The sequence below is a fragment of the Phytobacter cepae genome (assembly GCF_054165735.1).
The window spans coordinates 4,754,453-4,869,795 of sequence record NZ_CM135107.1 but is presented as its reverse complement, the minus strand read 5'-3'; the positions used below and the strand labels follow the sequence as shown (position 1 = coordinate 4,869,795).

97 protein-coding genes, 1 tRNA gene, 3 rRNA genes and 1 riboswitch (2 of these 102 running past the window's edge) are annotated in these 115,343 nt (G+C 53.8%); of the genes, 60 read left to right on the top strand and 41 right to left on the bottom strand.

Going from position 1 to position 115,343, the window contains the following annotated elements; all coding sequences use genetic code 11:
• The 5 genes from rpoB to ACUY4Q_RS22750 form a co-directional block, all read left to right on the top strand.
• Positions 1-2,918, top strand: partial view of a DNA-directed RNA polymerase subunit beta gene (gene rpoB, locus ACUY4Q_RS22770; protein ID WP_458044909.1) — the 3' portion only. It extends 1,111 nt beyond the left edge of the window; the window shows 2,918 of its 4,029 coding nt (coding positions 1,112-4,029); its start codon lies off the left edge, out of view; the stop codon is at positions 2,916-2,918.
• A gap of 76 nt (positions 2,919-2,994) precedes the next feature.
• Entirely contained in the window at positions 2,995-7,218 is a 4,224-nt protein-coding gene (gene rpoC, locus ACUY4Q_RS22765; protein ID WP_458044908.1) for a DNA-directed RNA polymerase subunit beta', read from the top strand.
• Between the two features lie 510 nt (positions 7,219-7,728).
• Positions 7,729-8,982, top strand: a complete 1,254-nt coding sequence (gene ulaA, locus ACUY4Q_RS22760; RefSeq protein WP_458044907.1) for a PTS ascorbate transporter subunit IIC — start codon at positions 7,729-7,731, stop codon at positions 8,980-8,982.
• Positions 8,983-9,037: 55 nt separating this feature from the next.
• Positions 9,038-9,361, top strand: coding sequence for a cupin domain-containing protein (locus tag ACUY4Q_RS22755; RefSeq protein ID WP_458047423.1), 324 nt, complete (start codon positions 9,038-9,040; stop codon positions 9,359-9,361).
• A gap of 149 nt (positions 9,362-9,510) precedes the next feature.
• Positions 9,511-10,575, top strand: a complete 1,065-nt coding sequence (locus ACUY4Q_RS22750; protein ID WP_458044906.1) for an alpha/beta hydrolase family protein — start codon at positions 9,511-9,513, stop codon at positions 10,573-10,575.
• On the opposite strand, the gene ACUY4Q_RS22745 is transcribed toward ACUY4Q_RS22750, so the two are convergent.
• From ACUY4Q_RS22745 to rsd, 11 genes are all read right to left on the bottom strand, one after another.
• Positions 10,493-11,551 carry a helix-turn-helix domain-containing protein gene (locus ACUY4Q_RS22745; RefSeq protein WP_458044905.1) on the bottom strand — a complete coding sequence of 353 codons (1,059 nt, stop codon included), beginning with the start codon at positions 11,549-11,551 and terminating at the stop codon, positions 10,493-10,495. The genes ACUY4Q_RS22750 and ACUY4Q_RS22745 overlap by 83 nt on opposite strands.
• A 155-nt stretch (positions 11,552-11,706) precedes the next feature.
• Positions 11,707-12,027, bottom strand: coding sequence for a PTS lactose/cellobiose transporter subunit IIA (locus ACUY4Q_RS22740; protein WP_458044904.1), 321 nt, complete (start codon positions 12,025-12,027; stop codon positions 11,707-11,709).
• Positions 12,028-12,031: 4 nt separating this feature from the next.
• Positions 12,032-12,337, bottom strand: coding sequence for a PTS sugar transporter subunit IIB (locus ACUY4Q_RS22735; RefSeq protein ID WP_437434185.1), 306 nt, complete (start codon positions 12,335-12,337; stop codon positions 12,032-12,034).
• Positions 12,338-12,456: 119 nt separating this feature from the next.
• Positions 12,457-14,019 carry a sensor domain-containing diguanylate cyclase gene (locus ACUY4Q_RS22730; protein WP_458044903.1) on the bottom strand — a complete coding sequence of 521 codons (1,563 nt, stop codon included), beginning with the start codon at positions 14,017-14,019 and terminating at the stop codon, positions 12,457-12,459.
• Between the two features lie 227 nt (positions 14,020-14,246).
• Entirely contained in the window at positions 14,247-15,401 is a 1,155-nt protein-coding gene (thiH, locus tag ACUY4Q_RS22725; RefSeq protein ID WP_458044902.1) for a 2-iminoacetate synthase ThiH, read from the bottom strand.
• Positions 15,398-16,168 (bottom strand): thiazole synthase, encoded by a 771-nt coding sequence (gene thiG, locus ACUY4Q_RS22720; RefSeq protein ID WP_458044901.1) that lies wholly within the window; start codon positions 16,166-16,168, stop codon positions 15,398-15,400. Before thiG ends, thiH begins: the two co-directional genes overlap by 4 nt.
• 1 nt (position 16,169) lies before the next feature.
• A complete protein-coding gene (thiS, locus tag ACUY4Q_RS22715) occupies positions 16,170-16,370 on the bottom strand; it encodes a sulfur carrier protein ThiS (RefSeq protein ID WP_458044900.1) in 201 nt (66 codons plus the stop codon).
• On the bottom strand, positions 16,351-17,109 hold the full coding sequence (locus ACUY4Q_RS22710; protein ID WP_458044899.1) for a HesA/MoeB/ThiF family protein: 759 nt from the start codon (positions 17,107-17,109) through the stop codon (positions 16,351-16,353). The genes thiS and ACUY4Q_RS22710 overlap by 20 nt, the downstream gene beginning before the upstream one ends.
• Entirely contained in the window at positions 17,096-17,737 is a 642-nt protein-coding gene (gene thiE, locus ACUY4Q_RS22705) for a thiamine phosphate synthase (RefSeq protein ID WP_458044898.1), read from the bottom strand. Before thiE ends, ACUY4Q_RS22710 begins: the two co-directional genes overlap by 14 nt.
• The gene (gene thiC / locus ACUY4Q_RS22700; protein WP_458044897.1) at positions 17,737-19,635 is read right to left on the bottom strand and encodes a phosphomethylpyrimidine synthase ThiC; all 1,899 of its coding nucleotides are present in this window, start codon (positions 19,633-19,635) and stop codon (positions 17,737-17,739) included. The genes thiE and thiC overlap by 1 nt, the downstream gene beginning before the upstream one ends.
• A 365-nt stretch (positions 19,636-20,000) precedes the next feature.
• Positions 20,001-20,504 carry a sigma D regulator gene (gene rsd, locus ACUY4Q_RS22695; RefSeq protein WP_458044896.1) on the bottom strand — a complete coding sequence of 168 codons (504 nt, stop codon included), beginning with the start codon at positions 20,502-20,504 and terminating at the stop codon, positions 20,001-20,003.
• A gap of 89 nt (positions 20,505-20,593) precedes the next feature.
• Between rsd and nudC the strand changes: the two genes are divergently transcribed.
• From nudC to ACUY4Q_RS22665, 6 genes are all read left to right on the top strand, one after another.
• Entirely contained in the window at positions 20,594-21,367 is a 774-nt protein-coding gene (gene nudC, locus ACUY4Q_RS22690; RefSeq protein WP_458044895.1) for an NAD(+) diphosphatase, read from the top strand.
• A 40-nt stretch (positions 21,368-21,407) separates the two neighbouring features.
• Positions 21,408-22,472, top strand: coding sequence for a uroporphyrinogen decarboxylase (gene hemE, locus ACUY4Q_RS22685; RefSeq protein ID WP_458044894.1), 1,065 nt, complete (start codon positions 21,408-21,410; stop codon positions 22,470-22,472).
• A 9-nt stretch (positions 22,473-22,481) separates the two neighbouring features.
• Positions 22,482-23,153, top strand: coding sequence for a deoxyribonuclease V (gene nfi, locus ACUY4Q_RS22680; protein WP_458044893.1), 672 nt, complete (start codon positions 22,482-22,484; stop codon positions 23,151-23,153).
• A gap of 42 nt (positions 23,154-23,195) precedes the next feature.
• Complete coding sequence (locus tag ACUY4Q_RS22675; RefSeq protein ID WP_458044892.1) at positions 23,196-23,786, top strand: YjaG family protein; 591 nt, start codon at positions 23,196-23,198, stop codon at positions 23,784-23,786.
• Between the two features lie 186 nt (positions 23,787-23,972).
• Positions 23,973-24,245: a nucleoid-associated protein HU-alpha gene (gene hupA / locus ACUY4Q_RS22670; RefSeq protein ID WP_437434198.1), complete on the top strand. Its 273-nt coding sequence runs from the start codon at positions 23,973-23,975 to the stop codon at positions 24,243-24,245.
• A 12-nt stretch (positions 24,246-24,257) separates the two neighbouring features.
• Entirely contained in the window at positions 24,258-24,950 is a 693-nt protein-coding gene (locus ACUY4Q_RS22665) for a DUF1481 domain-containing protein (RefSeq protein WP_458047422.1), read from the top strand.
• Between the two features lie 57 nt (positions 24,951-25,007).
• Here ACUY4Q_RS22665 and purD read toward each other — a convergent pair whose 3' ends face one another.
• Both purD and purH read right to left on the bottom strand, forming a co-directional pair.
• Entirely contained in the window at positions 25,008-26,300 is a 1,293-nt protein-coding gene (gene purD / locus ACUY4Q_RS22660; protein WP_458044891.1) for a phosphoribosylamine--glycine ligase, read from the bottom strand.
• 15 nt (positions 26,301-26,315) lie between these two features.
• Positions 26,316-27,905 (bottom strand): bifunctional phosphoribosylaminoimidazolecarboxamide formyltransferase/IMP cyclohydrolase, encoded by a 1,590-nt coding sequence (gene purH / locus ACUY4Q_RS22655; protein WP_458044890.1) that lies wholly within the window; start codon positions 27,903-27,905, stop codon positions 26,316-26,318.
• 626 nt (positions 27,906-28,531) lie between these two features.
• Between purH and ACUY4Q_RS22650 the strand changes: the two genes are divergently transcribed.
• From ACUY4Q_RS22650 to aceK, 9 genes are all read left to right on the top strand, one after another.
• Positions 28,532-30,071 (top strand): 16S ribosomal RNA (locus tag ACUY4Q_RS22650).
• An 85-nt stretch (positions 30,072-30,156) separates the two neighbouring features.
• Positions 30,157-30,232: transfer RNA gene (locus ACUY4Q_RS22645), tRNA-Glu, on the top strand.
• Between the two features lie 218 nt (positions 30,233-30,450).
• Positions 30,451-33,356: ribosomal RNA gene (locus ACUY4Q_RS22640) — 23S ribosomal RNA — on the top strand.
• A 195-nt stretch (positions 33,357-33,551) separates the two neighbouring features.
• Positions 33,552-33,667, top strand: a 5S ribosomal RNA gene (gene rrf / locus ACUY4Q_RS22635).
• Together the 16S, 23S and 5S rRNA genes with 1 tRNA gene alongside form the textbook arrangement of a ribosomal RNA operon.
• A 96-nt stretch (positions 33,668-33,763) precedes the next feature.
• Complete coding sequence (locus tag ACUY4Q_RS22630; RefSeq protein WP_458044889.1) at positions 33,764-34,192, top strand: YjaA family stress response protein; 429 nt, start codon at positions 33,764-33,766, stop codon at positions 34,190-34,192.
• 149 nt (positions 34,193-34,341) lie between these two features.
• A complete protein-coding gene (gene metA, locus ACUY4Q_RS22625) occupies positions 34,342-35,271 on the top strand; it encodes a homoserine O-succinyltransferase MetA (RefSeq protein ID WP_458044888.1) in 930 nt (309 codons plus the stop codon).
• A 264-nt stretch (positions 35,272-35,535) separates the two neighbouring features.
• Positions 35,536-37,137, top strand: coding sequence for a malate synthase A (gene aceB / locus ACUY4Q_RS22620; RefSeq protein WP_458044887.1), 1,602 nt, complete (start codon positions 35,536-35,538; stop codon positions 37,135-37,137).
• A gap of 215 nt (positions 37,138-37,352) precedes the next feature.
• Complete coding sequence (aceA, locus tag ACUY4Q_RS22615) at positions 37,353-38,657, top strand: isocitrate lyase (protein WP_458044886.1); 1,305 nt, start codon at positions 37,353-37,355, stop codon at positions 38,655-38,657.
• A 101-nt stretch (positions 38,658-38,758) separates the two neighbouring features.
• Positions 38,759-40,480 (top strand): bifunctional isocitrate dehydrogenase kinase/phosphatase, encoded by a 1,722-nt coding sequence (aceK, locus tag ACUY4Q_RS22610; RefSeq protein ID WP_458044885.1) that lies wholly within the window; start codon positions 38,759-38,761, stop codon positions 40,478-40,480.
• Between the two features lie 350 nt (positions 40,481-40,830).
• Here the strand turns inward: aceK and ACUY4Q_RS22605 are convergent.
• A protein-coding gene (locus tag ACUY4Q_RS22605; RefSeq protein ID WP_458043069.1) for an IS3 family transposase occupies positions 40,831-42,188 on the bottom strand; the annotation gives its coding sequence in 2 pieces (ribosomal slippage) (positions 40,831-41,738 and positions 41,738-42,188; 1,359 coding nt in all).
• Between the two features lie 255 nt (positions 42,189-42,443).
• Positions 42,444-43,271, bottom strand: a complete 828-nt coding sequence (gene iclR / locus ACUY4Q_RS22600; protein ID WP_458044884.1) for a glyoxylate bypass operon transcriptional repressor IclR — start codon at positions 43,269-43,271, stop codon at positions 42,444-42,446.
• A gap of 193 nt (positions 43,272-43,464) precedes the next feature.
• On the opposite strand from iclR, the gene metH reads away from it, so the two are divergent.
• From metH to ACUY4Q_RS22585, 3 genes are all read left to right on the top strand, one after another.
• Entirely contained in the window at positions 43,465-47,148 is a 3,684-nt protein-coding gene (metH, locus tag ACUY4Q_RS22595; protein ID WP_458044883.1) for a methionine synthase, read from the top strand.
• 386 nt (positions 47,149-47,534) lie between these two features.
• Complete coding sequence (locus tag ACUY4Q_RS22590; protein WP_458044882.1) at positions 47,535-48,818, top strand: HAAAP family serine/threonine permease; 1,284 nt, start codon at positions 47,535-47,537, stop codon at positions 48,816-48,818.
• A 64-nt stretch (positions 48,819-48,882) separates the two neighbouring features.
• Positions 48,883-50,250 (top strand): L-serine ammonia-lyase, encoded by a 1,368-nt coding sequence (locus ACUY4Q_RS22585; RefSeq protein ID WP_458044881.1) that lies wholly within the window; start codon positions 48,883-48,885, stop codon positions 50,248-50,250.
• 57 nt (positions 50,251-50,307) lie between these two features.
• Here the strand turns inward: ACUY4Q_RS22585 and ACUY4Q_RS22580 are convergent, their stop codons facing one another.
• Positions 50,308-50,754 (bottom strand): helix-turn-helix domain-containing protein, encoded by a 447-nt coding sequence (locus tag ACUY4Q_RS22580; protein ID WP_458044880.1) that lies wholly within the window; start codon positions 50,752-50,754, stop codon positions 50,308-50,310.
• A gap of 289 nt (positions 50,755-51,043) precedes the next feature.
• Here ACUY4Q_RS22580 and ACUY4Q_RS22575 point away from each other — a divergent pair, with 289 nt between their 5' ends.
• The 4 genes from ACUY4Q_RS22575 (at position 51,044) to ACUY4Q_RS22560 (ending at position 54,017) form a co-directional block, all read left to right on the top strand.
• Positions 51,044-51,484, top strand: coding sequence for a hypothetical protein (locus ACUY4Q_RS22575; protein WP_458044879.1), 441 nt, complete (start codon positions 51,044-51,046; stop codon positions 51,482-51,484).
• A 167-nt stretch (positions 51,485-51,651) separates the two neighbouring features.
• Positions 51,652-53,283, top strand: a complete 1,632-nt coding sequence (locus tag ACUY4Q_RS22570; RefSeq protein ID WP_458044878.1) for a Na/Pi cotransporter family protein — start codon at positions 51,652-51,654, stop codon at positions 53,281-53,283.
• Positions 53,284-53,406: 123 nt separating this feature from the next.
• Complete coding sequence (locus tag ACUY4Q_RS22565; protein WP_458044877.1) at positions 53,407-53,700, top strand: type II toxin-antitoxin system CcdA family antitoxin; 294 nt, start codon at positions 53,407-53,409, stop codon at positions 53,698-53,700.
• The gene (locus ACUY4Q_RS22560; protein WP_458044876.1) at positions 53,700-54,017 is read left to right on the top strand and encodes a CcdB family protein; all 318 of its coding nucleotides are present in this window, start codon (positions 53,700-53,702) and stop codon (positions 54,015-54,017) included. Before ACUY4Q_RS22565 ends, ACUY4Q_RS22560 begins: the two co-directional genes overlap by 1 nt.
• A 30-nt stretch (positions 54,018-54,047) precedes the next feature.
• Here ACUY4Q_RS22560 and ACUY4Q_RS22555 read toward each other — a convergent pair whose 3' ends face one another.
• The 8 genes from ACUY4Q_RS22555 to ACUY4Q_RS22520 all read right to left on the bottom strand — a co-directional run bounded on the left by ACUY4Q_RS22555 (position 54,048) and on the right by ACUY4Q_RS22520 (position 60,568).
• Entirely contained in the window at positions 54,048-54,860 is an 813-nt protein-coding gene (locus ACUY4Q_RS22555) for a shikimate 5-dehydrogenase (protein WP_458044875.1), read from the bottom strand.
• Complete coding sequence (sorE, locus tag ACUY4Q_RS22550; protein WP_458044874.1) at positions 54,853-56,082, bottom strand: L-sorbose 1-phosphate reductase; 1,230 nt, start codon at positions 56,080-56,082, stop codon at positions 54,853-54,855. The genes ACUY4Q_RS22555 and sorE overlap by 8 nt, the downstream gene beginning before the upstream one ends.
• A gap of 54 nt (positions 56,083-56,136) precedes the next feature.
• The gene (locus ACUY4Q_RS22545; RefSeq protein WP_458044873.1) at positions 56,137-56,961 is read right to left on the bottom strand and encodes a PTS system mannose/fructose/sorbose family transporter subunit IID; all 825 of its coding nucleotides are present in this window, start codon (positions 56,959-56,961) and stop codon (positions 56,137-56,139) included.
• Between the two features lie 11 nt (positions 56,962-56,972).
• Entirely contained in the window at positions 56,973-57,767 is a 795-nt protein-coding gene (locus tag ACUY4Q_RS22540) for a PTS mannose/fructose/sorbose transporter subunit IIC (protein WP_458044872.1), read from the bottom strand.
• Positions 57,768-57,832: 65 nt separating this feature from the next.
• A complete protein-coding gene (locus tag ACUY4Q_RS22535) occupies positions 57,833-58,327 on the bottom strand; it encodes a PTS sugar transporter subunit IIB (RefSeq protein WP_458044871.1) in 495 nt (164 codons plus the stop codon).
• Positions 58,327-58,734 (bottom strand): mannose/fructose/sorbose PTS transporter subunit IIA, encoded by a 408-nt coding sequence (locus tag ACUY4Q_RS22530; RefSeq protein ID WP_458044870.1) that lies wholly within the window; start codon positions 58,732-58,734, stop codon positions 58,327-58,329. The genes ACUY4Q_RS22535 and ACUY4Q_RS22530 overlap by 1 nt, the downstream gene beginning before the upstream one ends.
• 9 nt (positions 58,735-58,743) lie before the next feature.
• Positions 58,744-59,550 carry an SDR family oxidoreductase gene (locus tag ACUY4Q_RS22525; RefSeq protein WP_458044869.1) on the bottom strand — a complete coding sequence of 269 codons (807 nt, stop codon included), beginning with the start codon at positions 59,548-59,550 and terminating at the stop codon, positions 58,744-58,746.
• A gap of 70 nt (positions 59,551-59,620) precedes the next feature.
• Positions 59,621-60,568 carry a sugar-binding transcriptional regulator gene (locus ACUY4Q_RS22520; protein WP_458047421.1) on the bottom strand — a complete coding sequence of 316 codons (948 nt, stop codon included), beginning with the start codon at positions 60,566-60,568 and terminating at the stop codon, positions 59,621-59,623.
• 348 nt (positions 60,569-60,916) lie between these two features.
• On the opposite strand from ACUY4Q_RS22520, the gene rluF reads away from it, so the two are divergent.
• Positions 60,917-61,792: a 23S rRNA pseudouridine(2604) synthase RluF gene (gene rluF, locus ACUY4Q_RS22515; RefSeq protein ID WP_043866754.1), complete on the top strand. Its 876-nt coding sequence runs from the start codon at positions 60,917-60,919 to the stop codon at positions 61,790-61,792.
• Here rluF and ACUY4Q_RS22510 read toward each other — a convergent pair.
• The 3 genes from ACUY4Q_RS22510 to rtcR form a co-directional block, all read right to left on the bottom strand.
• Entirely contained in the window at positions 61,789-62,061 is a 273-nt protein-coding gene (locus ACUY4Q_RS22510) for a YjbD family protein (RefSeq protein ID WP_458044868.1), read from the bottom strand. The two genes, rluF and ACUY4Q_RS22510, sit on opposite strands and share 4 nt — an antisense overlap.
• A 91-nt stretch (positions 62,062-62,152) precedes the next feature.
• Entirely contained in the window at positions 62,153-63,094 is a 942-nt protein-coding gene (panS, locus tag ACUY4Q_RS22505) for a ketopantoate/pantoate/pantothenate transporter PanS (protein WP_458044867.1), read from the bottom strand.
• 122 nt (positions 63,095-63,216) lie between these two features.
• Positions 63,217-64,797, bottom strand: coding sequence for an RNA repair transcriptional activator RtcR (gene rtcR / locus ACUY4Q_RS22500; protein ID WP_458044866.1), 1,581 nt, complete (start codon positions 64,795-64,797; stop codon positions 63,217-63,219).
• Positions 64,798-65,257: 460 nt separating this feature from the next.
• On the opposite strand from rtcR, the gene ACUY4Q_RS22495 reads away from it, so the two are divergent.
• From ACUY4Q_RS22495 to ACUY4Q_RS22485, 3 genes are read left to right on the top strand one after another with little or no spacing between them, the layout of a single operon-like run.
• The gene (locus ACUY4Q_RS22495; RefSeq protein ID WP_458044865.1) at positions 65,258-66,382 is read left to right on the top strand and encodes a slipin family protein; all 1,125 of its coding nucleotides are present in this window, start codon (positions 65,258-65,260) and stop codon (positions 66,380-66,382) included.
• 4 nt (positions 66,383-66,386) lie between these two features.
• A complete protein-coding gene (locus ACUY4Q_RS22490) occupies positions 66,387-67,613 on the top strand; it encodes an RtcB family protein (RefSeq protein WP_458044864.1) in 1,227 nt (408 codons plus the stop codon).
• Between the two features lie 4 nt (positions 67,614-67,617).
• Positions 67,618-68,403, top strand: coding sequence for a nucleotidyltransferase domain-containing protein (locus ACUY4Q_RS22485; RefSeq protein WP_458044863.1), 786 nt, complete (start codon positions 67,618-67,620; stop codon positions 68,401-68,403).
• 40 nt (positions 68,404-68,443) lie between these two features.
• Here ACUY4Q_RS22485 and lysC read toward each other — a convergent pair whose 3' ends face one another.
• Positions 68,444-69,793: a lysine-sensitive aspartokinase 3 gene (lysC, locus tag ACUY4Q_RS22480; RefSeq protein WP_458044862.1), complete on the bottom strand. Its 1,350-nt coding sequence runs from the start codon at positions 69,791-69,793 to the stop codon at positions 68,444-68,446.
• Positions 69,794-69,874: 81 nt separating this feature from the next.
• A riboswitch (Lysine riboswitch) is annotated at positions 69,875-70,071 on the bottom strand.
• 296 nt (positions 70,072-70,367) lie between these two features.
• On the opposite strand from lysC, the gene pgi reads away from it, so the two are divergent.
• The 5 genes from pgi (at position 70,368) to ACUY4Q_RS22455 (ending at position 76,179) form a co-directional block, all read left to right on the top strand.
• Positions 70,368-72,014 (top strand): glucose-6-phosphate isomerase, encoded by a 1,647-nt coding sequence (gene pgi / locus ACUY4Q_RS22475; RefSeq protein WP_458044861.1) that lies wholly within the window; start codon positions 70,368-70,370, stop codon positions 72,012-72,014.
• 386 nt (positions 72,015-72,400) lie between these two features.
• Positions 72,401-72,643: an exopolysaccharide production protein YjbE gene (yjbE, locus tag ACUY4Q_RS22470; RefSeq protein ID WP_437434171.1), complete on the top strand. Its 243-nt coding sequence runs from the start codon at positions 72,401-72,403 to the stop codon at positions 72,641-72,643.
• Positions 72,644-72,707: 64 nt separating this feature from the next.
• The gene (locus tag ACUY4Q_RS22465; protein ID WP_458044860.1) at positions 72,708-73,346 is read left to right on the top strand and encodes a YjbF family lipoprotein; all 639 of its coding nucleotides are present in this window, start codon (positions 72,708-72,710) and stop codon (positions 73,344-73,346) included.
• Positions 73,343-74,083 (top strand): capsule biosynthesis GfcC family protein, encoded by a 741-nt coding sequence (locus ACUY4Q_RS22460; protein WP_458044859.1) that lies wholly within the window; start codon positions 73,343-73,345, stop codon positions 74,081-74,083. The genes ACUY4Q_RS22465 and ACUY4Q_RS22460 overlap by 4 nt, the downstream gene beginning before the upstream one ends.
• Entirely contained in the window at positions 74,083-76,179 is a 2,097-nt protein-coding gene (locus tag ACUY4Q_RS22455; RefSeq protein WP_458044858.1) for a YjbH domain-containing protein, read from the top strand. Before ACUY4Q_RS22460 ends, ACUY4Q_RS22455 begins: the two co-directional genes overlap by 1 nt.
• A gap of 499 nt (positions 76,180-76,678) precedes the next feature.
• Here the strand turns inward: ACUY4Q_RS22455 and ACUY4Q_RS22450 are convergent, their stop codons facing one another.
• On the bottom strand, positions 76,679-77,137 hold the full coding sequence (locus ACUY4Q_RS22450; RefSeq protein WP_458044857.1) for an acyltransferase: 459 nt from the start codon (positions 77,135-77,137) through the stop codon (positions 76,679-76,681).
• Between the two features lie 9 nt (positions 77,138-77,146).
• The gene (locus ACUY4Q_RS22445; RefSeq protein WP_458044856.1) at positions 77,147-77,659 is read right to left on the bottom strand and encodes a GNAT family N-acetyltransferase; all 513 of its coding nucleotides are present in this window, start codon (positions 77,657-77,659) and stop codon (positions 77,147-77,149) included.
• Positions 77,660-77,797: 138 nt separating this feature from the next.
• Here ACUY4Q_RS22445 and psiE point away from each other — a divergent pair, with 138 nt between their 5' ends.
• The gene (gene psiE, locus ACUY4Q_RS22440; RefSeq protein ID WP_458044855.1) at positions 77,798-78,217 is read left to right on the top strand and encodes a phosphate-starvation-inducible protein PsiE; all 420 of its coding nucleotides are present in this window, start codon (positions 77,798-77,800) and stop codon (positions 78,215-78,217) included.
• 96 nt (positions 78,218-78,313) lie between these two features.
• Here the strand turns inward: psiE and malG are convergent, their stop codons facing one another.
• From malG to malE, 3 genes are all read right to left on the bottom strand, one after another.
• The gene (malG, locus tag ACUY4Q_RS22435; RefSeq protein WP_458044854.1) at positions 78,314-79,204 is read right to left on the bottom strand and encodes a maltose ABC transporter permease MalG; all 891 of its coding nucleotides are present in this window, start codon (positions 79,202-79,204) and stop codon (positions 78,314-78,316) included.
• A 14-nt stretch (positions 79,205-79,218) separates the two neighbouring features.
• The gene (gene malF, locus ACUY4Q_RS22430; protein ID WP_458044853.1) at positions 79,219-80,763 is read right to left on the bottom strand and encodes a maltose ABC transporter permease MalF; all 1,545 of its coding nucleotides are present in this window, start codon (positions 80,761-80,763) and stop codon (positions 79,219-79,221) included.
• Positions 80,764-80,885: 122 nt separating this feature from the next.
• On the bottom strand, positions 80,886-82,076 hold the full coding sequence (malE, locus tag ACUY4Q_RS22425; protein ID WP_458044852.1) for a maltose/maltodextrin ABC transporter substrate-binding protein MalE: 1,191 nt from the start codon (positions 82,074-82,076) through the stop codon (positions 80,886-80,888).
• A gap of 369 nt (positions 82,077-82,445) precedes the next feature.
• Here malE and malK point away from each other — a divergent pair, with 369 nt between their 5' ends.
• The 5 genes from malK (at position 82,446) to ubiA (ending at position 87,599) form a co-directional block, all read left to right on the top strand.
• The gene (malK, locus tag ACUY4Q_RS22420) at positions 82,446-83,555 is read left to right on the top strand and encodes a maltose/maltodextrin ABC transporter ATP-binding protein MalK (RefSeq protein ID WP_458044851.1); all 1,110 of its coding nucleotides are present in this window, start codon (positions 82,446-82,448) and stop codon (positions 83,553-83,555) included.
• Positions 83,556-83,662: 107 nt separating this feature from the next.
• Positions 83,663-84,973, top strand: coding sequence for a maltoporin (locus ACUY4Q_RS22415; RefSeq protein WP_458044850.1), 1,311 nt, complete (start codon positions 83,663-83,665; stop codon positions 84,971-84,973).
• Between the two features lie 107 nt (positions 84,974-85,080).
• Complete coding sequence (gene malM, locus ACUY4Q_RS22410) at positions 85,081-86,034, top strand: maltose operon protein MalM (protein ID WP_458044849.1); 954 nt, start codon at positions 85,081-85,083, stop codon at positions 86,032-86,034.
• A gap of 182 nt (positions 86,035-86,216) precedes the next feature.
• A complete protein-coding gene (gene ubiC, locus ACUY4Q_RS22405; protein WP_458044848.1) occupies positions 86,217-86,714 on the top strand; it encodes a chorismate lyase in 498 nt (165 codons plus the stop codon).
• A 12-nt stretch (positions 86,715-86,726) separates the two neighbouring features.
• Positions 86,727-87,599 (top strand): 4-hydroxybenzoate octaprenyltransferase, encoded by an 873-nt coding sequence (ubiA, locus tag ACUY4Q_RS22400; protein ID WP_458044847.1) that lies wholly within the window; start codon positions 86,727-86,729, stop codon positions 87,597-87,599.
• 494 nt (positions 87,600-88,093) lie between these two features.
• On the opposite strand, the gene plsB is transcribed toward ubiA, so the two are convergent.
• On the bottom strand, positions 88,094-90,514 hold the full coding sequence (gene plsB, locus ACUY4Q_RS22395) for a glycerol-3-phosphate 1-O-acyltransferase PlsB (RefSeq protein WP_458044846.1): 2,421 nt from the start codon (positions 90,512-90,514) through the stop codon (positions 88,094-88,096).
• Between the two features lie 129 nt (positions 90,515-90,643).
• Here plsB and ACUY4Q_RS22390 point away from each other — a divergent pair, with 129 nt between their 5' ends.
• The 3 genes from ACUY4Q_RS22390 (at position 90,644) to ACUY4Q_RS22380 (ending at position 92,210) form a co-directional block, all read left to right on the top strand.
• The gene (locus ACUY4Q_RS22390) at positions 90,644-91,012 is read left to right on the top strand and encodes a diacylglycerol kinase (protein ID WP_458044845.1); all 369 of its coding nucleotides are present in this window, start codon (positions 90,644-90,646) and stop codon (positions 91,010-91,012) included.
• 108 nt (positions 91,013-91,120) lie between these two features.
• Positions 91,121-91,735, top strand: a complete 615-nt coding sequence (lexA, locus tag ACUY4Q_RS22385) for a transcriptional repressor LexA (protein ID WP_458044844.1) — start codon at positions 91,121-91,123, stop codon at positions 91,733-91,735.
• A gap of 265 nt (positions 91,736-92,000) precedes the next feature.
• On the top strand, positions 92,001-92,210 hold the full coding sequence (locus ACUY4Q_RS22380) for a CsbD family protein (RefSeq protein WP_458044843.1): 210 nt from the start codon (positions 92,001-92,003) through the stop codon (positions 92,208-92,210).
• A gap of 101 nt (positions 92,211-92,311) precedes the next feature.
• Here ACUY4Q_RS22380 and zur read toward each other — a convergent pair whose 3' ends face one another.
• Complete coding sequence (gene zur / locus ACUY4Q_RS22375) at positions 92,312-92,827, bottom strand: zinc uptake transcriptional repressor Zur (protein ID WP_458044842.1); 516 nt, start codon at positions 92,825-92,827, stop codon at positions 92,312-92,314.
• A gap of 274 nt (positions 92,828-93,101) precedes the next feature.
• On the opposite strand from zur, the gene ACUY4Q_RS22370 reads away from it, so the two are divergent.
• Positions 93,102-94,427: a conjugal transfer protein TraF gene (locus ACUY4Q_RS22370; protein WP_458044841.1), complete on the top strand. Its 1,326-nt coding sequence runs from the start codon at positions 93,102-93,104 to the stop codon at positions 94,425-94,427.
• Positions 94,428-94,473: 46 nt separating this feature from the next.
• Here the strand turns inward: ACUY4Q_RS22370 and ACUY4Q_RS22365 are convergent, their stop codons facing one another.
• Both ACUY4Q_RS22365 and ACUY4Q_RS22360 read right to left on the bottom strand, forming a co-directional pair.
• Positions 94,474-94,791 (bottom strand): helix-turn-helix domain-containing protein, encoded by a 318-nt coding sequence (locus tag ACUY4Q_RS22365; protein WP_458044840.1) that lies wholly within the window; start codon positions 94,789-94,791, stop codon positions 94,474-94,476.
• On the bottom strand, positions 94,784-95,137 hold the full coding sequence (locus ACUY4Q_RS22360) for a type II toxin-antitoxin system RelE/ParE family toxin (RefSeq protein ID WP_458044839.1): 354 nt from the start codon (positions 95,135-95,137) through the stop codon (positions 94,784-94,786). Before ACUY4Q_RS22360 ends, ACUY4Q_RS22365 begins: the two co-directional genes overlap by 8 nt.
• Positions 95,138-95,331: 194 nt before the next feature.
• On the opposite strand from ACUY4Q_RS22360, the gene dusA reads away from it, so the two are divergent.
• Positions 95,332-96,327, top strand: coding sequence for a tRNA dihydrouridine(20/20a) synthase DusA (gene dusA / locus ACUY4Q_RS22355; protein ID WP_458047420.1), 996 nt, complete (start codon positions 95,332-95,334; stop codon positions 96,325-96,327).
• Positions 96,328-96,476: 149 nt separating this feature from the next.
• Positions 96,477-96,719 carry an envelope stress response protein PspG gene (pspG, locus tag ACUY4Q_RS22350; protein ID WP_458044838.1) on the top strand — a complete coding sequence of 81 codons (243 nt, stop codon included), beginning with the start codon at positions 96,477-96,479 and terminating at the stop codon, positions 96,717-96,719.
• A gap of 289 nt (positions 96,720-97,008) precedes the next feature.
• Here the strand turns inward: pspG and ACUY4Q_RS22345 are convergent, their stop codons facing one another.
• Positions 97,009-98,004: a quinone oxidoreductase gene (locus ACUY4Q_RS22345; protein ID WP_458044837.1), complete on the bottom strand. Its 996-nt coding sequence runs from the start codon at positions 98,002-98,004 to the stop codon at positions 97,009-97,011.
• A 59-nt stretch (positions 98,005-98,063) separates the two neighbouring features.
• On the opposite strand from ACUY4Q_RS22345, the gene dnaB reads away from it, so the two are divergent.
• The 6 genes from dnaB to ACUY4Q_RS22315 all read left to right on the top strand — a co-directional run bounded on the left by dnaB (position 98,064) and on the right by ACUY4Q_RS22315 (position 104,277).
• A complete protein-coding gene (gene dnaB / locus ACUY4Q_RS22340) occupies positions 98,064-99,470 on the top strand; it encodes a replicative DNA helicase (RefSeq protein WP_458044836.1) in 1,407 nt (468 codons plus the stop codon).
• A 155-nt stretch (positions 99,471-99,625) separates the two neighbouring features.
• Positions 99,626-100,705 (top strand): alanine racemase, encoded by a 1,080-nt coding sequence (alr, locus tag ACUY4Q_RS22335; protein ID WP_458044835.1) that lies wholly within the window; start codon positions 99,626-99,628, stop codon positions 100,703-100,705.
• 644 nt (positions 100,706-101,349) lie between these two features.
• Positions 101,350-102,543, top strand: coding sequence for an aromatic amino acid transaminase (gene tyrB, locus ACUY4Q_RS22330; protein WP_458044834.1), 1,194 nt, complete (start codon positions 101,350-101,352; stop codon positions 102,541-102,543).
• Positions 102,544-102,693: 150 nt separating this feature from the next.
• Complete coding sequence (gene aphA, locus ACUY4Q_RS22325; RefSeq protein WP_458044833.1) at positions 102,694-103,401, top strand: acid phosphatase AphA; 708 nt, start codon at positions 102,694-102,696, stop codon at positions 103,399-103,401.
• Between the two features lie 103 nt (positions 103,402-103,504).
• On the top strand, positions 103,505-103,921 hold the full coding sequence (locus ACUY4Q_RS22320; protein ID WP_458044832.1) for a secondary thiamine-phosphate synthase enzyme YjbQ: 417 nt from the start codon (positions 103,505-103,507) through the stop codon (positions 103,919-103,921).
• Positions 103,922-103,923: 2 nt separating this feature from the next.
• Positions 103,924-104,277 carry an MmcQ/YjbR family DNA-binding protein gene (locus ACUY4Q_RS22315; RefSeq protein ID WP_458044831.1) on the top strand — a complete coding sequence of 118 codons (354 nt, stop codon included), beginning with the start codon at positions 103,924-103,926 and terminating at the stop codon, positions 104,275-104,277.
• On the opposite strand, the gene uvrA is transcribed toward ACUY4Q_RS22315, so the two are convergent.
• Positions 104,278-107,103 carry an excinuclease ABC subunit UvrA gene (gene uvrA / locus ACUY4Q_RS22310; protein ID WP_458044830.1) on the bottom strand — a complete coding sequence of 942 codons (2,826 nt, stop codon included), beginning with the start codon at positions 107,101-107,103 and terminating at the stop codon, positions 104,278-104,280.
• A 245-nt stretch (positions 107,104-107,348) separates the two neighbouring features.
• Between uvrA and ssb1 the strand changes: the two genes are divergently transcribed.
• Complete coding sequence (gene ssb1, locus ACUY4Q_RS22305) at positions 107,349-107,888, top strand: single-stranded DNA-binding protein SSB1 (RefSeq protein ID WP_458044829.1); 540 nt, start codon at positions 107,349-107,351, stop codon at positions 107,886-107,888.
• A 104-nt stretch (positions 107,889-107,992) separates the two neighbouring features.
• Here ssb1 and ACUY4Q_RS22300 read toward each other — a convergent pair whose 3' ends face one another.
• Positions 107,993-108,274 (bottom strand): YjcB family protein, encoded by a 282-nt coding sequence (locus ACUY4Q_RS22300; RefSeq protein ID WP_458044828.1) that lies wholly within the window; start codon positions 108,272-108,274, stop codon positions 107,993-107,995.
• 826 nt (positions 108,275-109,100) lie between these two features.
• On the opposite strand from ACUY4Q_RS22300, the gene pdeC reads away from it, so the two are divergent.
• Positions 109,101-110,672: a cyclic di-3',5'-guanosine monophosphate phosphodiesterase PdeC gene (gene pdeC / locus ACUY4Q_RS22295; protein ID WP_458044827.1), complete on the top strand. Its 1,572-nt coding sequence runs from the start codon at positions 109,101-109,103 to the stop codon at positions 110,670-110,672.
• A 15-nt stretch (positions 110,673-110,687) separates the two neighbouring features.
• Here the strand turns inward: pdeC and soxS are convergent, their stop codons facing one another.
• Positions 110,688-111,011, bottom strand: coding sequence for a superoxide response transcriptional regulator SoxS (soxS, locus tag ACUY4Q_RS22290; protein ID WP_437432149.1), 324 nt, complete (start codon positions 111,009-111,011; stop codon positions 110,688-110,690).
• A gap of 133 nt (positions 111,012-111,144) precedes the next feature.
• On the opposite strand from soxS, the gene soxR reads away from it, so the two are divergent.
• From soxR to ACUY4Q_RS22270, 4 genes are all read left to right on the top strand, one after another.
• The gene (soxR, locus tag ACUY4Q_RS22285) at positions 111,145-111,603 is read left to right on the top strand and encodes a redox-sensitive transcriptional activator SoxR (protein WP_458044826.1); all 459 of its coding nucleotides are present in this window, start codon (positions 111,145-111,147) and stop codon (positions 111,601-111,603) included.
• Between the two features lie 281 nt (positions 111,604-111,884).
• On the top strand, positions 111,885-112,553 hold the full coding sequence (locus ACUY4Q_RS22280; protein WP_458044825.1) for a glutathione S-transferase family protein: 669 nt from the start codon (positions 111,885-111,887) through the stop codon (positions 112,551-112,553).
• A 304-nt stretch (positions 112,554-112,857) separates the two neighbouring features.
• A complete protein-coding gene (gene ghxP / locus ACUY4Q_RS22275) occupies positions 112,858-114,207 on the top strand; it encodes a guanine/hypoxanthine transporter GhxP (RefSeq protein ID WP_458044824.1) in 1,350 nt (449 codons plus the stop codon).
• Positions 114,208-114,346: 139 nt separating this feature from the next.
• Positions 114,347-115,343 carry the 5' portion of a Na+/H+ antiporter gene (locus tag ACUY4Q_RS22270; RefSeq protein ID WP_458044823.1) on the top strand. It continues 650 nt past the right edge of the window, so the window shows 997 of its 1,647 coding nt (coding positions 1-997); it begins with the start codon at positions 114,347-114,349; the stop codon falls past the right edge of the window.

The window sequence follows — 115,343 nt, the reverse complement described above, 5'->3', positions numbered from 1 at the left end:
GCCCGGGCGAGCCGCCGACGCGTGAAGCCGCTGAAACCCTGTTCGAGAACCTGTTCTTCTCTGAAGACCGTTACGATCTCTCTGCTGTAGGTCGTATGAAGTTCAACCGTTCGCTGCTGCGTGACGAGATTGAAGGTTCCGGCATCCTGAGCAAAGACGACATCATTCAGGTTATGCGTAAGCTGATTGGTATTCGTAATGGTCAGGGTGAAGTCGATGATATCGACCACCTCGGTAACCGTCGTATCCGTTCTGTAGGCGAAATGGCGGAAAACCAGTTCCGCGTTGGCTTGGTACGTGTTGAGCGTGCGGTGAAAGAGCGTCTGTCTCTGGGCGATCTGGATACCCTGATGCCTCAGGATATGATCAACGCCAAGCCGATTTCTGCGGCAGTGAAAGAGTTCTTCGGTTCCAGCCAGCTGTCTCAGTTTATGGATCAGAACAACCCGCTGTCTGAGATTACGCACAAACGTCGTATCTCCGCACTCGGCCCGGGCGGTCTGACCCGTGAGCGTGCAGGCTTTGAAGTTCGAGACGTACACCCGACCCACTACGGTCGCGTATGTCCAATCGAAACGCCTGAAGGTCCGAACATCGGTCTTATCAACTCCCTGTCCGTTTACGCACAGACTAACGAATACGGTTTCCTTGAGACCCCGTATCGTAAAGTGACTGACGGCGTTGTGACTGACGAAATTCATTACCTGTCTGCTATCGAAGAAGGCAACTACGTTATCGCTCAGGCGAACTCCAACCTGGATGACGAAGGCCACTTTGAAGAAGACCTGGTAACGTGCCGTAGTAAAGGCGAATCCAGCTTGTTCAGCCGCGACCAGGTTGACTACATGGACGTATCCACCCAGCAGGTGGTATCCGTCGGTGCGTCCCTGATCCCGTTCCTGGAACACGATGACGCCAACCGTGCATTGATGGGTGCGAACATGCAACGTCAGGCGGTTCCGACTCTGCGCGCTGATAAGCCGCTGGTGGGTACCGGTATGGAACGTGCTGTTGCCGTTGACTCCGGTGTAACTGCGGTGGCTAAACGTGGCGGTCTGGTTCAGTACGTGGACGCATCCCGTATCGTTATTAAAGTTAACGAAGACGAGATGTACCCAGGCGAAGCCGGTATCGACATCTATAACCTGACCAAGTACACCCGTTCTAACCAGAACACCTGCATCAACCAGATGCCGTGCGTGTCCTTAGGTGAGCCAATTGAGCGCGGCGACGTGCTGGCTGACGGCCCGTCCACCGATCTCGGTGAACTGGCGCTCGGTCAGAACATGCGCGTAGCGTTCATGCCGTGGAATGGTTACAACTTCGAAGACTCCATCCTCGTATCCGAGCGTGTGGTTCAGGAAGACCGTTTCACCACCATCCACATTCAGGAACTGGCGTGTGTGTCCCGTGACACCAAGCTGGGGCCGGAAGAGATCACCGCTGACATCCCGAACGTGGGTGAAGCTGCGCTCTCCAAACTGGATGAATCCGGTATCGTTTACATCGGTGCAGAAGTGACCGGCGGCGACATTCTGGTTGGTAAGGTAACGCCGAAAGGTGAAACCCAGCTGACGCCAGAAGAAAAACTGCTGCGTGCGATCTTCGGTGAGAAAGCGTCCGACGTTAAAGACTCTTCTCTGCGCGTACCGAACGGTGTCTCTGGTACCGTTATCGACGTTCAGGTCTTTACCCGCGATGGCGTAGAAAAAGACAAACGTGCGCTGGAAATCGAAGAGATGCAGCTGAAGCAGGCGAAAAAAGACCTGTCTGAAGAACTGCAGATCCTCGAAGCTGGCCTGTTTAGTCGTATCTACGCGGTGCTGGTTGCTGGCGGTGTTGAAGCTGACAAGCTTGACAAACTACCGCGCGATCGCTGGCTGGAACTTGGCCTGACCGACGAAGAGAAACAAAATCAGCTGGAGCAACTGGCTGAACAGTACGACGAACTGAAGCACGAGTTCGAGAAAAAACTCGAAGCGAAACGCCGCAAAATCACTCAGGGCGACGATCTGGCACCAGGCGTGCTGAAAATCGTTAAAGTGTATCTGGCCGTTAAACGTCAGATTCAGCCGGGTGACAAAATGGCAGGCCGCCACGGTAACAAGGGTGTTATCTCTAAGATCAACCCGATCGAAGATATGCCTCACGACGCTAACGGTACGCCGGTAGATATCGTGTTGAACCCGCTGGGCGTACCGTCTCGTATGAACATCGGTCAGATCCTTGAAACCCACTTGGGTATGGCTGCAAAAGGCATTGGCGATCAAATCAACGCCATGCTGAAGCAGCAGGAAGAAGTGGCCAAGCTTCGCGAGTTTATCCAGAAGGCATACGATCTGGGTACTGACGTTCGTCAGAAAGTCGACCTGAATACCTTCAGCGATGAAGAAGTACTGCGTCTGGCTGAGAACCTGAAAAAAGGTATGCCGATCGCAACACCTGTCTTCGACGGTGCAAAAGAGTCTGAAATCAAAGAGCTGTTACAGCTGGGTGGCCTGCCGAGTTCCGGTCAGATCACACTGTTCGACGGTCGTACCGGTGAGCAATTCGAGCGCCAGGTCACCGTGGGTTACATGTACATGCTGAAACTGAACCACTTGGTTGATGACAAGATGCATGCGCGTTCTACCGGTTCTTACAGCCTGGTTACTCAGCAGCCGCTGGGTGGTAAGGCACAGTTCGGTGGTCAGCGCTTCGGGGAGATGGAAGTGTGGGCGCTGGAAGCTTACGGCGCAGCATACACCCTGCAGGAAATGCTTACCGTTAAGTCTGATGACGTGAACGGTCGTACCAAGATGTATAAAAACATCGTGGACGGCAACCATCAGATGGAACCGGGTATGCCAGAGTCCTTCAACGTACTGTTGAAAGAGATTCGTTCGCTGGGTATCAACATCGAGCTGGAAGACGAGTAACTCTCGCTCAAACAGGTCACTGGTGCTGGCGTAACAGCCAGCGCCAGATTGTGCTAACTCCGACGGGAGCAAATCCGTGAAAGATTTATTAAAGTTTCTGAAAGCGCAGACTAAAACCGAAGAGTTTGATGCGATCAAAATTGCTCTGGCCTCGCCAGACATGATCCGTTCATGGTCTTTTGGTGAAGTTAAGAAGCCGGAAACCATCAACTACCGTACGTTCAAACCTGAACGTGACGGCCTTTTCTGTGCGCGTATTTTCGGGCCAGTAAAAGATTATGAGTGCCTGTGCGGTAAGTACAAGCGCCTGAAGCACCGTGGTGTGATCTGTGAGAAGTGCGGCGTTGAAGTGACCCAGACTAAAGTGCGTCGTGAGCGCATGGGCCACATTGAACTGGCGTCTCCAACTGCCCACATCTGGTTCCTGAAATCTCTGCCGTCCCGTATCGGCCTGCTGCTGGATATGCCGCTGCGCGATATCGAACGTGTTCTGTACTTCGAATCTTATGTGGTTATCGAAGGCGGGATGACGAACCTGGAACGTAACCAGATTCTGACCGAAGAACAGTATCTGGATGCGCTGGAAGAGTTCGGTGACGAGTTTGACGCGAAGATGGGTGCGGAAGCGATCCAGGCCCTGCTGAAGAGCATGGATCTGGAGCAAGAGTGCGAGCAGCTGCGTGAAGAGCTGAACGAAACCAACTCCGAAACCAAACGTAAAAAGCTGACCAAGCGTATCAAACTGCTGGAAGCATTCGTTCAGTCTGGTAACAAACCAGAGTGGATGATCCTGACCGTTCTGCCGGTTCTGCCGCCAGATCTGCGTCCGTTGGTTCCGCTGGATGGTGGTCGTTTTGCGACTTCTGACCTGAACGATCTGTATCGTCGCGTCATTAACCGTAACAACCGTCTGAAACGTCTGCTGGATCTGGCGGCGCCGGACATCATCGTACGCAACGAAAAACGTATGCTGCAGGAAGCGGTTGACGCCCTGCTGGATAACGGTCGTCGCGGTCGTGCGATCACCGGTTCTAACAAACGTCCTCTGAAATCTTTGGCCGATATGATCAAAGGTAAACAGGGTCGTTTCCGTCAGAACCTGCTCGGTAAGCGTGTTGACTACTCCGGTCGTTCTGTTATCACCGTAGGTCCATACCTGCGTCTGCATCAGTGCGGTCTGCCGAAGAAAATGGCACTGGAACTGTTCAAACCGTTCATCTACGGCAAGCTGGAACTGCGTGGCCTCGCCACCACCATCAAAGCCGCGAAGAAAATGGTTGAGCGTGAAGAAGCTGTCGTTTGGGATATCCTGGACGAAGTTATCCGCGAACACCCGGTACTGCTGAACCGTGCACCAACACTGCACCGTTTGGGTATTCAGGCATTTGAACCGGTACTGATCGAAGGTAAAGCAATCCAGCTGCACCCGCTGGTTTGTGCGGCCTATAACGCCGACTTCGATGGTGACCAGATGGCTGTTCACGTACCGCTGACGCTGGAAGCCCAGCTGGAAGCGCGTGCGCTGATGATGTCTACCAACAACATCCTGTCTCCAGCGAACGGCGAGCCAATCATCGTTCCTTCTCAGGACGTTGTACTGGGTCTGTACTACATGACCCGTGATTGTGTTAACGCCAAAGGCGAAGGCATGGTGCTGACCGGCCCGAAAGAAGCTGAGCGTATTTATCGCGCTGGCCTGGCCTCTCTGCATGCGCGCGTTAAAGTGCGTATCACCGAATACGAAAAAGATGAAAACGGTAAGTTTGTTGCGAAAACCAGCCTGAAAGACACGACCGTTGGCCGTGCGATTCTGTGGATGATCGTACCTAAAGGTCTGCCGTTCACTATCGTGAACCAGGCACTGGGTAAGAAAGCGATCTCCAAGATGCTGAACACCTGTTACCGTATTCTGGGGCTGAAACCGACCGTTATTTTTGCGGACCAGACGATGTACACCGGCTTTGCTTATGCAGCGCGTTCAGGTGCATCTGTAGGTATTGATGACATGGTCATCCCGGAGAAAAAACACGAGATCATCTCTGAAGCGGAAGCGGAAGTTGCTGAGATCCAGGAGCAGTTCCAGTCTGGTCTGGTAACAGCGGGCGAACGCTATAACAAAGTTATCGATATCTGGGCCGCGGCGAACGATCGTGTATCCAAAGCGATGATGGACAACCTGCAGACTGAAACCGTCATTAACCGTGACGGCGTAGAAGAGCAGCAGGTTTCCTTCAACAGCATCTACATGATGGCCGACTCCGGTGCGCGTGGTTCTGCAGCACAGATTCGTCAGCTGGCAGGTATGCGTGGTCTGATGGCGAAGCCAGATGGCTCCATCATCGAAACGCCAATCACCGCGAACTTCCGTGAAGGTCTGAACGTACTCCAGTACTTCATCTCCACGCACGGTGCGCGTAAAGGTCTGGCGGATACCGCACTGAAAACCGCGAACTCCGGTTATCTGACGCGTCGTCTGGTTGACGTTGCGCAGGACCTGGTGGTCACCGAAGACGATTGTGGCACCCTCGAAGGTATCACCATGACCCCGGTTATCGAGGGTGGTGATGTTAAAGAGCCGCTGCGCGATCGCGTTCTGGGCCGTGTCACTGCTGAAGATATTCTGAAGCCGGGTACTGCAGACATTCTGGTTCCACGTAACACACTGCTTCACGAGCACATGTGTGACCTGCTGGAAGCTAACTCTGTTGACTCTGTGAAAGTACGTTCAGTCGTATCCTGTGACACCGACTTTGGTGTATGTGCACACTGCTACGGTCGTGACCTGGCGCGTGGCCACATCATCAACAAAGGTGAAGCAATCGGCGTTATCGCTGCACAGTCCATCGGTGAGCCGGGTACACAGCTGACGATGCGTACGTTCCACATCGGTGGTGCGGCATCTCGTGCGGCTGCTGAATCCAGCATCCAGGTGAAAAACAAAGGTAGCATCAAGCTCAGCAACGCGAAATCGGTTGTGAACTCCAGCGGTAAGTTGGTAGTGACCTCCCGTAACACCGAGCTGAAACTGATCGACGAATTCGGTCGTACCAAAGAGAGCTATAAAGTCCCTTACGGTGCTGTCATGGCGAAAGGTGATGGTGAGCAGGTTGCTGGCGGCGAAACCGTAGCAAACTGGGATCCGCATACCATGCCGGTTATCACCGAAGTAGCGGGCTTCATTCGCTTCACCGACATGATCGACGGCCAGACGATTACTCGTCAGACCGACGAACTGACCGGTCTCTCCTCGCTGGTGGTTCTGGATTCTGCAGAACGTACCGCAGGTGGTAAAGATCTGCGTCCGGCGTTGAAAATTGTTGATGCGAACGGTAACGACGTTCTGATCCCAGGCACCGATATGCCTGCTCAGTACTTCCTGCCGGGCAAAGCGATTGTTCAGTTGGAAGATGGTATCCAGATCGGTGCTGGTGATGCTCTGGCGCGTATTCCGCAGGAATCCAGTGGTACCAAAGATATCACCGGTGGTCTGCCGCGCGTTGCGGATCTGTTCGAAGCACGTCGTCCGAAAGAGCCAGCAATCCTTGCGGAAATCAGCGGTATCATTTCCTTCGGTAAAGAAACCAAAGGGAAGCGTCGTCTGGTGATCACCCCGCTGGATGGTAGCGATCCGTACGAAGAGATGATTCCGAAATGGCGTCAGCTTAACGTGTTCGAAGGTGAACGTGTAGAACGTGGTGACGTGGTTTCCGACGGTCCGGAAGCACCGCATGACATTCTGCGTCTTCGTGGTGTTCACGCTGTTACGCGTTACATCACCAACGAAGTCCAGGACGTTTACCGTCTGCAAGGCGTTAAGATTAACGATAAACACATCGAAGTTATCGTTCGTCAGATGCTGCGTAAAGCGACCATTGAAAATGCAGGTAGCTCCGACTTCCTGGAAGGCGAACAGGTTGAATACTCTCGCGTTAAGATTGCTAACCGCGATCTGGAAGCGAACGGCAAAATCGCAGCAACCTATGCTCGCGACCTGCTGGGTATCACTAAAGCGTCTCTGGCAACCGAGTCCTTCATCTCTGCAGCATCGTTCCAGGAAACTACCCGTGTCCTGACCGAAGCGGCTGTTGCAGGTAAGCGTGATGAACTGCGCGGTCTGAAAGAGAACGTTATCGTGGGTCGTCTGATCCCGGCTGGTACGGGTTATGCGTACCATCAGGATCGTATGCGTCGTCGTGCAGCAGGCGAACTGCCAGCAGCACCGCAGGTCACTGCAGAAGATGCATCCGCGAGCCTGGCAGAACTGCTGAACGCAGGTCTGGGCGGTTCTGACAACGAGTAATCGTTGCTGATACGTTAGCTTAAGTTAAGCTGCACCCCAAAGGTTGGATACCAACTGAGTAAGGTGCAGTTTTTTTTGCCTTTTTTCTACTCACTTCCTCTTCTCTTTCTGATTAAAACTCTCACTCCTCTTAAGAAGTAAAATCCAAGATTAATTAAAATGAAATGGTGTTTTAGTTGTGTGCGTCACAATTTCTTTTCTGCCATTTGTTAAAATGCACACCGTTAGCAGGTGTTTTATCCATACCATTTAATTGACCCAAAGAGAGGGCCTTATCTTCAACTCTTATTGTTAAGTTTTATATTCAGATTTATAGCTACTGGTTAAATTTACCAGTGCTTCATTATATTTTTAACAATGTATTTCTTGCCTCGGTTGCGGCAGCATAAAAATAATTAATCTGAGGTTTATTTCTCAGGAATCGGCTCGTTTCAATATTACTGAAATACTAACTATAAGACATAAAGAATTAACGGTTGATTATTACTTACGGTGAGAAGGGTTTATTCTATGGATTACGTGATAAAAATACTTGGCACGCCTGCCATTATTATCGCTTTTATTGCATTTTTAGGACTGGCATTACAAAGAAGCAGCATCAGTAATATTGTTAAAGGCACACTTTTGGCCTTTATTGGTTTTGTACTGATTAAAACCGGGGGCAGTATTCTTGGCGGCGTGCTGACCATGTTCAGTGACCTGTTCACCAATGCCTTCGGCCTGCGGGGCGTGGTGCCCAGCAACGAAGCAATTATGGCTCTGACTATTGATAAACTTGGGCGACCTGCCGCTTTTATCCTTTTCTTTGCCATGATTATCAATATATTGATGGCACGTTATACCCGATTTAAAGCTATCTATTTGTCGCTGCATTTAATTGTCTTTATGTCTTTCTCAGTAACCGCTGCGCTTATCGGGCTGGGGTATAGTGAACAATTTGCAATTATTTTCGGTTCGCTTGTTATTGGCTGCTATATGGCCGTGTTCCCGACAATCCTTTCCCGCTTTAGCCGCAAGATCATAGGCCATAATGATTACTGTATTGCCCATGCGGCATCCAGTTCGTACATTATTGGCTCCTACCTCGGCAAGTGGTTTGGTAATACCGCTACCAATGTTGAAGAAGTAAAAGTCAGCGATAAGTTCAGCTTCCTGAAAAACCCGGACGTCGCGACATTCATCACCATGTTCTGCCTGCTAGGGGTCTCTTCCCTATTTGCAGAGCCGGCGTACCTCGAAAAAATGCTGGCGGGTAAGCCCTATCTGGTCTGGCTGTTAGAAAAATCAGCAACCTTTGCTGGTGGTTTGTATATCGCCAAAAAAGGCGTCGTGATGTTCACGGAAGAAATTGTTCCGGCGTTCAAAGGGTTTTCACAAATCGTCGCACCGGGCTCTATCCCGGCAGTGGACCCGATGGTGCTTTTCGATAAATCACCTAACGCCGTGTTGATCGGGTTTTTAGTCAGCTTTATGGCCGAGCTGTTCTGCGTGGCTCTGTTCCCGATGATTGGCCTGCCGATTATTATTCCTGGCATTATGGCGAGCTTTATCACTGGTGGCAGTGCGGCAATCTTCGGTAATGCGACAGGGGGATTCAGAGGCGCAATTATCGCCAGCTTTGTCAATGGCCTGCTACTTTGTGTTCTTCCGGCCCTGGTACTTCCGCTGTTCAGCCATCTTGGCGTAGACAGCGTCACCTTTGCCGACCCTGACTTTACCTTCTTGTCCGCTATCATCAAATATACGTTTGGCTTAGGTCATTAATTCTGCAGCAGGCCGGCTCTCAGGCCTGCATATTCTTTTTTAGCGAGGTGTCATGATGTTTATTTATAAAAAAGAGACGGTTCTCCAGGATCTGGGTAACGGCGTCAGCCGCAGAATTCTGGCCCATGGCGGAGGCATGATGGCGGTGGAAGTCAATTTCACCGAAGGTGCCGTAGGGCCAATGCATAGCCACCCACATGAGCAACTGACGTATGTGTTGTCGGGGCGCTTCAGCTTTACGATTGATGGCGTAACAAAAGAGGTCAGCGCCGGCGATACCCTCTATAAAAAGCCAAATGTTGAACACGGCTGCGTTTGTCTGGAGGCGGGAACCTTACTGGATACCTTCACGCCGCAACGCGAAGACTTTCTGTCTTAACATTTTTGCTTCGAATGAAAGAAAAACCCGCTCTGGCGGGTTTTTTAATACCCAAAAACCCTCAAAAAAGACCTCGATCGTGTTTCAGGACGCGCCAGATGTGCAGGGCTGCTAAAAAAGCCGGGTGTTCATTAACCGGGGATATCCCTATGTTTCGTTATTTTTTTCTATTCTTCATCACTGCTTTATTCAGTCATCTGGCCAGTGCAGACGTCGGTTTTCGTCAGTTCACACTCAATAATGGGGACGACCGTGCTACTGACGTTACCCTTTGGTATCCCACTTCTGATAAAGGAAAATCTGCACAGGTAGGTGAGAACCGTGTATTTCTCGGTACGCCTGCCTTGAATGATGCCCAGCCTATCGCCCAGCCTCATCCTCTTTTATTACTTTCTCACGGTTATGGCGGCAACTGGCGCAACCTGAACTGGCTGGCCAGTGGAATGGCGCAGCAGGGCTATATCGTGGCCGCGGTCGATCATCCCGGCACCACAACCCGAAACAAAGACAAGCTTGCGGCACAGCAGCTTTGGCAGCGCCCGCATGACCTGACGCTTTTGCTCAGCCATTTATTGAAAAAACCTGAGCTTGCCGGGCCGGTCGACCCCGAGCGCATTGCGGCCGTTGGCCACTCTCTTGGAGGCTGGACAGTCATCGAACTGGCGGGTGGGAAGTTCTCAACGGATCGCTTTTTGGCGGATTGCAAAATCCATCAGGCTTTAGGCGGCTGCAAACTGGCGCAGGTGTTGGGCATTGATAAGCCTGAGTCACGGGCTCCGCTGGCGGTAAGCCAGGGTGACGGGCGCATCAAAGCGGTGGTCTCTCTGGATTTAGGACTGGCTCGGGGCTTCACGCCTGAAAGCCTGGCGCAGATCTCGCTACCCGTACTGGTGATGGCCGCGCAGGCTGACAGCGATGACGTTCCCGCCCGGCTTGAATCGGGTTATCTGTTCGATTCACTCCCGAAAAATCGTCGTCACTACGTCAGTGTGGCGGGGGCGACGCATTTCAGCTTTATGCAAGTGTGTAAACCCGGTGCCGTGGCGTTGATTGAGGCCCAGGATCCAGGCGATGGCATCGTGTGTCGCGACGGCGGGAGTCTGCCTCGGCAGGCCATCCATCAGCAGTTGTTCATGACGATAAGTCAGTTTTTAAATCAGACGCTGCGTTATCAGCCGCCGCACGGCGATAATCACCAGGGCTCATCCCGCTGACGCGCGTAAATTCACGGTTAAAGTTGGATTTTGTGGAAAAACCAGCCTCCAGCATGATTTGAGTCACCGGCGCGCCTGACTGCACTAATAAGCGCTGTGCATGCTGTATACGAAAGCCATTAATCCACTGGGAAACATTGCAGCCCCTTACACGGTTGATGGCCCGGGATATCTGTCGTGCGGGTATCCCGGTTTTTCGTGCCAGCCCCTGTAAAGAGAGATCCGGGTCGAGGAAAAGCGTGCGCGTGGTAAGCGCGTTTTCCAGTTCCTGACAGAGCGTATGGACTTCAGGATCCTCAGCCTCTGGTTCCTCTACTTCGGGTTCGGTAGCCTCTACGGCTATGTGGGGTGGGGGTGACGCGATTTTTCGTCCCGTGAACAAAATCGCCAGGCAAATAAAGGGCAACAAGAGACCTTGTGAAATTGCAACCAGCACCGGCGCATGTCGCCCATGGTACTGACTAAAATCATACGCTATTGCGATATCCGTCAGGCTGGAAAAGCACAGGAAGCATCCTGCGGCAAACGCCATCACCGAGGTTGTCGGTGAATCGCTAAGCCGCGTTAAGATAAAAGCATCAGCGCCCAACAGGGCCGTTCTGAGTAGCGCAATGCCATACCCCAGATAAAGCAGCACCAGCACGGCATCCGTTGCATCGGGCCTGGCAAGATTCACCAGCAGGGCGAGGATGGGCGGTATAACGGACGTCGAAATATGCCAGCCGCGCTTCTGCCCGGTAAGATCGGTAAAGCAGCGCCATACCAGCGGCGGGAAAAGTATCGCCAGCAGCGATTGAAGCTGCCGAAATAGCACGTCATCAAACGCCCAACGCAGGGCAGACATCATGACCAGAAGCGTACAACCGATGATGAAGTACATCACCCCCCGCGATTTCTCACCCGGCTGCAGGCAAACTTTGGCCAGTAAAATAAGCAGCACGAAAAGCGTAAAGACGGGAAAAGGGAGCGAAGGCATAGGTAACCTGGGTCCTGATGTGGCTTAACAGAAACAATGCTCCTGTTGTGCCATAAATGACGGGAAAATACACGCCACCAGATAGCGCGTTGACAGCGTATAAAAAGCAAAATGCCCGACACTTCGGGCATCATGCATGACTGATGAAAATCTTATTATGCGTTAACGGGCGGCAGGCGGCGGTACAGTTCTATCATATCGCCCGCCAAATCCTGGATGACCATGGCATTCATCAGGTGATCCTGCGAATGCACGGTAATTAGATTGACCGGCAATTTACCGGTTCCTTCGTCAAGACCGATGAGCTGGGTCTGGATTTTATGCGCATTCTTCACAAATTCGTGTGATTCTTCCATCGCCTGTTCGGCACCGGCGAAGTCGCCCTTGCGTGCCAGTTGCAAGGCTGTCAGCGCCTGACTACGTGCTGCACCGGCGTTAACCAGCAGCTCCATGATAATGGTTTCTAAATCTTCCACGCGCTTACTCCATCAGCTTGAGGGCTTTTTCCAGAACGACATCACCTTTCATCATGCCGTAATCCATCATGTCGATAACGGCGACTTTTTTACCTAACGGATCGGCCTGTGCCTGCAGTTTGGCCTGCTCATATTTGACTTGCGGCCCTAACAGTACGATGTCTGCCGTGGCGATATTGTCTTTAAATTCCGCTACCGGAACCGCCTTAATAGTGACTTCTACCCCTTTTTTCTGCGCTGCGTCTTTCATGCGTTGAACCAGCATGCTGGTGGACATTCCCGCAGCACAGCATAAAACGATGTTTTTCATAGTCAGCCTCGATGTGGATGGGATAACTGATAATTATCCCGCGAGGGCCGCTTCAACAACCGCATTTCCATGAATGTGTGTATAGCATCACAAACATTCACCCTTCTGGCTGAAACCGGTTACAGTGAGGTTGACGAACGGGAGGAAAGCGACTCATTGCGCAGGACTATCTGATTTTTGCCTTGCTGTTTGGCCTGGTATAAGGCCGCATCAACACCACTAACGAGTTGTTCCAGCGATTCCATCCGCCACTCGCCGAGTCCTCCGCTGAAGGTGACAAAGAGTCCCTCTTCGCGCCAGTCCCTGCTGGCAACCTGCATTCGCCATTGCTCAAGCAGCTGCCGTGCCTCGGGGAGGTTTTGTTGTGGGAAGATCACTGCAAACTCTTCACCGCCGTAGCGGTAAAGCGAGATGTGCTTTGGTTGCAAAACCTGCAACCCTTCACGCGCCACGTTGCGCAGGACAATATCGCCGCTCAGGTGCCCCCAGGTGTCATTGATGGATTTGAAGTTGTCGATATCCACCATCGCCAGCGCAAAAGGCTGATGGTTGTTCATCAGCGCGGCGATGTCGTTATCAAAAGCCCGACGGTTTTTACAATTCGTCAGCGCATCCATCGTGGCCTGCCTGACCCAGGCCTGCTCCCGCTCTTTGTTAGTGGCTATCGCTTTACTTAACATTGCCTCCAGCTTCGGCGTCTGTTGTACGTCACCGGTCTTAATGGCATTGAGGATATTCATTAACACTGTGCGAGAGGCGTAACGCAAATACAGGCCGAACAGAAGGACAATGAGCGCGGCTGCGCCAAAGCCCCACACCACGACGAGCGTTTCATCGCGCAGAAGATTTTCCAGCGTGTTTCCCGGCACAATATAGATAGCGAACCAGTCCGGATTGGTCAGTGAGCTGTAATAAAGCCAGCTATTTCGTTGAGTGTCATGGAACATGCCCTCGCCGCTGTTCATCTCTTTCATGCGCGACTGTTGTGAAAACGGCGCAAAAAGTACGCCCGTATCGGGGTGCAACATGACCCGGCCACTGCGGTCGACCACAAAAAACTCTCCCTGCATGGGAGATTGCATGGTTCTTAGCCCGTGGCTAATAGAGGCCAGGTCGAGGTGAAAGGCCAGCGTACCTTTCAGTGTTCCCTCCGGGGAGACAACAGGTTTATAAACCGTAACGGTGGGGTGATGGGTAAAGTAATCGTCGTAGACGCCGGTGTACTGGCTGAATGCAGTCGCTTCCGCCTGATGGACGAACCAGGGGCGTGTTTTCGCGTCATAACGCTGACTCTCTTCACTGGCGAAAACGGCCGGTGCGCGCAGGTAGTGGCCCTGTGGGTCAGCCAGTGAAATAGAGGAGACCGAAGGCATCAGCCTCAGTAGCTGCATCAGAGATTGTAGCCCCTCGGGTGAGGCCAGATTTACCGCGTTGTCGAGACGGTTGTAACGAGAAAAGTAGGCTGCTGCCTGGTTGAGAATATAATCATTCTCCTGAAAAACGGCTTCCGTATAGTTGACCGCAATATTATGGGTAAAGGTTTGGTTAACTTTATGATAGTTATCGGTAATATCTTTTCTTTGGCTTAGGGTAACCAGCGCTGCGATCACCGCCAGGCACAAAAATATGCCGGTAAAACTCAGCAGAATGGGCGTAGTGAAGGAAAGTTTTCGGCTATGCATATTCGTTATCTTGAAAGCGTTAGACAATCATCCTGGAAGTATAGGTAAGCGCGGCGGCTGACTGATGTCAATTTACAGGCGAGGGTCTGCCGCTGAAAGGGAGGCGGGGTGACTGAGAATGGCGCGTCACCCCGGTCAGCATCCCGTGCTGACATCAGCAGCATAAAGAATCGGGGAGCGAAACCTCCACTCCCTGATGCTTGTTGTTCGGGACGGCGCGAAAATAATCAGCGTGTTGCAGCAACGCGCTGACCGTTATGCGGCGCGCGCCCAAGATAACTGTCCCAGTCTTTCCAGACCGGTTGTAACCCTCTCTCTTCCAGCGCACGGGCCACGTCTTCCGGTCGGCGAGCATCGTGCGGCGAAAACTGCTCCAGTTCAGGGTGATTATCGGCATAACCACCAGGCTGGGTTTTTGAGAACGCGCTGACGTTATTGATCGCCAGTGGAATGACATTATCGCGAAACCAGGGCGACTCCCGGGTGGAGAGCGAAAGTTCAATCTCTGGAGAGAACAAGCGGAAGGCGCAGATGGTCTGCACCAGTTGCCGCTCATCCATGAGTGACGCAGGTTCTATCCCCCCCGCGCAGGGCCGCAGGCGCGGGAACGAAACAGAATAACGGCTTTGCCAGTAGTGTTGTTGCAACCACATCAGGTGTTCCGCCATCATGTAACAGTCCACCCGCCAGCTGTCGGAAAGGCCGATTAACGCGCCGAGGCCAATTTTGTCGATACCGGCCTGACCGAGCCTGTCGGGGGTTTCCAGTCGCCAGAAGAAATCCTGTTTCTTCCCTTTCAGATGATGACGGGCATACTGCGCCTCATGCCAGGTTTCCTGGTAGACCATCACCCCGTCCAGGCCAAGCGTTTTCAGTTCGGCATACTCCTCCGTCGACATCGGTTGCACCTCCATCTGTAAAGAGGCGAACTGGCTGCGGATTCCAGGCAGGTGCTGACGAAAATAGTCCATTCCCACTTTTCCCTGATGTTCACCGGTCACCAGCAGCAGGTGCTCGAATCCCATCTCGCGAATAGCGGCGCACTCGCGCGCAATCTCCGCCCCCTCCAGCGTCTTGCGCTTGATGCGGTTGCTCATTGAGAAGCCGCAATAGGTGCAGTCATTGGCGCACAGGTTGGAGAGATAAAGCGGGACGTAAAAGCTCACCGTATTGCCAAAACGCTGCCGCGTCAGGCGCTGTGCTTTTTGCGCTAAAGGTTCCAGGTATGCGCTGGCGGCAGGAGAGAGCAGGGCCATTAAACCGTCACGGCTGAGCTCGGTGGCATTCAGCGCCCGTTCCACATCGGCGGGGGTCTTGCTGTGGATGCGAAGCCGGATGTCATCCCAGTCCAGCGTGCGCCAGCGTTCGGTAAAGGTCTTCACGCGCTGACCTCCAGAAAGCCGGTTAGCGGGCTGGTGGCGCTGGCGTACTGACGGCGCGCGCCAGGAATCGCCTGCCGGGCGAGTACGCCTGCCTCCACCGCAAGGCGGAAGGCGTGCGCCATCTGCACCGGGTTATCCGCCACCGCGATGGCCGTATTCACCAGCACTGCACTGGCACCCATCTCTAACGCCTGGGTGGCGTGACTGGGGGCTCCGATTCCGGCATCCACCACCACCGGTATCGTCGCCTGTTCGATGATGATTTCCAGCATGGCTCGGGTTTCCAGCCCCTGATTAGAACCAATTGGCGCGCCGAGTGGCATCACGGCGGCACACCCGACCTCTTCGAGACGCTTACATAGCACCGGATCCGCACCGCAGTAAGGGAGAACGACAAACCCCTGTTTGACTAAGGCCTCCGCGGCCTTAAGCGTTTCGATAGGGTCAGGAAGCAGCCAGCGGGCATCGGGATGAATCTCCAGTTTCAGCCAGTGGGTGCCCAGTGCTTCCCGCGCCAGTTGAGCGGCAAAAATGGCCTCTTCTGCTGTCTTTGCCCCGGAGGTATTGGGCAACAGGGTGACGCCTGCGGCGATCAACGGGCCGAGAATGGCGTCATTCTGCTGACGCAAATCCACGCGCTTCATAGCCAGCGTGACCAGTTGGCTACCCGAAGCACGTATGGCGTCGATCATCATCGCTGATGAGGCGAACTTGCCGGTGCCGGTAAACAGATGTGAATCAAAGGTTTTATCAGCAATACGTAACATCTCAGCCCCCTGCAATAACCTGAAAAAGCAGGATCTGGTCGCCGTCCTGCACATGATGATGTTCCCACCGCTCGCGCGGCAGGATCTGCTGGTTAAGCGCCAGTGCGGCGCCGGGTTTGAGCTGATCGAGTCGGGTGAGTAGCGCCGTCACGGTCAACGTGGTGTCGAGAACCATAGGGGCGTCATTGAACATAATTTGCATGAAGCCCTCCACAGACCGGGCAACCGTGCGCCCGGCGTAGCGCCAGGCTTCGCCAACTGCTGGCGCGGGCATCAAACAGACGCAGCTCGCCAGTATGGGTCTGCATACCGCTCAACAGCTTAATGGCTTCCAGCGCCTGAAGCGTGCCCATCACTCCCACCACCGGGCCAATGACGCCTGCCGTTCGGCAGTTACGTTCGGGTTCGCGTTCATCAGGCCATAAGCAGCGGTAGCAGCCGTGAGTCCAGGGCGGCGTCAGCACCATCAACTGGCCGCCAAAGCCAACGGCGCTGGCGGTGATGAGTGGCGTATTGCTGCTGACGCAGGCGGCATTGATCGCCTGGCGGGTCGCCATGTTGTCGGTACAATCCAGTACCACATCGACACTGTTCACCGCCTCAAGGAGCGCATCGCCCATAAGACGTTGCTCAAGGGCAATCAGTGAAATGTCCGGGTTCAGCCGCCCCAGGCGCTGTTTCGTCACCTGAGATTTCGAGCGGGCGAGGTCGTCCGTGGTGAAGAGGATTTGGCGTTGCAGGTTGCTCAGATGCACGTCGTCATCGTCCGCCAGCACCAAGGTACCGACGCCTGCGCCCGCAAGGTAAAGCGCTGCCGGGGAGCCCAGGCCACCGAGCCCGACAATCAGCACCCGGCTGGCGAGCAGCTTCTGTTGCCCGTCAATGGCGATATCGTCCAGCAGGATCTGGCGGCTGTAGCGCATAAAGTCACGATCGTTCATCGCCCACCCCCGCAAGTTTCAGCAACTGCGCCGTGGCCTCGCGCCAGTCAGGAGCCTGTGTAATGGCACTGACCACCGCAATGCTGCCGACACCGGTGGCCAGTACCTCAGGCGCACGTGCAAGGCTAATGCCGCCGATAGCCACCGTCGGGTAATCTGCCAGTCGTTCGATATGGGCAGCGAGCTGCGCCAGCCCCTGCGGCGCAGAGGGCATCTGCTTGGTTTGCGTCGGGAAAACATGGCCGAGCGCGATGTAAGAGGGACGCGCGGCCAATGCAATATCGATCTCCATGTCATCATGGGTGGAGACCCCAAGGCGCAACCCGGCGGCACGAATGGCCGCAAGATCGGTGGTCTCCAGGTCTTCCTGACCGAGATGCACGCCATAGGCATTGTGCTTCACCGCCAGTCGCCAGTAGTCATTGATAAACAGGCGGGCGTCATAGCGACGCCCCAGGGCAATGGCCGCCACAACGTCGGCTTCCACCTCGTCATCACGCTTATCTTTGATGCGTAGCTGAAGGGTTCGCACACCCGCGTCGAGCAGGCGTTCAATCCATTCCACGCTATCGACCACCGGGTAAAGCCCGAGGCGAAAGGGGACTGCGGGGAAATCTGGCTGGTACATCAGGCTTCCTCCCGCTTCAGGTAGATTTCACCGCCTTTGGCGCGGAAGTTCTCTGACATATCCGCCATCCCCACGTCGATGGTTTGCGCGGCGGCGTAGTCGCGCACTTCCTGGCTGATTTTCATTGAGCAGAATTTCGGCCCGCACATGGAGCAGAAGTGGGCGACTTTGCCGGATTCCTGCGGCAGGGTTTCATCGTGATACGCACGGGCGGTGAACGGGTCGAGCGCCAGGTTGAACTGGTCTTCCCAGCGGAATTCGAAGCGCGCTTTCGACATGGCGTTATCGCGGATCTGCGCGCCAGGGTGGCCTTTGGCAAGATCCGCGGCGTGAGCGGCAATCTTGTAGGTAATCAGCCCCTGTTTAACATCTTCTTTGTTCGGCAGGCCGAGATGCTCTTTCGGCGTGACATAACAGAGCATGGCGCAGCCAAACCAGCCGATCATCGCCGCGCCAATCCCGGAGGTGAAATGGTCGTAGCCCGGTGCGATATCGGTGGTCAGCGGCCCCAGGGTGTAGAACGGCGCTTCGTGACAGTGCTCCAGCTCTTCGGTCATGTTGCGACGAATCATCTGCATCGGCACGTGTCCCGGGCCCTCAATCATCACCTGAACGTCATATTCCCAGGCGATTTTGGTCAGCTCGCCGAGGGTGTGCAGCTCGGCAAACTGGGCTTCGTCGTTGGCATCCTGAATCGAACCCGGACGCAGGCCATCGCCCAGTGACAGCGACACATCGTAGGCGGCGCAGATTTCACAAATCTCGCGGAAATGTTGATAGAGGAAGTTTTCCTGATGATGAGAGAGACACCACTTCGCCATAATGGAGCCACCCCGCGAGACGATGCCGGTCAGGCGTTTGGCAGTCATCGGCACGTAGCGCAGCAGTACGCCTGCATGAATCGTGAAATAGTCCACGCCCTGCTCGGCCTGCTCCAGCAGGGTATCGCGGAACGCTTCCCAGGTGAGATCTTCGGCAATGCCGTTGACCTTCTCCAGCGCCTGGTAGATGGGCACCGTACCAATCGGCACCGGGCTGTTACGCAGGATCCACTCACGGGTTTCATGAATATAGCGCCCGGTGGAGAGGTCCATCACCGTATCCGCACCCCAGCGCGTTGACCACACCAGTTTTTCCACTTCCTCTTCAATAGAAGAGGTGACCGCCGAGTTACCAATGTTGGCGTTCACCTTTACGAGGAAATTGCGACCGATGATCATCGGTTCCGATTCCGGGTGGTTGATGTTAGCGGGGATGATGGCGCGTCCGGCGGCCACTTCGTCACGCACAAATTCCGGGGTGATGTTCTCCGGCAGGCGGGCGCCAAAGCCTTCACCCGGGTGCTGGTGGCGCAGTACTTCGCCACGGATACGCTCACGCCCCATGTTTTCGCGGATGGCGATAAACTCCATCTCCGGGGTAATAATACCTTTACGCGCATAGTGAAGCTGTGTGACACACTGACCGGATTTTGCCCGCTTCGGCGTCAGCAAACCGCTAAAACGCAGCTCATCCAGACCGTCATCCGCCAGGCGCGCTTTGGTATAGGCTGAACTGCGGTCGGTCAGTGCTTCGCTGTCGGCACGGGCCTCAATCCATGGCTGACGCAGTTTTGCCAGGCCCTGCTGTACATCGATAGCCACATTCGGGTCGCCATAGGGACCGGACGTGTCATAGACCGGAATCGCCTCGTTTTCTTCGTATTGAGGGTTGTCTTTTGAGCCACCGATGAGCGTCGGACTGAGCTGGATTTCACGCATGGGAATGCGGATGTCGGCGCGTGAGCCGGAGATGTAAATGCGTTTTGAGTTGGGAAAGGCGGTCCCTTCCAGCGTGTCGATGAAGTGTTGCGCCTGGGCGCGTTGTTCACGACGGGTCAGTTTAGTAGTGGTAGACATAGCTCATATTCCAAAAGTTAAGGACATGGCTTGTCAGACGACGGATGGAGTAATAGATGTGCGCGGCCCGTAGAGGCAGCAGCATAAAGCTGGATTACTCTTGTTCCCTTCGCAGGTATTAGCCTGATCAGGTTCCGCGGATCCCGAATAAACGGTCTCAGCCTTTTTCACTTCATCCTTCACGCTGCCTCTTTGTTGGCTGCGTCAACTCACCCCAGTCACTTACTTATGTAAGCTCCGGGGATTCACTGACATGCCGCCTCGACGCATCGCGAATGCTATTGTGAAAATATAGGCACTCCGACAAGAAAAACCCCCTCAGTCGCAGGGGGCTGTATGTAAACTACGTGTTAATCAGAAAGAACTCAAGCAGGGCGCGCCATTCCGCTTTCGTCATTGGCGCTCTCTTTCAAATTGTTGTCGAACGCCAGCACGATCAACTTATCTTCCAGCGTAAAGCGTGCGGCAAGGGCTTCGCCGATGTCGGACAGCGCCTGCTGGAATCCAATGTAATTGTCATTGTCGATAGCATTCTCCAGGCTGGAGTCGTAGTACTCCATGATTTCCAGGGTGTTGGCTTCGAGGAGAGGGTAAATCTGCGTGGAGGCTAAAAGTGGGCTGGTCCCTTCCATTTCGCCGATAATCCGTTCATAAATATTAAAATGACCGGCAGAAAGATACTCGACCAGGTTATGACAAAATTCGTCCAGCGCTTTTTCATTCAGCTGCATGTACGAGCCTTTTCCAGGTGTTATGCCAACCAGGTTGTAGTAATGAACCAGTAGCTGTTTTCGATTATACAGCCAGTTGTCGACCAGTTCGTTACTTCCTCCAATTCGTTCCGCCAGGGTGGCTAACTGGTTTAGCATAATTGACTCCGCAATATTAAGATTAAAAAACGCTCGAATGTAATAATAATGTTAACAACATGCCAGTAAAGCTAAGGTAGTGCAAACAAATGCATCGTATTATCGAGTCATCAGATCATGGCTGGTGGATCGTAAGCCATGAACAAAAATTATGGTTGCCCGGGGGAGAATTACCACTCGGTTATGCAGGAAATTTCGATCTTGTGGGGCAAAGCGCACTCCTGATAGGAGAATGGGAAGGCGATCCGGTGTGGATGATCCGTCAGAATCGACGTCAGGAGATGGGATCGGTTCGTCAGGTGATCGAGCAGGATCCCGGATTATTTCAACTGGCCGGGCGCGGAGTCCAGCTTGCTGAGTTTTATCGCTCGCACAAGTTTTGCGGTTATTGCGGCCATACTATGCACCCCAGCAAAACCGAGTGGGCCCTGTTATGTGACCACTGCCGTGAACGTTATTATCCGCAGATAGCCCCCTGCATTATCGTAGCCATACGCCGTGAAGATAAAATTCTCCTGGCCCAACATACTCGCCATCGCAATGGCATTTACACCGTTCTGGCCGGTTTTGTTGAGGTGGGCGAAACGCTGGAACAGGCCGTTGCCCGTGAAGTCATGGAAGAGAGCGGCATCAAAGTAAAAAACCTTCGCTACATCACCTCCCAACCATGGCCTTTCCCGCAATCGCTGATGACGGCGTTTATGGCGGAATACGACAGCGGGGAGATAGTCATCGATCCTAAGGAGCTGATTGATGCAGGCTGGTACCGCTACGACGACCTGCCGCTGCTGCCTCCGCCCGGCACCGTCGCCCGTCGTCTGATCGAAGATACGGTGGCGCAGTGTCGGGCAGAATATGAGTGACATGTTACACTGGGCGCATAAACGCTAAAGGAATGTAAACATGACCGAATTAAAAAACGATCGCTACCTTCGCGCACTCCAGCGCCAGCCCGTGGACGTGACGCCAGTCTGGATGATGCGTCAGGCCGGCCGCTATCTCCCGGAGTATAAAGCGACGCGCGCACAGGCGGGCGATTTCATGTCGCTGTGCAAAAATGCCGAGCTGGCGTGTGAAGTCACTCTGCAACCGCTGCGTCGTTACAAGCTGGATGCGGCCATCCTGTTTTCTGACATCCTGACCATCCCGGATGCGATGGGGCTAGGACTCTATTTCGAAGCGGGCGAAGGTCCTCGTTTTACCTCTCCTGTTACCTGTCATGCAGACGTTGAAAAACTGCCGGTGCCTGACCCGGAGCAAGAGCTGGGTTACGTCATGAACGCGGTGCGTACCATTCGCCGTGAACTGAAAGGCGAGGTTCCGCTGATCGGTTTCTCCGGGAGTCCGTGGACGCTGGCAACCTATATGGTGGAAGGCGGCAGCAGTAAAGCGTTTACCGTCATTAAAAAGATGATGTATGCCGAGCCGAAAACGTTGCATCTCTTGCTGGATAAGCTTGCCAGCAGCGTCACTCTGTACCTCAACGCGCAGATCAAAGCCGGTGCCCAATCGGTGATGATTTTCGACACCTGGGGCGGTGTGCTGACCGGGCGTGATTATCAGCAATTTTCACTCTATTACATGCACAAAATCGTCGATGGCCTGCTGCGTGAAAACGACGGTCGCCGCGTACCGGTAACGCTGTTTACCAAAGGCGGGGGCCAGTGGCTGGAAGCAATAGCAGACACCGGATGCGATGCACTGGGCCTCGACTGGACGACGGATATTGCCGATGCACGACGCCGTGTGGGCCACAAAGTGGCACTGCAGGGTAACATGGACCCTTCGATGCTTTATGCCGCACCTGCACGCATTGAAGAGGAAGTCGCGTCTATACTTGCTGGTTTCGGCCAGGGCGAAGGGCATGTGTTCAACCTCGGTCACGGCATCCACCAGGATGTCCCGCCAGAACATGCTGGCGTATTTGTGGAGGCGGTGCACAGGCTTTCTGCCCAGTATCACAAGTAAGGAGTGGTTATGGATCTCGCGTCGTTACGTGCTCAACAAATCGAACTTGCCTCTTCGGTTTCCCGTGAGGATCGTCTGGAAAAAGATCCTCCCGCCCTGATCGGCGGCGCGGATGTCGGGTTCGAGCAAGGCGGCGAGGTCACTCGCGCGGCGATGGTGTTGTTGACCTGGCCTGAACTGGAACTGGTTGAGTATAAAGTGGCGCGTATAGCGACCACCATGCCTTACATCCCCGGCTTTCTTTCATTTCGTGAATATCCTGCGCTGCTGGCGGCGTGGGAACAACTCTCACAAAAACCGGATCTGTTGTTTGTCGACGGCCACGGCATCTCACACCCTCGTCGTCTGGGTGTTGCCAGCCATTTTGGTCTGCTGGTGGATGTACCGACCATTGGGGTGGCCAAAAAACGGCTGTGCGGGAAATTCGAGCCGCTCTCTGATGAACCCGGCGCTCTGGCGCCGCTCATGGACAAAGGCGAGCAACTGGCGTGGGTGTGGCGCAGTAAAGCACGTTGCAATCCGCTGTTTGTGGCGACGGGGCATCGGGTAAGCACAGATACGGCGCTGGCATGGGTTCAGCGCTGCATGAAGGGCTATCGTCTTCCTGAACCGACCCGCTGGGCGGATGCGGTGGCGTCGGGGCGCCCGGCGTTCACGCGATGGCAGGCAATTCAGGGCTGATTCAGGTACACTGCGGCTAATTTCTGCCTTTGAGAATTCATCATGTTACAAAACCCGATTCACCTGCGTCTGGAGAAGCTCGCTACGTGGCAACATGTCACCTTTATGGCTTGCCTGTGCGAACGTATGTACCCCAATTACGCCATGTTCTGTCAGCAAACCGAGTTTGGCGATCCGCAGCTCTATCGCCGAATCGTTGATCTGGTGTGGGAAACTCTGACGGTTAAAGATGCCAAAGTGAACTTTGACAGTCAGCTGGAGAAACTGGAAGAGGCAATTCCTTCCGCTGACGACTACGATATGTACGGTGTCTACCCGGCGATCGATGCGTGTGTCGCGTTGAGCGACTTGATTCATGCTCTGCTGAGCGGTGAAGCGCTGGAGTACGCTATTGAGGTGAGTAAGACCTCAATCACTACCGTGGCAATGCTGGAGATGACGCAGGCGGGTCGTGAAATGACCGATGAAGAGTTGAAAGAGAACCCCGCAGTAGAGCAGGAATGGGACATCCAGTGGGAAATCTTCCGCCTTTTGGCTGCATGCGAAGAACGGGATATTGAGCTGATTAAAGGCCTGCGCGCAGACCTGCGTGAGGCTGGCGACAGTAATATCGGTATAAATTTGCAGCAATGAGACAACAAAACGTGATTTAACGCCTGTTTTGTCGTCCTGGAAGGCTTCCCTTCGCACCCCCGTCTGGTCTACATTTGGGGGGCGAAAAAAAGTGGCTATCGGTGCGTGTATGCAGGAGGGTGCTTTTGAGGCATTTCCGTCGCACTCGATGCTTAGCAAGCGATAAACACATTGAAAGGATAACTTATGAACAAGACTCAATTAATTGATGTAATTGCAGACAAAGCTGACCTGTCTAAAGTACAGGCTAAAGCTGCTCTGGAATCCACCCTGGCTGCGATTACTGAGTCTCTGAAAGAAGGCGATGCTGTACAACTGGTTGGTTTCGGTACCTTCAAAGTGAACCACCGCGCTGAGCGTACTGGCCGCAACCCGCAGACCGGTAAAGAAATCAAAATCGCCGCAGCTAACGTGCCGGCATTTGTTTCTGGTAAAGCACTGAAAGACTCTGTTAAGTAAGACAGCGTGGCAGTGAACAGTTTTATCGAAGGGGCTTTGCGGCCCCTTTTGTCTTTCTGGCGTCGGTCATTGATGCTGGGGGGCGTACTGTTACTGAGCGCCTGTAGTCACGACTCCTCCTTACCTCCTTTCACCGCCAGCGGCTATGCGGGTGACCAGGGCGCGGTGCGCTTATGGCGTAAAGACTCCGGGGACGAAACCCATATCCTTGCGGCTTTCAGTCCGTGGCATCGCGGCGAAACTTCACTGAGTGAATACCGCTGGCAGGGCGATGAGCTTAGCCTTATCGAACTCAATATCTACGGCAAGCAGCCGGAACACATTCGCGTACGCTTCGACGACCATGGCGAACTCAGCTTCATGCAGCGCGAGATCAACGGTCAGAAGCAACAGATCTCCAGCGATCAAATCGACCTTTACCACTATCGTGCGGATCAGATTCGCCAGACCAGCGATGCATTGCGTCAGGGCAGAGTTGTGCTACGTCAGGGGCGTTGGCACGCTAATGGTTCAGTGACGACCTGTGAAGGGCAAACCATAAAGCCTGAACTGGATGGATTGGCTATCAATCACATTCAACGGCGGCAGAATCACTCTTCAGCAGATGTGAGCGTTGCCTGGCTTGAAGGGCCGGAAGGGGCGCAGCTGCTGTTGGTCGCAAATGAAGATTTTTGCACCTGGCAGCCAACTGAGAAAAGCTTCTGAGACGAGTGTAATGCGTCACCCTCTCCCGAATGGGGAGAGGGTGAGAGTCAGGGTAAATTACTTCCCTTGTTCGCGTGCAATCGCGCGGTAACCAATATCCTTGCGGCTAAAGCTGCCATTCCATTGAATATCCGTCATCAAAGCATTCGCGCGTTGCTGGGCTTGGGCAACCGTTTCACCCAGTGCAGTTACGCAAAGCACTCGACCGCCACTCGTGAGCACCCGGTCATCTGCGGACAGTGTAGTGCCGGCGTGGAAGACTTTACCTTCCGGGGAGGATTCCAGCGGCAGACCATGAATGACGTCACCCGTGTTGTAATCCCCTGGATAGCCCCCAGCCGCCATCACCACGCCCAATGCAGCACGCGGATCCCATTCAGAGGTTTTCTCGTCCAGATTGCCCTTGCAGGCTGCAATACAAAGATCAACCAAATCTGACTGCATACGCATCATAATCGGTTGGGTTTCCGGATCGCCGAAACGGCAGTTGAATTCGATAACCTTTGGGTTGCCCTGTTTGTCGATCATCAGGCCCGCATACAGGAAGCCAGTGTAGGTATTGCCTTCTGCGGCCATTCCTTTCACGGTTGGCCAAATCACGCGTTCCATAGTGCGCTGATGCACGACATCCGTCACGACCGGAGCTGGGGAGTAAGCACCCATGCCGCCGGTGTTCGGACCGGTATCGCCGTCGCCCACACGCTTGTGGTCCTGACTGGTGGCCATCGGCAGCACATGCGCACCGTCAACCATCACAATAAAGCTGGCTTCTTCGCCGTCCAGGAACTCTTCAATCACGATACGGTGCCCTGCGTCACCAAAGGCGTTGCCTGCCAGCATGTCATGGACAGCCGCTTCCGCTTCTTCCAGGGTCATCGCAACGATAACGCCTTTACCGGCAGCCAGACCGTCGGCTTTGATAACAATAGGGGCGCCTTTCTCACGCAGATAGGCCAGTGCAGGTTCCACTTCCGTGAAGTTCTGGTATTCCGCTGTCGGAATGTTGTGACGCGCAAGGAAGTCTTTGGTGAACGCTTTTGAGCCTTCCAGCTGGGCAGCACCCTGCGTTGGGCCGAAAATCTGCAATCCTGCGGCGCGGAAAGCATCCACTACACCTATTACCAGCGGCGCTTCCGGGCCAACAATGGTCAGGTCGATGTTTTCATTCTGTGCAAAGCTCAGCAGGGCCGGAATGTCAGTTGCGCCAATGGCGACGTTTTGCAAAGCGGGTTCCAGCGCGGTACCCGCATTACCCGGCGCCACAAATACGGTATCAACCAGCGGCGATTGTGCCGCTTTCCACGCCAGCGCGTGCTCGCGCCCGCCGTTACCAATTACTAATACTTTCATTGTCTGCTCCGTGAATTAATGGCGGAAGTGACGCATGTCGGTGAAGATCATCGCGATGCCGTGTTCGTCAGCGGCAGCGATGACTTCGTCATCACGAATAGACCCGCCAGGCTGGATAACACAGCTCACACCCACGGCTGCCGCTGCATCAATACCGTCGCGGAACGGGAAGAAGGCATCAGACGCCATGGCGGAGCCTTTCACTTCCAGTCCTTCGTCACCTGCTTTAATGCCGGCGATTTTTGCCGAATAAACGCGGCTCATCTGACCTGCACCTATGCCGATGGTCATGTTCTCTTTGGCATACACGATGGCGTTAGATTTAACGAACTTAGCCACTTTCCAGCAGAACAGGGCATCACGCAGCTCCTGCTCGGTCGGCTGGCGCTTGCTCACAACACGCAGTTCACCTTCAGTCACCATACCGAGGTCGCGATCCTGAACCAGCAGGCCACCATTAACACGTTTGAAATCAAGCCCTGCTACACGAGCCGTCCATTCACCGCAGGTCAGAACGCGAACGTTCTGTTTGGCCGAAGTAATCTTGAGTGCTTCCTCGGTGGCAGACGGGGCAATGATCACCTCAACGAACTGACGGGAGATGATCGCCTGTGCGGTCTCGGCGTCCAGTTCACGGTTGAAGGCAATAATGCCGCCAAAGGCAGAGGTCGGGTCGGTTTTGTACGCGCGATCGTAGGCGTCAAGCAGAGACGTGCTTACGGCGACGCCGCAGGGGTTGGCATGTTTCACAATCACACATGCCGGTTCATGGAACTCTTTCACACATTCCAGCGCTGCGTCGGTGTCCGCGATGTTGTTATAAGAGAGGGCTTTACCCTGCAGCTGCCGGGCGGTAGCAACGGAGGCTTCTTTTACCTCTTCTTCTATATAGAAGGCAGCCTGCTGATGGCTGTTTTCGCCGTAACGCATATCCTGCTTCTTAATGAAGTTCAGATTGAGGGTGCGTGGGAAGCGGCCAGCAGCTTCTTTACTCTCACCGTGATAGGACGGAACCATGCTGCCAAAGTAGTTGGCAATCATGCTGTCGTAAGCAGCGGTATGTTCAAACGCTTTAATGGCGAGGTCGAAACGGGTTTCCAGCGTCAGAGAGGCTTCGTTGGCATCCATCTCTTCAATAATGGCGTTGTAGTCGCTGCTCTTCACCACGATGGCAACATCTTTATGGTTCTTCGCGGCGGAGCGCACCATGGTCGGACCGCCAATATCGATATTCTCTACCGCATCTTCCAGTGAGCAACCTTCGCGGGCAACGGTCTGGGCAAACGGGTAGAGGTTAACGACAACCATATCAATAGGAGCGATGCTGTGTTCAGCCATGATGGCATCATCCTGACCACGACGACCGAGGATACCGCCATGCACCTTCGGATGCAGGGTCTTCACACGTCCATCCATCATTTCCGGGAAACCGGTGTAATCGGAAACTTCGGTCACTGGTAAGCCTTTATCTGCCAGCAGGCGTGCGGTGCCACCTGTAGAGAGCAGTTCCACACCACGTGCGGAAAGTGCCTGAGCGAATTCGAGGATGCCCGCTTTGTCAGAAACACTGAGCAGAGCGCGGCGGACTGGACGACGTTGTTGCATGGTAAATCCCCTGGATTTGACGATAACAGAGAGCGTTAGCTGAATTTTCCTCTAAAAACTCAGCTAACGCCCCTTACGGGGCTGCTTTTTTGCGCGGGCATTGTAACGAAAACGTTTGCGCAACGCTCGCGAATTTTTATCTTTCGATCCAGACCACCACATTTCCTCCTCTATAAAGGTGTTCTTCCCGCGATTCCCGGTAAAGAAACGAAACGATTTGTGGATAACTCTGTGCGTAAAAGGGTATAAGGCGGGGTTTTGCTGGGGAATGCAGCAGTCAGTCATTTTTCTGTCATTTTTCTATTGCGGCCTCCGAAGAACTCCCTATAATGCGCCTCCATCGACACGGCAGATGTGAATCACTTCACACTAAACAGCCGGTTCGGTTGAAGAGAAAAAATCCTGAAAATCAGGGTTGACTCTGAAAGAGGAAAGCGTAATATACGCCACCTCGCAACGGTGAGCGAAAGCCGCGTTGCACTGCTCTTTAACAATTTATCAGACAATCTGTGTGGGCACTCAAAGTGACATGGATTCTTAATGTCTTCGGACAATAAATGAATACCAAGTCTCAAAGAGTGAACACGTAATTCATTACGAAGTTTAATTCTACGAGCATCAAACTTAAATTGAAGAGTTTGATCATGGCTCAGATTGAACGCTGGCGGCAGGCCTAACACATGCAAGTCGAACGGTAGCACAGAGAGCTTGCTCTCGGGTGACGAGTGGCGGACGGGTGAGTAATGTCTGGGAAACTGCCTGATGGAGGGGGATAACTACTGGAAACGGTAGCTAATACCGCATAACGTCGCAAGACCAAAGAGGGGGACCTTCGGGCCTCTTGCCATCAGATGTGCCCAGATGGGATTAGCTAGTAGGTGGGGTAACGGCTCACCTAGGCGACGATCCCTAGCTGGTCTGAGAGGATGACCAGCCACACTGGAACTGAGACACGGTCCAGACTCCTACGGGAGGCAGCAGTGGGGAATATTGCACAATGGGCGCAAGCCTGATGCAGCCATGCCGCGTGTATGAAGAAGGCCTTCGGGTTGTAAAGTACTTTCAGCGGGGAGGAAGGCGATACGGTTAATAACCGTGTCGATTGACGTTACCCGCAGAAGAAGCACCGGCTAACTCCGTGCCAGCAGCCGCGGTAATACGGAGGGTGCAAGCGTTAATCGGAATTACTGGGCGTAAAGCGCACGCAGGCGGTCTGTCAAGTCGGATGTGAAATCCCCGGGCTCAACCTGGGAACTGCATTCGAAACTGGCAGGCTTGAGTCTTGTAGAGGGGGGTAGAATTCCAGGTGTAGCGGTGAAATGCGTAGAGATCTGGAGGAATACCGGTGGCGAAGGCGGCCCCCTGGACAAAGACTGACGCTCAGGTGCGAAAGCGTGGGGAGCAAACAGGATTAGATACCCTGGTAGTCCACGCTGTAAACGATGTCGACTTGGAGGTTGTTCCCTTGAGGAGTGGCTTCCGGAGCTAACGCGTTAAGTCGACCGCCTGGGGAGTACGGCCGCAAGGTTAAAACTCAAATGAATTGACGGGGGCCCGCACAAGCGGTGGAGCATGTGGTTTAATTCGATGCAACGCGAAGAACCTTACCTACTCTTGACATCCAGAGAACTTAGCAGAGATGCTTTGGTGCCTTCGGGAACTCTGAGACAGGTGCTGCATGGCTGTCGTCAGCTCGTGTTGTGAAATGTTGGGTTAAGTCCCGCAACGAGCGCAACCCTTATCCTTTGTTGCCAGCGGTCCGGCCGGGAACTCAAAGGAGACTGCCAGTGATAAACTGGAGGAAGGTGGGGATGACGTCAAGTCATCATGGCCCTTACGAGTAGGGCTACACACGTGCTACAATGGCATATACAAAGAGAAGCGACCTCGCGAGAGCAAGCGGACCTCATAAAGTATGTCGTAGTCCGGATCGGAGTCTGCAACTCGACTCCGTGAAGTCGGAATCGCTAGTAATCGTGGATCAGAATGCCACGGTGAATACGTTCCCGGGCCTTGTACACACCGCCCGTCACACCATGGGAGTGGGTTGCAAAAGAAGTAGGTAGCTTAACCTTCGGGAGGGCGCTTACCACTTTGTGATTCATGACTGGGGTGAAGTCGTAACAAGGTAACCGTAGGGGAACCTGCGGTTGGATCACCTCCTTACCTTAAAGAACCTGCCTTTGTAGTGCTCACACAGATTGTCTGATGAAAAGTAAACAGCAAGGCGTCTTGCGATTGAGACTTCAGTGTCCCCTTCGTCTAGAGGCCCAGGACACCGCCCTTTCACGGCGGTAACAGGGGTTCGAATCCCCTAGGGGACGCCACTTGCTGGTTTGTGAGTGAAAGTCGCCGACCCCCGTATCTCAAAACTGACTTGCGAGTCATGTTTGAGATATTTGCTCTTTAAAAATCTGGATCAAGCTGAAAATTGAAACGACACATCGTGTCTGTTCTCCGTAATAAGAACAGAATGACGGTGTGTTCGAGTCTCTCAAATTTTCACGACACTGACGGTGTTTTACGAAACATCTTCGGGTTGTGAGGTTAAGCGACTAAGCGTACACGGTGGATGCCCTGGCAGTCAGAGGCGATGAAGGGCGTGCTAATCTGCGATAAGCGTCGGCGAGGTGATATGAACCTTTGACCCGGCGATACCCGAATGGGGAAACCCAGTGTGTTTCGACACACTATCATGTCATGAATACATAGTGGCATGAGGCGAACCGGGGGAACTGAAACATCTAAGTACCCCGAGGAAAAGAAATCAACCGAGATTCCCCCAGTAGCGGCGAGCGAACGGGGAGGAGCCCAGAGTCTGAATCAGCATGTGTGTTAATGGAAGCGTCTGGAAAGTCGCACGATACAGGGTGAAAGTCCCGTACATGAAAGTGCATATGTTGTGAACTCGAAGAGTAGGGCGGGACACGTGGTATCCTGTCTGAATATGGGGGGACCATCCTCCAAGGCTAAATACTCCTGACTGACCGATAGTGAACCAGTACCGTGAGGGAAAGGCGAAAAGAACCCCGGCGAGGGGAGTGAAAAAGAACCTGAAACCGTGTACGTACAAGCAGTGGGAGCACCTTCGTGGTGTGACTGCGTACCTTTTGTATAATGGGTCAGCGACTTATATTCTGTAGCAAGGTTAACCGTATAGGGGAGCCGCAGGGAAACCGAGTCTTAACTGGGCGTTAAGTTGCAGGGTATAGACCCGAAACCCGGTGATCTAGCCATGGGCAGGTTGAAGGTTGGGTAACACTAACTGGAGGACCGAACCGACTAATGTTGAAAAATTAGCGGATGACCTGTGGCTGGGGGTGAAAGGCCAATCAAACCGGGAGATAGCTGGTTCTCCCCGAAAGCTATTTAGGTAGCGCCTCGTGAATTCATCTTCGGGGGTAGAGCACTGTTTCGGCTAGGGGGTCATCCCGACTTACCAACCCGATGCAAACTACGAATACCGAAGAATGTTATCACGGGAGACACACGGCGGGTGCTAACGTCCGTCGTGAAGAGGGAAACAACCCAGACCGCCAGCTAAGGTCCCAAAGTCATGGTTAAGTGGGAAACGATGTGGGAAGGCACAGACAGCCAGGATGTTGGCTTAGAAGCAGCCATCATTTAAAGAAAGCGTAATAGCTCACTGGTCGAGTCGGCCTGCGCGGAAGATGTAACGGGGCTAAACCATGCACCGAAGCTGCGGCAGCGACGCTTATGCGTTGTTGGGTAGGGGAGCGTTCTGTAAGCCGTTGAAGGTGACCTGTGAGGGTTGCTGGAGGTATCAGAAGTGCGAATGCTGACATAAGTAACGATAAAGCGGGTGAAAAGCCCGCTCGCCGGAAGACCAAGGGTTCCTGTCCAACGTTAATCGGGGCAGGGTGAGTCGACCCCTAAGGCGAGGCCGAAAGGCGTAGTCGATGGGAAACAGGTTAATATTCCTGTACTTGGTGTTACTGCGAAGGGGGGACGGAGAAGGCTATGTTAGCCGGGCGACGGTTGTCCCGGTTTAAGCATGTAGGCGGAGGTTCCAGGTAAATCCGGTACCTTTTTAACGCTGAGGTGTGATGACGAGGCACTACGGTGCTGAAGTAACAAATGCCCTGCTTCCAGGAAAAGCCTCTAAGCATCAGGTAACACAAAATCGTACCCCAAACCGACACAGGTGGTCAGGTAGAGAATACCAAGGCGCTTGAGAGAACTCGGGTGAAGGAACTAGGCAAAATGGTGCCGTAACTTCGGGAGAAGGCACGCTGATGGTAGGTGAAGCGACTTGCTCGTGGAGCTGAACTCAGTCGAAGATACCAGCTGGCTGCAACTGTTTATTAAAAACACAGCACTGTGCAAACACGAAAGTGGACGTATACGGTGTGACGCCTGCCCGGTGCCGGAAGGTTAATTGATGGGGTTATCCGTAAGGAGAAGCTCTTGATCGAAGCCCCGGTAAACGGCGGCCGTAACTATAACGGTCCTAAGGTAGCGAAATTCCTTGTCGGGTAAGTTCCGACCTGCACGAATGGCGTAATGATGGCCAGGCTGTCTCCACCCGAGACTCAGTGAAATTGAACTCGCTGTGAAGATGCAGTGTACCCGCGGCAAGACGGAAAGACCCCGTGAACCTTTACTATAGCTTGACACTGAACATTGAGCCTTGATGTGTAGGATAGGTGGGAGGCTTTGAAGCGTGGACGCCAGTCTGCGTGGAGCCAACCTTGAAATACCACCCTTTAATGTTTGATGTTCTAACGTAGACCCGTGATCCGGGTTGCGGACAGTGTCTGGTGGGTAGTTTGACTGGGGCGGTCTCCTCCTAAAGTGTAACGGAGGAGCACGAAGGTTAGCTAATCCTGGTCGGACATCAGGAGGTTAGTGCAATGGCATAAGCTAGCTTGACTGCGAGAGTGACGGCTCGAGCAGGTGCGAAAGCAGGTCATAGTGATCCGGTGGTTCTGAATGGAAGGGCCATCGCTCAACGGATAAAAGGTACTCCGGGGATAACAGGCTGATACCGCCCAAGAGTTCATATCGACGGCGGTGTTTGGCACCTCGATGTCGGCTCATCACATCCTGGGGCTGAAGTAGGTCCCAAGGGTACGGCTGTTCGCCGTTTAAAGTGGTACGCGAGCTGGGTTTAGAACGTCGTGAGACAGTTCGGTCCCTATCTGCCGTGGGCGCTGGAGAATTGAGGGGGGCTGCTCCTAGTACGAGAGGACCGGAGTGGACGCATCACTGGTGTTCGGGTTGTCATGCCAATGGCATTGCCCGGTAGCTAAATGCGGAAAAGATAAGTGCTGAAAGCATCTAAGCACGAAACTTGCCCCGAGATGAGTTCTCCCTGACTCCTTGAGAGTCCTGAAGGAACGTTGAAGACGACGACGTTGATAGGTCGGGTGTGTAAGCGTAGCGATACGTTGAGCTAACCGATACTAATGAACCGTGAGGCTTAACCTTACAACGCCGAAGGTGTTTTGGCGTGATTTGAGAGATTTTCAGCTGATTCCGGAATTAAGTGCGCAATAATTTGCGCAGCAGCGAGGCGGCCAGCGAAGGAAAGGAAGGAGCATACTGAGGTATGTGACTGACTTTGCGAGCGCAGGCAACGCGGCTGATGCGATAAAGAATTGCGTACAGAGCACAAAGAATTTGCCTGGCGGCACTAGCGCGGTGGTCCCACCTGACCCCATGCCGAACTCAGAAGTGAAACGCCGTAGCGCCGATGGTAGTGTGGGGTCTCCCCATGCGAGAGTAGGGAACTGCCAGGCATCAAATAAACAGAAAAGCCTCATGCGAAAGCATGAGGCTTTTTTGCTATGGTTACATCTGAAAAAATGTTGAACGTAATGCTAAAGGAATTGGCTATGACTGTTCTGTACGCCCAGATTTATCAAAATCGCATGGTTGTTCGCAACCTCGAGACTCGCCAGCAGGTCTCCGGCAATCATATTTTCAGCAACACGCGTATTATTATCGCTGACTTCTTCGCAGCACAGGGTTTGCTGGGTCAGCTTATCGAGCAGACTGCTCCCCGCTCCATCTGGCATCGTCTTCCCGGAGTGGGAAACCTACAGATCCTGACCCACGCGCTGGAGATGAATGAAGGTGGGTTATCACCGGTAGAAGAACGCGCACTGCTTGAAATGACCTTTGGCGCCTCGCGAGGCAGGTGTAAATATCCAAAAGTCATTGCTGATGAATCCCTTCTGACCGATGACCAGGTCATCGCAGCGCTTAAACGCCAGCACGAGTCATCCACCCGACCGGCAAACAGATCCAACATTATCAACTAACCTCATCTGAGACCCACGTTACGGCCGTCGTCGTGACGTGAAACTTTCTCACCTTTCACATGCAGGCTCGACATTTGGGTTATTCCTGGGTATCTTTCCAGCTGTCTGGATGTCTAAACGTTTAAACGTATGCAGTGAGGATATAAGTTATGCCGATTCGGGTGCAGGACGAGCTACCAGCCGTCAATTTCTTGCGTGATGAAAACGTCTTTGTCATGACGACATCTCGTGCAACAGGTCAGGAAATTCGTCCGCTGAAGGTGCTTATCCTCAATCTGATGCCAAAAAAAATCGAGACGGAGAACCAGTTCCTGCGTCTGCTTTCCAACTCTCCGTTGCAGGTTGACGTCAGACTGTTACGTATTGATGCACGTGAGTCCCGTAATACGCCCGCTGAACACCTGAATAATTTCTACTGTAACTTCGACGAAATCAGCGAAGAAAACTTCGATGGTCTGATTGTCACGGGTGCGCCGCTTGGTCTGGTTGAGTTTAACGATGTGGCCTACTGGCCGCAGATCCAGCAGGTGCTGGAGTGGGCTAAAGATCATGTGACCTCAACGCTGTTTGTCTGTTGGGCTGTCCAGGCGGCTCTTAATATTCTGTACGGCATTCCCAAACAGACTCGCGAAGAGAAACTTTCAGGCGTATACGAGCACCATATTCTCCATCCACATGCGCTTTTGACCCGCGGTTTTGACGATACTTTCCTGGCGCCGCATTCACGCTACGCCGACTTCCCGGCAGCACTGATCCGCGACTATACCGATCTGGATATCCTCGCTGAAACAGACAGCGGTGATGCTTATCTGTTTGCCAGCAAAGACAAGCGTATCGCCTTTGTTACCGGCCATCCGGAGTATGATGCCGACACCCTGGCGGGTGAGTATTTTCGGGATGTGGATGCCGGTCTTTCCCCGGACGTTCCCTATAACTATTTCCCCAAAGGCGACCCGCAGAACAAACCGCATGCCACCTGGCGCAGCCATGGAAATCTGCTGTTTATCAACTGGTTAAACTATTACGTTTACCAGATTACGCCATTCGATCTGCGTCATATGAACCCTACGCTGGACTGATCTTCCTCCAGGATCGTTAACCGTTTCAGCAGCGCTTAAAGGCACCTTCGGGTGCCTTTTTTATTTCCGAAACACCCTCCATGTTGTATGAAAACTTTAAATCATTTGTTATCAATACGTTAAATGCATTTTACATTTAAAATGGAAATTGTTTTTGATTTTGCTTTTTAATTGAGTAGTCTTAATTCTGCTGAACGAAAAAACGGCAATGATCATTCGTTCGCATTGGGGGATGTATTCGGATCAACGACGAGGAGCTGCGGAATGACACAACAGGCGACGACCACGGACGAATTGGCTTTTAAAAAGCCTTTTGGCGAGCTGGAAAAGCATATTCTCACGCCAGAAGCGGTGGAGTTTCTCACTGAACTGGTTACGCGCTTTACACCGCACCGTAATAAATTGCTGGCTGCACGCATCCAGCAACAACAGGATATTGATAATGGAAATCTACCTGATTTTATTTCGGAAACGAATTCCATTCGTGAAGGTGACTGGCAAATCCGTGGTATCCCGGATGACCTGAAGGATCGTCGTGTGGAGATCACCGGGCCCGTTGAGCGCAAGATGGTGATCAATGCGCTCAACGCAAATGTGAAGGTCTTCATGGCGGACTTTGAGGATTCTCTGTCGCCGGACTGGAGCAAAGTGATTGAAGGGCAGATCAACCTGCGTGATGCGGTGAATGGCACCATCAGTTATACCAACGAAGCCGGCAAAATTTACCAACTCAAACCCAATCCGGCGGTCCTGATTTGTCGTGTGCGTGGTCTGCATTTGCCGGAGAAACATGTGACCTGGCGCAATGAAGCCATTCCCGGCAGCCTGTTTGATTTCGCCCTCTATTTTTTCCACAACTATAAAGCATTACTGGCAAAAGGTAGCGGCCCTTACTTCTATCTGCCAAAAACCCAGGCCTGGCAGGAAGCGGCCTGGTGGAGTGAAGTCTTCAGCTATACCGAAGATCGCTTTAACCTGCCCCGCGGTACCATTAAAGCCACACTGCTGATTGAAACGCTGCCTGCCGTCTTCCAGATGGATGAGATCCTGCATGCGCTTCGCGACCATATTGTGGGCCTGAACTGCGGTCGCTGGGATTACATTTTTAGCTATATCAAAACCCTGAAAAACCATCCGGATCGGGTATTGCCGGATCGTCAGGTGGTCACGATGGATAAGCCATTCCTCAACGCCTATTCGCGGCTGTTGATTAAAACCTGCCACAAGCGCGGTGCTTTCGCGATGGGCGGCATGGCGGCCTTTATTCCCAGTAAAGATGCTGAGCGTAACAACCAGGTACTCAGCAAAGTTAAGGCCGACAAAGAGCTTGAGGCGAAGAATGGCCACGATGGTACCTGGATTGCCCATCCGGGGTTGGCCGACACCGCCATGGAGGTCTTCAGCCATGCGCTGGGCAATAACACCAATCAGCTGTCCGTCACCCGTTCTGAAGATGCCCCGATTACGGCGGATCAACTGCTGGCTGCGGCTGATGGCGAACGCACGGAAGAGGGGATGCGCGCCAATATTCGCGTAGCGGTGCAGTACATCGAAGCCTGGATCTCCGGCAATGGTTGTGTACCGATTTATGGACTGATGGAGGACGCGGCCACAGCCGAAATCTCCCGTACCTCTATCTGGCAGTGGATCCACCACGAGAAAACGCTCAGCAACGGTAAACCTGTTACCAAAGCCCTGTTCCGCCAGATGCTTGCGGAAGAGATGCGGGTTATTCAGGACGAGTTGGGGGAACACCGCTTCAGCAGCGGCCGTTTCGACGATGCTGCACGGTTGATGGAGCAGATCACCACTTCCGATGAGTTGATTGATTTCCTGACCTTACCGGGCTACCGCCTGCTTGCGTAATACCCAGGCTATTTTGTTCGCCATTTTGGCTCCGGGCAGTGCTCTGACAAAACGCAACGCGTTTTGAACGCCCTCCGGGCGGTCCCGAAGGGATGAGCAAAGCGCATAATCCTCACGTACTGCAAGTACGCTCCGGTTTTTGCGCGGCTTCCCGAAACCAAACTGCCTTCACCAATAACGCCTGGGAAGCCAGGATGAAAATGGAGCATCTGCACATGAATACCCGTACCCAACAAATCGAAGAATTACAAAAAGAGTGGACTCAACCACGCTGGGAAGGCATTACACGTCCCTATAGTGCGGAAGAGGTGGTGAAATTACGCGGTTCCGTTAACCCGGAATGCACCCTGGCGCAGCTGGGTGCCGCGAAAATGTGGCGTCTGCTGCATGGCGAATCGAAGAAAGGTTATGTGAACAGCCTCGGTGCACTGACCGGTGGACAGGCGTTACAACAGGCAAAAGCGGGTGTGGAAGCCATCTATCTCTCCGGCTGGCAGGTGGCAGCAGATGCCAACCTGGCCTCCAGTATGTATCCGGATCAATCGCTCTACCCGGCTAACTCCGTTCCCTCCGTGGTGGATCGGATCAACAACACTTTCCGCCGTGCGGATCAGATCCAGTGGTCATCCGGTATTGAACCCAACGATCCACGCTATGTGGATTATTTCCTGCCGATTGTCGCCGATGCGGAGGCCGGGTTCGGTGGCGTACTGAACGCCTTTGAACTGATGAAATCGATGATTGAAGCCGGTGCAGCGGCCGTCCATTTCGAAGATCAGCTCGCCTCGGTGAAAAAATGCGGTCATATGGGCGGTAAGGTGCTGGTGCCGACGCAGGAGGCGATTCAAAAACTGGTGGCTGCGCGTCTGGCTGCCGATGTGCTGGGTGTTCCAACGCTGGTAATTGCCCGCACAGACGCTGATGCAGCGGACCTGATCACCTCTGACTGCGACGACTACGATAGCGAGTTTATTACCGGTGAACGCACCAGCGAAGGCTTCTACCGTACCCGTGCCGGAATCGAACAGGCAATCAGCCGCGGGCTGGCCTATGCGCCGTATGCAGACCTGGTGTGGTGTGAAACCTCGACGCCGGATCTCGAACTGGCGAAACGCTTTGCCGATGCGATTCATGCCAAATTCCCCGGCAAGCTGCTGGCCTATAACTGCTCGCCGTCGTTTAACTGGCAGAAGAACCTGAACGATAAAACCATCGCCAGCTTCCAGCAACAGTTGTCAGACATGGGTTACAAATATCAGTTCATCACCCTGGCGGGCATTCACAGCATGTGGTTCAACATGTTTGACCTTGCGCGTTCTTATGCGCAGGGGGAAGGGATGCGTCACTACGTCGAAAAAGTGCAGCAACCGGAATTTGCCGCCGCCAAAGAGGGCTACACCTTTGTGTCTCATCAGCAGGAAGTGGGAACAGGCTACTTCGACAAGGTAACCACCATTATCCAGGGAGGCACCTCGTCAGTGACGGCACTGACCGGGTCGACGGAAGAGTCGCAGTTTTAATCAATGCCCGGTGGCGCTGCGCTTACCGGGCCTACAACGAAATGTAGGCCGGATAAGCGAATGCGTCATCCGGCATGACTCGGTGCCGGATGGGGAAAAAGATGTCGCGTGGCCTGGAACTACTGATTGCACAAACTATTCTGCAGGGCTTCGATGCCCAGTATGGCCGTTTTCTTGAAGTCACTTCCGGTGCCCAGCAACGCTTTGAGCACGCCGACTGGCATGCCGTGCAGCAGGCGATGAAGCAGCGTATCCACCTTTACGATCATCATGTGGGGCTGGTGGTAGAACAGCTTCGCTGTATCACCGATAACCAGCGCCCCGATCCCGACTTTCTACTTCGGGTTAAAGCGCACTACACCGGTTTGCTGCCGGACTACCCGCGTTATGAAATCGCCGAGAGCTTTTTTAACTCCGTGTATTGCCGATTGTTCGATCACCATGCGCTAACGCCCGAACGTTTATTTATTTTTAGCTCCCAGCCTGAGCGCCATTTTCGCGGGCTCGCTCGTCCGCTGGCGAAGGATTTTTATCCTGATGCGGGTTGGGAAACCATGTTGACACGCGTGCTGAGCGATTTACCGCTGCGTCTTCCCTGGCAAGACAAAGCGCGCGATGTGGCAGACATCATTGCCCATCTGGTCGAAACCTTTGGTTCTGAGGTTCTAAGACAGGCGCATCTGCAAATCGCCAATGAACTTTTCTATCGCAATAAAGCGGCCTGGCTGGTCGGTAAACTGATCACGCCTGCAGGGACGCTACCCTTTCTGTTGCCGGTGCACCGCAGCGACGAGGGTGAACTTTTTATTGATACCTGTCTGACGGCAATTTCAGAGGCCAGCATCGTGTTTGGCTTCGCCCGCTCCTACTTTATGGTTTATGCCCCCTTGCCTGCCGCGCTGGTGGAGTGGTTACGGGAAATCCTGCCGGGCAAAACCACCGCTGAACTGTATATGGCCATTGGTTGCCAGAAGCATGGCAAAACCGAGAGCTACCGCGAATACCTGACCTATCTTGCGGGCAGCGATGAGCAGTTTATCGAAGCGCCGGGCATTCGCGGCATGGTGATGCTGGTCTTCACCCTGCCTGGCTTCGACCGGGTATTTAAAATCATTAAAGACCAGTTCCCGCCGCAAAAAGAGATGAGCGCCGCCCATGTGCGTGCCTGCTATCAACTGGTCAAAGAGCATGACCGCGTGGGGCGCATGGCGGATACCCAGGAGTTCGAAAACTTCGTGCTGGAAAAGCACCGGATAGCACCGGAGTTAATGGCGCTGTTACTGAAAGAGGCGCCACAAAAAATCACTGATCTCGGCGATCGCATCGCCATCAGCCACCTTTATATTGAGCGGCGGATGGTGCCGCTCAATCTTTGGTTTGAGCGGGTAAGTGGCCAGCAGCTACGCGATGCGGTTGAGGAGTACGGAAACGCGATCCGCCAGCTTGCCGCCGCCAATATCTTCCCCGGCGATATGCTGTTTAAAAACTTCGGCGTTACCCGGCATGGGCGTGTGGTGTTCTACGACTATGACGAAATTTGCTACATGACTGAGGTGAATTTTCGGGATATTCCGCCGCCACGCTACCCGGAAGATGAGATGAGTGCGGAACCCTGGTACAGCGTGACACCGGGGGATGTCTTTCCCGAAGAATTTCGTCACTGGCTGTGCGCCGATCCACACATCGGACCGCTATTTGAGGAGATGCATGCCGACCTGCTGCGCGCAGACTACTGGCGCGGGTTACAAATGCGCATCAAGAACGGTCATGTCGAGGATGTTTACGCTTACCGGCGACGCCAGCGATTTTGCATGCGAAGGTAAAAGCAAAACGGCAACTTCTGTTGCCGTTTTTAGTGTTTGCTCCCTCTCCCCGTGGGCTGAGGAATCCCCAGTAATGTTACGTTTTGCAGCGTTATCATTGCCCAATGAGAATAAAACAGTTACAGCGATGACAGGGTCCGGCTGAAAATCGACGAAGCGTATCCGTAAGGCCGGGGTGCCGCGCAGGGATGCGCGGCGAGGGCGACTTTACACGGACGTTTCCTTCGCCCGTCCCCGATAAGCCTGAAGGAATATGCGCAGTGGACCGCGCCAGCGGCGATTTTCCTGGCCGGGAGCCCGGGTCGCCAGGGCGGTGGCGGTGCACTGAACCCCAGTTCCTGGACACTTTTTTATTCGTGTCTTTCTGCCTGAGCCCGGTATGCCACCGGGCTCATCCCGCCCGTTTTCAGGCTGATCCGTTCGTTATTGTAGTAGCGGATATACACCCTGATATCGCGCTCCAGTTCTTTCACGGAACCGTATTTCTTACGGTAGTACATCTCCACCTTCAGATGGCTGAAGAAGTTTTCTATCACTGCGTTATCAAGACAGTTCCCTTTACGCGACATGCTCTGGGTTATCCCGGCTTTCTCCAGCATTAACCGCCATGCCGGTGTCCGGTAAGCCCAGCCCTGGTCGCTGTGTAATATCAGACCTTCTTTGTGTCTGCCGGCTTTCACTGCCCTTTGCAGCATCCTGCAGACCAGAGGCTGTGACGGGCTGGTCGACATATTCCAGGCCACGATTTCATTGTTGAACAGATCCTGCAGGGCAGACAGATACAGTTTCTGCCCCGCGGCCCGGAACTCCGTCACATCCGTACACCACTTCATCCCACTTCGTTCAGCGCTGAAGTCCCGGGCAAGAAGATTAGAGGATGCCAGCCCGGCATCCGGCATGTACGAGCGATATCTTTTCCGGCGCAGCTGACAGGTCAGGCCGTGTTCTTTCATCAGCCTGCGCACGGTTTTGTGATTGAGCATGAAGCCCTGATCACGCAGCGCTTTTGTCATTCTGCGGTAGCCATAACGCTGAGCATGCCGCTGGCTGATGGCCTTCATCGCGCTGACGGCCTCCGCATAACGTTCAGTATCATGTGCTGGATGCGAGACATGATAATAATACGTGCTGCGTGACAGTCGCGCGGCATACAGCAGGCAGGGCAGCCTGTGTGCCGCCAGTAATGACTGCACTATTCTGGTTTTTTTTGCTGCTCCCTGAGCGCGCTTTCCTCCCTCAGGGCTTTCAGCTTTTTTAAATAAGCATTTTCCGCACGCAGATATTCCAGTTCCCTCTGAAGCTCTCTCGGGGTCATTTCACTGAATGGCTTCGCGCCAGGAATGTACTTTTTCTGTGACATAGCGGGTCCGGGTCTGGCAGAGTGAAGCGCCTTTTTACCCCCTTTCCGGTAACGCCTCATCCAGTCGAGAATAAGGGATTCATTGGGGATAGCGAAGCGCACGGAAGCCTCCGCGTAGCTGCACCTGTTTTCAATGACGTAGCGGACAACGCGGAGCCTGAATTTTGCAGTATAGGCACGGGCAGGACGGTCCTCCAGCCCGGCTTTACCCAGGCGTCTGAAGGCCCGCAGCCAGCGGGTCAGCGGTGTCCTGCCAACACTGAACAGGCGGGCCGTTTCCTTGATAGAGGAATGCCCGGCCATGTAATGCTGAACAGCAGCAAGCCGGATGTGAAAAGGATATTTCATCGTACTGAACCTCCAGACTGAGAAATCTGGTGTCCAGGATCCTGGGTTCAGTGCAGGTGAACCGCCCTGGCACGTTCACGGGTTCTGGAGCGATAGAAAAGCAAGGAACATAAGGTGAACGGAATGCCCCTCAGAGCCGCATGCTCCCCCTCACCCTAACCCTCTCCCCGGTGGGGCGAGGGGACCGTCCGTGCACGCATTTTTACTGGGGATTCCTCACCCCCGTGGGAGAGGGCCGGGGTGAGGGCATCTGCCTCAGCGCATACCGCCCCAGGCCAGCGTTACCTCTTTTGCGCCTTTGATTGCCATCGCCCCCAGTTCCGTCACCCGGTCGTCGGTAATACGCGAAATGGGGCCGGAAATAGAGATGGCAGCAAAAGGCACGCCGTGCTCATCATAAATACAGGCGGCAACGCAGCGCAGGCCAAGAGCATGCTCTTCGTCATCAAAGGAGTAGCCGCGTTTGCGCGTCTGGGCGAGGTCCTCTTTCAGGTGCACCGGCGACACTAGGGTAGCGTGAGTATAAGCATGCAGCCCTTTGCGGTGTAACAGGCTGGAGACCTGATCGTCATTGAGATTAGCCAGAAACGCTTTCCCTGCGCCAGAGGCGTGCATCGGCAGCTTGCCGCCAATCGGTGCGGACATGCGCATGAGCTGAGTACACTGTACCTGGTCGATAATAATGGCCTGATGATCGCTCTGGTCCAGCACCGCCAGATTCACCGTTTCGCCAGAGTTTTCCATAAGGGTGCGCAGAATCGGGTGCACAATCGCCATCAGATTACGGCTTTGCAAAAAGCTACTGCCGACGATAAAGGCATGCGCCCCAACGGACCAGTGGCCCAGTTCGCCCACCTGGCGCACAAAGCCAAGCTGTTGCATGGTGGTCAGTAAGCGGTGCGTGGTGGAGTTAGGCAAGCCCGCCTGCTGCGCCAGCTCGGTTAAGGCCACGCTGCCGTGGGATTCCGCAATCGACTCCAGCAATTTAAGTCCACGGGTTAACGACTGGACCTGACCGGTGGGTTGCGCGGTGGCAGCGGTAGAGGGTTTTCTGCCGCGTTTGGCGGGCACATTGGCAACCATGGCTGGCTCCTTTTCTGTATCGTGGAAATCATTTTCGTTTTATAGAATTATAATGCAACCCCACAAAATACTGATCGGATGAGTTCAGGTGAACATCTCTCATGTTACCCCCGTGCGACTTTTCCGACCTGACAGTTTGTGCCAGTATGTCCTGCTGGCCTTTTGGCCTGGTTGAGCGTCGTCGGGAGCACGTGTGAGCAGCAAAGTTGAGCAACTAAAGCAGCAATTAAACGAACGTATTCTGATTCTGGATGGGGGCATGGGCACCATGATCCAGAATCAACGTCTGAGTGAGCAGGATTTTCGCGGCGAGCGCTTCGCCGACTGGCCCTGCGATCTTAAAGGTAACAACGACCTGCTGGTCATCACTCAGCCGGAGGTGATTGCCACTATCCACTCTGCCTATTTTGCGGCAGGCGCAGATATCATTGAAACCAATACCTTCAACTCGACGACGATTGCGATGGCGGATTACCAGATGGAATCCCTGTCGGCAGAAATCAACTTTGCCGCGGCGAAGCTGGCACGCGCCTGTGCCGACGAGTGGACCGCCCGCACGCCGGAAAAACCGCGCTATGTTGCCGGTGTTCTCGGCCCGACCAACCGCACGGCGTCCATCTCACCAGACGTTAACGACCCGGCGTTTCGTAACATCACCTTTGATGGGCTGGTGGAGGCGTATCGCGAGTCAACCAAAGCGCTGGTGGAAGGGGGTAGTGACCTCATCCTCATAGAAACGGTCTTCGATACCCTCAATGCCAAAGCCGCGATTTTTGCGGTGAAAGAAGAATTTGAAGCCCTCGGCGTCGACCTGCCGATCATGATTTCCGGCACTATTACCGATGCCTCTGGTCGTACGCTCTCCGGGCAGACCACCGAGGCCTTTTATAACTCCCTGCGCCACGCCGATGCGCTCACCTTCGGCTTGAACTGTGCGCTGGGGCCAGATGAACTGCGTCAGTACGTGCAGGAGCTTTCGCGCATTGCTGAATGCTACGTGACCGCGCACCCGAACGCCGGCCTGCCCAACGCCTTCGGCGAATACGATCTGGATGCGGAAACCATGGCGGAACAGATTCGTGAATGGGCCGAGGCGGGCTTCCTGAACATAGTAGGGGGGTGCTGCGGCACCACGCCGGAACACATTAAAGCAATGAGCGATGCCGTTGCAGGGTTGCCGCCGCGCAAGCTGCCGGACATTCCGGTCTCCTGCCGCCTGGCGGGCCTGGAGCCATTGAACATTGGTGACGACAGCCTGTTCGTCAACGTCGGTGAACGTACCAACGTTACCGGCTCGGCGAAGTTTAAGCGACTGATCAAAGAAGAAAAGTACAACGAAGCGCTGGACGTTGCTCGCCAGCAGGTCGAAAGCGGCGCGCAGATTATCGATATCAACATGGATGAGGGGATGCTCGACGCCGAAGCGGCGATGGTACGTTTCCTTAATCTGATCGCCGGTGAGCCGGACATCGCCCGCGTGCCGATCATGATTGACTCCTCCAAATGGGACGTCATCGAGAAAGGGCTGAAATGCATTCAGGGCAAAGGCATTGTTAACTCGATCTCAATGAAAGAGGGAGTAGAAACCTTTATCCATCACGCGAAGCTGGTGCGCCGTTACGGTGCCGCGATGGTGGTGATGGCCTTTGACGAAGTGGGCCAGGCGGATACCCGCGAGCGCAAAATCGAGATTTGTCGCCGGGCGTATAACATCCTGACCAAAGAGGTGGGTTTCCCGCCGGAAGACATCATCTTTGACCCGAACATCTTCGCCGTGGCCACCGGCATTGAAGAGCACAACAACTACGCGCAGGACTTTATTGGCGCGTGTGAAGACATCAAGCGCGAACTGCCCCATGCCATGATTTCCGGTGGCGTCTCCAACGTGTCGTTCTCGTTCCGTGGTAATGATCCGGTGCGTGAAGCGATCCACGCCGTTTTCCTTTACTACGCCATTCGCAACGGCATGGACATGGGCATTGTGAACGCCGGCCAGTTGGCGATTTACGACGACCTGCCTGCCGAGCTGCGTGACGCGGTTGAAGATGTGATCCTCAACCGCCGCGATGACGGCACCGAGCGTCTTCTCGATCTGGCGGAAAAATATCGCGGCAGTAAAACTGATGAAACCGCCAACGCCCAGCAGGCGGAATGGCGCAGTTGGGATGTGAAAAAGCGTCTTGAGTACTCGCTGGTCAAAGGCATTACCGAGTTCATTGAGCTGGACACCGAAGAGGCCCGTCAGCAGGCTTCGCGCCCGATTGAGGTGATTGAAGGTCCGCTGATGGACGGCATGAACGTGGTCGGTGACCTGTTTGGTGAAGGGAAAATGTTCCTGCCGCAGGTGGTAAAATCGGCCCGCGTGATGAAGCAGGCGGTGGCCTACCTTGAGCCGTACATTGAAGCCAGCAAAGAGAAGGGCTCCAGCAACGGCAAGATGGTTATCGCGACCGTTAAAGGCGATGTGCACGACATCGGCAAAAACATCGTCGGGGTGGTGCTGCAGTGTAATAACTACGAAATCGTCGATCTGGGCGTGATGGTGCCGACGGAGAAAATCCTCAAGACCGCGCGCGAAGTGAACGCTGACCTGATTGGGCTGTCTGGTCTTATCACGCCATCGCTGGATGAAATGGTCAACGTGGCAAAAGAGATGGAGCGCCAGGGCTTTACCCTGCCATTGCTGATTGGCGGTGCGACGACCTCGAAAGCGCATACGGCAGTGAAAATCGAGCAGAACTACAGCGGCCCGACGGTTTACGTGCAAAATGCTTCGCGCACCGTGGGCGTGGTGGCTGCACTGCTGTCGGACACCCAACGTGATGACTTCGTGGCCCGTACCCGCAAAGAGTACGAAACCGTGCGTATTCAGCATGCCCGCAAGAAACCGCGTACTCCACCGGTAACGCTGGCCGCTGCGCGCGAAAACGATCTGGCGTTTGACTGGGCAAGCTACACGCCGCCTGTTGCACATAAGCTGGGCGTGCAGGAAGTGGAGGCCAGCATCGAGACGCTGCGCAACTACATCGACTGGACGCCGTTCTTTATGACCTGGTCGCTGGCCGGCAAATATCCGCGCATCCTCGAAGATGACGTGGTGGGCGAAGAGGCAAAACGCCTGTTCCAGGACGCCAACGATATGCTGGATATGCTCAGCCGTGAGAAGACGCTCAATCCGCGCGGCGTGGTCGGTCTGTTCCCGGCAAACCGCGTCGGTGACGATGTGGAAATCTACCGCGATGAGAGCCGCACTCAGGTGCTGACCGTCGCGCATCATCTGCGCCAGCAAACGGAAAAAGTCGGCTTTGCAAACTACTGCCTGGCCGATTTCGTCGCACCCAAACTCAGCGGAAAAGAAGACTACATTGGCGCCTTTGCGGTGACCGGTGGCCTCGAAGAGGATGCGCTGGCAGAGGCTTACGATGCGCAGCACGATGATTACAACAAAATCATGGTGAAAGCGGTGGCAGACCGCCTGGCCGAAGCTTTTGCCGAGTACCTGCACGAGCGTGTGCGTAAGGTCTACTGGGGCTACGCGCCGAATGAGAACCTCAGTAATGAGGAACTCATCCGCGAGAACTACCAGGGGATTCGCCCGGCACCGGGTTACCCGGCCTGCCCGGAGCATACTGAGAAAGGCACCATCTGGGAGCTGCTGGATGTGGAAGCGCACACCGGCATGAAACTGACGGAATCCTTCGCCATGTGGCCGGGCGCATCGGTCTCGGGCTGGTACTTCAGCCACCCTGACAGCAAATATTTTGCCGTGGCGCAGCTGCAGCGCGATCAGGTTGAAGATTATGCCCGTCGCAAAGGGATGTCGACTCAGGAAGTGGAACGCTGGCTGGCGCCGAACCTGGGATACGACGCGGATTAAGTCTTCTCGCCATTAACGACTTCCTCGGCCTGATTTATCAGGCCGTTTTTTTGTCTTCTGTTCAGCTATAAATTATCATCGGAATATTTTCTATTAATCGTATGACAATTATAATTGTCATTAGCTGCCTTAGTATATATAACTATATAAAGTGTTAATTCGCGCCGTTATTAATAAAGTATTAAAAATGATACCTCAAGATAATATCAAAAATTAGGTGCTATTTTTGATACCTTAAAAGTCACCTCTTTAAATCAGGTTATGTGATCGCTGTAAATAACTAAGCTTAGCCTTATTTTATAAAATAACAAAATAAAGACAGCGTTCTTATTACTTGAATATGAGCCAAATTAATTTGGCTTAAATATCTATTACAGAGGCCATATATGGAAAACGTTCAAAGTACTCTCGCCACGCGTGAAGGCAGCGGCTGGAGAAAGAGTGATACCGTCTGGATGCTGGGTCTGTACGGTACTGCGATTGGTGCAGGCGTACTTTTCCTGCCCATTAATGCCGGTGTGGGCGGTTTAATTCCGTTAATTATTATGGCCCTGTTGGCCTTCCCAATGACCTTTTTTGCTCACCGCGGTTTAACCCGTTTTGTTCTCTCCGGTAAAAATCCGGGTGAGGATATTACCGAAGTTGTGGAAGAGCATTTTGGTGTGGGTGCAGGTAAGTTAATTACGCTGCTCTATTTCTTCGCGATTTACCCGATTCTGTTGGTGTATAGCGTAGCCATCACTAACACCGTCGACAGTTTTATTACCCACCAGTTGGGGCTGGTCTCGCCACCGCGTGCCATTCTGTCACTGATTCTGATTATCGGTATGATGGCAGTCGTGCGCTTTGGTGAAAAAATGATCGTTAAAGCGATGAGCGTACTGGTGTTCCCGTTCGTTGCCGCACTCATGATGCTGGCGCTGTACCTGATCCCACAATGGAACGGTGCGGTTTTCGATACGCTCTCTTTCAGCATTGCAGCACCAACGGGTCACGGCCTGTGGATGACCCTGTGGCTGGCGATCCCGGTTATGGTCTTCTCCTTTAACCACTCGCCGATTATCTCCTCTTTCGCCGTCGCGAAACGTGAAGAGTACGGTCAGGATGCGGAACGTAAATGCTCCCGCATCCTCGGTTTTGCCCACATCATGATGGTGCTGACGGTGATGTTCTTCGTGTTCAGCTGCGTCCTGAGCCTGTCGCCGGAAAACCTGGCGGAAGCGAAAGCCCAGAACATCTCCATCCTCTCTTACCTGGCGAACCACTTTAACGCCCCGGTGATTGCCTGGATGGCACCGATTATCGCCATGATCGCCATTACCAAATCCTTCCTTGGCCACTACCTGGGCGCGCGTGAAGGCTTTAACGGCATGGTGATTAAATCTCTGCGTGGTAAAGGAAAATCCATCGAACTCAACAAACTGAACAAAATTACTGCGCTGTTCATGCTGGTGACCACCTGGATTGTTGCCACCCTGAACCCGAGTATCCTCGGCATGATTGAAAACCTGGGTGGCCCGATTATCGCTATCATTCTGTTCCTGATGCCGATGTATGCCATCAATAAAGTGCCGGCGATGCGCAAATACAGCGGTGCGATCAGCAACATCTTTGTGGTCGCGATGGGTCTGATTGCCATCTCCGCCATCTTCTTCTCTCTGTTCAGCTAACTTCCCCGCGCCGCCTGACTCGGGCGGCGCTTCCGTTTTGCTCAGCAACTCGCATGGGTGCCACATGATTAGTGTTTTCGATATTTTCAAAATCAGCATCGGGCCGTCCAGTTCCCATACCGTCGGACCCATGAAGGCAGGAAAACAGTTTGTTGATACCCTGCAGGAAAAAGGCCTGTTACATAAAGTCACGCGGCTGGTGGTGGATGTATATGGCTCGTTGTCATTAACCGGTAAAGGGCATCACACGGATATCGCGATTATTCTTGGTCTGTCCGGCTATTTACCGGAGACGGTCGATATTGACGCGATTCCGGGTATTATCCGTGACGTTAATACTCATCAGCGCCTGTTTATTGAAGAAGGAAAACGTGAAATCCAGTTCCCGGTAGTGGAGTGCATGCGTTTTCACAACGAATTTCTGCCGCTGCATGAAAACGGCATGAGTATCACCGCTTTTTGCGATGGCAAAATTGCCCATTTCCAGACCTATTATTCCATCGGCGGCGGTTTCATCGTCACCGAAGAGAACTTTGGCAAAAGCCAGGATGCGGATATTGATCTCCCGTTCCCGTTTTACTCTGCGCGTAATTTACTGACCCACTGCCACGACAATTGCCTGTCCATTTCTGCGGTGATGATGAAAAACGAAATCGCCCGTCATGGGCGTGACAACGTTGAACAAAATATGGCGAAGATCTGGGAGACCATGCGTAACGCCATTAACCGTGGCATGAGCACCGAAGGCATTCTGCCGGGGCCGCTAAAAGTGCCGCGTCGCGCATCTGCGCTGCACCGCGTGCTGGCACCGCAAAGCCACTCGATGAGTCCGTTAAGTGCGATGGACTGGGTCAACATGTTTGCCATGGCCGTCGGTGAAGAAAACGCCGCTGGCGGGCGTGTGGTAACGGCTCCGACCAACGGGGCATGCGGCATCATCCCGGCGGTGCTGGCCTACTATGACCGCTTTATCAAAACCGTGACGCCAGAAATCTACATGCGCTACTTCCTGACCGCTGGCGCAGTGGGCATCCTCTATAAAATGAACGCCTCGATTTCCGGCGCGGAAGTGGGCTGTCAGGGTGAAGTCGGCGTAGCATGCTCAATGGCCTCTGCCGGGCTGGCTGAGTTGCTGGGTGGCAGTCCTGAGAAGGTCTGCATCGCGGCGGAGATCGGCATGGAGCACAATCTGGGGCTGACCTGCGACCCGGTTGCCGGTCAGGTTCAGGTCCCTTGTATTGAACGTAACGCTATTGCTTCGGTGAAAGCCATTAACTCGGCGAGCATGGCGATGTACCGCACCAGCGACCCGAAAGTTTCGCTGGATAAAGTCATCGAAACCATGTTTGAGACCGGCAAAGATATGAATGCGAAATACCGTGAAACGGCACGTGGCGGGTTAGCCATTAAAGTGGCGGTGTGCGAGTCCTGAGTCCCCTAAAAAAATCGCCTGCATTGCAGGCGATGTCCTTTCAAAAACGCGCTGTTGTTACTCTTTCTTCTCGATATCCGGTGGCTGATGCGACCAGACCACGCTGTGTGAGGCCGAAGAGGTATACCACTCATTGATGGTGGAGTGGGCATCGCCTTTTTGTTCTGCGTCAGGCGCATATTTCTCTTTCGGCGGAGAGGCCTGTTTTTTACGAATGCGGATACGGGCCGGGACGGCAGCGTTAATCTGTGCGTTAAACGCGCGAATGTGCGAGTCATACAGAATGGATTCGAGCTGATGCAGGCGATCAAGGCCCCGCAGAATGCCAATCAAGGTGCTGAGCGTAACAGACTCCCCCAGCTCTACGCGTTTGATGGTGGCGGCACCCACCTGGGCACGTTCCGCCAGCTCTATCTGCGACAGGCCAAGTTGCATTCGGGTTTCTTTAATTCGGCGACACAACTCGGAAATAATGTCACTGTCGGACATCGTACTGAAACGCATCTCACTTCCTCAACTGCCAGGTGATTCAGGAAATATTATTTAACATAATAAATTATAAATAAAGCGGATAATTTTAAATTTGCGATGATAACAACACTGTTTTTTCTTTAACAAAGTTTCTACAGAAGAGACAGGGAATAATGCCAGCGTTGGCATAGCGCCAGAATTTTTCTTAATATTTCTGTTATTACCATTTACAAACTGTGTGCACCCGTTTTTTTATCTTAATTATGTAATATAGATTTATACTGAGCAAAACATGCAATCATGACAAGGATGCACTAATTACATGAGTAACAAAGATAAAATATTTACTTTTTGGGGTTTGATGGACGTACTGGCCATCGCCAGCTACCTCTTTTTTTCCGTAAGGATGGGCAATGTGCCGTTCTGGTCCGATATCCAGCACTTTTACGCCAACCTGGCCTTTATGGAAGTGACAGGGGCTATCAGTATGCTGATGGAAGGCCTCTTTTTTCTTAATTTGATCCTGCTGGTAACCTTGTTTTTTTCCGCCTGGGCATTCCTTAAAAAGCGCGAAATCAGTTTTCTCTTCATCAGCTTGCAGGAGGTCATGCGGGTATTTTCTCTGAGCTGTTCGGTGGCGATTTTCCCGATTATTCTTCGCGTTATGTATGTTGAAGAGGCGCTTGTCGGTTTTATTCTGTTTGTTGTTTCTGAAACCCTCAAAATTGGCTCGTTATTGTGGCTCAGAAAACAGAATTGTTAATCAGATGTTGAACCTTACTGTCTCTTTATTGTGTTTAAGCCCTTATACTAAGAGTTAATCATTCTCGCTTGTCCCCCTGCGGGGACGAGTCGTGCTCTCTTTCTCATATGAGAAAAAGGCAGCGAGGGGAAACGTAAAACATATAACAATAAGGAGAATCTGCATCCGTGTTAATTCTGCTTCATCTGCTCTCTTCGGTAGCCCTGCTGGTTTGGGGGACACATATCGTTCGTACCGGCGTGATGCGCGTATTCGGGGCGCGACTGCGCACCGTACTGAGCCGCAGCGTCGAGAAAAAAACGCTCGCCTTTAGCGCCGGGATAGGCGTCACTGCTCTGGTTCAGAGCAGCAATGCCACCACCATGCTGGTGACCTCGTTTGTGGCCCAGGATCTGGTGGCGCTGGCCCCGGCGCTGGTGATTGTGTTGGGGGCTGACGTGGGGACCGCGCTGATGGCCCGCGTGCTCACCTTCGACCTTTCATGGCTGTCGCCGCTGCTGATTTTCGTCGGCGTCATCTTCTTCCTTGGTCGCAAGCAGACGCGAGAAGGGCAACTGGGCCGCGTAAGCATTGGTCTTGGCCTGATTCTACTGGCACTCGAACTCATTGTTCAGGCGGTGACGCCCATCACCCAGGCCAACGGTGTCCAGGTCATTTTCGCGTCGCTGACGGGCGACATCATGCTGGATGCGCTCATTGGTGCGGTCTTTGCTATCGTCAGCTATTCGAGCCTGGCGGCGGTGTTGCTGACGGCAACCCTGACCACCGCAGGCATCATCTCCTTCCCGGTCGCCCTCTGTCTGGTGATTGGTGCCAACCTCGGCTCCGGCTTGCTGGCGATGCTCAACAATAGCGCGGCGAATGCGGCGGCGCGCCGTGTGGCGCTTGGCAGCTTGCTCTTCAAACTGGTGGGCAGTTTTGCCATTCTCCCGTTTGTTCACATGCTGGCGGACCTGATGGATGAGCTGCCGCTGCCCAAAGCCGAGATGGTTATCTACTTCCACGTCTTCTACAACCTGGTCCGTTGCCTGGTAATGGTGCCCTTTGTCGGCGCGATGGCGGCATTCTGTGAGCGATTGATTCGCGATGAACCCGAGCTGGATGCGCGGTTAAAACCCAAGCATCTGGACAGCTCAGCCCTCGACACGCCCACCCTTGCGCTGGCTAACGCGGCGAGGGAGACATTGCGTATTGGTGATGCTATGGAGCTGATGCTGGAGGGGTTACATAAAGTGATGCACGGCGAGCCCCGGCAGGAAAAAGATCTGCGCAAGCTCGCTGATGATATCAATGTGCTTTATACCGCCATCAAACTCTACCTGGCGAGGATGCCAAAAGAGGAACTGGCGGAGGAGGAGTCTAAGCGTTGGGCCGAGATTATCGAAATGTCGCTCAACCTGGAGCAGGCGTCCGATATTGTCGAGCGAATGGGCAGTGAAATCGCCGATAAATCACTGGCGGCCCGGCGGGCGTTCTCGGTTGAAGGCCTGAAGGAGCTGGATTCATTGCATGAGCAACTGCTCACTAACCTGAAGCTGGCGATGTCAGTCTTTTTCTCCGGCGATGTGACCAGCGCACGGCGTCTGCGTCGGAGCAAGCACCGTTTCCGCATCCTTAACCGACGCTATTCCCATGCTCACGTTGACAGGCTGCATCAGCAAAACGTGCAGAGTATCGAAACCAGTTCGTTGCACATGGGCTTGCTGGGCGACATGAAACGTCTCAACTCGCTGTTCTGCTCCGTGGCCTACAGCGTGCTGGAACAGCCTGACGAAGACGATGGGAAGGATGAGTATTAAGGTTTGATTGAGCGGGTGTAAAACCAAAGAGGAAAGCGCCTCGCATAATTGATATGTGAGGCGTGACTGCTCAGTATTAATTAAATAGCATCCCGTAAAAATTCAGGGATGGAGAAATAGAAAATGCAGTCTGACTACGCTAGTCTTAGACAATTCATGCGCATTACAGTGGGGGTTATCATGCGCACTGCGTCTGGTTTAAAAAAATCCGTAAATGTTTCGTTATCGCCTGAAATTCTTGAGGAAGCTCGCAAACTTAAAATCAATTTATCTGCGGTATTAACGGAAGCGCTAATTGAAAAATTCCGTGAAAATAAACGTGATGAATGGTTACGTGAAAACAAAAAATCTATCGATGCGGTGAATAACTGGGTTGAAGAAAATGGCTCTTTCAGCGATTTCCAACGGTCATTCTGATGGAGCAGTTTCATGCTTATGAAAACAGGGGTAACGGGAAGCGCGTTTACCCTATTCTGATTAATCTTCAACATCCTGTTGCCAACGTGCTTAAGCACGTTCTGGTCGCCCCGGCTATTGAGCTTGCCAGCCTTGCAGGGGGTTCTCCTCCCGCAAAAATTTGCCCCATTGTAGAGATAAATGACAAGCCTTACGTCGTGATGATGCACCTGATGGCGGGTATATCTGTAAAAGAGGTGGGTGAACGAGTGGCAGATTTGTCACCTGCCAGGCTGGCATTTACAGGTGCAATGGATTTTCTCGTTAATGGTTATTAGAGCACCTTCCCTGGTGCTCTATAGATTCAATCACCCTGCTCTGCCAAACGCCGATGCTTCAGCAATGAGCCCCGCATCCGGGCGAACGCCGGTGTACATGGCGAACTGCTCAACGGCCTGCAGGGCAATGACTTCCGCGCCACTGATGGTCTTTTTTCCTGACCGCTGCGCCAGAAGAATCACCGGGGTTTCTGCGGGCAGGGCTACCACGTCAAAGACGACGCTGGCGTGTGCGACCATCGCTTCGCTGAAGGAAAGTGCTTCGCTCTCTTTGCCACCGGCCATACCGACGGGCGTCACGTTGACCAGAATGTCGCTGCGGATGCCCTCCGGCTGAGGCTGCCACTGAAAACCATACTGGCGGGCCAGCGCCGTGCCACTATCATGATTACGGGCAGCGATGATGACGTCGCGAAAACCGGCGTCACGAAAGGCGGCGATCACTGCTTTACCCATCCCGCCACTGCCCCGAATCATTACCCTGGCACTTGTATCAAGCTGGTGGCTGGCTATCAGGCTTTTGACCGCAATGTAATCGGTGTTGAAGCCCGTCAGTTGCCCGCCGTCATTAACGATGGTATTCACCGAATCAATCACCTTTGCCGAAGGATCGATGGCATCCAGAAATGGCATACAACTCTCTTTGAACGGCATTGAGACCGCACAGCCACGAATACCCAGCGCGCGTACCCCTTCCACCGCTGCCTCAATATCCTGGGTGGTGAAGGCTTTGTAGATAAAGTTGAGTCCCAGTTTTTCATACAGATAGTTGTGAAAACGGGTACCAAAGTTCCCCGGGCGTCCCGCAAGAGAAATGCAGAGCAGCGTGTCGCGGTTAATCATGGTTAATCTCCTCCGCGTGGGCCAGCAGGTACTGCTCGGCTTCCCCGGACCAGATGCCTTTATGGCGCTCAATGATGGCGGCAAGCTCAGGGTCAGCAATCTGTTTCAGTGCGGTTAGCGGCAGGTATTTTCCGGTATAAACCAGCTTTTTGCCGCCACCAACGGACGGGAGTTCGAGGGTGGTTTCACCCGCAGCATTAAGGCCGAGAATATGGGTGACCACTTTTGCCGCCTGCACTTTTTTCTCTTCAATGAGCTTCACCGCTGCACGCATATCGTCGGTGTTACCGCCGGAAGTCCCGACATAGTGAGTAAAGGCGTAATGCACATCGTAGAAATTCACCGGGGCGCTGAACTGTTTGTCTTGCGGACCAGCAAAGAAATTCATGCAGCCGTCCGGAGCGAGCAGTGAAGAGGCCAGTGTGATCAGGGCCTCATTGGGAACGAAGACAAAAATATCGTCGAAACCGTGACCGCCGCTGAGCGCCATTAGCGTGTCGAACGAGGCGGCCTGCGCATGCAGATAATGAATCAGGGTCTGGGGCTCAGAAGGATAGTGTTGCCGAGCGTAGCTGAGTTTGTCGTGATTGGTGTCGGTGACCACCAGTAGAGACGGGTTGACCGGGCCATGCAGTGCGTAGTCAATCGCCAGCAGGCCCATCGGCCCGGTTCCGCCCAGAATCAACGTGCGTCCCTGCGGGCGAATGCCCATGTTGTGGTTGTAAGTGCCTTCCTGTAAGTGATAGTTGGCGTTGAACGCGCCAATCACGCAAGAGAGCGGCTCCACAAGCGAGCCTTCGAAATAGGTCTCGCCTTCGTACGCCAACAGGCAGTCCTGTTCCATCACCTCATCAGGGATAACCACGTGCGTGGCTTCGCCGCCGACCCATGGGAACGAGTAGCCGGGGCAATCCGGACGATCCGGCAGTTGTAGGTTGGCCTGAATCACGTAGCGCTGACCTGGCTGGAACTTATGCTGCCATTTTTTGCCGACGGCCAGGATATCGCCGCAAAATTCATGGCCGATGATGATCGGGTGGGTTGCCACATCATCCGGCACTTTTTTGTGGTCCTCGCCCAGATTGGCCTCTTTCCAGGAGGAGAGGCACAGGCTGTCGGTGACCACCGTTGCCAGAATTTCATCGTCCTGCATTTGTGGAAGTTCGAAGGTTTCCAGACGCAGATCGCGTTTGCCATACAGGCGAAGTGCTGTTGTTTTCATAACATTAACCACCTTGTTGTGAGCGATGGCCCCGGCAGTTACCGGGGCGAAAAATCAGGACAGGAAGCCCAGCGCGTTGCCAACGATCCCCAGACCAAAGAGGGCGAAGATCAGCCAGACCGGGTTCACTTTCTTATTGAGCAGACGCACCATCAGCAGGGTCAGGCCTAGCGCCAGCAGGCCGGGGCAGAGCTGATCAAGAATGTTCTGCACGGTCATGGTGACGGTGGTGCCGTCTGCACCTGGGGTTTGTGACACCACCAGTGGCACATGGATGCTGGTCCATTTTGTGACCAGCACCCCCATCACAAACAGGCCGAGAATCGAGGCCCCTTCAGTGAGTTTTTGCAGCAAATTACCGCCCATATCGCTGACGATATTGACCCCCTTTCTAAAGCCCAGTTGCAGGCCGTACCACTTCATGGCAAGGCGTACTGCATTGAAAATAAAGAAGAACAACAAAGGGCCAAGCACATTACCGGACAGCGCCAGCGACGCACCGAGTGCGGCGGTGATCGGGCGCAGCGTGCCCCAGACCAGTGGGTCGCCCACGCCAGCCAGCGGCCCCATCAGGCCAACTTTGATGCCGTTAATGGCCCCATCATCAATGTCTGCACCATTGGCCCGCGCCTCTTCCATGGCTGCCGTCACGCCGAGTACCGGGCCACAGACAGCGGGCGTGGTGTTAAAGAACACAAGGTGGCGTTTTAGTGCGGCAACCTGATCCTCTTTGAGCGGGTAGAGCCGCTTGATGGCAGGGATCATGTCGTAGCAAAAGCCCAGGCCATGAATACGCTCGAAGTTGAACGACGCTTGTTGCAGGTTCGAGCGAACAAACATGCTGAACAGGTCGGATTTGGTCAGTTTTTTCTGTTCCATGATGGGCTCCGTTAGTCGTCAAGCTGGTCAAGGGCGGTGGAGGAGGTAGCAGCTTGCGGTTCTGTTTTGCGCCACTGCGGATTGAGCTGGATGTAGACGAGGGCGATAATCACCCCGACGCCACCAAAGGCGAGCAGGCTGAAATCGAGATATCCCCCGGCCAGGAAGCCGAGGAAGAAGAAGGGCATCAGGTACTTCACACCCATCATGCGCAGCACCATGGCGTAGCCGACGACCACGATAAAGCCCCCGGCAATCTGCAACCCACGAGTGACGAATTCAGGAATGGCACTGAGCATATTGCTGACCATGTCGGCACTAACGAACAGCGACACCACCAGAGCCGGAATGGCCACGCGCAGGGCTTGCACCCCGAGGGCAGAAACATGCAACAGGTCGATGGTACGAAAACGCGCCTCTTCTGCGGCTTTGTCGGCTGCGTGCTGGAACACTACGGTGATGGTGCGGGCAAAGACGGTGAGCACCTGGCCTGCCGCCGCGACGGGCAGGGCGATAGCGATCCCCGTGGCAATGCTCTGCTGACCGACAATCACCAGAATGGCGGAGATGATGCTGGCAAGTGCGGAGTCCGGGGATTGCGCGGCACCGACGTTCATCCAGCCCAGAGCGATCAACTCCAGCGTGCCGCCGAGCATGATGCCGGTTTTAAGATCGCCAAGAATCAAACCAATGACGGTACAGGCAATTAATGGCCGGTGAGTCTGGAATTCATCCAGAACACTGCCCATGCCAGCAATACAGGAAAAAAGAAATATGGCTATGATTTGTAGGGTACTGATTTCCATAATATGTCACCTTTGAGATATAGACATCCCTGCCTGTTACGGCATAGAAATACAGGCGTTATTTTTTATTCTGTTACGGCGATTTCTTTTATTTTGTCGAGAATATTAATTGATGGATCGGAAGCAACCACCCGTAAATCTAATTTCACACCCAGCTTATCCAGCTCGCGAAAAGCGTGAATATCGTCATCATCCAGGGAGACAGCTTTGGTTAATTGTTTTTTACCCGGTCGCCAGGCCATGCCACCAATATTTAACGTGGCAATCTTCACGCCCTGGGAAACCATCTTTAAGGCGTCCTGTGGATTAGTGAAAAGATAAAATACTGTCTCATCTTTATATTGTGGGTTCAGGTAAACGGCGACGGCTTTTTCGATATTCACCACATTCACTTTCATGCCCGGTGGTGCGGCCTGGCGTAATAACGTCCGGCGCACTTCATCGTTATAGACCTCGTCATTGCAAATAATAATGCGTTGCGCATTGGCGACTTTAGACCAGACGGTCGTCACCTGGCCGTGAATCAGGCGGTCATCAATGCGCGCCAGCGTAATGTTCATCAGAAATCCTCCTCGGCGGTTTCCAGTTGTTGCCAGACCACGCAGGTCTGGTGGGCGATAGCGGTCAGGTGTGTACAGAGTTCATCAACGTTCATCGTGGCCTGATTGTCGACCAGTTCCAGCGCCAGCGGCAGAGAGAAGCCGCTGATGACGCGCAGCTTCGGGTTGCGCATGGCAAGCGTTGCGGCGGCATTCCATGGGCTTCCACACTGTAAATCGACGGCAATAATCCACTCGCCATGTATGTGTGCGCTTACTAACTTTTCGAGCTTGTCGGCGATGTCCTGCGCATTCTCGCCGGGCACAAAGGCAACGGCGGTAACGTTGGTTTCGCCATAGACCATCTGTACGGATTCCAGCATGGCGCAGGCCAGTTGGCCGTGGGCGCAGAAAATTGCATTCACCATAACGCCTCCTTAACCGCGCGTTTTACCGCCGGCAATGTTAGTGGTTACTCCGGTGATGTAGCTGGCGCGTTCTGAGAGTAAATACGAAACAAAATCAGCTACTTCTGTCAGCCTCCCTGAGCGCCCAATGGGAATGGCGTTCTTTGTGTAGCCGTCTCGCAGCTGCTCAACGGTGATATTGCGCGTCCAGGCCAGCGCTTCTTCATATTCGGGCGTGCGCAGTCCGGTTTTTTCCAGAATGCCAGGGGCGATACCCACCACACGGATGCCGTGTTTACCCAATTCTTTCGACCAGGAACGGGTGAAGCTATTGAGTGCGGCCTTGGTGGCGGCATAGCAGCTCTGGCCTTCGGAACCTTCAAGACCACTTTCGGAAGAGACATTCACAATGACACCGTCGCGCTGTTGAACCATCTGCCGCGCCACGGCCTGTGACATTAAAAAAACACCTTTCTGGTTGATGTTGACCATTTTTTCAAAGGCCGCTTCGTTTAATTCATATTTTCCCGCTGGGGCTTTTTCATCAACCAATAAACGAGGGAAGTTGACGCCTGCATTATTAACCAAACCATCAATACGACCAAATCGCTGAATAATTTCGTTGACGGTATGGCTGACATCACCCGCGCTGGAAATATCCGTCGGCCAGAAGTGGTAATAGTTATTTCCCTCGTGCTGGCCTTCCCCTCCATGAATATCGGCCATTTGTACATTCGCTCCCTGTGCTAATAGCTCATCCACGATCGCCAGACCAATACCGGATGCACCTCCGGTGACAATAATGACTTTATCCTGCAGATTTAACCACGTTTGCATACCAGACTCCTGATTTAGGGCAAAGGGATCCCCGCGCAATAATCATTGCGTTATTCACCCGATGAGAAATTTACTTCAACAATAATTCAGCGGTTTCGCGATTAGTCACCAGACAGTTAATGTATTTCCCGTGTAATGCACCGAGGATCCCGCTGTATTTTTCCTCTCCCATCGCAATACCGATGGAGTACCGCGCCTGCTTCAGGCGCTGCATTTCAATGGAGAGCGTTTTTTCGCTCATATTGGTTTCAACCGTCGCTCCGCTGATGTCGTAAAAACGTGAGCAGATATCCCCCGCAACATGGCGCGCGTTCAGGTCATCACTCTCTTCACTGCCGTAGAACGCATGCCAGTTGGCGCCGTCACGAATTGCCGGTGAGCCAATCCCCACCAGTGCCACGTCGAGATTGTTCCAGTAAGCGGCGATAGTCTTAAAATGCTGTGATTGCATAATGCCGTTACGGATCAGTTCGTTATCCAGCAGGGCCGGGAAATCGGCCAGATGTGACTCTCCCTTTAAGCGCGCCGCTGCGCTGTAGGTCAACGTGTTCACATGGTAGCGGCTTTCCAGTTTGCCGGACGGCCCGCCAATGATCGGCACGCAAATTAACTGCCGGGACTGACTGGACTGCGGCAGATTTTCCACCAGCGATCGCACCGCACGTCCCCATGACAGGCCGATAATGTCCCCCGGCGCCAGCAAGCGTTCCAGCAACTGCGCCCCTTGCTGACCCATGACGTTAAGCTGATCTTCTTCCTGCTCGGCTTCACTGGAGGCGACGACCACCTCTTTTAAGGCGAACTTTTGTTTGAGTTGCTGCTCCAGCCACAGATTCTCGTTGTAGTCATAATTGATAGCGATGGTCACAATCCCGTGCTCGCGTCCGCGTTTCAGCAGGCGGCTGATGGTGGTGCGATAGATACCCAATTCGCGCGCTATCTGCGCCTGGGTCATGTCCTGCTCGTAATAGAGCTGGGCAATTTTTACAATCAACCGGATATCGTCACTGTTTTCCATCGTCATCTTTGCTCTCTGCACATATGTGCAAATCGTGGTTGGCGTCTCTTGATCCGATATAACCCCACACCGTGGCAGTTTCAAAGGGATTTTCTGTTATTTCAGGTGGGTTGAGCACACGATTGTATTGCACAAATGATGATGCGCTGTTCATGAATCAGCACTTTTGTGCTCGTATTTCTAACCTGTTGATTCTGCGTTTGTTAATCACACAAAGTTGCACAGCTTTTCAGGCGTCACTTTTGTGAAGAAAAACGGGATGGATCACATTTAATTCGCGAGCGCTGGCCCGGAGGATTTTTTATCTGCCCACAGGTGAGATATATTTCCCCGATTACAGGAGAATTTATGCTGCCAGACTCATCAATCCGATTAAATAAATACATCAGCGAAAGCGGAATTTGCTCGCGTCGCGAGGCCGATCGCTTCATTGAACAGGGCAACGTGTTCATCAACGGCAAACGTGCCGCCATTGGCGACCAGGTTACCCCTGGGGACGTGGTGAAGGTCAATGGTCGCTTGATAGAGCCGCGCGAAGCAGAAGACCTGGTCTTTATCGCCCTGAACAAACCCGTGGGGATCGTCAGTACCACCGAGGACAGCGAGCGCGACAACATTGTTGATTTCGTCAACCACAGCAAACGCGTCTTCCCTATCGGTCGTCTGGACAAAGATTCCCAGGGACTGATTTTCCTCACCAACCATGGCGACCTGGTGAATAAGATTTTGCGCGCCGGCAACGACCACGAAAAAGAGTATCTGGTCACGGTGGATAAACCCGTTACGGATGAATTTATTCGTGGCATGGGCGCAGGCGTGCCGATTCTGGGAACGGTAACCAAAAAGTGCAAAGTCAAAAAAGAGGCGCCGTTTGTCTTTCGCATTACTCTGATTCAGGGACTTAACCGCCAGATTCGTCGCATGTGTGAACACTTTGGTTATGAAGTGACCAAGCTTGAACGGACGCGCATCATGAACGTCGGCCTGTCGGGTCTGCCGCTCGGTGAGTGGCGTGATCTCACCGATGACGAGTTAATTGCGCTGTTCAAGCTGATTGAAAACTCCTCCTCCGAGGCCAGGCCGAAGGCAAAAGCCAAACCGAAGCCGAAAACCGCCGATATTAAGCGGCCGGTAGTGAAGATTGAGAAATCGGAAGAGAAATCGCGCCCGGCATCGAACGGTAAACGCTTTAATCAGCCGGGGCGCAAAAAGAAAGGACGTTAACGCCTGCCGCGCGTGGACGTGTTAGCTGACCACGAAAAGGTGGTCGCTTCATCCGGTTTATAAGCCTGCTTTTTCTTTATCTGGCGGGCTTTTTTGGCTTCGGCTTCCCGTTCAACCATCAGTTTGTCGATGTACTCTTTTTTGACGCTGTTGATTTCGGCGTTGGTCAATACACGCCCGTGCGCAATGCGTGCGCGATCCAGCAGCGTTTTCAGTTCACGCTGTTCGCGCTCGGTCATCTCTTTTTGGGTAATGCGGGGGAGTGCCATGGGAGTGCCCTCATAGGAAAGAGGGTTCAGTGTACGGCAATGCGGCATCGCTAACTATGATAAAAGCCGGGTATACCCGGCATTGTGCTGATCAGCCTTTCTTCACCGCGCCCTGCGGTTTTTTCTCGATAGGCTTACCGGACCAGTAGCCTGCCAACAGCGAACCGGACAGGTTGTGCCACACCGAGAACAGCGCACCCGGCAGGGCAGCCAGCGGTGAGAAATAGATTTTACCGAGCGCTGCCGCCAGCCCGGAGTTCTGCATACCCACTTCAATCGCCAGCGTGCGGCAGGTGGACTCATCAAAGCCAAACAGACGTCCGCCCCAGTAGCCGCACAGCAGACCGATGCTGTTATGCAGAATCACCGCCACAATCACCACCAGACCGACCGACGCAATGTGTGCCGCTGACCCCGCCACCACCGCGCTGATGATCGCCAGAATGCAGACCATGGAGAATGCCGGCAGGTACGGCTCCACGGCTTTTACCACGCGTGGGAAGAGATGGTGGATCACTAAACCGAGGCCAATCGGGATCACCACAATCTGCAGGATGCTGAGCAGCATCCCCATGACATCAACCTGAATATGCGCGTCCACGTAGAGGCGAGTCAGCAACGGCGTGGCCACCACGCCAACCAGCGTGGAAACAGACGAAATCGTCACCGACAGCGCCACATCACCCTTTGCCAGATAGATCATCACGTTGGAGGCCGTGCCGCTTGCCACGCTGCCAACCAGCACCATCCCGGCAGAGAGGTCCGGCGGCATGTTGAATATCATCGCCAGCAGCCAGGCGGCTAAGGGCATCACAAGGTAGTGAAGAAAAGTCCCTGCGGCGACGGGGGCCGGGCGCGACAGCACGCGCTTGAAGTCATCAATTTTTAGATGTACGCCCATGCCAAACATAATCAGCATGAGTAGCGTGGTCACCCAGGGGCCGATGGGGGTGAACGTTGAGGGCGTGTAATAAGCAACAACAGAGAGCAGCAGCGCCCATAACGGGAACAGCCGGGTGATAACGGCGAGCATAGTTTTTCCTTGTAACGCGTTGTGTTGTATTTCGTTATAAAAAAGGCCGGGTTCGAGCCCGGCCATAGGTATTGTTTATCGCGTGAGGAAAATTTATTCAAACAAATTATGGTGAAGAGGATTCAAGTCGCGGAGCGGACGTGCTCCCACGTTAATCCAAAACGCGCCAGGTATTTGCGCAGGCGATCGGCATCATTCGGGTTGGCTTTTTTCAGGCGGGAAACGGCAAACAGTTCGCGTCCGGCATCGGAAAGTGAGTGGCTGCGGCGACACACCTCCAGCACGGTCTCCAGTTGGCGCTGGTCAAACAGGTCAATCTCCTGACTGACGGCAGGAAGCGAAGAGGGCTGCCGCCAGCCGTGCTGCAAACGCACGATTTCTTCTTCGACAATCGGCAGGGTGATGCGCCCCTGTTCCGCCAGCGTCGCCATGCGGGCGATAGAAGCGCTCAGCTCGCGAAAATTCCCACGCCACAGCGCCTGGCCTGAGCAGGCAAAGGCCAGATAACGCTCGCGGGCATCTTTATCGAAACGGGTTTGCGTCTGTTCCTGCGCCGAAAAGCGCTGAAGTTCGAATTCGATATTGGGGGCAATGTCTTCTCGCCGCTCGGCAAGCCCCGGCAGCGCAAAGGTCCACATGTTGATACGCGCATAGAGATCTTCGCGGAATTTGCCTTCTTCCACCCACTGACGCAGGTCGCGATGGGTACCGGCAATAAGCTGAAAGTCGCTCTCGACCTCTTTGTCAGAACCGAAAGGAAAGAAGGTCTTCTCTTCAACGGCTTTCAACAGCATGGCCTGTTCATCCAGGCCTAGCTCGGCAATTTCATCAAGGAATAATACGCCGCCGTGGGCTTCGCGCAGGAGCCCGGCCCGTGGTGTTAATGCACCGGTAAACGCCCCTTTCACATGACCAAACAGTGTCGACATGGCGTTATCGCCGCGTAAGGTGGCGCAGTTCACCGCCACCAGTTTGCCTGCCACCCGATGGCGTGACTGACGAAGCTGGAAGATGCGTTTTGCCAGGAAGGACTTACCCGCCCCGGTGGGGCCGGTCAATAGCATCGGTGCCGTAGAGCGTAAAGCCACCCGCTCAATTTGTTCAATGAGCTTATTGAATGTCGCATTTCGCGTATCAATACCTGCCTTCAGCAAAGAGACCGACTGTTGCTGCTCGCGCTGAAACCGGCTGGTTAAGGTCGTGTAGCGACTTAAATCCAGATCGATGATCGAGTAGACCCCTGCGGCGACATCCTCTTCAGGCGCGCCTTTCGGGGCCGGGCTGGTTTGTAGCAAGCTGGCGGGCAGGTAGCGGGCCTCTGTCAGCAAGAACCAGCAAATCTGTGCCACGTGCGTGCCGGTGGTGATGTGTACCAGGTACTCTTCATTTTCGGTATCAAAGGGGTAATGGATGGCGAAATCCAGAAATGCCGCGTACACCTCTTCAAAATCCCACGGGTCCTGAATGCTCACCACATGAGGGCGCACAGCGGTGTGGGGTGAAAGCAGTGAGATGTCCTCCGCCAGCTGTTGGGCCATTCCTTCATCACGCGGCTGGTGGAGCAGCTCCAGCCTGGCGACCGGGAAATCTGCCTGCTGGCATAGCCCAACGGTCGGTCGCCATTTGCGTAAGCGATTCGCCCGTTTCCCTCGCTTGTCTAAAACGGTGCCCAGTACGCCGATGACCACTTTGCGCTTTTGCATTTTTATCCTTAAAGATAAATGACGATAAATAAATATAAAAAAATGACAGGGCTGAGAGCAAGTGCTCAAAGCTGGATAAAAACAAAATGATTAAATATCAATATATTAGAATTTTATTTTTCGTTTTCTCGCGGTTGGCACACTTCTGGCAATACCTGATACGTCACGATGCTGAGCACGCAGGGGATTATGCCCCGCCAGCGCACCCGGAACGGTAAAACGTTTTCCGCGGGGCGTTCTGTCAGCAGAGAGACACGTCGAGGGTTCGATTCCCGACTCACCCTTCCAGGTGAACACTGGTTGTATTGATTAATGCGCTGCCATGTTGTTAACGGCAGCAACAAACCGGCGCCGATAAGGGTTCCGGGTCGCAGGCAAAACAGGCGGGCAGTGATGGCCTGTTTCCCTCCGGCTCCGCACCTGCATTCGCGCTGGTACGTGAAAAGATAAGGATAAAAAAATGAATAAAAAAATCACTCTCCGTAAAGGACAACTGGGCCTGCTGGCGAAAGCGGGCGATTACACAAAAATGCTTGAGGCAGGGGAACACCGCTTGTCCTGGTTTGGTAAGCAAGAGGTGACGATCGTTGAGCTTAATGGCAGCGATGTGGAGGCCGGGCTGGCGAATTATCTGCGTCGTTTCAGACCGGAATGGATTGAGGCCTGGTGCCTGACCGTCGATACCGCCGAGCATGACGTTGCTGCGCTCTACCGTAACGGTATCCTGGCGGAAATCATTCCTCCCGCTTCCCGCCGCCTGTTCTGGCAGGACGGTAGCCTGAGCGTCGTGCTGATGGATACGCGTGAGGTGCGTGTACCTGAAAGCCTCATGCATGCCGTGCTGCAACCCCGCAGCGGCGCAGCAGTAAAAGGCCGTGATGCCATACTGACGGTGAACGTCGCCGCATGGCATGTGGGTGTGTTGAAGATTGATGGCGAAACGCAGCCCTTGTTGCCACCGGGATTAAGCGCTTACTGGAAAGTGAATCACCTGGTCGAAGCGGAAGTTGTCGATACGCGCTTGCAACTGCTGGAAGTGTCGGGTCAGGAAATTCTGACCAAAGACAAAGTGAACCTGCGCATTAATCTGGGCGCGAACTGGCAGTACCGCGATGTATTGCAGGCGTTTAGCCAGTTAACCAAACCGGTGGATCATCTCTATCGTGAATTGCAGTTTGCCCTGCGTGAAGCGGTGGGTACCCGCACGCTGGACGAACTGCTGGAAGATAAGCAGGTGATTGATGAGGTTGTGAGTGCCCAGGTCAAAATCCGTATGGCCCCCTTCGGTATGGAGGTCGCCTCCCTCGGCGTGCGGGACATCGTGCTGCCAGGGGATATGAAAACCATTCTGACCAAGCTGATTGAAGCGGAAAAATCGGCGCAGGCCAACGTGATCCGTCGGCGTGAAGAAACGGCGGCGACCCGCTCACTGCTGAATACCGCGAAAGTGATGGAAAACAACCCGGTAGCATTGCGCTTAAAAGAGCTGGAAACGCTGGAAAAAGTGGCTGAACGTATCGATAAAATCTCGGTATTCGGTGGCCTCGATAATGTCCTCAATGGACTGGTAACGATTAAAGGATAATCCAATGCAGCATAATCAATTTCAACTGCTGACGGCGCCAGACAGCGCGCCGATAAAAATGTGGACGCACGGGGTGCCGGTCGAGCCTGAGGCGCGTGCGCAGTTGCAGAACACCGCGAAGATGCCGTTTATTTTTCAGCACCTGGCAGTGATGCCCGATGTGCACCTCGGTAAAGGCTCCACCATCGGCAGCGTTATCCCGACCAAAGGGGCCATTATTCCGGCGGCGGTCGGCGTGGATATAGGGTGTGGGATGATCGCCGTGCGCACCTCGCTGGTGGCAAGCGATCTGCCGGAGAGTTTGAGTGGGCTGCGCAGCGCAATCGAACAGGCGGTGCCGCACGGTCGTACCAGCACCCGCGTCGGGCGTGATAAAGGGGCGTGGGAAACGCCCCCGCAGGAAGTGGATAACCACTGGTCAATGCTGGCGGCACGGTTTAAGCGCCTGACGGATAACTATCCGCAATTGCTGAAAACCAACAATTATCAGCACCTGGGTACGCTCGGGACGGGCAACCACTTTATAGAGGTGTGCCTGGATGAACAGCAGCGCGTGTGGGTGATGCTACATAGTGGATCGCGTGGCGTGGGTAACGCCATCGGTACGCTGTTCATCACGCTCGCCCAGCAGGATATGCAGCAGCACATTGCGAACCTGCCGGATAAAAACCTGGCCTATTTCAAAGAGGGGAGTAAGCACTACGACGACTACATGGAAGCCGTGTCGTGGGCGCAGGATTTTGCCCGTCATAACCGGGAAGTCATGATGTCGCGCGTGCTGTCGGCGTTATCACGGATTGTGACGAAGCCGTTTATCACCCAGCAGGAAGCGGTGAATTGCCACCATAACTACGTGCAAAAAGAGACCCACTTTAATGAAGAGGTGCTGGTGACGCGTAAAGGTGCGGTCTCCGCGCAAAAGGGCCAGATGGGGATTATTCCCGGTTCGATGGGGGCGAAAAGCTTTATCGTGCGTGGATTGGGGAACGAAGAGAGTTTTTGCTCCTGTAGCCACGGCGCAGGGCGTGCGATGAGCCGTACGGCTGCGAAAAAGCGCTTCACCGTGGATGATCAGATTCGGGCGACTGCGCATGTTGAGTGTCGAAAAGACAGCGAGGTGATCGACGAAATCCCGATGGCCTATAAAGACATCGACGCAGTCATGGCGGCCCAGGCATCGCTGGTTGAAATCGTTCACACCCTGCGTCAGGTGGTGTGTGTAAAAGGATAAAAAAATGAAGGTTAACGGTGTGGATGCTGCCATGCGCGAACGCGTGCGGCAGCATTTAAAAAAGGTTGAGCAGGACTATGGTGTTCGGGTGCTCTATGCCTGCGAGTCCGGGAGTCGTGGGTGGGGATTTGCCTCACCGGATAGCGACTACGATGTGCGATTTTTGTACGTGCATCCGCCGGAATGGTACTTACAAGTGGAGACACCACGGGACGTCATCGAACTGCCTATCGATGATGAGCTGGACGTAAGCGGTTGGGAGTGGCGCAAAGCATTAGGCTTACTGAAAAGCGCCAACCCCACCCTGATTGAGTGGCTGGATTCGCCTGTCGTTTACCAACAGGATGAGGCGGTGATATCGGCGCTCAGCGCGCTGGTGCCGAAATGGTTTTCTCCCGTGCGGGCACGCTGGCACTACTATTCGATGGCGCGCAGAAACTTCCACAGCTATTTGCAGGGCGATGAGGTGCGGCTAAAGAAGTATTTCTATGTGCTGCGCCCGTTACTGGCCGTGCGTTGGGTGGAAGCAGGAAAAGGCGTTCCTCCGATGCGCTTTGCCGAACTGCTGGCAGGCAGTGAACTGGATGCGGAGCTGCGCCTGGAGGTAGACGAGCTGTTGGCGCGTAAGCAGTGTGCCGGGGAAGCGCAGTACGGTGCGCGTTTGCCCCGATTACATGCGTTTATCGCAGCGGAGATCGAAAGGGGCACTGTTCCACCCGTGTTACCGGAGAGTCAGGATGGCGATATCCGCGCGCTTGACCAATTGTTGTATCAAACGGTGATGGCATAAAACGAGGCCGGAGAGTGCTAAACCCTCCGGCCTTTCTCTTTTATTCGAACAAATTATGGTGCAGCTTCTGTACCACCTGCTCGGCTTCGGTGCCTGGCACCAGGAAGCACAGGTTGTGGCTGGATGCGCCGTAGCAAATCATGCGGATATTGAACGGGTCCAGCACGCCAAACACCTCTTTGCCCACGCCGCAGGCTTTCGACAGGTCGTTACCTATGATTGCCACCAGGGCGAGGTTCTCTTCCACTTCCACGCGGCAAAGTGAAGAGAGCTCAGTCAGCAGCGCCTGTGTCAGCAGGGTGTCACCCGTCGAGGTGGAACCGGTGGTATCCAGCGTCAGCGCCACGCTCACTTCAGAAGTGGTAATGAGATCAACCGAAATGCTGTGGCGTGCCAGAATGCCGAACACTTCCGCCAGGAAGCCGCGGGAGTGCAGCATGTTCAGGCTGTGCAGCGTCAGCAGGGTCTGCTTACGGCGCAGGGCCAGTGCACGGAACAGCGGAGGATTGCGGGTTTTATTGCATACCAGCGTACCACCGGCTTTCGGATCTTTACTGGAACCCACAAACACTGGAATGTCGCTGCGCACCGCAGGCAACAGGGTGGCCGGATGCAGGACTTTCGCCCCAAACGTCGCCATTTCAGCGGCTTCTTCAAAAGCAATTTCATCAATGCGTTTTGCCGCCGGAACCACGCGCGGGTCAGTGGTGTAGATGCCGGGGACGTCGGTCCAGATATCCACGCGGGCGGCATGCAGCGCTTCACCCAGCAGGGCGGCGGTATAGTCGCTGCCGCCACGGCCCAGGGTGGTGGTGCGGCCTTTGGCTTCGCTACCGATAAACCCCTGAGTGACGACCAGACCGTCGGCAAGGCGCGGGGCGAGCTGTTGGGTCGCCAGTTCAGCCAGCGCGGCTACGTCCGGCTCAGCACGACCAAACCGATCGCTGGTGCGCATCACTTTACGCACGTCAAACCACTGCGACTGAACGTCACGCTGGCGCAGGATCTCAACAAACAGCAGAGTGGACATCAGTTCGCCATGGCTGACCAGTTCGTCGGTCAGGGCGGTTGAGGTCGCCAGCGATGCGGCTTCTGCCAGGGTGGTAATGTTTTCCAGCAGGCGCTCAATCTCTTCACGAATGACGTTCGGGTTAGCCAGACGTTCCAGAATATCGAACTGGATTTTGCGGATAGCATCAAGTTTGGCGAAACGCTCGGTCGTTTCCAGCCCTTCAGCGAGGGCAACCAGCAAATTCGTGACGCCCGCAGAGGCGGAAAGGACCACAAGACGCACGCTCGGGTCGGCGAGCACCACGTCGGCGCTGTGATTCATGGCATCAAAACTCGCCACACTGGTACCGCCAAACTTGGCGACAACTAATTCAGACATAACAACCTCGTGTCAGGGGATCGATTTTTCAGCCATGGCACAAGGGAAGAGCGAAAGGGGTAGGCGCAGCAAACTACGATTACACCCAGAAGTGCTCCACCACTTGTGAAACGCCCGACTGCGAACGTTTCTGGTGACAACTCAGGGGATTCAGCCCCTGTAGCCGATGGTGAATGCTGCCGTGCAGTCCACCACCTCGGCGGTGCTCCCCCTCACGTATCGTCTCTGGATGGGCTCCTCGAATACGGTTACCTGGGCAACGCTCCTCTTCTGGCTATTACCTTTGCCTTTCACACTACGTGTAGCGAGAAATGCTTTGGTAATACACACCCGCGCGTGCGCAGGTAGCGCCCTATAAATAATGGCTAGCGGCGGTGCTGTCAATGTTGTGATTATGCGGATTTTTCATGCAGATGAATTGATTAGAAACAGGGCTTATGTTGGTCTAATTTACCGTGCTGTTTTGCCCGTTTTCGCGCCGTGTCCAGGGCGGTGACACAAAAACCATCACAATTTTCATTTTCAGGCGCTACAATCGACGGCAGTCAAATTCTCAAATCAGAAGAGTATTGCTATGAAAAATATTAACCCAACGCAGACTTCTGCCTGGCAGGCATTACAGAAACACTACGCTGACATGAAGGACGTTACGCTTGCGGAACTGTTCGCAAAAGATGGCGACCGTTTTGCTAAGTTTTCCGCAACGTTTGACGATTTGATGCTGGTTGATTTCTCCAAAAACCGCATCACCGAAGAGACGCTGGCCCTGTTGCAGGATCTGGCGAAAGAGACTGAACTGGCTGGCGCCATTAAGTCTATGTTCTCCGGCGAGAAAATTAACCGTACTGAAGACCGTGCGGTGCTGCACGTGGCGCTGCGTAACCGTAGCAATACCCCGATTGTGGTTGATGGCAAAGATGTCATGCCGGAAGTGAACGCGGTACTGGAGAAGATGAAAACTTTCTCCGAAGCGATCATCTCCGGGAGCTGGAAAGGCTATACCGGCAAAGCCATTACCGACGTGGTGAACATCGGTATCGGCGGTTCTGACCTCGGCCCGTTCATGGTGACCGAAGCGCTGCGCCCGTACAAAAATCACCTCAACATGCACTTCGTCTCTAACGTTGATGGCACCCACATTGCTGAAGTGCTGAAAAAGGTGAACCCGGAGACCACGCTGTTCCTGGTCGCGTCCAAAACCTTCACCACCCAGGAAACCATGACCAACGCCCACAGTGCGCGTGACTGGTTCCTGGCCACGGCAGGTGACAATAAACACGTTGCGAAACACTTTGCTGCACTCTCTACCAACGGTAAAGCGGTAGGCGAGTTCGGTATCGACACCGCCAATATGTTCGAATTCTGGGACTGGGTGGGCGGTCGTTACTCACTGTGGTCGGCGATTGGCCTGTCTATCATCCTGTCCGTGGGCTTCGACAACTTTGTTGAGCTGCTCTCCGGCGCGCACGCGATGGACCAGCACTTTGCAAGCACCGCGCCTGAGCAAAATCTGCCGGTGCTGCTGGCGCTGATCGGTATCTGGTACAACAACTTCTTCGGCGCTGAAACCGAAGCGATTCTGCCGTACGACCAGTACATGCATCGTTTTGCTGCCTACTTCCAGCAGGGCAACATGGAATCCAACGGTAAATATGTTGACCGTAACGGCAACGCCGTGGATTACCAGACTGGCCCGATTATCTGGGGCGAGCCGGGCACTAACGGGCAACACGCGTTTTACCAGCTGATTCACCAGGGAACCAAAATGGTGCCTTGTGACTTCATCGCTCCGGCCATCACGCATAATCCGCTGTCCGACCACCATCCGAAGCTGCTGTCCAACTTCTTTGCCCAGACCGAAGCGCTGGCCTTTGGCAAAGCACGTGATGTGGTTGAGCAGGAATACGCAGACCAGGGTAAAGATCCGAAGTCTCTGGAACACGTTGTGCCGTTCAAAGTGTTTGAAGGCAACCGCCCGACTAACTCCATTCTGCTGCGTGAAATTACGCCGTTCAGCCTGGGGGCATTGATCGCCCTGTATGAGCACAAAATCTTTACTCAGGGCGTGATTCTGAACATTTTCACCTTCGACCAATGGGGCGTGGAATTGGGCAAACAGCTGGCGAACCGTATTTTGCCGGAACTGGGGGATCACAAAGAAGTCAGCAGCCATGACAGTTCCACCAATGGGCTTATTAATCTGTATAAAGCCTGGCGTTAATTGGCATAATACAAAGCGACGTTCTGAATAAGTAAATTTGAATGCCGACAATATGTCGGCATTTTTTATCGGATAATTCTTCTTGTTCGCTATTAAGCATTATTTGCCACTCTGAGGTTATTCTGAAAAAGAACTTTTAACCGGCAATAGCGCAGTGATATTTTCAGATGTTACCTATACTTCCCGGTTGCTGTAATAATTTTAACCTCATGAAAGTAAATGATTTTAAATTAAATATATCATTTTCATATCACCTTTTTATCCAATTTTCTTAAAACCTGCCGCTGCGTTTCCCATTCATCAAATAGCCTGCTTTAGTTGTGTATACTCGTTCTCGCCTGATTATTTCAGGCACCTCTCCATTCATTCAATGAAGGGAAATTGATATGAAAAAAGCACTGTTTGGCATTTTTGCCATAACCGCGCTTGCGGCGACTTCTGCCTTTGCGGCACCGATTCAGGTGGGTGAAGCAGCAGGGTCGGCAGCGACGTCTGTCTCTGCGGGTAGTTCCTCAGCGACCAGCGTCAGCACCGTAAGCTCCGCGGTGGGTGTTGCCCTGGCGGCAACCGGTGGCGGTGATGGTTCCAATACCGGAACCACGACCACTACGACCACCAGTACTCAGTAATCGCGAGTACTTAATCATAACCACACTTCGGTGTGGTTATTTCGTCACCCCCTGGAGAAGAGTCGTGAAGCGACCTGCAATCATCCTGTTATGCCTGCTTATTCAGGCTTGTTCCTCTACGACCAAAGGGCTGGGGAATTCGCTGTGGGATAGCGTATTCGGCACACCCGGTGTGCACCTGACCGATGACGATATCGCCAACATGCCATACGCCAGCCAGTACATGCAGCTTAATGGCGGACCTCAGTTATTTGTTGTGCTCGCTTTTGCCGAAAACGGTCAGCAGAAGTGGGCGACCCAGGATCAGGCCCTGGTGGTCACTCAGCACTACCGAATCGTCAAAACACAACTGGGCGGGGATAACCTGCTTGAAGTGAATAATCTGGCGGCCGATCCGCTGGCAAACCCGAATCAAATTATTGATGGTGCGGACTGGACCCGCACGATGGGCTGGACCGAACACCACCAGGTTCGCTACGCCACGGCGCGTTCGCTGTTCCGCTGGAACGGCACCGACAGCGTGACCGTCGGCAGTGATGTCACCCCGGTGCGTATCCTCGAAGAAGAGGTAACAACGGATAACAAGCGCTGGCTTAACCGTTACTGGGTGGATGAAGACGGGCTGATCCGCCAGTCGGAGCAATATCTGGGCGCAGACTGGTTCCCGGTGAAGACCACTCTGATTAAGGCGGCAAAATCATGAAGATACGCGTTTGTGCTGCCCTGTTTATGGCTTTTTTTACTCCGCTTGCTCTGGCCGCAGGCACTGTCGACGTCTACACCGCTGGCGACAGCAAACCTAAAATCCTGACCGATGCGGCGCATCTGATTGATGTGGTCGGGCAGCCCCGACTGGCCCAGAGCTGGTGGCCAGGCGCCGTCATCAGCGAGCGTCAGGCCACGGCTGTGGCAACCGAACGTCAACAGGCGCTGCTGGGCAGGTTGAGCGCGCTGGCGGCGGAAGAGAGCGGAGATGATGCGGCGGCTGTCAACACCCTGCGCCAGCAGGTGGCGGCGCTGAAGATTACCGGCCGGCAGCAGGTCAACCTCGACCCGGACTATGTGCGTGTGGAAGCGCTAGCCAATCCGCCTCTTGAGGGGAATTACACCCTGTGGGTGGGCCCGCAGCCGAGCACCATCACCGTCTTTGGCCTCGTCAGTCAGCCGGGTAAAAAGCCGTTCGCACCCGGGCGCGACGTGGTGAGCTATCTCGATGAGATGCATTTGCTAAGCGGTGCTGATAAAAGCGAGGCCTGGCTTATCTACCCCAACGGGCAAACGCAGAAAGTGCCGGTGGCTTACTGGAACCGACGCCATGTCGAACCGATGCCTGGCAGCACTATTTTTGTCGGCTTTTCCCCGGCGTTATGGGGGGATCGTTATGAGGCTCTGAACGCCGACATTCTTCATTCTCTGACGCACAGGATACCGGAACAATAATGAAAAAATCCTTTGTCATCAGCGTGCTGGCACTGGGGATCAGCGCCGCCTGCCACGCGGAAAGTTACCCGGCGCCGGTTGGCCCCTCGCAGTCTGACTTCGGCGGCGTTGGGCTTTTGCAAACCCCGACGGCGCGTATGGCGCGGGAAGGTGAAATCAGCCTTAACTATCGCGATAACGACCAGTACCGCTATTACTCCGGCTCAATACAGCTTTTCCCGTGGCTTGAAACCACGCTGCGTTATACCGATGTGCGCACCCGGCGCTACAGCAGCGTGGATGCCTTCTCGGGCGATCAGTCCTATAAAGACAAAGCTTTCGATTTGAAATTACGCCTGTGGGAAGAGAGTTACTGGATGCCACAGGTCTCCGTCGGGGCGCGTGATATTGGCGGGACGGGGCTGTTTGATGGCGAATATGTGGCCGCCAACAAAGCCTGGGGCCCGTTTGATTTCTCCCTCGGTCTGGGCTGGGGTTATCTGGGTACATCCGGGAACGTCAAGAACCCACTTTGCTCCTATGAGCAGAAGTACTGCTACCGCGACAACAGCTATAACCAGGCGGGTTCTGTCGACGCCAGCCAGATGTTCCGTGGACCAACGGCGCTGTTTGGTGGTGTGGAATACCAGACGCCGTGGCAGCCGCTGCGCCTGAAGCTTGAGTATGAGGGCAACAACTACCAGCAGGATTTTGCGGGTAAGTTGCCGCAAAGGAGCAAGGTTAACGTCGGCGCGATTTACCGGGTGGCTGACTGGGCTGACGTTAACCTGAGCTATGAGCGCGGCAATACCTGGATGTTTGGCTTCACCCTGCGCAATAACTTTAACGACCTGCGACCGTCCTACAATGACAACGCCCCTGCGCAATATCGTCCGCAACCCCAGGATGCGATCCTCCAGCATTCCGTGGTGGCGAATCAGTTGACCCTGCTTAAATACAACGCGGGGCTGGCTGATCCGAAAATTCAGGTGCAGGGCGACACGCTGTACGTGACCGGCGAGCAGGTAAAATACCGCGATTCCCAGCAGGGGATTGAGCGAGCAAATCGCATCGTGATGAATGACCTGCCGGAAGGGATTCGTACCATCCGCGTGACGGAGAACCGGCTGAACATGCCGCAGGTGACCACCGAGACGGACGTTGCCAGCCTGCAACGTCACCTCGAAGGGGAACCGTTGGGGCAGGAGACGCCGCTGGTACAAAAACGCGTGACCCCTATCGTGCCGGATAAAACCGAGCAGGGCTGGTATATCGAGAAGTCGAGTTTTGATTTCCATATCGATCCGGTGCTCAATCAGTCGATTGGTGGCCCGGAAGGGTTCTATATGTATCAGCTTGGGGTGATGGCGACCGCCGACTGGTGGCTCACCGACCATCTGCTGACCACCGGCAGCCTGTTTGCCAACATCGACAACAACTACGGCAAATTTAATTACACTAACCCGCCGAAGGATTCACAGCTGCCGCGTGTGCGTACCCGCGTACGTGAATATGTGCAGAACGATGTCTATGTGAACAACCTGCAGGCCAACTACTTCCAGTATCTGGGTAATAATTTCTATGGCCAGGTGTATGCCGGTTATCTGGAGACCATGTACGGTGGCGCGGGGGCGGAAGTGCTCTGGCGTCCGGTGGACAGCAACTGGGCGTTTGGCGTGGATGCCAACTACGTGAAGCAGCGTGACTGGCGCAGCGCGCAGGATCTGATGAAGTTCACTGATTACAGCGTGAAGACCGGACACTTAACCGCCTACTGGACGCCGCCGTTTGCTCAGGATGTGTTGATCAAAGCCAGCGTCGGGCAGTATCTGGCGGGTGACAAGGGCGGCACCCTGGAAGTGGCGAAGCACTTCGACAGCGGTGTGGTGGTAGGGGCATATGCCACCATCACCAATGTCTCGCCGGATGAGTATGGTGAAGGGGACTTTACGAAAGGCGTGTATGTGTCTGTTCCATTGGATCTCTTCTCCACCGGTGCGACCCGCAGCCGTGCTGCAATTGGCTGGACGCCACTGACGCGCGATGGGGGACAACAGCTGGGACGTAAGTTTGATCTTTATGGTATCACCAGTGATAAGAGTATGAATTTCAGGTGATATTTTTACGGTCCCCCTCACCCTGACCCTCTCCCCAAAGGGGCGAGGGGACGATCGAGCCAGCTAAAAGGTGCGGGCTTTTCTCCCTCTCCCTTTTAGGGAGAGGGGCGGGGTGAGGGGGAAACATGCGGCTCTGGTGGCCATTCCGTTCACCTTATGTTCCTTGTTTTTCTATAACGCCAGAACCCGTGAACGTGCCAGGGTGGTTCACCGCCACCACCCTGGCGACCCGGGCTCCCGGCCAGGAAAATCGCCGCTGGCGCGGTCCACTACGCATATTCCTTCAGGCTTATCAGGGACGGGCGAAGGTAACGTCCATGTAAAGTCGCCCTCGCCGCGCATCCCTACGCGGCGCCCCGGCCTTACGGATACGCTTCGTCGATTTTCAGCCGGACCCTGTCATCGCGGTGGCTGTTTTATTCTCATTGCGCAATGTTATCGCTGCAAGAAAGTCATACCGCTGGGGATTCCTCAGTCCCCAAAGGCGCAGGGTGAGGGTCTACAGCCGTCGCAGTAGCCTCGCCGGATTCCCTGCATACACGCCTTTCTCGGTTAGCGACTTCGTCACCACGCTGCCCGCACCGATCACCACGCCGTCGGCAATCGAGACAGCCAGAATGGTTGCGCCGCTGCCAATCGACACATCGTTACCCACCACAATTCGCCCCCAGCTTTCCCTATTGGGATTGGGTTTGCCTTCACGGAACATGTCGTTGGCGAACATCACGCCGTGACCAATAAAGCAACGCTCGCCAAGGGTCACGTACTCACAAATAAAGGTGTGCGACTGAATTTTGCTGCCTTTGCCAATATGGGTATGACCCTGGATCTCTACAAAAGGCCCGATAAAAACGTCATCAGCCAGCTCGCAGTCGTAGAGATTCACCGGTTCGTAAATCACCACATTTTCACCGCGCACCACATTGCGTATTGCCACCTGCCGTATATTTGGATTCATTGCGACGCCTTAAATTGATTTTCCCAAAATATGCATCGTGCTCTGCTGTGAGGGACTGCTGAACACGGTATCGTGTAGATGGATCAACCCCTGGCGTTCATAAAAGCGGCGGGCCTGTACATTTGCGTCCAGAACTTCCAGCCAGAAAAATGTCTCGCCATGTGCTTTGGCTCGCTGAATGACGTCGTTGAAAACCACCTCGCCATAGCCTTTGCCGGTCGCGTGCGGCAGAAAATAGAGTTTATTCAGCAGGGTGCCAGCAGGGCCTTGAGGATTAACAGGATGGTGCCAGCTGAATTTGGCAAAGCCGACGGGCTCGCTGTCATTCCTGGCAATAAGCCAGCAGCAATTGTCGTTCTGTAAGCTTTCCTGCAGAGCGTGCAGAGAATATTCCTGTTCGAGAAAATTCGTCAGCTCGCCTTTTTCCTGCCACAAGTGGGCGAAATGATAGTGGTAACTTGCGCAGCCCATTTCGTGCAGTAACGGCGCGTCGTGAACGTGCGCCTTATTGATTGTCAGCACTCTGCTTTTTCTCCGTGTTCTTATCAGTACAGGGCGTTATGTCATCATGGTACGGCACAAAATATAAGCAAAAAATCTAGATCTGGATCACATTTTTGCGTTATACAAAAGGCTCGCCACTGAGAATGAGGTGCCGGTATGACGCTGCCATCGTTAACTGCTCGTCCACGCGTGGAGTTTATCTCTACCGTTCTTCAGACCGTGTTAAACCTGGGGTTGTTGAGTCTGGGGCTGATCCTGGTTGTTTTCCTTGGCAAAGAGACACTGCATCTGGCAGACGTTCTGTTTGCACCCGAACAAACCAGCAAGTACGCGCTGGTCGAAGGGCTGGTGGTCTACTTTCTCTACTTCGAATTTATCGCCCTGATTGTGAAGTACTTTCAGTCCGGTTTTCACTTCCCGTTACGCTACTTTATCTACATTGGGATCACCGCCATCGTGCGGTTGATCATTGTCGATCATAAATCACCGATGGACGTGCTGATCTACTCCGGCGCGATCCTGTTGCTGGTGATCACTTTGTGGTTGTGTAACTCCAAACGCCTGAAGCGCGAATAAAAAAAGGGCGCTCCGTAGAGCGCCTAATAAGGAATAACAGTCACAAGTTAGGGTCAATATTCCAATGAGGACAACAGTGGCACATGATGATGAAACTTAACCTTTCACACCGCCTGCAGTCAGGCCATTAACCAGCCAGCGCTGGGCGAGCAGGAAGACGGCGGTAATCGGGATGGCGGACAGCACGGCGGCAGCGGCAAAATCGCCCCACAGATAGTTTTGTGGGTTCAGGTACTGCTGCATGCCCACCGCCAGGGTATAGCTGTTGACGTCGCGCAGTAACAGCGAGGCGACCGGCACTTCGGTAATCGCGGCGATAAATGACAAAATAAACACCACCGCCAGAATCGGCACCGACAGCGGCAACAGCACCAGGCGGAACGCCTGCCAGGGCGTTGCACCGTCCAGCGCCGCCGCTTCTTCCAGCGACCCGTCGATGGTTTCGAAATAGCCTTTAATCGTCCAGACGTGCAGGGCGATGCCGCCCATGTAGGCGAAGATGACCCCGCCGTGGGTATTGAGGCCAATGAACGGGATGTACTGACCCAGGCGGTCAAACAAGGCGTACAGCGCCACCAGTGACAGCACCGCCGGGAACATCTGGAAAATCAGCATCCCTTTCAACAGCGTCGCTTTGCCAGGAAAACGCATACGGGCAAAGGCATACGCGCAGGTGGTGGAAAGGGCCACCACGCCGATGGCGGTGATCACCGCAATCTTGATGGAGTTCCACAACCACAGCAGCACCGGGAACGGGGGAGGGGTGACGCGCCCGTCGGCGTGCTCGACGCTAAAGCCCAGCGCCAGCTTCCAGTGCTCCCAGGAGATGGTTTCCGGGATCAGACTGCCGGTGGCGAAGTTACCCTCACGCAGGGAGATGGCGATGACCATTAGCAGCGGGAACATAATGGCCGCGATAAATGCCAGCAGCAGCAGGTGGGTAATCAGTAATCTTAGTTTTTGCGATTTTGCCTGGACCATAGCCATTTTCATCGCCCTCCTTAGTCAAATTTCATGCGTGTGGCTTTCAGGTTGATGATGGCAAGCGCACCGACCAGCAGGAAAATCAGCGTGGCAATAGCGGCGGCGAGGCCAAAATCTTGCCCACCGCCGCCTTCAAAGGCGATGCGGTAGGTATAGCTGACCAGCAGGTCGGTGTAGCCCGCAGGTGTGGTGGTACCGATGCGGTCCGGGCCACCGTTGGTCAGCAACTGAATCAACACAAAGTTGTTAAAGTTAAAGGCAAAACTGGCGATCATCAACGGCGTCAGCGGTTTGATCAACAGCGGGAAGGTAATGCGGAAAAAGTTCTGGAATGCGCTGGCGCCGTCCATTGCCGAGGCTTCATATAAATCGTCCGGAATGGCTTTGAGCAGGCCCATGCACAGAATCATCATGTACGGATAACCGAGCCAGGTGTTGACGATAACGATCATCGACCGCGCGGTAGTGGGGTCGCTGAACCAGGCCGGCTTCACGCCGAACAGCGCGCTCAGCATCATATTGATCTCACCAAAGCTCTGGTTAAACAGGCCCTTGAAGATCAGGATGGAGATAAACGACGGCACGGCATAAGGCAGAATCAACAGCACGCGATAAATCGCCTTGCCTTTGAGCGCTTCCCACTGGACCAGGCAGGCCAGCACCATGCCGACCGCGACGGTCAGCACCACGGTCAACAGCGAGAAGACGATGGTCCAGACAAAGATAGCGAAGAACGGTTTCTGAATACCTTCATCGGTAAAGACGCGCGTGAAGTTATCCCAGCCGATGGTCACGGTATAGCCGGGGCTGAGTTTCTCATCGCTCCAGCTGTTATCCGCGTTCACGGCTTGATAGAAGCCGAGACTGTTATTGGGGCGGTATTTCACACCGCTCTGCTTGTTGGTCAGAGAGCCATCATCCGCCAGCGAGTATAACGGCGTGGTGCCGGAGAACTGGCGCAGGGAGCTCATCACCACATTACTGTTGTCTGGCAGCACGGCGGTAAGCTGGCTTAATGCCGCGCGGTTTTGCGTCACGTCACGCAGGGTGCCACGCTCGCCTGCAGGCAGGGCATCGGCTTCTTTTAAGGTAATGTGTTGCTCGCCGCCGAGTTTGAAAGCGTCCGAGAGATAATTTTTGCCGCTGTCACCGTCGGTCAGCGCCAGTTTCCAGCTTCCCTGGGCCGGGAAAAGCACGAAGTTGTAGGTTTTGCCCGCCTGATATGAGCGGTCCATCAAAACCTGCTGGGCACGTTCCTGGGTGAGCTGATGGGTACTGCTGTAGTTAGTGAAAGCAATGGCGATGGTACAAATCAGCGGGAAAAGTACAAACAGCCCCATGCCTGCAAGCCCTGGGTAGACATAGCGCCAGGCGTAGGCTTTACGGTTAGCGAAAATATACAGGCCAATTGAGCTTAAAATCAGCGTCGTGATGGCAAAAAGGTATTCCCCTTGGGCATACATCAAAATAATGAGATATCCCACCAGTAGTCCGAGCAGTCCGATGACGGACCACTTAAGCGCGTTGCTTTGCCACCAGTGCTTCTTTCTAACGACATCCATGGGAAATTTCCTCTACAGCGTTTTATCTTTCCCCCTCTCCAGGGGGAGAGGGCCGGGGTGAGGGGGCATGACGAAACAACCCTCACCCTAACCCTCTCCCTGAGGGAGAGGGGATCACAGCCTTACTTCGTAATACGACCCTGAGCATCTTTCAGCGCGGCATCCACGGTCTGACGACCGCTGACTGCGTTGATCACCGCCGTGCGTGTGGCGTACCAGAACGCGGCCATCTGCGGGATGTTTGGCATGATTTCGCCTTTTTGGGCGTTATCCATGGTGGCCGCAATACGTGGATCTTTTGCTAACTGATCCTGGAAGGATTTCAGAGCCACCGCGCCGAGCGGTTTATCTTTGTTCATCTCATCCAGACCCTGGTCGGTCAGCAGGTAGTTTTCGAGGAACTCCTTCGCCAGCTCTTTATTCGGGCTGGCCGCGTTAATACCGGCACTCAGCACGCCCACGAACGGTTTAGACGCTTTGCCTTTGAAGGTTGGCAGCGGTGCAACGCCGTAATTGATTTTGCTCTTATCAATGTTGGCCCATGCCCACGGACCGTTAATGGTCAGCGCGGTTTCCCCTTTGTTAAAGGCCGCTTCGGCGATGGAGTAATCCGTATCCGCATTCATGTGCTTGTCTTTGATCAGCTTCACGAGGTAGGCCAGACCGGCTTTTGCCCCTGCGCTGTCAACGCCCACGTCTTTCACGTCGTATTTGCCGTCGGCATATTTGAACGCGTAGCCACCGTCAGCAGCGATCAACGGCCAGGTGAAGTACGGCTCTTGCAGGTTGAACATCAGCGCGCTCTTCCCTTTCGCCTTCAGGGTTTTATCCAGCGCCGGGATCTCTTCCCAGGTTTTTGGCGGGTTCGGTACGAGGTCTTTGTTATAAATCAGTGAGAGGGATTCTACGGCCACCGGGTAGGCGATCAGCTTGCCGTTGTAACGCACCGCATCCCAGGTGAACGGGAACAGTTTGTCCTGGAAGGCTTTATCCGGCGCGACTTCTGCCAGCAGGCCAGATTGCGCGTAGCCGCCGAAACGGTCATGCGCCCAGAAGATAATGTCCGGGCCGTCGCCGGTTGCGGCAACCTGCGGGAATTTCTCTTCCAGCTTGTCCGGATGCTCAACGGTCACTTTAATACCGGTGTCTTTCTCGAATTTCTTACCCACTTCGGCCAGGCCGTTATAGCCTTTGTCACCGTTAATCCAGATGACCAGTTTACCTTCTTCAATCTTTGCGAGGGCAGAAGCGGAGAACATCATCGTCGTCAGTGCGGACAATGCGAGGATGCGTGCGCCTGTTTTGAATTTCATATATCCCGTCCTTTAGGTGATGTGCTCGTGGATATGTTGAGTGGTCTGACGGGAAGTAGTCTCCTTTTTTGGCAAGCGCTTCTCATCCTCCTCACCCCTACGCCCCTGGGGGGAAATGTGTGATCCTTGTTACATAAACTTTCGTTATGTGTGTCAGCGCACACAAAAAAGTGCCGTTTTTTGCCATCTGCGTCACGAAAATTGCCTCAGCCTCCGCAGGCCCCGCTCAGACTCGTCCCTCTCATCCTCCCGTCTCCTCCCCCATGAAAAAGAAGGGGGGTGGAGGATTCGCCACGTTTTCGGATGGCCCATAGTCAGCCCCATCTTGAATGTATCCGTTAGTGACAAGTTGTAACGAAGGGAGAGGGCATGGCGAACGTACAGCTGCGTAATGTAACGAAAGCCTGGGGCGACGTTGTCGTATCAAAAGATATCGATCTCGACATCCATGAAGGGGAATTCGTGGTGTTTGTCGGTCCGTCTGGCTGCGGTAAGTCAACGCTGCTGCGTATGATTGCAGGGCTGGAAACCATCACCAGCGGCGATCTTTTTATTGGTGATGTGCGAATGAATGACGTCCCTCCGGCCGAACGCGGCGTGGGCATGGTCTTTCAGTCCTATGCGCTTTATCCACATCTTTCCGTGTCGGAAAACATGTCATTTGGCCTGAAGCTGGCCGGCGCCAAAAAAGAGATGATTCAGCAGAAGGTGACGCAGGTTTCGGAAGTTTTGCAACTTGCGCACCTGCTTGAGCGCAAACCGAAAGCGCTCTCCGGCGGGCAACGTCAGCGTGTGGCGATTGGCCGTACGCTGGTGGCAGAACCCCGCGTCTTTCTGCTTGATGAACCGCTTTCCAACCTCGATGCCGCACTGCGCGTGCAGATGCGCATTGAGATTTCCCGTCTGCATAAGCGCCTCGGGCGCACCATGATTTACGTCACTCACGATCAGGTTGAAGCGATGACCCTGGCCGACAAAATCGTCGTGCTTGATGCCGGGCGCGTGGCCCAGGTGGGTAAGCCGCTTGAGCTGTATCACTACCCCTCTGACCGCTTTGTTGCCGGGTTTATCGGCTCACCCAAAATGAATTTCCTGCCGGTAAAAGTCACGGCTACCGCGATTGAACAGGTACAGGTGGAACTGCCTAACCGCCAGCAGGTCTGGCTGCCTGTCGACAGCGCCAACGTGCAGGTCGGCAGCAACATGTCGCTGGGTATTCGCCCGGAGCATCTGCTGCCCAGTGACATCGCCGATGTCACGCTGGAAGGGGTGGTTCAGGTCGTCGAACAGCTCGGTCACGAAACGCAAATTCATATCCAGATCCCCGCCATCCGTCAGAACCTGGTCTACCGCCAGAATGACGTGGTGTTGGTAGAAGAGGGAGCCACATTCGCCATCGGTCTGCCACCGGAGCGTTGCCATCTTTTCCGTGAAGATGGCACCGCCTGTCGTCGGTTGCACAAAGAGCCGGGCGTTTAAGGCTTCCCACTAAAAGAAAACGCCAAACTCCTTCGCGGCTGCAGCCAACGAAGAGGCAGCCCGAAGGGTGAAGCGTTCAAAGAAAAGCAACTCTCTCAGGAGATAGAATGATGACTACTCTGCGCAAACTTCCACTGGCTATCGCCATTACCGCAGGCATTTTGTCTGCGCAGGCGGGCGCCGTTGATTTCAAAGGTTACGCACGTTCCGGCATCGGCTGGACCGGGAGCGGCGGCGAGCAGCAATGCTTCCAGGCCACCGGTGCTCAAAGTAAATATCGTCTTGGTAACGAATGTGAAACCTATGCCGAGCTGAAGCTGGGCCAGGAAGTCTGGAAAGAAGGCGATAAGAGCTTCTACTTCGATACCAACGTAGCCTACTCCGTTTCGCAACAGAATGACTGGGAATCCACCAGCCCGGCGTTCCGTGAAGCCAACGTTCAGGGTAAAAACCTGATTGAAGCGCTGCCGGGCTCCACCATCTGGGCCGGTAAACGCTTCTACCAGCGTCATGATGTGCACATGATCGACTTCTACTACTGGGATATTTCAGGCCCAGGCGCCGGTATCGAAAACATCGACCTTGGCTTCAGCAAGCTCTCTCTGGCGGCAACCCGTTCGTCTGAATCCGGCGGCTCAGGCACCTTCGCTGACCGTGATGCATTCGGTAACCGCGTATATGACAACATCGTGCCAAACGATGTCTTTGACGTGCGTTTCGCCGGAATGGAAATCAACCCGGGCGGCACGCTTGAATTCGGCGTCGACTACGGTCACACCAACCTGCCGGATAAATACAGCCTCGCACCCGATGCGTCCAAAGATGGCTGGATGTTCACCGCTGAACATACCCAGAGCATGCTGAAAGGCTTTAACAAGTTTGTTCTGCAGTACGCAACGGACTCTATGACCTCTAACGGTAAAGGGATCCCGCAGGGCGGTAGCATCAACAACAACGGCTCGCTGTGGCGCGTGCTGGATCACGGTGCGGTGACCCTGGCGGACAGCTGGGACCTGATGTATGTCGGTATGTACCAGAATATCGATCGTGATGATAACAACGGCACCAAGTGGTGGACCGTGGGTATCCGTCCTATGTACAAATGGACGCCAATCATGAGCACCCTGCTTGAAGTGGGCTATGACAACGTGAAGTCTCAACGCACTGACGAAACCAACAACCAGTACAAAATCACCCTTGCTCAACAGTGGCAAGCGGGCGACAGCATCTGGTCACGTCCGGCCATCCGTGTCTTCGCGACCTACGCGAAATGGGATGAGAAATGGGGCTATGCCAACAATGATTCTGGCGCCGGTTACACCAATGGTGTGGCTTACAACGATACCTCCGCAAAAACCTTCAGCCGTGGTGACAACGACGAGTGGACCTTCGGTGCACAGATGGAAATCTGGTGGTAATGCTTAGACGTTGATGTAACGAACAAGAGGGGCGCAAGCCCCTCAACTCTTAGAGACGGCGCGCTATTGCCGGGCGTTAGCTGGCTCACGTGAAGAAGGTGATAACAATGAAAATGAAAAAAAGTCTCCTCGCCCTGTGTCTGACTGCTGGCCTGATGGCAGCGGCCCCTGGTGCGAGTATCGCAGATGTAAACATTGTTCCGCAGAATACGACCGCTGCGCCGTCTGTTCCGGCCTCTGCCCTCCAGCAACTGAGCTGGACGCCGGTCGATCAAAGCCATGTTCAGTCAACAAACCTTGCTACTGCAGGCCAGCGTCTGAACGTGGCGGGGATAAGTGGCCCGGTGGCGGCTTACAGTGTACCGGCCAATATCGGTGAGTTAACCCTTACCCTCACCAGTGAAGTGAGCAAGCAGACCAGCGTGTTTGCGCCGAATGTCTTGATCCTCGATCAGAATCTGGCGCCAGCCGCCTTTTTCCCGAGCAGCTTCTTTACCTATCAGGCGCCTGGCGTCATGAGTGCCGACAGGCTTGAAGGGGTGATGCGTCTGACGCCCGCTCTCGGCCAGCAAAAAATCTATGTGCTGGTCTTTACCACCGAGAAAGATCTGCAGCAGACCACGCAGCTGATGGACCCGGCAAAATCTTACGCCAAAGGTGCGGGTAATGCCGTGCCGGATATTCCTGACCCTATCGCGCGACATACCACCGAGGGCACGCTGAAGCTGAAAGTGAAAACCAACAGCGGCTCCAGTGTGCTGGTGGGGCCACTGTTCGGCTCCTCAGGCCCAGGCCCAGTCACCGTGGGGAATACGGCAGCACCAGCTACCGCTTATAGCGCACCTGCTGCAACAACGGCTCCGGCACCCGTCGCGGCTACCCCCGCAGCGAAAAGTGAACCCGTGTTAGAGGATACCGAACGCTACTATAACCAGGCCATTAAGCAGGCCGTGGCGAAAGGTGATGTTGATAAAGCCCTGAAATTACTGAATGAAGCTGAGCGTCTCGGGTCTTCATCCGCCCGAAGTACTTTTATCAGCAGTGTAAAAGGCAAGGGGTAAATCACTCCCCGCAATGCTGATGTTTGCAACAACTGGTGCGTCGCCTGACGCACCCTTTTTTCATGGCGCAGCGGGCGCTGTTGCACAGCTGTTGCGCTTATGAAAACCGAAAGAAGTTTCCCCGCACGAGGCAGCCTGTTCTACGATACAATGCTAAGACGTACTGTATTGGAGAGTAAGGCATGTCACACCCCGCGCTTACGCAATTGCGTGCGCTGCGCTATTTTGACGCACTTCCCGCGCTTGACCCGCAACGGCTCGACTGGCTGTTGCTGGAAGATTCCATGACCAAACGGTTCGAACAATTGGATAAAAAGGTGACCGTTACCGTTATTCAGGAAGCGTTTGTGACGGCGGCATCTCTGGAAAACGAACGGCATCTGCTCCCTGCTGATACGCGCTACTGGCTGCGTGAAATTTTGTTGTGCGCCAACGGTGAACCCTGGCTTGCCGGGCGCACGGTGGTGCCGGAATCAACGTTAACCGGCCCGGAACTGGCGTTGCAGAAACTCGGCACGACGCCGCTCGGGCGCTATCTCTTCACATCATCTACGCTAACACGAGATTTTATTGAAGTCGGTCAGGTTGAAGCGCTGTGGGGGCGCCGTTCCCGCTTGCGTTTGGGTGGAAAACCGCTGCTGTTGACCGAACTGTTTTTGCCTGCATCACCGCTGTATTAAGAGGAAAGAAGAATGGAGTGGAGTCTCACGCAGAATAAGCTGCTGGCCTTTCACCGGCTTATGCGCACGGATAAGCCTATTGGGGCTCTGTTGCTGCTCTGGCCGACGCTGTGGGCGCTGTGGGTGGCGACACCGGGTGTTCCGCCGCTGTGGATCCTGCTGGTGTTTGTTGCCGGTGTCTGGTTAATGCGTGCGGCAGGATGTGTGGTCAATGACTACGCCGACCGCAAATTTGATGGGCACGTTAAGCGTACCGCCAATCGCCCGCTGCCCAGCGGGGCGGTGACGGAAAACGAAGCGCGGGTGTTGTTTGTAGTACTGGTGCTGCTGGCGTTTGTGCTGGTGCTTACTCTTAATACCATGACCATTCTGCTCTCCGTCGCCGCACTGGCGCTGGCCTGGATCTACCCCTTCATGAAGCGCTATACCCACCTGCCGCAGGTGGTGCTGGGTGCGGCGTTTGGCTGGTCGATCCCGATGGCCTTTGCTGCGGTGAGTGAATCCGTGCCGCTGAGCTGCTGGATTTTGTTCCTGGCTAATATCCTGTGGGCCGTGGCGTACGATACCCAGTATGCGATGGTGGACCGGGATGACGATCTGAAAATAGGCATTAAGTCGACGGCGATTCTGTTTGGTCGCCATGACAAGCTGATTATCGGTATCTTGCAGCTTGCGGTACTGGCACTGATGGTTGCGGTGGGCGAGATTAATGCGCTGGGCTGGCACTTCTACTGGGCGGTGCTGGTAGCGGGCGCGCTCTTTGTTTATCAGCAAAAATTGATTGCTAACCGTGAGCGGGATGCCTGTTTCAAAGCCTTTTTGAATAATAACTACGTGGGGCTGGTGCTGTTTTTGGGCCTGGCAGTGAGTTATCTGAATTATTGATAATGCTATTCTGACGCTTATCTCTCCCTATCAGAGAGAAGGATCCCCATAAAAAAAGCGAGCATGATCGGTCCCCTCGCCCCTCCGGGGAGAGGGTTAGGGTGAGGGGGAACATGCGGCTCTGAGGGGCATTCCGTTCACCTTATGTTCCTTGCTTTTCTGTCACGCCAGAACCCGTGAACGTGCCAGGGTGGTTCACCGCCACCACCCTGGCGACCCGGGCTCCCGGCCAGGAAAACCGCCGCTAACGCGGTTCACTCAGCGTATTCCTTCAGGCTTATCGGGGACGGGCGGAGGTAACGTCCCTGTAAATCCGCCCTCGCCGCGCATCCCTGCGCGTCGCCCCGGCCTTGCGGATACGCTTCGCCGATTTTCAGCCGGACCCTGTCATCGCGGTGACTGTTTTATTCTCATTGGGCAATATTATCGCTGTAAAACGTAATATTACAGAGGCTCCCTCTCCCGGTGAGAGAGGGCATGAGGCAGCACAGCCCTTATTCGCTCTGCGTCGCGCTCTCAATCGTCAAACGCACATCCGACGTAATCAACTCCGCCAGCAACTGATAAACCGCCAGGGTCTGCGCCGGTTCCGCATCGCCGGTATCACTGATGAAACCTTCGTCACGCAGGGTCAGCACCAGGGTACTGAACACCGCCTTGTCGAAGAACTCCGGTGCGTTAATGCCGTGTAGCACCGAGAGACGCTGAGCCAGTGTGCGGCTCTCTTTCTCCAGCGTACTACGGTTAAACGACGGGTTAGCGCTCAGCAGCCAGAAGGTGATGGCATAGCGCTGCAGCGTTTCGCGTGCACCCGCAGCCAGCAGCTGCAAGGTACGGGAATGCGCCGGATTGATGTTCAGTTGCCCGTCTTTGATGGTGACCAGCCCTTGACGCAGCATCTCTTGCGCCAGACTGTCCAGCACACCTGCCAGCTCCTCTTTTTCCCAACGCAGGAACAGTTCTGCTTTCAGCATCGGGTAGAGCAACTCGACATGACGCAGCATCTCGTCCTGCGAGATGTGACGGTGCTGCGTGAGGATGGCGGCCATCAGTGACGGCAACATCAACATATGCGCGATGTTGTTACGGTAGTAGGTCATCAGCACCGCCTGTTCGCGCGGCAGAATGATGATGTCGCCGATGGTGTCTTTCTCCACCTCAAACTTGTTCATCTGCAGGGCGTGGGCGATGAGTTCAGAAGCGGTGGCCGTGGGCACCGTTGAATCCTCTGCATAGGGCACATTCCGCATCAGATTCAGGTAGCAGTCCAGCTGCTCCGTGAGTTGTTCACGGGTCAGTGAACGCTGGCGCGAAGCGAGCAGGGCGGTACAACACAGGTTCATGGCATTGGCTGCCCCGGCGTTGTTGATGCGTACCATCAGATCGGCCGCGATAGCATTGACGGTTGGCGTGAGCCAGGACGGACGCACCGCTTCGATAGGATCGATAGACTCGCGCCATTCCGGCACTCGCTGATTAAGATAGGCCGTCAGCGGGATAGGCTCGCCAAAGTTCACATAGCCCTGGCCAAGGTTACGCAGCTTGCTCAGGCCGCGTAACATCTGCATAAAGCCTTCTTTCTCTTTCGTCGCCCCGCGCAGCTCTTTAGCGTAGGTACCGACTTCCATCACGTGCTCGTAACCGATATAAATAGGCACCAGCGTGATAGGACGCGTGCCCCCGCGCAGCATTGCCTGGATGGTCATCGACAGGGTGCCGGTTTTGGGATCCAGCAGACGACCGGTACGTGAACGCCCGCCTTCCACAAAGTACTCAACCGAATAACCCCGCTGGAACAGTTCGCCCAGGTATTCGCGGAACACGGTGGAATAGAGTTTGTTGCCTTTGAAAGAGCGACGAATAAAGAACGCCCCCAGACGGCGGAAGATAGGGCCTGCTGGCCAGAAGTTCAGGTTAATACCGGCAGCGATGTGCGGCGGCACCAGCCCCTGATGATAGAGCACGTAAGAGAGCAGCAGGTAGTCCATATGGCTGCGGTGGCAGGGCACATAGACAATTTCATGGCCGTCATGGGCCAGTTGGCGTATGCGCTCGGCGTTGTGCACGTTGATGCCCTGGTACAGGCGGTTCCAGGTAAAGCTGAGAATACGGTCAGAGAGGCGAATCATCTCGTAAGAGAAGTTCGCCGCGATCTCTTCCATCAGCGCGATCGCGTTTTGCTGCGCCTTATCATGGGAGATTTTCTTGCTGCGCGCTTCGTCTTCAACGGCGCGGGCAATGGCTTTCGAGGCCAGCAGCTTGTTGAACAGATCCTGACGCGCAGGCAGCCGTGGGCCCACCGCAGCGAGACGCTGGCGAGCAAAATGCATACGCGCCACGCGCGCCAGTTTTTGCGCGATGATTTTATCCGTGCCGTGTTCAGTGGCCATGCGGCGCAGTGAAACTGGCGGTGAGAAACGCACAAAGCTGTCACGTCCAAGCCAGGAGATGGCAAAGAATTTCTGAATGCCATTGAGCATACGCAGCGGCGGATTCACTTCGCCCTTCTCGCGGCCTGGCGAACGACCGAACATCATCGAAACCGGCACCATCTGCACATCCAGGTCGGGATGGCTACGGTGCAAATCGAGGTAGTCGTGAAACAGCTTGATGGACTCTTCTTTCGGTGTGTACCAGGTAAATACCCGCGGCCCACCATGAATGAAGATATATCGCGGCAGCTCCACGCCGTCGATCACAAGCGGTTCAAACGGGTCCGGCAAATCATGTGCCAGACATTGAGCGCGTAACGTCAGTAAGTCGGCCTTAGAGTTATAAGGCAAAACATACATAATAGGGCGTGAGGTATCGAGCCCCAGTTCCTGTGCGGGTTCCGCAGGGATAGACTTACTTTTTACCAGCACGCTTAATGGTAAATTAAGTAATTTGTAGTAAATTCGTGGCCAGCCGGACATAAAGGATGTAAAGCCTCTGGTTATTAATGCCAATGCGCCGCAAGAATATCAGAAAGCGCGCACAAATTCTTTTGTACCTCTATAACCTTACATAGAGATTGATGCTCATAACATAAAAAGGTTCTTTTAATGGCCAATAACACCACTGGCATGACCCGTATTATCAAAGCAGCCGGGTACTCCTGGAAAGGCGTCCGTGCCGCCTGGATAAACGAAGCTGCCTTTCGTCAGGAGTCCGTTGCGGTCATTCTGGCAATTATTATCGCTTGTTTCCTTGATGTCGACGCGATCACCCGCGTATTGCTGATTGGCTCGGTAGCGCTGGTGATGATCGTTGAAATTCTCAACAGTGCGATTGAAGCGGTCGTTGACCGTATTGGTTCCGATTTTCATGAACTTTCCGGACGGGCAAAAGATATGGGTTCAGCGGCGGTGCTCATGACCATTCTGGTTGCTCTCTTCACCTGGATTTCACTGCTGTGGGGCCATTTCCGATAAGCCTTCCAGAATTGCGCTAACTGCTGGTTTTTTGCGTAATTTTGGTTTCAAAATCGCCTTTAGCTGTATATACTAACAGCATAACTGTATATACACCCAGGGGGCGGAATGAAAGCTTTAACGGCCAGGCAGCAAGAGGTGTTCGATCTCATTCGCGATCGAATCAACCAAACCGGCATGCCGCCGACGCGTGCGGAGATCGCGCAACAGTTGGGGTTCCGTTCCCCAAACGCTGCCGAAGAGCATTTAAAAGCGTTGGCGCGTAAAGGCGTACTTGAGATTGTCTCTGGCGCATCGCGCGGTATTCGTTTGTTGCTGGAAGTCGAAGAAGACGCCGGTTTACCGCTGGTAGGCCGTGTTGCTGCAGGTGAACCTCTGTTGGCTCAGCAGCATATTGAAGGCCATTATCAGGTCGATCCTTCTCTGTTCAAACCGAATGCGGATTTTCTGCTGCGCGTAAGTGGAATGTCCATGAAAGACATCGGCATTATGGACGGTGACTTGCTGGCAGTGCATAAAACGCAGGACGTACGTAATGGTCAGGTCGTTGTCGCGCGCATTGACGATGAAGTGACCGTCAAGCGACTGAAAAAGCAGGGTAATACGGTTGAATTGCTGCCTGAAAACAGCGAGTTCTCGCCGATTGTGGTCAATTTGCGCGAGCAAAACTTCACGATCGAAGGTCTGGCAGTCGGTGTGATTCGCAATGGCGAATGGCTGTAACCCTCAATTGTAAGCCGTGGTAGCGCTCTGTGTTGTCACGGTTTTTTAATAAAATTCAATTACTTAGATATCTTTCCTTTCTTTTTTTCTCCTCTCTTTCTGCCGATAGACGTTCTTAAAAATACCGTCTGGATGGTTAAAAATTCCGAATAAATCCACCACGTCGTTATCCGTGACTACAATTATTATCACGTTCAGCAGATTACGAACGTAACAAAAATGGATGAATACTCGCTATTCAAAACCGAACGATGAGGAAATGATTATGAATAAAGACGAAATCGGCGGTAACTGGAAACAGTTCAAAGGTAAAGCGAAAGAACAGTGGGGCAAATTGACCGACGATGATATGACCATCATCGAAGGTAAACGCGACCAGCTGGTAGGTAAAATTCAGGAACGTTATGGCTACCAGAAAGATCAGGCGGAAAAAGAAGTCGTTGATTGGGAAACCCGCAACGAATACCGCTGGTAGTCCTTTTTCCCTCTGAATATGCATTAGAGTGACTACCCTGCCCGACGGTACATGGACGTACCACTCTTTTCAAATCACACTGCTTAAAAGAGAAACCGCCGCTAGCGCGGTTTTTTCTTTACCAGAATCGAGTGATCATGGTGGCATTCACCCTGATGACGACACGCTTCCACTTCGGCGCATTTAGCGCACAAACCATGTGCTTCGATGACATTATGACGTAAGGCAAATCCTAATTTAGCCGCCAGTGCATGCATAATATCTTCTGCGCCTTCCGCTTGTTCTTCTTTAACTACGCCGCATCTGTCGCAAATAAACATGGCCGACGTGTGGGTCGGTTGATCGAACAGATGGCACAGGACGTAGCTGTTGGTGGACTCTACTTTGTGCACGAAACCCTGTTCCAAAAGGAAGTCCAGCGCGCGATAAACGGTAGGGGGTTTCGCCTGCGGTTCGCTCTCCCGCAGCAGATCCAGCAGATCATAAGCGCTTATTGCACCTTCCCGCAGACTTAGCAGACGCAGAACTTCGAGGCGCTGTGGCGTCAGACGCACATTGCGCTGCACACACAGTTTTTCAGCCTGCGCTAGCATCTCTTGCGAAGTGGTCTTGTCCATTGTCGTCCTCTCATTTCCCGGCGGCATAATTCCTCACTTTACCATGTTCTGCACTAAACGCCGAGATCGGGCTTCTTCCTCCGGCTTTCACAATCGCATTACGTCTTCTATAAATAATGAGGGTCAATTCTTATAACTATAATTTCTGCCAGTAATTACCTGTTTGGCAGAATTAGACATTTTTCCGGTGTTATTCGCAGCAATAGAGCATTCCTGTTCATGTAAAAAGGAACAGGGCATAAAAAAAACTCATCTGACTACGAGACGCATAATTGTGAAAAACAAACTCAAACTTTCAGTGGTCGCTATCGCTGTCTCCTTTTCCGTGGCCAATCAAGCGGGAGCAGCGAATACCTGGGCGGAAGCGCGTAATGATGCAATGGGGGGGACGGGGGTGGCGTCTGCCAGTTATGGCAGTGCGGCATTAATTAACCCGGCACTTCTGGCAAAAGCAAAACCTGAAGATGATATATCCGTTATTCTGCCAAGTTTTACCGCGCAAATTAACGATAAAGACGATCTGCGTAATGAAATTGAAGACATCAATGACAAGATCGACTACTACGGCGATGTTGTTGATGGTCTTTCACTGGGCGATGTTCTGGCTGACCCCATTGGTACCGTCAACCAGTTCCAGAGCGCCGCAGGCGATCTTGCGGACTCCCTTGAATTCCTGAAAGGCAAGCGCGCCAGTGCGAATGCGGGGGCGGGGATCGCGGTTAGTATTCCAAACGACACGTTGTCGGTCGCCTTTGTCACCAAAGCGCAGGCTCATGCCTTTGTGACCACCTCTATCGATCAGCAGGATATCCAGTATCTGCGTGAAATGGATGATCCCAACGACCCGGGTGATTTTGCGACGGCAAGCCTGAGGGCGTTGGATGCCGCAGTGCGGGGTTCCGATCAAATTAAGGACAACCTCAATTCTACCGCATCAGGTCGCGCTGCTATTGTCTCCGATTTTGGCGTGGCTTTTGCGCACCAGTTTGAAGCGGGCGGCGTGCCGTTGATGGTGGGTGTAACACCGAAAATGCAGAAAACCTGGCTTTATAACTACACCACCTCAATCAGTGACTACAACAAAAATGACTGGAAAAAGGATCGTTATCGTAATGACGATACCTCGTTCAACATTGACGTAGGTCTGGCTGCGGATCTGACTGAAAACTTCACGGTAGGCTTAACCGGGCAAAACCTTATTTCTAATAACATCGATACGAAAGATGTCCGCGTTGAAAACCGTCGTACCGGTGAAGTGAAGAGTTATAAAGACACTTACCAAATCAGCCCGTTGGTCACTGCCGGTGTGGCGTGGCAGAACGAGCTGTTGACGTTAAGTGCAGACGGTGACCTGACCGAAACCAAGGGCTTCAAAAGTGAGAAGAACTCTCAGTTTGTGGGCGTGGGTGCCGAAGTTCGCCCGCTTAACTGGCTGGCAGTACGCGCCGGTTATCGTGCGGACGTGAAAGGGGATGAAAGTAACGTCTTTACCGGCGGTGTTGGCTTTGCACCCTTTAATACCGTGCACGTAGATTTAACCGGCATGGTGGGTGAAAGAGAAACCTGGGGTGCGGGCGCGCAGCTGAGCCTGACATTCTGATGACAAACCGGAGGCCTCGCGCCTCCGGTTTTTCTTTGTGCTGGCTTCAGGCAAACACAACCTTAAGGCTGCCAGGTGTTCGTCGGGGTTTACCGACGACAATCTGTATATCGCGTCCCAGGCGAGTCAGACACTCAATCATTTTGACTTCGCTGATTCCGCGAAAGTGGCCGCGCAACATATGAGAGAGTTTTGGTTGAGTCATACCCAATAATTTTGCGGCTTCTGCCTGTGTAAGCCCACGGCTTTTGATGATATCTCCAATAGCCCAGGCGAGCTGAGCTTTGACCTTCATTTCCTCAGCATTTTCCAGCCCAATATCCGCATAGACGTTGCCGCCGCTTGCTTCAATATCATTATTCATGTTCAGCCCTTCTGGCGTGTGATTCTGCTGCTTTCAAACGTTCTTTGATTTTTTCCATATCGGGTTTGGGAATACCAATGCCTGACGATGATTTCTTTTGCCAGGTATGTAAAACATAAACCGCATTACCCGTTTTGATGGTGTACACCCCGCGGTAAGTATCAGTTGAGAAATCCTCTACCACCTCGAGCACTCCTGCTCCACTGAACCCTTTTAAGGGCTTGGCCTGGGGATGCTTGCCTCCGCATTGGGCGATATGTAATGCATATCCGAAAATATCCTGAACTTCTTCAGGAAGTTGCTGCAAATCTTTCTTACTGCTGCCAACCCAAAACAGTGGCTTCATACGCGTTATCCTTGCGTAAAATATATCCATATGGGTATAAATATAACGTAAAAAACGTCTGAATAACAATCAGTACCTGGCGTGAAGTTAATTTCTCGATTGAACATTTTTTATACTTTAAGCATCCGCTGCTCGGCGGCGTATCTATGTGCTATAGTAGCGCCCCTTTTTTCCGTAAAGCTTATTTATTCGCCATGTCGCCAGAAATTCAGCCCGCTGCTTACCCCGCTCACCGCTTCTCCATCGCGCCGATGCTCGACTGGACGGACAGGCATTGCCGTTACTTCCTGCGTCAGCTTTCGCGCCATACTCTGCTTTACACCGAGATGGTGACGACAGGGGCGATTATCCACGGTAAAGGCGACTATCTAGCCTACAGTGATAATGAACACCCTGTTGCCTTGCAGTTAGGCGGGAGTGACCCGGCAGCCCTGGCGCAGTGTGCAAAACTGGCCGAGCAGCGTGGTTATGATGAGATCAACCTGAACGTCGGCTGTCCATCGGATCGCGTGCAGAACGGCATGTTTGGAGCCTGCCTGATGGGCAATGCTCAACTGGTTGCTGACTGTATCAAGGCGATGCGTGATGTTGTCTCGATACCTGTGACCGTCAAAACCCGTATCGGGATCGACGATCAGGACAGCTACGAATTCCTCTGCGACTTCATCAATACGGTATCCGGCAAAGGCGAATGTGAGACCTTTATCATTCACGCGCGCAAGGCATGGCTGTCTGGACTGAGTCCGAAAGAGAACCGCGAAATCCCACCGCTGGATTACCCACGCGTTTATCAACTCAAACGTGATTTTTCGCATCTCACCCTGTCCATCAACGGGGGCATTAAGTCGCTGGAAGAGGCGCAGGTCCATCTTGAACATATGGATGGCGTAATGGTAGGGCGTGAGGCGTATCAGAACCCAGGCATCCTGGCGCGCGTGGACAGAGAGATTTTTGGCGTGGATGGCCCGGATGCCGATCCGGTTGCCGTGGTGCGTGCCATGTACCCCTACATTGAAAATGAGCTACAACAAGGCACTTACCTCGGTCATATCACGCGACACATGCTGGGCCTGTTCCAGGGCATTCCGGGTGCACGCCAGTGGCGGCGTTACCTCAGCGAAAACGCCCACAAGCCGGGTGCCGGTGTCGCCGTGCTGGAACATGCCCTGAGCCTGGTAGCCGATCGTTAAATTTTCACCACATGTTCGTCAATTTCACTAAACCCTGCACCTGCTTGCAGGGTTTTTTATTGATAAATCAAAGAGAAATACGTTGGCACGTTTCTTGATATATCCCCGGTATAGAGTCCACGTCATGACTCATTTATCGGGAGCGCACTATGTTGGAATTACTGTTTGTTATCGGCTTCTTTGTTGTGCTGCTGGCGACCGGGGTGTCACTACTGGGCATTCTGGCAGCCATCGTGGTAGCAACGGCGCTGATGTTTGTAGGCGGGCTGTTCGCCATGATGATTAAGCTGCTGCCATGGTTGTTGCTGGCCATCGCGGTTGTCTGGGTCATCCGCGCCATCAAAGCACCAAAAGTGCCTCAATATCAGCGCAATAAGCGTTGGCGTTACTAAAGGTTTGAGTGTTTGATCACAACATCGACACTTTTCCGGGCGCATTGCTAAGAACCGAATAGGATTTAGATATCAAATCTGTCACTATCGCGCCGTTAACGAATTCATCGCGCTGTACCCTACATACAGCCGAACTAAAAAAAGAATGGGCTTCCTTCGGGAAGCCCTAATTCTTTCTTCCTCGTCATAATTCATGCCGCAGATGCGTTGGCTATTTTCATTCATCCCAGCCCTTTACTTGAGTAATCGCTCAGGGATTCATTCAATTGCCGCCTTTTTGCAACATCAATTATTCATTGGAAACAGGGATTAACAGAGATGACCCCTGCGTGGCGCGACTCTCCAGCGCCTCGTGCGCCCGTTGTGCATCTTTCAGGGCAAATTTCTGGGTATCGGGCACCTCGACTTTTATCACGCCACTGGCAATCAGCGAGAACAGCTCATTGCTCGCCTCTTCCAGCTCTTCGCGATTGGTCACATAGCCATTGAGTGAAGGACGGGTGGCGTACAGCGAACCTTTCTGATTGAGAATACCCAGGTTTACCCCGGTCACCGGGCCGGAAGCGTTGCCAAAGCTTACCATCAGGCCCTGGCGCTGCAGGCAGTCGAGAGAATGTTCCCAGGTATCTTTGCCCACCGAGTCATACACCACGCGCACTTTTTTGCCGCCGGTTATCTCTTTTACCCGCTCGACAATGCTCTCTTCGCGATAGTTAATGACCTGCCAGGCACCGGCCTGCAATGCACGCTGCGCTTTCTGGGCTGAACCGACGGTACCGATGAGTTTTGCACCCAGGGCCTTTGCCCACTGGCAGGCAATCAGGCCAACGCCCCCGGCAGCGGCATGGAACAAGAAAGGCTCATCGGGTTTAATCTCATAAGTCTTACGCAGCAGATAAAAGACCGTCAGCCCTTTCAGAAACGAGGCTGCCGCCTGCTCAAAGGAGATGGCATTCGGCAGGATAGCGACTTTGTCCGCCGGAACGTTGTGTACCGAGCTGTACGCGCCCAGACCGGATTGCGCATAGACCACGCGGTCACCTGCTTTGATGTGTGTAACCGCGCTGCCGACTTTGCTCACTACGCCTGCCGCTTCAGTGCCAAGGCCGCTGGGCAGCGCCGGCGGCGGATAGAGGCCGCTACGAATGTAGGTATCGATGTAGTTAATACCGATCGCTTTGTTTTCTACCTGCACCTCGTTCGCCGCCGGGTCGGCGGGAGTGAATTCAACGGCTTGCAGGACATCCGGGCCACCGTGCTTGTGAAACTCAATTCTTGTCGCCATGTTTCCTCCTGAATGTCATAATCTTCGACCCACTCTCTATCTCGGTAACTCCATTCACTATGGCAGGAAATAAACCCTTCAACAAACAGACTGAACCCCGCGACAGACAGCTCGAAGGGATGAAAGTGCCGCCTCATTCAATTGAAGCGGAGCAGTCGGTGTTGGGCGGTTTAATGCTGGATAACGAGCGCTGGGACGACGTCGCAGAACGCGTGGTGTCAGAAGATTTCTACACCCGCCCGCACCGCCATATCTTTACTGAGATGCATCGTTTGCAGGAGATGGGCAAACCCATCGACCTGATTACGCTGGCGGAATCGCTGGAGTTGCAGGGACAACTGGATATCGTCGGCGGCTTCGCGTATCTGGCTGAATTGTCCAAAAACACGCCAAGTGCGGCGAATATCAGTGCTTATGCAGACATCGTGCGTGAACGTGCGGTTGTGCGTGAGATGATTGCCGTCGCCAATGAAATTGCCAGCGCCGGTTTCGACCCGCAGGGGCGTTCCAGTGAAGACCTGCTCGACCTCGCTGAATCCCGGGTCTTCAAAATAGCGGAAAGCCGCGCTAACAAAGATGAAGGTCCGAAGAACATCGCCGATGTGCTTGAGGCGACCGTTGCGCGTATTGAACAGCTCTTCCAGCAACCTCACGATGGGGTGACCGGCGTTAACACCGGCTATGACGATCTCAATAAAAAAACCGCAGGCTTACAGCCCTCGGACCTGATTATTGTCGCCGCGCGTCCGTCGATGGGGAAAACGACATTTGCAATGAACCTCGTGGAAAACGCGGCGATGTTGCAGGACAAACCGGTGCTGATCTTCAGTCTTGAGATGCCCTCCGAGCAGATCATGATGCGTTCTCTGGCCTCGCTGTCGCGCGTGGACCAGACCCGTATTCGTACCGGCCAGTTGGATGACGAAGACTGGGCGCGAATTTCCGGCACTATGGGCATTCTGCTGGAAAAACGGAACATCTATATCGATGACTCTTCCGGCCTGACGCCGACGGAAGTGCGCTCCCGCGCGCGCCGAATTGCCCGTGAGCACGGCGGCATTGGCCTCATCATGATCGACTACCTCCAGCTGATGCGCGTGCCGTCGCTTTCCGACAACCGTACGCTGGAAATCGCCGAAATCTCCCGCTCGCTGAAAGCGCTGGCGAAAGAGCTACAGGTGCCGGTGGTGGCGCTGTCTCAGCTTAACCGCTCGCTGGAACAACGTGCCGATAAACGCCCGGTGAACTCCGACCTGCGTGAATCCGGCTCTATCGAACAGGATGCCGACTTGATCATGTTTATCTATCGTGACGAGGTTTACCACGAGAACAGTGACCTGAAAGGCATCGCGGAAATTATTATTGGTAAACAGCGTAACGGCCCGATCGGTACGGTGCGTCTGACTTTTAACGGACAGTGGTCGCGCTTTGACAACTATGCGGGACCTCAATACGACGACGAGTAATCCTCGTCATCCTTTGAGCTGCTGCGGCGTTGACTGCGCCCGCTCGCTCCGGTCACGTAGTGATCTACGCTCCCGGAGATTCGTGGGCTTGCCGCCTTGCTGCAACTCAAATGATTTAGAGGATGGTCTATTTTTCATCAAGGCAAGGAATTCAAATGCAAGCGGCAACTGTTGTAGTCAACCGCCGCGCTCTGCGACATAACCTGCAACGCCTGCGCGAACTGGCTCCCGCCAGCCGACTGGTGGCGGTTGTGAAAGCGAACGCCTACGGACACGGTCTTGTTGAGACCGCGCGAACGCTCCCCGATGCCGACGCTTTTGGCGTCGCCCGTCTCGAAGAGGCCCTCCGCCTGCGTGAAGGCGGCATCATTCAACCTGTCTTACTGCTCGAAGGTTTCTTCACCGCCGACGAGCTGCATCAGGTCTCCGCTCAGCATCTGGATACCGTCGTGCACAGCGTTGAACAACTGTTGGCGCTGGAGACAACCGACCTGGCGGCACCGGTTACCGTATGGATGAAACTCGATACCGGCATGCATCGCCTTGGCATCAGGCCAGATGAGGCCGAGGCGTTCTATCAGCGCCTGACGCAATGTAAAAACGTGCGTCATCCGGTCAACATTGTCAGCCATTTTGCCCGCGCCGATGAACCTGACTGCGGTGCCACTGAACGCCAGCTGGATATCTTCACTACCTTCAGTGAAGGCAAACCTGGCCAGCGTTCGATTGCGGCATCAGGCGGCACGCTGTTGTGGCCGCAGGCGCATTTTGACTGGGTGCGTCCGGGCATCATTCTTTACGGTGTTTCACCGCTTGACCGTCGCCCGTGGGGCGAAGATTTTGGCTTCCAGCCTGTTATGACTCTCACATCGAGCCTGATTGCCGTACGCGAACATAGCGCCGGTGACCCCGTGGGCTATGGCGGCACGTGGGTGAGCGAGCGCGATACGCGTCTGGGTGTGGTGGCAATGGGCTACGGTGACGGTTACCCGCGCTCGGTACCCTCCGGCACGCCAGTGTTGGTGAACGGACGCGAGGTGCCGATTGTCGGACGTGTGGCGATGGATATGATTTGTGTCGACCTGGGGCCAGATTGTCAGGATCGGCCTGGCGATCGGGTTGTCTTCTGGGGTGAAGGCCTGCCCGTCGAACGGATCGCGGAAAGTACGGGTATCAGCGCCTATGAGCTGATTACGCGCCTGACCTCGCGCGCGGCGCTGAAATACGTCGATTAATGTAGAGTCGGTTCTCTTCCCGGATGCGGCGCAAAGGCCATATCCGGGCTACTGCTTTCCCCCTCTGCACGTTGATGTTCTCCCTCTCCCTGCGGGCTGAGGAATCCCCAATCATATTACGTTTTACAGCGATATCATTGCTGAATGAGAATAAAACAGTCACCGCGATGACTGGGTCCGGCTGAAAATCGACGAAGCGTATCCGTAAGGCCGGGGCGACGCGCAGGGATGCGCGGCGAGGGCGACTTTACACGGACGTTACCTTCGCCCGTCCCCGATAAGCCTGAAGGAATACGGTGAGTGGACCGCGCCAGCGGCGATTTTCCTGGCCGGGAGCCCGGGTCGCCAGGGTGGTGGCGGCGAGCCACCCTGGCACGTTCACGGGTTCTGGAGCGATAGAAAAGCAAAGAACATAAGGTGAACGGAATGGCCATCAGAGCTGCATTTTCCCCCTCACCCTAACCCTCTCCCTCAAGGGAGAGGGGACCGACTGTGCTCGCATATTTTTGTGGGGATTCCTCAGCCCCGTGGGAGAGAGGCGGGGTGAGGGCACCAGACGATGAGGGGCAAACATCCCTCTCGATCTTCCTCCGCTTCCGGTTTATTGTGTTCTTCTTGCCACTGTAAACCTGGAGAATCCCCTCGTGTTTCAGAAAGTTGACGCCTATGCGGGCGACCCTATCCTGACGCTGATGGAGCGTTTCAAAGACGATCCCCGAAGCGACAAAGTTAACCTCAGCATTGGGCTTTATTACAACGAAGATGGCATCATTCCGCGCCTTCAGGCCGTTGCCGAAGCCGAAGCCCGGCTGAATGCCCAGCCGCATGGCGCGTCTCTCTATCTGCCGATGGAAGGGTTAAATACCTATCGCCATACTATCGCGCCGCTGCTGTTCGGTGCTGAACACCCGGTGTTGGCGCAAAAACGCGTGGCGACTATTCAGACGCTCGGCGGTTCCGGTGCGCTGAAGGTCGGGGCGGATTTCCTCAAACGCTACTTCCCGAATTCCGGCGTCTGGGTCAGCGATCCAACATGGGAAAACCACGTGGCCATCTTTGAAGGTGCCGGCTTTAACGTCAGCACTTACCCGTGGTTTGACAGTGAAACCAATGGTGTGCGTTTTACGGCACTGCTCGAAAAACTGGAAACGCTGCCGGAGCAAAGTATTGTGCTGCTGCATCCGTGCTGCCATAACCCGACCGGCGCTGACCTGACCAACGATCAGTGGGATGCGGTGGTCACCGTGCTGCAAGCGCGGAACCTGATCCCCTTCCTCGATATCGCGTACCAGGGCTTTGGTGCCGGAATGGAAGAAGACGCCTATGCTATCCGCGCGATTGCCGATGCCGGCTTACCTGCGCTGGTCAGCAACTCTTTTTCCAAAATTTTCTCGCTCTACGGTGAGCGTGTCGGTGGCCTGTCGATAGTGTGTGAAGATGCAGATGCCGCATCCCGTGTGCTGGGTCAACTGAAAGCCACCGTGCGCCGTAACTACTCCAGCCCACCGAATTTTGGTGCCCAGCTGGTGGCAACGGTATTAGGTGATACCACGCTGAAAGCCTCATGGCTGGCGGAAGTGGAAACCATGCGCACCCGTATTCTGGCGATGCGTCAGGAGCTGGTTAACGTGCTGAAAGAAGCCGTGCCGGGGCACAATTTTGACTATCTGCTGAAGCAGCGCGGCATGTTCAGCTACACCGGTCTGAGCCCAGCGCAGGTGGATCGTCTGCGCGATGAGTCTGGTGTTTATCTTATTGCCAGTGGTCGCATGTGTGTGGCCGGGCTCAACAGCCGCAATGTGCACCGTGTTGCGCAGGCCTTTGCTGCCGTCATGTGATAGCCATAAATTTTCCTCCCGTCAGGGAGGAAAATGCCCACGGTTTATAGAAACGCCTTTCCTTACCTCTCTTCAGGCGGTATGGTCGAATAACTTTTTGACCAGTTGCTCAAATTCTAAGCACAACAAACTGAATATTTAGGGATAAATATGCGAAAGATCACATTGGCCCTCTGCTTGTCGTTTTCGCTTTTCAGCGCTGTTTCTGCTCTCGCTTCCACGCCATCCCCCGATAGCACCCCAGGGACCAACGTGGCCAAACTGGCTGAGCAAGCGCCCATCCATTGGGTTTCCGTGGCCCAAATCGAAAACAGTCTCGTGGACCGCCCGCCAATGGCGGTAGGGTTTGATATCGACGACACGGTGCTTTTCTCAAGTCCGGGCTTCTGGCGTGGTAAGAAAACGTACTCCCCGGACAGCGAAGCCTATCTGCAAAACCCAGAGTTCTGGGAAAAGATGAATAACGGCTGGGATGAGTTCAGCATTCCAAAAGAAGTGGCACGGGCACTGATTGCGATGCACGTGAAACGGGGTGACAGCATTTATTTTGTGACGGGGCGGAGTCAGACGGCGACCGAAACCGTATCCAAAACCTTGCAGGATGATTTCCTGATCCCTGCCGCTAACATGAATCCGGTCATTTTTGCCGGGGACAAAGAAGGGCAGAACACCAAAACGCAGTGGCTGGTAGATAAGCAGATCAAAATTTTCTACGGCGATTCAGATAACGATGTTAGCGCTGCCAAAGCGGCTCAGGCGCGTCCGGTTCGCATCCTTCGTGCGTCAAACTCCACCTATCGACCTTTGCCACAGGCAGGCGTTTTCGGTGAAGAGGTGATCGTTAATTCTGAATATTGATGAATCATTGCTGATTACTTAAACAAAATTACACAGGCGGGTTTTACCTTTTGCCGACTTGCTGCACACTTAAAAAGATTCGTCTTTCAAAAGGGAGTAGCAGATGTGGTATCAACAAACGTTAACGTTGGGCGCTAAATCACGCGGTTTTCATTTAGTCACTGACGAAGTGCTGGGGCAAATCCGCGATTTGTCCCGCATTCAGACGGGGTTGTTACACCTGCTGCTCCAGCATACTTCCGCTTCTCTCACCCTCAATGAAAATTGCGACCCGACGGTGCGTCATGACATGGAGCAGCATTTTCTCAAGGCAGTTCCCGAGAATGCACACTATGAGCATGACTACGAAGGGCCGGATGACATGCCCTCGCACATTAAGTCTTCCATGCTTGGCGTGGCGTTGATGCTGCCTGTTTCTCACGGGCGCGTACAGCTTGGAACATGGCAGGGGATCTGGCTGGGAGAACATCGTATCCACGGCGGTTCGCGAAAAATCATTGCGACGCTACAAGGAGAATAGAGATGACTATTTCGGAGTTACTGCAGTACTGCATGGCGAAACCGGGGGCAGAACAGAGCGTGCATAATGACTGGAAAGCCACGCAGATCAAGGTGTCCGACGTGCTGTTTGCCATGGTGAAAGAGGTGGAAGGGCGCCCGGCGGCGTCACTGAAAACCAGCCCGGAGCTGGCCGATCTGCTACGTCAACAGCATGAAGATGTGCGCCCCAGCAGGCATCTTAATAAAGCCCACTGGAGCACGGTCTATCTCGACGGCTCATTGCCTGATTCGCAAATCTACTACCTGGTGGATGCATCATACAAACAGGCCATGTCGCTGCTACCTGATCCAATCAGGCAGCAGCTCTCTGTCTGATTACTTGAGCATCGGCTTCAGGAATCGCGCCGTGTGCGAGGCTTCGCATTCGGCGACGGTTTCAGGGGTGCCAGAGACGAGGATCTCACCCCCGCCGCTACCGCCCTCGGGACCCAGGTCGACAATCCAGTCTGCGGTTTTAATCACGTCAAGGTTATGCTCAATGACCACAATCGTGTTGCCCTGATCGCGCAACTGGTGCAGCACTTCCAGCAGTTGCTGGATATCGGCAAAATGCAGACCGGTCGTCGGCTCATCCAGAATATAGAGCGTCTGCCCGGTGCCGCGTTTCGACAACTCACGCGCCAGCTTAACGCGCTGCGCTTCACCACCTGAGAGCGTGGTAGCCGACTGACCCAGACGAATGTAGGTCAGGCCAACGTCCATCAGCGTTTGCAGCTTACGCGCCAGCGCCGGTACGGCATCGAAGAACTCACGGGCTTCTTCAATGGTCATATCCAGCACTTCATGAATGGTCTTGCCCTTGTACTTAATCTCCAGCGTTTCGCGGTTATAGCGTTTACCTTTGCACTGGTCGCACGGCACATAAATGTCTGGCAGGAAGTGCATTTCAACTTTGATAACGCCATCGCCCTGACAGGCTTCGCAGCGTCCGCCACGGACGTTAAAGCTGAAACGCCCCGGCGTGTAGCCGCGTGAGCGAGATTCCGGTACGCCAGCAAAAAGTTCACGTACGGGTGTAAACACGCCGGTATAGGTCGCCGGGTTAGAACGTGGTGTGCGACCAATCGGGCTCTGATCGATATCGATAACCTTGTCGAAATGCTCAAGGCCTTTGATGTCACGATAAGGCGCGGGTTCCGCAAGCGTAGCCCCGTTCAGCTGGGTTTGCGCGAGGGGGAACAGGGTATCGTTAATCAGCGTTGATTTACCGGAACCGGACACCCCGGTGATGCAGGTGAACAGGCCAACCGGCAGCGTTAAGGTGACATCTTTCAGGTTATTACCGCGGGCGCCGGTCAGCTTGAGCACTTTTTCGGGGTCGGCTTTGACGCGCGTTTTCGGCACTGAGATCTGCCGTTTACCGCTCATGAACTGGCCCGTGAGGGATTCTGGCACGGCCATGATATCGTCCAGCGTACCTTCAGCGACCACCTGGCCACCGTGAACGCCCGCACCAGGGCCAATATCAATCACGTGGTCGGCAGCGCGAATGGCGTCTTCATCGTGCTCGACCACGATCACGGTATTACCGAGATTACGCAGATGCACCAGTGTACCGAGCAGACGCTCGTTATCGCGCTGATGCAGGCCAATCGAGGGTTCATCCAGAACGTACATCACCCCCACCAGGCCCGCGCCAATCTGGCTTGCCAGACGAATACGCTGCGCTTCACCGCCGGACAGGGTTTCCGCCGAACGGGAGAGCGTCAGATAGTTCAGCCCGACGTTGACGAGGAACTTCAGGCGATCGCCAATCTCTTTCAGCACTTTCTCAGCGATTTTAGCGCGCTGGCCGGACAGCTTCAGATTGGTGAAGAAGTCCATCGCATGACCGATGCTCATATCCGAAATGGTCGGCAGCGGCGTGTTTTCAACATAAACGTGGCGCGCTTCACGGTTCAGACGTGTCCCCTCGCAGCTGGCGCAAGGACGATTGCTAATAAATTTCGCCAGCTCTTCCCGTACCGCCGAGGATTCGGTCTCTTTATAGCGGCGCTCCATATTATGCAGCACGCCTTCGAACGGGTGGCGACGTACCGAGGTATCACCGCGGTCGTTCATATATTTGAACTCGATGTTCTCTTTACCTGAACCGAACAGCACCACTTTATGCACGTTCGCACTCAAACTGGCCCAGGGGGCGTCGACATCGAATTTGTAATGCTCTGCCAGAGATTTAAGCATCTGGAAATAGTAGAAGTTACGGCGATCCCAGCCGCGGATGGCGCCGCCAGCGAGCGACAGTTCCGGGTTCTGGATAACACGGTCCGGATCGAAATACTGCTGTACGCCGAGACCGTCACAGGTCGGGCAAGCCCCAGCCGGGTTGTTGAACGAGAACAGGCGTGGTTCCAGCTCGCGCATGCTGTAACCACAAATCGGGCAGGCAAAGTTGGCTGAAAACAGCATCTCTTCTGCTTTGGTATCGTCCATATCGGCAACGATGGCCGTACCGCCGGAGAGTTCCAGCGCGGTTTCAAAGGATTCTGCAAGACGCTGGGAGAGATCGTCACGGACTTTGAAGCGATCGATAACCACTTCAATGGTGTGTTTCTTTTGCAGCTCAAGCGACGGTGGATCGGAAAGATCGCAGACTTCGCCATCGATACGGGCGCGGATGTAGCCCTGGCTTGCCAGATTTTCCAGGGTCTTAGTGTGCTCGCCTTTACGTTCTTTGATAACCGGCGCCAGCAACATCAGACGCTTCCCTTCCGGCAGGGCCAGCACGTTATCGACCATCTGACTGACGGTTTGCGCCGCCAGCGGCACGTCGTGATCCGGGCAGCGTGGCTCACCCACACGCGCATACAACAGACGCAGATAATCGTGAATTTCGGTGATGGTGCCGACCGTGGAGCGTGGGTTGTGCGAGGTGGATTTCTGCTCAATGGAAATCGCAGGCGACAGCCCTTCAATATGGTCAACGTCCGGTTTTTCCATCAGAGACAGGAACTGGCGGGCGTAGGCGGAGAGCGATTCCACATAACGGCGCTGCCCTTCGGCATACAGGGTGTCGAAAGCCAGTGAAGATTTACCTGAACCTGACAGCCCGGTAACGACAATCAGCTTGTCGCGGGGGATGACGAGGTTGATGTTTTTGAGATTGTGGGTGCGTGCGCCCCGTACTTCGATCTTATCCATTCACCTTTCCCGGTAATGACTCGGAATGCCTGATTTGTTTGAAGGACAACCGGCAGAAACGGCTAATTATGACACAATTTAACCTGTTTGAATATACAGTATTGGAATGCACATTCTGATTAAGTGTGCAACAATGTACTGTTCGTGAGAACTCTGGAAGATGCTTCGAAACTTTCGAAAGACCACGTGGAAATGGTACACTCGCGCGCTTACACTATTTAGAAATGTTTTCAGGAGACACGATCATGGCCAGCAGAGGCGTAAACAAGGTGATTCTCGTCGGTAATCTGGGGCAGGACCCGGAAGTACGCTATATGCCGAGTGGTGGTGCAGTGGCCAACATTACGCTGGCGACCTCCGAATCCTGGCGCGATAAAGCGACCGGCGAGATGAAAGAGCAGACCGAGTGGCACCGTGTTGTGCTGTTCGGCAAACTGGCTGAAGTGGCGGGTGAATACCTGCGTAAAGGTTCTCAGGTCTATATTGAAGGCCAGCTGCGTACCCGCAAATGGACCGATCAGTCCGGGGCTGAGAAATACACCACTGAAGTGGTCGTCAACGTTGGCGGCACCATGCAAATGTTGGGTGGCCGTCAGGGCGGTGGCGCTCCGGCTGGTGGCAACATGGGTGGTGGTCAGGGCCAGCAGGGCGGTTGGGGTCAACCTCAGCAGCCGCAGGGCGGCAACCAGTTCAGCGGCGGTGCACAGTCCCGTCCGCAGCAGCAGTCTGCTCCGGCTCAGTCCAACGAACCACCTATGGACTTTGACGACGACATCCCGTTCTGATAACGATCGGGAAGTCACCGTTAAGCATAAAAAAACCCTCACATATGAGGGTTTTTTTACATCTGCAGCTTGCGCAGGTGAACTGCGCCATAGGGGCTTTTTAATCAGGTAATGACCATCGGCCATTCAGGTGGCGCTTTTGCAGACATTTCCGTCATGATATTCACCACATTGTGCCAGACGTTTGCTGCGTCCATCATCGTGATGCCCAGCAAGCCGGTGGCAAACCAGCAGGCTGCAACCATACCGAGACCGCTGCTGATAACAGCCAGCCCGATATAATCCGCTTTACGAAACTGAATGTTCAGCGTACTCGCCATAAACATCAGCACTGCACTCAAAATCTGCCAGCGCAACAGAACAACGCTGGTGGTTAAGGTTGCCATGAAACCATCCTCAAAAAGAATCAACGCGCAGGCGGACGGGCCTGAACCCTGCACACCAGCGGCTGGCGATGCGAAAGTCCGCAGTAAAACCGAAAAAGGGAAACAGTGTTCCTGTTTCGAATTATGTGAACTATATCACATTTGTTCTTTTATTCACCAGCGTGGCCAACGGGATTTTTTATCGCTAAAACGGCTTTCAGGATGGAGGATACAGCTACGTTAAACCTCAGCGCTGGTTTACTGACTTCCCTAACCACGCGGTCTCATTCCCTGCACACTGCAGCGAGCGATGGCTTTTGGCGCATTCACCATGATGTCGTCATTAGCATGCATGGCAGGTAATATGTTGGTGGCGACAGCCAGGCGTCTTATTATTTTCGTCTGAACATGCAGCTGTCGATAAATGACAGAATGGAATTCGTTGTACACTGAACGCCACGGCACTAGGGCTGCAAAAGCGTCATCTCAGAGTCGGCCTTATCATTATTCCTGATAGCCAAATACCGGGAGGCTCAATAGCTGAAAAAATACCCTATGGGGCTGTCCTTTTTTTATCCTGTGGAGAGTTTGACTTAATCAAAGATTGTATGTTGCGCAAACTAAAAAGCCTCATAAGCTTTGGATAAATATCTACCTTAATATAAACACAACGCATACTTTTAGTTTGCCTTACGGGCAAATATTATCGTCATAACCAAATATTAGGTTTTTAATGAAAAAAGTAAGTTGCTAATGTCGTATGATTCATGCAACGTAATCACCTGTTTATCAAAGCATCCTGCCTTCATTACATGCAGGCACACTAAATGCAGGGATATAGGCGGAAATGAATCATAGCGTGCGTCGCAGGATGCTGAGACTCGTCGGGATCGTCGTGGTAGTGCTCCTACCGGTGATGCTGTCGCTATGGTTTGCACATGTCCGGGCAGTAAAGGAAACAGGGGCACAGTTGCGTTCATTTGCTCAACTGGCTTTAGATAAAACTGAAATTGTTATTGGGCAGGTTGATTCAGCCTACAATGCTGCAGAAAAATATCAGGGGCGTATCTGTTCCCCCGAGCATCGTAATAATATGCTCAATATCATCCGCGGTAGCCTCTATGTTGCAGATTTAATTTATGCCCACGGCGAGCAGTTTTACTGTTCTACTGCCATGCAGCCTGCGCAATCGTATGCTATTTCGCCACCTGAGTATAAACGCAAACCAGATATCTCTATTTATTATTACCGCGATACGCCTTTTTACCCTGGATATAAAATGGTCTATTTGCAGCAGGGTAATTATGTTGCGGTGGTGAATCCGCTCTCGTTTAGCGAAGTGATGTCAGACGATCGCTCTCTGGCTTTTGGTGTCTATGATACCGTGACTGGCATGTTCTTCTCGGTCAGTGCGCAGGCCGATCTCCGAACGATGCAGACGCTGGTTCGTAAAAGCGACCTGACTTTCCAGCAAAATAAACGTTTTTACACCATCGCTCATTCAGACCGCCGTCCGATAGCTATTATTGTCTCGACCTCCAGCGACAGCTATTTCCAGTCGCTTTATCACCATGCAATGCTGACGCTGCCGCTGGGCATGATCTGCAGCATTATCGTGTTATTAATGTGGTCCCGAACACGACAGGAGTTCAACTCCCCACGTCGCCTGCTTCACCGAGCATTAATAAAAAATCAACTCAAACTTCATTACCAACCTATTATTGATATTAAGAATGGCCAATGCGTCGGCGCTGAAGCATTATTACGCTGGCCTGGTTTTAATGGCCCGGTAATGAGTCCTGCGGAATTTATTCCTTTGGCAGAAAAAGAAGGGATGATCGAACGTGTGACCGATTATGTGGTTGATGAGGTCTTTGAGGATTTAGGTGAGTTTCTGGCGAAATGGCCAGATATCTATATTTCGATCAATTTATCAGCAGTAGATTTCCACTCTTCACGACTTATTGCACTTATCTCAAATAAAGCGCGGGAATATTCTGTTCGTGCTGAACAAATTAAAATTGAAGTAACTGAACGTGGGTTTATTGATGTACCCAAGACTACCCCGGTAATTCAGGCATTTCGCCAGGCAGGTTATGAGGTCGCTATCGACGATTTTGGTACTGGCTATTCCAACTTACATAACCTGTACTCATTAAATGTCGATATCCTGAAAATAGATAAGTCTTTTATCGACACCCTGACCACCAATAGCACCAGCCATCTTATTGCGGAGCACATCATTGAGATGGCTCACAGTCTGCGTCTGAAGATCATTGCTGAAGGGGTTGAAACGGGTGAGCAAGTCACCTGGTTGCTAAAACGCGGCGTGCAATACTGTCAGGGCTGGCATTTTGCAAAGGCGCTACCACCGCAGGACTTTATGGCCTGGGTTAAGCAGCCACCTCCACTAAAGTGATTGTCCCGGCGGCAGCTACGCATGATGGCGATAGTCGCTGGGAGTCCGATCAAATTCACGACGAAACACGCGCGAAAATGTCTGCTGCGAGACATACCCCAGATCCATTGCAATATCAAAGATCGGACGCTGCGTAGTGCGTAGCGCTTCAGCCGCGAGTAGCAGCCGACGCTGACGAATATAGTCTCCCAACGTCTGATGGGTCACGGTGCGGAACATTCTCTGCAGATACCACTTAGAATAGCCTGACTTTCTGGCAACAACATCAATGTTCAACGGTTGGTCGATATGCTCATCAATCCATTCCGTCAGTGTTTGTATAATCTGCTGATGGGACATATTGGTGCCTCTTTCTCGATTCGTCGTTATACCCGTCATACTTCCAACAACGTGAACTATGCGCGTACAAAGCCTGTTTCCTTGTCTGGGCTGGAGTATAATTCCTCAAGTTAACTTGAGGTAAAGAGGTTTTATGGCACTAAAATCACCACGCATTAAATCGTTACTGACCCCCGGAGAAGTCGCGAAGCGTAGCGGGGTTGCGGTCTCTGCATTGCACTTTTATGAGAGCAAAGGGTTGATTAAAAGCACCCGGAACAGCGGCAATCAGCGGCGTTATGCACGCGATGTGTTGCGCTATGTGGCAATCATTAAAATTGCCCAGCGCATCGGCATTCCGTTGGCGACCATTCATGATGCTTTTGGTGTATTACCAGAGGGGCATACGCTGAGTGCAAAAGAGTGGAAACAACTCTCTTCCCAATGGCGTGAGGAACTGGACAGACGTATCCATACGCTGGTGGCGCTGCGCGATGAGCTGGACGGATGTATCGGCTGTGGCTGCCTGTCGCGTAGCGATTGCCCGTTACGTAATCCGGGCGATCAACTGGGTGCCCAGGGAACCGGCGCACGACTACTGGAGGAGGATTAATGCTGTCCACAAAAAACTAAAGCGCCCAACTGGGGCGCTTTAGTCGGTCCGGTCTTTGTCTTTCTCTCTATCCCATTGACGTATGGGAGGGTTTCCCCCGACATCAGTACCCCTCAGTTATGTTGAAGGTTCCGGCTTGTACTGACACTTTAATTTTAGAGTGTGGTTAAAAAACAACCAGTGCAGAAACGTTTTTTTTAGGAAAATTTTCATCCAACGGTGAGCGTTCTCTATAGTTAATTCGAATAAATATCCTAATCAACATCTTCACGGAGAAAGCCATGCTCACTGTGCACCATCTTAATCAATCGCGTTCCCAGCGCGTGCTCTGGGCACTTGAGGAGCTGGAACAGCCTTACCAGATAGTCCGCTATCAGCGTGAAAAGACCATGCTTGCGCCGGACTCACTGAAGAAAATCCACCCGTTGGGAAAATCTCCGGTACTGGAAGATGAGGGGCTGGTGATTGCTGAGTCGGGAGCCATCCTCGAATATCTGCAGGAGACCTACGACCCCGAGCAGCGCCTCAAACCGCATGACGTGGCGATGCGCCAGCAATATCGCTTCTGGCTGCATTATGCCGAAGGGTCTTTGATGCCGCTTTTACTGATGAAACTGGTCTTCAGCAGCCTGGGTAAACCGCCGGTGCCTTTCGGCTTCCGTACGATAGGGAAAGCGTTGGGCGGCGGCATTGAAAAAGCCTGGCTGAACAAGCAAATTGCCACCCATGCCCGGTTTATTGAGTCAGAGCTGGCTCAGCGCCCCTGGTTTGCCGGGGAAGAACTTAGCATGGCCGATGTACAGATGAGCTTCCCCATTTTTGCCTTACTGGCCAGAGGCGGCATTGACGATCTGCCCCATACAAAAGCCTGGCAAAAACGGGTAGAAGCGCGACCAGCCTGGCAAAGGGCGGTTCAGCAGGGCGGACCCTTCTCACTTCCCGGCAGCTAAAAATGATCTTTGAATGTTGCAAAGTTGCGCATCGACGATAACGTTTGCGCATCTGCCGCTTAATTCTTCACCGCCATAAGCGAAAATTAGCAAAAAGGGGCAAAGTTAAGTTGAAAACCGGTGTCTAAACGCTGGATAATCGTTTGCCTTTTTCTTCCAACCGTTTTTTATGCGCGGAGTTAAACGTTTGCTTTTTGTGACACCCCTTTGTCACAACGCAGCACAGGGAGACGACGTTTAACACGCAGTGGACTGTCCGCCGCGCAGATCAACGAACGATAATAATTCTCAGGGGATGTTTTCTATGTCTACGCCTTCAGCGCGTACCGGCGGTTCGCTCGACGCTTTCTTTAAAATTTCTGCCCGTGGCAGCACGGTTCGTCAGGAAGTCGTTGCCGGTTTAACCACCTTTCTGGCGATGGTCTATTCGGTCATCGTCGTGCCGGGCATGCTCGGTAAAGCAGGCTTCCCGCCAGCGGCCGTTTTCGTTGCGACCTGCCTGGTTGCCGGTGTGGGCTCAATCGTCATGGGCCTGTGGGCTAACCTGCCGTTAGCTATCGGTTGCGCTATCTCGCTGACCGCCTTCACCGCCTTTAGCCTGGTGCTTGGCCAGCAGATCAGCGTGCCGGTTGCACTGGGTGCCGTGTTCCTGATGGGTGTGCTGTTCACTGTGATTTCCGCCACGGGTATCCGTAGCTGGATCCTGCGCAATCTCCCCCAGGGTGTTGCGCACGGAACCGGTATTGGTATCGGCCTGTTTCTGCTGCTGATTGCCGCAAACGGCGTGGGCCTGGTCATCAAGAACCCGCTGGACGGTCTGCCGGTGGCACTGGGCCACTTCGCCAGCTTCCCGGTTATCATGTCGCTGATTGGTCTTGCGGTGATCATTGGTCTGGAAAAACTGAAAGTGCCAGGCGGCATCCTGTTGACCATCATCGGCGTGTCCATCGTCGGCCTGATTTTTGATCCGAGCGTCCACTTCTCCGGTATTTTCGCCATGCCATCGCTGAGCGATGACAAAGGCAACTCCCTGATTGGCAGCCTCGATATCGTCGGCGCACTGAACCCGATTGTTCTGCCAAGCGTGCTGGCGCTGGTGATGACGGCGGTGTTTGATGCGACCGGTACCATCCGTGCGGTAGCCGGTCAGGCGAACCTGCTGGATAAAGACGGCCAGATTATCGATGGCGGCAAAGCGCTGACCACCGACTCCCTGAGCAGTGTCTTCTCAGGTCTGGTCGGTGCGGCACCGGCAGCGGTGTATATCGAATCCGCAGCGGGTACGGCAGCAGGCGGTAAAACTGGTCTGACTGCGCTGACCGTGGGTGTGTTGTTCCTGCTGATCCTCTTCCTCTCGCCGCTTTCGTATCTGGTTCCGGCGTACGCCACCGCCCCTGCGCTGATGTACGTTGGCCTGCTGATGCTGAGCAACGTGGCGAAAATTGACTTTGCTGACTTCGTTGATGCGATGTCAGGACTGATTACCGCAGTGTTCATCGTGCTGACCTGTAACATTGTGACCGGTATTATGATCGGCTTCGCCTCGCTGGTGATTGGGCGTATTTTCTCCGGTGAATGGCGTAAGCTGAACATCGGCACCGTGGTGATTGCGGTGGCACTGGTGGCCTTCTATGCTGGCGGTTGGGCTATCTAAGTCGACTGAATGCTCTCAAAACGGGTGGCTCAGGCCGCCCGTTTTCATTTTTTACGCACATCCCGTTACCTTTGCGTTAAGCTGAATGTTCTATTATCAAGGCATGACGCTTTTGTAAAAACATCGCAACAAGGAACGCATGGAACTCTTTTTTACTATTCTCATCATGACCCTTGTGGTCTCACTCTCGGGGGTCGTTACACGCGTATTACCCTTTCAGATTCCCCTCCCACTTATGCAAATTGCCATCGGCGCACTGCTGGCTTTTCCCACGTTTGGCCTGCACGTGGAGTTCGATCCGGAACTGTTTTTGGTTCTCTTTATCCCACCCCTCTTGTTCGCTGACGGCTGGAAAACGCCGACGCGTGAGTTTCTTGAGCATGGGCGAGAGATCTTCGGCCTTGCGCTGGCGCTGGTGGTGGTCACGGTTGTCGGTATCGGTTTTCTTATCTACCTGCTGGTGCCGGGCATTCCGTTAGTACCGGCGTTTGCGCTGGCAGCGGTACTGTCGCCTACTGATGCAGTGGCGCTGTCGGGCATTGTCGGCGAAGGCCGTATTCCTAAGAAAATCATGGGAATTTTGCAGGGTGAGGCGTTAATGAATGACGCGTCGGGCCTGGTATCACTGAAGTTCGCTGTCGCCGTGGCGATGGGCACCATGGTCTTTACCATCGGGGGGGCCACCGTTGAGTTCTTCAAAGTGGCTATCGGCGGGATTTTGGCCGGGTTCGTCGTGAGCTGGCTGTACGGTCGCTCACTGCGTTTCCTCAGTCGCTGGGGTGGTGATGAACCGGCTACCCAGATCGTGCTGCTGTTCCTGCTGCCGTTTGCCTCTTACCTGATTGCGGAACACATTGGCTTCTCTGGCATCCTGGCTGCGGTGGCGGCGGGGATGACGATCACCCGTTCCGGCATGATGCGGAGCGCGCCGCTGGCCATGCGTCTGCGCGCTAACAGCACCTGGGCGATGCTGGAATTTGTCTTTAACGGTATGGTGTTCCTGCTGTTAGGTCTGCAACTGCCGGGTATCCTCGAATCTTCTCTGGTGGCGGCAGAAGCCGATCCGAATGTCGAAACCTGGATGCTGTTTACCGATATCGTGCTGATTTATCTGGCGCTGATGCTGGTCCGTTTTG

Coding starts and splice junctions, on each gene's coding strand:
- ulaA (WP_458044907.1), top strand. CDS start 7,729: ATGGATTACGTGATAAAAATACTTGGCACGCCTGCCATTATTATCGCT.
- ACUY4Q_RS22755 (WP_458047423.1), top strand. CDS start 9,038: ATGTTTATTTATAAAAAAGAGACGGTTCTCCAGGATCTGGGTAACGGC.
- ACUY4Q_RS22750 (WP_458044906.1), top strand. CDS start 9,511: ATGTTTCGTTATTTTTTTCTATTCTTCATCACTGCTTTATTCAGTCAT.
- ACUY4Q_RS22745 (WP_458044905.1), bottom strand. CDS start 11,551: ATGCCTTCGCTCCCTTTTCCCGTCTTTACGCTTTTCGTGCTGCTTATT.
- ACUY4Q_RS22735 (WP_437434185.1), bottom strand. CDS start 12,337: ATGAAAAACATCGTTTTATGCTGTGCTGCGGGAATGTCCACCAGCATG.
- ACUY4Q_RS22730 (WP_458044903.1), bottom strand. CDS start 14,019: ATGCATAGCCGAAAACTTTCCTTCACTACGCCCATTCTGCTGAGTTTT.
- thiG (WP_458044901.1), bottom strand. CDS start 16,168: ATGTTACGTATTGCTGATAAAACCTTTGATTCACATCTGTTTACCGGC.
- thiS (WP_458044900.1), bottom strand. CDS start 16,370: ATGCAAATTATGTTCAATGACGCCCCTATGGTTCTCGACACCACGTTG.
- ACUY4Q_RS22710 (WP_458044899.1), bottom strand. CDS start 17,109: ATGAACGATCGTGACTTTATGCGCTACAGCCGCCAGATCCTGCTGGAC.
- thiE (WP_458044898.1), bottom strand. CDS start 17,737: ATGTACCAGCCAGATTTCCCCGCAGTCCCCTTTCGCCTCGGGCTTTAC.
- thiC (WP_458044897.1), bottom strand. CDS start 19,635: ATGTCTACCACTACTAAACTGACCCGTCGTGAACAACGCGCCCAGGCG.
- rsd (WP_458044896.1), bottom strand. CDS start 20,504: ATGCTAAACCAGTTAGCCACCCTGGCGGAACGAATTGGAGGAAGTAAC.
- nudC (WP_458044895.1), top strand. CDS start 20,594: ATGCATCGTATTATCGAGTCATCAGATCATGGCTGGTGGATCGTAAGC.
- hemE (WP_458044894.1), top strand. CDS start 21,408: ATGACCGAATTAAAAAACGATCGCTACCTTCGCGCACTCCAGCGCCAG.
- nfi (WP_458044893.1), top strand. CDS start 22,482: ATGGATCTCGCGTCGTTACGTGCTCAACAAATCGAACTTGCCTCTTCG.
- ACUY4Q_RS22675 (WP_458044892.1), top strand. CDS start 23,196: ATGTTACAAAACCCGATTCACCTGCGTCTGGAGAAGCTCGCTACGTGG.
- hupA (WP_437434198.1), top strand. CDS start 23,973: ATGAACAAGACTCAATTAATTGATGTAATTGCAGACAAAGCTGACCTG.
- purD (WP_458044891.1), bottom strand. CDS start 26,300: ATGAAAGTATTAGTAATTGGTAACGGCGGGCGCGAGCACGCGCTGGCG.
- purH (WP_458044890.1), bottom strand. CDS start 27,905: ATGCAACAACGTCGTCCAGTCCGCCGCGCTCTGCTCAGTGTTTCTGAC.
- ACUY4Q_RS22630 (WP_458044889.1), top strand. CDS start 33,764: ATGACTGTTCTGTACGCCCAGATTTATCAAAATCGCATGGTTGTTCGC.
- metA (WP_458044888.1), top strand. CDS start 34,342: ATGCCGATTCGGGTGCAGGACGAGCTACCAGCCGTCAATTTCTTGCGT.
- aceB (WP_458044887.1), top strand. CDS start 35,536: ATGACACAACAGGCGACGACCACGGACGAATTGGCTTTTAAAAAGCCT.
- aceA (WP_458044886.1), top strand. CDS start 37,353: ATGAATACCCGTACCCAACAAATCGAAGAATTACAAAAAGAGTGGACT.
- aceK (WP_458044885.1), top strand. CDS start 38,759: ATGTCGCGTGGCCTGGAACTACTGATTGCACAAACTATTCTGCAGGGC.
- iclR (WP_458044884.1), bottom strand. CDS start 43,271: ATGGTTGCCAATGTGCCCGCCAAACGCGGCAGAAAACCCTCTACCGCT.
- ACUY4Q_RS22590 (WP_458044882.1), top strand. CDS start 47,535: ATGGAAAACGTTCAAAGTACTCTCGCCACGCGTGAAGGCAGCGGCTGG.
- ACUY4Q_RS22585 (WP_458044881.1), top strand. CDS start 48,883: ATGATTAGTGTTTTCGATATTTTCAAAATCAGCATCGGGCCGTCCAGT.
- ACUY4Q_RS22580 (WP_458044880.1), bottom strand. CDS start 50,754: ATGCGTTTCAGTACGATGTCCGACAGTGACATTATTTCCGAGTTGTGT.
- ACUY4Q_RS22575 (WP_458044879.1), top strand. CDS start 51,044: ATGAGTAACAAAGATAAAATATTTACTTTTTGGGGTTTGATGGACGTA.
- ACUY4Q_RS22565 (WP_458044877.1), top strand. CDS start 53,407: ATGCAGTCTGACTACGCTAGTCTTAGACAATTCATGCGCATTACAGTG.
- ACUY4Q_RS22560 (WP_458044876.1), top strand. CDS start 53,700: ATGGAGCAGTTTCATGCTTATGAAAACAGGGGTAACGGGAAGCGCGTT.
- ACUY4Q_RS22555 (WP_458044875.1), bottom strand. CDS start 54,860: ATGATTAACCGCGACACGCTGCTCTGCATTTCTCTTGCGGGACGCCCG.
- sorE (WP_458044874.1), bottom strand. CDS start 56,082: ATGAAAACAACAGCACTTCGCCTGTATGGCAAACGCGATCTGCGTCTG.
- ACUY4Q_RS22545 (WP_458044873.1), bottom strand. CDS start 56,961: ATGGAACAGAAAAAACTGACCAAATCCGACCTGTTCAGCATGTTTGTT.
- ACUY4Q_RS22540 (WP_458044872.1), bottom strand. CDS start 57,767: ATGGAAATCAGTACCCTACAAATCATAGCCATATTTCTTTTTTCCTGT.
- ACUY4Q_RS22535 (WP_458044871.1), bottom strand. CDS start 58,327: ATGAACATTACGCTGGCGCGCATTGATGACCGCCTGATTCACGGCCAG.
- ACUY4Q_RS22530 (WP_458044870.1), bottom strand. CDS start 58,734: ATGGTGAATGCAATTTTCTGCGCCCACGGCCAACTGGCCTGCGCCATG.
- ACUY4Q_RS22525 (WP_458044869.1), bottom strand. CDS start 59,550: ATGCAAACGTGGTTAAATCTGCAGGATAAAGTCATTATTGTCACCGGA.
- ACUY4Q_RS22520 (WP_458047421.1), bottom strand. CDS start 60,568: ATGGAAAACAGTGACGATATCCGGTTGATTGTAAAAATTGCCCAGCTC.
- rluF (WP_043866754.1), top strand. CDS start 60,917: ATGCTGCCAGACTCATCAATCCGATTAAATAAATACATCAGCGAAAGC.
- ACUY4Q_RS22510 (WP_458044868.1), bottom strand. CDS start 62,061: ATGGCACTCCCCCGCATTACCCAAAAAGAGATGACCGAGCGCGAACAG.
- panS (WP_458044867.1), bottom strand. CDS start 63,094: ATGCTCGCCGTTATCACCCGGCTGTTCCCGTTATGGGCGCTGCTGCTC.
- rtcR (WP_458044866.1), bottom strand. CDS start 64,797: ATGCAAAAGCGCAAAGTGGTCATCGGCGTACTGGGCACCGTTTTAGAC.
- ACUY4Q_RS22495 (WP_458044865.1), top strand. CDS start 65,258: ATGAATAAAAAAATCACTCTCCGTAAAGGACAACTGGGCCTGCTGGCG.
- ACUY4Q_RS22490 (WP_458044864.1), top strand. CDS start 66,387: ATGCAGCATAATCAATTTCAACTGCTGACGGCGCCAGACAGCGCGCCG.
- ACUY4Q_RS22485 (WP_458044863.1), top strand. CDS start 67,618: ATGAAGGTTAACGGTGTGGATGCTGCCATGCGCGAACGCGTGCGGCAG.
- lysC (WP_458044862.1), bottom strand. CDS start 69,793: ATGTCTGAATTAGTTGTCGCCAAGTTTGGCGGTACCAGTGTGGCGAGT.
- pgi (WP_458044861.1), top strand. CDS start 70,368: ATGAAAAATATTAACCCAACGCAGACTTCTGCCTGGCAGGCATTACAG.
- yjbE (WP_437434171.1), top strand. CDS start 72,401: ATGAAAAAAGCACTGTTTGGCATTTTTGCCATAACCGCGCTTGCGGCG.
- ACUY4Q_RS22460 (WP_458044859.1), top strand. CDS start 73,343: ATGAAGATACGCGTTTGTGCTGCCCTGTTTATGGCTTTTTTTACTCCG.
- ACUY4Q_RS22455 (WP_458044858.1), top strand. CDS start 74,083: ATGAAAAAATCCTTTGTCATCAGCGTGCTGGCACTGGGGATCAGCGCC.
- ACUY4Q_RS22450 (WP_458044857.1), bottom strand. CDS start 77,137: ATGAATCCAAATATACGGCAGGTGGCAATACGCAATGTGGTGCGCGGT.
- psiE (WP_458044855.1), top strand. CDS start 77,798: ATGACGCTGCCATCGTTAACTGCTCGTCCACGCGTGGAGTTTATCTCT.
- malG (WP_458044854.1), bottom strand. CDS start 79,204: ATGGCTATGGTCCAGGCAAAATCGCAAAAACTAAGATTACTGATTACC.
- malF (WP_458044853.1), bottom strand. CDS start 80,763: ATGGATGTCGTTAGAAAGAAGCACTGGTGGCAAAGCAACGCGCTTAAG.
- malE (WP_458044852.1), bottom strand. CDS start 82,076: ATGAAATTCAAAACAGGCGCACGCATCCTCGCATTGTCCGCACTGACG.
- malK (WP_458044851.1), top strand. CDS start 82,446: ATGGCGAACGTACAGCTGCGTAATGTAACGAAAGCCTGGGGCGACGTT.
- ACUY4Q_RS22415 (WP_458044850.1), top strand. CDS start 83,663: ATGATGACTACTCTGCGCAAACTTCCACTGGCTATCGCCATTACCGCA.
- malM (WP_458044849.1), top strand. CDS start 85,081: ATGAAAATGAAAAAAAGTCTCCTCGCCCTGTGTCTGACTGCTGGCCTG.
- ubiC (WP_458044848.1), top strand. CDS start 86,217: ATGTCACACCCCGCGCTTACGCAATTGCGTGCGCTGCGCTATTTTGAC.
- ubiA (WP_458044847.1), top strand. CDS start 86,727: ATGGAGTGGAGTCTCACGCAGAATAAGCTGCTGGCCTTTCACCGGCTT.
- plsB (WP_458044846.1), bottom strand. CDS start 90,514: ATGTCCGGCTGGCCACGAATTTACTACAAATTACTTAATTTACCATTA.
- ACUY4Q_RS22390 (WP_458044845.1), top strand. CDS start 90,644: ATGGCCAATAACACCACTGGCATGACCCGTATTATCAAAGCAGCCGGG.
- lexA (WP_458044844.1), top strand. CDS start 91,121: ATGAAAGCTTTAACGGCCAGGCAGCAAGAGGTGTTCGATCTCATTCGC.
- ACUY4Q_RS22380 (WP_458044843.1), top strand. CDS start 92,001: ATGAATAAAGACGAAATCGGCGGTAACTGGAAACAGTTCAAAGGTAAA.
- zur (WP_458044842.1), bottom strand. CDS start 92,827: ATGGACAAGACCACTTCGCAAGAGATGCTAGCGCAGGCTGAAAAACTG.
- ACUY4Q_RS22365 (WP_458044840.1), bottom strand. CDS start 94,791: ATGAATAATGATATTGAAGCAAGCGGCGGCAACGTCTATGCGGATATT.
- ACUY4Q_RS22360 (WP_458044839.1), bottom strand. CDS start 95,137: ATGAAGCCACTGTTTTGGGTTGGCAGCAGTAAGAAAGATTTGCAGCAA.
- dusA (WP_458047420.1), top strand. CDS start 95,332: ATGTCGCCAGAAATTCAGCCCGCTGCTTACCCCGCTCACCGCTTCTCC.
- pspG (WP_458044838.1), top strand. CDS start 96,477: ATGTTGGAATTACTGTTTGTTATCGGCTTCTTTGTTGTGCTGCTGGCG.
- ACUY4Q_RS22345 (WP_458044837.1), bottom strand. CDS start 98,004: ATGGCGACAAGAATTGAGTTTCACAAGCACGGTGGCCCGGATGTCCTG.
- dnaB (WP_458044836.1), top strand. CDS start 98,064: ATGGCAGGAAATAAACCCTTCAACAAACAGACTGAACCCCGCGACAGA.
- alr (WP_458044835.1), top strand. CDS start 99,626: ATGCAAGCGGCAACTGTTGTAGTCAACCGCCGCGCTCTGCGACATAAC.
- aphA (WP_458044833.1), top strand. CDS start 102,694: ATGCGAAAGATCACATTGGCCCTCTGCTTGTCGTTTTCGCTTTTCAGC.
- ACUY4Q_RS22320 (WP_458044832.1), top strand. CDS start 103,505: ATGTGGTATCAACAAACGTTAACGTTGGGCGCTAAATCACGCGGTTTT.
- ACUY4Q_RS22315 (WP_458044831.1), top strand. CDS start 103,924: ATGACTATTTCGGAGTTACTGCAGTACTGCATGGCGAAACCGGGGGCA.
- uvrA (WP_458044830.1), bottom strand. CDS start 107,103: ATGGATAAGATCGAAGTACGGGGCGCACGCACCCACAATCTCAAAAAC.
- ssb1 (WP_458044829.1), top strand. CDS start 107,349: ATGGCCAGCAGAGGCGTAAACAAGGTGATTCTCGTCGGTAATCTGGGG.
- ACUY4Q_RS22300 (WP_458044828.1), bottom strand. CDS start 108,274: ATGGCAACCTTAACCACCAGCGTTGTTCTGTTGCGCTGGCAGATTTTG.
- pdeC (WP_458044827.1), top strand. CDS start 109,101: ATGAATCATAGCGTGCGTCGCAGGATGCTGAGACTCGTCGGGATCGTC.
- soxS (WP_437432149.1), bottom strand. CDS start 111,011: ATGTCCCATCAGCAGATTATACAAACACTGACGGAATGGATTGATGAG.
- soxR (WP_458044826.1), top strand. CDS start 111,145: ATGGCACTAAAATCACCACGCATTAAATCGTTACTGACCCCCGGAGAA.
- ACUY4Q_RS22280 (WP_458044825.1), top strand. CDS start 111,885: ATGCTCACTGTGCACCATCTTAATCAATCGCGTTCCCAGCGCGTGCTC.
- ghxP (WP_458044824.1), top strand. CDS start 112,858: ATGTCTACGCCTTCAGCGCGTACCGGCGGTTCGCTCGACGCTTTCTTT.